A 108501-nucleotide genomic window follows, 5' to 3' on the forward strand; every position below is an offset into this window, starting at 1 on the left:
ACGAGAACCGCGACATCCCGGCCAAGTTCGGCATCCGCGGCATCCCCACGCTGATGCTGTTCAAGGACGGCCAGCTCGCCGCCACCAAGGTCGGCGCCATGAGCAAGGCCCAGCTCACCGCCTTCATCGATCAGCAACTCGCCTGAGCTTTCCCGGCTGCCCGCGCGCAACGCGCCGGCAGCCGCTGATTTTCCTGTCATAATCTCCCGCAGATCACCGGCCCTTTCAGGTTCCCGGTTCGAGTTCACCGGTTTGTGAGGCATCTCTCGCCTCTCCTCAAACCTCCCCCTCCAGGTTCCAGACCGATTTCCCCGCAAGGGGTCATTCCATGCACTTAAACGAACTCAAGGCACTTCACGTGTCCGAAGTCCTCAAGCAGGCCGAAGCGCTCGAGATCGAAAACGTCGGCCGCATGCGCAAGCAGGAGCTGATGTTCGCGATCATCAAGAAGCGCGCGAAGGCCGGCGAACAGGTCTTCGCCGACGGCGTGCTCGAGATCCTGCCGGACGGCTTCGGCTTCCTGCGCAGCCCCGACACCAGCTTCACGGCCAGCACCGACGACATCTACATCTCGCCGAGCCAGGTGCGCCGCTTCAACCTGCACACCGGCGACATGATCGAGGGCGAGGTGCGTACGCCCAAGGACGGCGAGCGCTACTTCGCGCTGACCAAGCTCGACAAGGTCAACGACGGACTGCCCGAGAACAACAAGCACAAGGTCATGTTCGAGAACCTGACCCCGCTGTTCCCCAAGGAGCAGATGAAGCTCGAGCGCGACGGCGTCAAGGGCGAAGAGAACATCACGGGCCGGATCATCGACATCATCGCGCCCATCGGCAAAGGCCAGCGCGCCCTGCTCGTGGCACCGCCCAAGAGCGGCAAGACGGTGATGATGCAGCACATCGCCCACGCCATCAGCGCCAACTACCCCGAGGTGCACATGATGGTGCTGCTCGTCGACGAGCGCCCCGAGGAAGTGACCGAGATGCAGCGCACCGTGAAGGGCGAGGTCATTGCCTCGACCTTCGACGAGCCCGCAGCGCGCCACGTGCACGTGGCGGAGATGGTGATCGAGCGCGCCAAGCGCCTGGTGGAGCTCAAGAAGGACGTGGTGATCCTGCTCGACTCGATCACCCGACTGGCCCGCGCCTACAACAACGTCGTGCCCTCCTCGGGCAAGGTGCTGACCGGCGGCGTCGATTCCAACGCGCTCCAGCGCCCCAAGCGCTTCCTGGGCGCGGCGCGCAATGTCGAGGAAGGCGGCTCGCTGACCATCATCGGCACCGCGCTGATCGACACCGGCAGCCGCATGGACGAAGTGATCTTCGAAGAGTTCAAGGGCACCGGCAACTCCGAGATCCACCTCGACCGCCGCCTCTACGAAAAGCGCGTGTTCCCCTCGATCCAGCTCAACCGCAGCGGCACGCGTCGCGAGGAACTGCTGCTGGCACCCGAGATCCTGCAGAAGACCCGCATCCTGCGCCAGCTCATGTACAACATGGACGAGATCGAGTCGATGGAGCTGATGCTCAAGAACATGAAGGCGACCAAGACCAATGTCGAGTTCTTCGACATGATGCGTCGCGGCGGCTGAGACGGGCGCATCTTCCTGCTGCGCGGTCCGATCTCGGGCCTGCGCTGCTCGCCGTACCGACGTACGGCTGCGCTGCTCGCCCCGACCTCGGAGCGCTCGCGACGGAAGCTGCCTCCCGTCTCGAGCACCAGGTCAGTTCGCGCCGAGGGCCCGGCCTTCCGCCGCGCTCTGGCGCCCCAGGTCGAGCAGTTCCATCAGCTCGACCGCCTGCTCCGGTGTCACCGGATTCGGGCCCTTCCCCAGGATCGCATCGCGCACCGCGGCGTAGTAGTCGACGTAGTTGCCGGGCCGCGTCGGCAAGGCGCTGGCGTGCGGTACCCCGTCGCTGCCGACCAGCGTGAGTTCGCCGTCGAGCGGATCGATGCCCCAACCCGCGGCCGACGGCCGCTGTCCGGCGCGCAATGCGTCCTCCTGCGGATCGACGCCGCGCTTGACGTAGCTGCCGCGCGTGCCGTGCACGATGTAGCGCGGCGCGCCGAAGGCAGCCAGCGTGGTGGCGTGCAGCAGCACGCGCAGCGGTGCGTGGGGGCCGCTCTCGTAGCGAAGCACGGCGTGGAAGTAGTCCTCGACCACTGCCTGGTCGCGCAGGGCCGCGGTGTCGAGCTGCAGCGTGTCGGGCCGGCCGAACAGCTGCACGGCCTGGTCGACGAGATGCGCGCCCAGGTCCACCCAGAGCCCTGCCCCAGGCACTGGCTGCTCGCGCCAGCGCTCGCGCACCTGCGGCCGGAAGCGGTCGAAATGCGACTCGAGGAACACCGGGCGGCCGAGTTCGCCGCGCGCCAGCAGGTCGCGCAGGGTGAGGAAGTCGGCGTCGAAGCGCCGGTTCTGATAGACCGACAGCACTCTGCCCCGGCCCGCGGCAAGTGCCGCCAACTCGCGCGCCTGGGCGGCATCGAGCGTGAACGGCTTGTCGACCACCACGTGCTTGCCGGCCTCGAGCGCGAGCCTGGCGATCGGATGATGCTGGGCATTGGGCGTGGCAACGACGACGAGATCGATGTCGCTTCTGCGCAACAATCGGTCGACATCGGGCACCACGTCGACGCCCGGCCAGTCGGCATGGACCTTGGCCGGTTGCGAGCTCGCGACGGCGGCGAGTTCGAGGCCGGGCACGGTCGACAGCACCGGCGCATGGAAGGTCTGGCCGGCAAAGCCGTAGCCGACCAGGCCGGCGCGCAGGATGGAAGATGGCATGGTGGACGGCCCTCTGGCGCTTCGATGGCCCAGTATGCGATAATTGCGGGCTTAGCGAAAAGTGCTCACGTGGACGTCCGGTCCCGACTAGTGGCTCTCGCACCGACCACAAAGGAATTTGATCATGGCCAAAGAAGGCATTCACCCCAACTACCGCGAAGTCCTGTTCGTCGACCTGTCCAACGGCTTCAAGTTCGTGACCCGTTCGTGCGCGAACACCAAGGAAATGGGCAAGACCGACGACGGCCGCGAGCTGCCCCTCTTCAAGCTCGACACCTCGAGCGAGTCGCACCCCTTCTACACCGGCACGCAAAAGTCGGTCGACAACATGGGTGGCCGCGTCGAGAAGTTCCGCAACCGCTTCGGCAAGACCACCGGCGCCGCCTCCAAGTAACTGGCGGGCGCTTCCGCGTCGAGGGCAGCCCGGTTTACCGCGCTGCCCTTTTTTCATCTTCCCGACCCCCCGCATCGAATCCGACCCTTGAACCAGCCGACGCCCGCGATCGTTGCCCAGAGCGCCGTGCGCCGCCTGCCGCGGGTCGCGTTGCTGCTGCTGTGCGCGGCCTACCTGATGCCCGGCCTGCTTGGCCGCGGGCCCTGGAAGTCGGCCGACATCGCGGCCTTCGGCTTCATGGCCGAACTCGCCAAGGGCGGCGGCGGCATCGCACGCTGGTTCGACCCGATGCTGCTCGGCTGGCGGCCCGAGACGCCCGCCCTGCTGCCCTACTGGATCGGCGCCTGGGCGATCAAGATCGCGCCGTCCTGGATCAACCCCGACCTCGCGGTTCGCATCGCCTTCGCGCTGCTGCTGTGGGGAACCTTCACCGCCACCTGGTACGCCGCCTACTACCTGGCGCGAACCCCGCGCGCGCAGCCCGTGGCCTTCGCCTTCGGCGGCGAGGCCCGGCCGACCGACTATGCGCGCGCGATCGCCGACGGTGCAGTGCTTGCGCTCATCGCCTCGCTCGGCCTGGCCCAGCTCGGCCACGAGACCACGCCCGCGCTGGCCCAGCTGTTCTTCGCGGCGCAGCTCTTCTACGGCGTCGCGGCCCTGCCCTACCACCGCATCAGCGCCTTCGTCGCGCTCGTGATCGGCAGCCTCGGCATGGCGCTGTCCGGCGCGCCCTCGGTCGCGCTCGGGCTCGGCCTGGGCTGCGTCCTGGTGCTGGCCTCGGAATACCGGCGCAGCCGCGGCGACGCGGACTCCGAGGCCGAGCCCACCTACAGCGCCGGCGCAATCGGTGCGGTGCTCGGCGCGACGCTGCTGGCGGCCGGGCTCGCGGTCGCGCTCGGCCTCTTCGAGTGGAAGATCGAATGGCCCGGTGCCGACCCCAACCAGCGCCTGATCTCCGAATTGCGCAGCCAGGCCAAGCTGCTGCTGTGGTTCACCTGGCCGACCTGGCCTCTGGCCTGCTGGACGCTGTGGCGCTGGCGCCGGCAGCTGCTGGCGCGGCACGTCGCACTGCCGCTGTGGTTCGGCCTGATGCCGCTGCTCGCGACCTGGACCACCGATTTCTCCGATCGATCGCTGCTGCTCGGGCTGCCGGCCTTCGCCACGCTGGCCGCCTTCGCGCTGCCGACCTTGCGGCGCAGCGTGTCGGCATTGATCGACTGGTTCACGTTGCTGTTCTTCACCGGCCTGGCGATCATCATCTGGGTCATGTGGATCGCCATGCTGACCGGTGTGCCTGCCAAGCCGGCGGCCAACGTGGCCAAGCTGGCGCCGGGCTTCGAGCCGCACTTCTCCGCCATCGCCTTCGTCTTCGCGCTGATCGCCACGCTGGCCTGGGCCTGGCTCGTGCGGTGGCGCACCGGCCGCCATCGCGCGGCGCTCTGGAAGACCCTGGTGCTGCCGGCCGGCGGCGCCGCGCTCTGCTGGATGCTGCTCATGACGCTCTGGATGCCGCTGCTCGACTACGCGCGCAGCTACATCCCGCAGGTACGCGCCATCGCCGACAAGGTGGGCCAGCCCGAATGCATCTCCGAGCTGGCGCTGAGCCGGCCGCACATCGCGGCGCTGCGCCACCACGGCAACTTCAACCTGCAGCCGCTCGCCGGCGGTGCCTCGTGCCCGTGGATGCTCGTAAGCCCCGAGGCGATCGCACGGCTGCACAACGTCGCGAACCTCGACGGCTGGCGGCTGATCGGCACGCTGCGCCGCCCGACGAGCCCGAGCGACGACCTGCTCCTGTTCCAGCGGATCCGCCCGAACGGTGGCTAGCCGGTCCCCAGGCGAGCCGGCAGTGGCCAGCGAACGCGGCGTGATCGCTCGGCACGCCGGCACGGTGCTGGTCGGCCAGCTCGCGGTGATGGCCTTCGGCGTCACCGACACGATCGTGGCCGGCCGCTACGCCGAGGACGCACTGGCTGCGCTGTCGGTCGGCTCGGCGATCTTCATCAGTGTCTTCGTCTCGCTGATGGGCGTGATGCAGGCGCTGCTCCCGGTGTGGGCCGAACTGCACGGCGGCGGTCGCACCGGCGAGGTCGGCCACTCGGTGCGGCAGTCGATGTACCTGTGCGGCGCCGCGATCGCGCTCGGCATGGCGGTGCTGCTGTTCCCGGCGCCCTTGCTGCGCTGGACCGAGGTGCCCGCCGGCATGCGCGGTGCCGTCGAGTCCTACCTGCGCGTGCTGGCCTTCGCGCTCGCGCCGGCGCTGCTGTTCCGCGTCTTCAGCACGCTGAACCAGAGCCTGGGCAAGCCGCAGCTCGTGACCTGGCTGCAGCTGGGGTCGCTGGGCGTGAAGCTGCCGCTCTCGATCTGGTTCACCTTCGGCGGCGCCGGCCTGCCTGCGATGGGGCTGGCCGGCTGCGCCTGGGCCACGCTGGTGGTCAACTACACGATGCTGGCGGCTGCCATCTGGCTGCTGCGCAGCGACGCGTTCTACCGTGGCTATCGCTTCTGGCAGCGCATCGAGGCGCCCGACTGGGCGCAGCTGCGGCAGTTCGCGCGCCTGGGGTTGCCGGCCGGGCTGTCGGTGCTGGTCGAGGTGACCTCTTTCACGCTGATGGCGCTGTTCATCGCGCGCCTGGGCACGGCGGCGGCGGCGGCGCACCAGATCGCCTCCAACCTCACGGCAGTAGCCTACATGGTGCCGCTGTCGCTCGCGATCGCGACCAGCGCGCGCGTGAGCTACTGGCTCGGTGCCGGCGACGAGGCGCAGGCAAGGCGGGCCTGCCGCAAGGGCTTCGAGCTGACGATTGCGCTCGCGCTGCTGTTCGCCGGGGCGATGGCGCTGCTGCGCGGGCAGCTCGCGGGGATCTACTCGACCAATCCGGCCGTGGTGGCGCTCGGGGCGACGCTGCTGCTGGCCACCGCGGCCTATCACTTCGCCGATGCGCTGCAGACGCTCTGCGTCTTCGTGCTGCGCTGCTACCGCGTCACGGTGCTGCCGCTGATCCTGTATTGCACGCTGCTGTGGGGCGTGGGCCTGGGCGGCAGCTACCTGCTGGCCTACCGGGGTGTCGGGCCGTGGCCGGCCATGGAGTCGCCGCTGGCCTTCTGGCTCATGAGCGCGCTGGCGCTGGCGATCACGGCGGCGCTGTTCATGGCGCTGCTGACGTACACGCTCAGGCGGCGGCGCTGAGCGTCGAGGCCGGCCGCAGGCGCGCCGCCGGGAACACCAGCGCGAAGCGCGAGCCCAGGCCGGGCGTGCTCTCGATGCGGAGCTCCGCCCCGTGGCGCTGGGCGACGTGCTTGACGATCGCGAGGCCCAGTCCGGTGCCGCCGGTCTCGCGCGAACGGCTGCGGTCGACCCGATAGAAGCGCTCGGTGAGCCGTGGCAGATGCTCGGCCGCGATGCCGGGCCCGCTGTCGCGCACCGCGTATTCGCCCCGACCATCGGGCAGCAGGCGCCAGCTGACAGCGACTTCGCCGCCACCCGGCGTGTAGCGGATCGCGTTGCTGACGAGGTTCGACATCGCACTCTGCAACTCGGTCGGCGCGCCGGCGATCTCGCTGGCCGCATCGATCGCGAAGGACAGGCGGTGCCCCTGGGACGTGAGCCGTTGCGACAGGCCACGTCCCTCGTCCTCGCACTGCGCCAGCAGCGCCCGCATGGGCGTCCAGCGCCGATCGGGCGGCGCGGCGCTGCCTTCGAGCCGCGACAGGGTGAGCAGGTCGTTGACCAGCGTTTCCATGCGGTGCGACTGCTGCGCCATGAGGCCCAGGTAGCGGGCGCGCTCGTCCGCCTCCAGCGGCAGGTTCTGCAGCGTCTCGACGAAGCCGGCCAGCACGGTCAGCGGCGTGCGGATCTCGTGCGAGACGTTGGCGACGAAATCACGCCGCATGGCCTCGGCCTGCTCGAGCGAGGTGATGTCGCGCGTCAGCAGCATGCGGCGGTTGCCCGCATAGGGATGCACCTGCACCGACAGCCGGGCGGCCTGCCCGCGGTGCTGCTGGGCCTTGGCCGGCGCATCGATCAGGACATCGCGGCTGTAGTTCCACGAGGCCAGGTAGGCCACGAAGGCCGGGTCGCGCACCAGGTTGGCCATGTGCTGCAGCAGGTCGCGCTCGGCATCGATGCCGAACTGGCTGGCGGCCGTCTGGTTGCACCATTCGATGCGCCCCTGCTCGTCGAGCAGCACGACGCCGTTCGGCGAAGCCTGGATGGCGGCCAGGAACTCCTGCAGCCGATCCTCCGCCTGGCGGATCTTCAGGTCGCGTTCGCGCAGAAGCTTGCGGATGCGCTCGGACAGCTCGCCCCAGACGCCCGGCCCGCGCGAAGGCAGGCCGGCCGCGTCGTGGCGCAGCACGTCGAGCAGCCGCTGCGCGCGCCAGGCGTCGAGCAGCAGCCACAACAGCGCGCCGAGCCAGGCGCCGAGCCACGCGTGATGCCACGCCGCGAGCACTGCCGCGGCGGCCGCACCGAGCGCCGAAGCGGCCAGGAAGGTGGAGATTCGAAAGGGCATGCCGGATCGATTATCCCGCCCGGACACGACCGATAGGGCCGGTCGGGCAGGAGGCGGCGAGGCGCCTCAGACCGTGGCCTGGGCCGTGAGCCGGTAGCCGGCGCCGCGCACGGTCTCGACCATCGGGGCCGCTGCGCCGAGCGACTCGCGCAGGCGCTTGACGTGGACGTCGACCGTGCGTTCCTCGATGTAGACGTGGTCGCCCCAGACCTTGTCGAGCAGCTGCGCGCGGCTGTGGACCCGTTCGGCATGCTGCATCAGGAAGCCCAGCAGCTTGAATTCCGTCGGTCCGACCTTGAGCGGCGAGCCTTGCCAGGTCACGCGGTGGGTGGCGGTGTCGAGCACCAGCTCGCCGATCTCGACGCGTTCGCTGGGCGCCTCGGGCGCGCGGCGGCGCAGCACGGCGCGGATGCGGGCGAGCATCTCCTGCGTGGAGAAGGGCTTGGTGATGTAGTCGTCGGCGCCGGCATCGAGGCCCGCAACCTTGTCGGGCTCGTCGCCGCGCGCGGTCAGCATCAGGATCGGGATGGCCTTGGTGCGCGGGTCCTTGCGCCACTGGCGTGCCAGCTGCAGGCCGCTCTGGCCCGGCAGCATCCAGTCGAGCAGCACGAGATCGGGCAGCATGGCGTCGATCTCGCGCTGGGCCGATGCGCCGTCCTCCGACCAGATCGGATCGAATCCGTTGTGGCGCAGGTTGACCGCGATCAGCTCGGCGATCGAGGATTCGTCTTCGACGATCAGGATCCTTGGTTTCTTCATGGATTCAGTGTGTGCCCGTCACTGCAGGGCAGATTCGATCTGCTCCATCGAAGTGTGCCGCACATCGGCACCCTTGACGATATAGATGATGAACTCGGCGATGTTCTTGGCATGGTCGCCGATCCGCTCGATCGCCTTGGCCAGGAACAGCAGGTCGAGGCTGGCCGAGATCTTGCGCGGGTCTTCCATCATGTAGGTGACCAGCTTGCGCACGAAGCCGTCGAATTCCTTGTCGATCAGGTCGTCGTCCTTGAGGATCGACAGCGCCGCCGCCGTGTCCAGGCGCGCGAAGGCGTCGAGCGCCTTTCGCAGCAGTCCGGACGCCATGTCGGCCGCGATGCGCAGGTCGCTCGAAGGCAGCGCGCGCGCCGAGCCGCTCTCGATGATCGACTTCACCATGCGCGCGATCTTGTGGGCCTCGTCGCCCACGCGCTCGAGGTTGGCGGTGGTCTTGGAGATCGCGATCAGGAGACGCAGGTCGCGCGCGGTCGGCTGGCGCCGGGCGATGATCGACGAAAGCTCGCGGTCGATCTCGATCTCCATCGCATTGACGCGGTTCTCGGTCTCGGTGACGCGGTCGGCCGCCTCGGCGTCGAACTCCTGCAGCGCATACACCGCCTGGTGGATCTGCGCCTCGACCATGCCGCCGAGCTCCATCACGCGCGAGGAGACGGTGTTGAGCTCGCTGTCGAACTGGCTGGAAAGGTGTTTCTCGGTCATTGCTTTCCCCTCAGCCGAAGCGGCCGGTGATGTAGTCTTCGGTCTCTTTGCGCTTGGGCTTGAAGAACAGGTCTTCCGTCGCGCCGAACTCGATCAGGTCACCCAGGTACATGTAGGCGGTGTAGTCGCTGCAGCGCGCCGCCTGCTGCATGTTGTGGGTCACGATGACCACGGTGTACTCGCTCTTGAGCTCGGCGATCAGCTCCTCGATCTTGGCGGTCGAGATCGGATCGAGCGCCGAGCAGGGCTCGTCGAGCAGCAGCACCTCGGGCTTGATCGCAATGCCGCGCGCGATGCACAGGCGCTGCTGCTGGCCGCCCGAGAGGCCCGAGCCGCTCTGCTGCAGCTTGTCGCGCACCTCGGTCCAAAGGGCTGCCTTCTTCAGCGCCCACTCGACCCGGTCGTCCATCTCCGAGGCGCTGAGCGTCTCGAACAGCTTCACGCCGAAGGCGATGTTGTCGTAGATCGACATCGGGAACGGCGTCGGCTTCTGGAACACCATGCCGACCTTGGCGCGGATCAGCGCGACGTCCTGCTTGGAAGTGAGCAGGTTCTCGCCGTCGAGCGCGATCGTGCCCTCGGCGCGCTGCTCGGGATAGAGCTCGAACATGCGGTTGAAGGTGCGCAGCAAGGTCGACTTGCCGCAGCCCGACGGGCCGATGAAGGCCGTCACCTTGTTCTCGGGGATCTCGAGGTTGATGCCCTTGAGGGCGTGGAACTTGCCGTAGTAGAAGTTCAGGTCCTTGACCGAGATCTTCGAACGCGAGGGCTGTGCGAGGGTGGTAGGCATGGTTTTCTTAGAGCTTGTTGCGCGTGACGACTCGCGCGAGGATGTTGAGCGCCAGCACCGCGACGGTGATCAGGAACACGCCGGCCCAGGCCAGCTGTTGCCAGTTCTCGTAGGGGCTCATCGCGAACTTGAAGATGGTCACCGGCAGGCTGGCCATCGGCTGCGTGACGTCGGAGGTCCAGAACTGGTTGTTGAGCGCAGTGAACAGCAGCGGTGCGGTCTCGCCCGCGATGCGCGCCACGGCCAGCAGGACGCCGGTCACGACGCCGGCACGTGCGGCACGCAAGGTGATGCTCATGATGACCTTCCACTTGGGCGTGCCCAGTGCATAGGCCGCTTCGCGCAGGCCCGGCGGCACCAGCTGCAGCATGTTCTCGGTGGTGCGGATCACGACCGGGATCACGATCAGCGCCAGCGCCAGGGCACCGGCCAGACCCGAGAAGGACTTGAAGTAGGCCACCACCACCGCATACACGAACAGGCCGATGACGATCGACGGCGCCGACAGCAGGATGTCGTTGACGAAGCGCACGATGTTCGAGAGCCAGCCCTTGGGGTTGTACTCGGCCAGGTAGATGCCGGCCATGATGCCGATCGGCGTGCCGACGAAGGTGGCCATCGCCACCATCACCAGCGAGCCGAAGATGGCGTTGGCGATGCCGCCGGCCTCGTTGGGCGGCGGGGTCATCTCGGTCAGCGTGCTGAGGGCCAGTCCGCCGATGCCCAGGCGCAGCGTTTCCCAGAGGATCCACACGAGCCAGAACACGCCGAAGGCCATGGCGGCCAGCGACAGCGTGAGGGCGATGAAGTTGACGCGCTTGCGACCGGCGAAGCGCGCGGCGCGCGTCTCGTCCAGGGTCTTGGCGTTCAGGAGGCGTTCTGCGGTGCTCATGACTTGGTGCCCTCGCTCTTTCGCATGCGCGCCAGCAGCAGCTTGGACAGCGACAGCACGACGAAGGTGATGAAGAACAGCACCAGCCCGAGGTACATCAGCGAGGCCTGGTGCAGACCGGCGCCGGCTTCGGCGAACTCGTTGGCCAGCACCGATGTGATGCTGTTGGCGGGCTCGAACAGCGACAGCGAGTTGAGCTGGTTGGTGTTGCCGATCACGAAGGTGACCGCCATGGTCTCGCCGAGCGCACGGCCGAGGCCGAGCATGATGCCGCCGATGACGCCGGCCTTGGTATAGGGCAGCACCACCTTCGAGACCACCTCCCAGGTGGTGGAGCCCAGGCCGTAGGCCGACTCCTTGAGCAGCGGCGGCGTGACCTCGAACACGTCGCGCATCACCGAGGCGATGAACGGGATGATCATGATCGCGAGGATGATGCCGGCCGACAGGATGCCGATGCCCACCGGCGGGCCGGCCACCAGCGCGCCCAGGTAGGGCACGCCTTCGAACAGCTTCTGCAGCGGTTGCTGCACGTAGGTCGACAGGATCGGTCCGAACACCAGCAGGCCCCACATGCCGTAGACGATCGAGGGCACGGCCGCCAGCAGTTCGATGGCGGTGCCGAGCGGCCGCTTGAGCCAGGCCGGCGACATCTCGGTCAGGAACAGCGCGATGCCGAAGCTCACCGGCACCGCGATCAGCAGCGCGATCACCGAGGTGGCCAGCGTGCCGTAGATCATCACCAGGCCGCCGTACTCGTCCTTGACGGGGTCCCAGGTGCTGCTGGTGAGAAAGCCGAGGCCGAACTTGGCGATGGCGGGCCAGGCGCCGAACAGCAGCGACAGCAGGATGCCGATCAGCATCGCGAGCGTCAGCAGCGCGGCGCCCTTGGCGGCCCAGCCGAAGATGCGGTCGGTGGCGGGGCCGCTGCGCGGACGCTTGGCCGGCGGCGGGGTGACCTGGGTGCGGGCGCGCTCGGCCGAACGGTCGAGCGGGGAGGCACCGGCGGGGAAAGTGGATGACACGTGTCGCTCCGGATCCGGCGCGCGGTCAAGCGGTGTGCTCATGCGCGCGCCGGGGGGTGGATTTACTTGATCGCGACGGGCTTGCCCGACGCATCCTTGATCTCACCCCAGGCGGTGGCGATCACGCCCTTGACCTTGTCGGGCATCGGCACGTAGTCGAGTTCGCCGGCGGTCTTGTCGCCATTCTTGTAGGCCCAGTCGAAGAACTTGAGCGTGGTCGCGGCCTGCGTGGGCTTGTCCTGCGCCTTGTGCATCAGGATGAAGGTCGCACCCGTGATCGGCCACGAATCCTTGCCGGGCTGGTCGGTCAGCACCTGGTAGAAGGTCTTGGACCAGTCGGCGCCTGCGGCGGCAGCCTTGAAGGCGTCGTCATCGGGCTGCACGAAGTTGCCGGCCTGGTTCTGCATCTGGGCGTGCGTCATCTTGTTCTGCTTGACATACGCGTACTCGACGTAGCCGATCGAGTTCGGCAGGCGGTTCACGAAGGCGGCGACGCCCTCGTTGCCCTTGCCGCCGGCGCCCGTGGGCCAGTTGACCGCGGTGCCGTCGCCGACCTTGGCCTTCCAGTCCGGGTTGGCCTTGCTCAGGTAGTTCGTGAACAGGAAGGTGGTGCCCGAGCCGTCGGCACGGCGCACCGGCGCGATGGTGGCGTCCGGCAGGGCCAGCGTCGGGTTCAGCGCCTTGACGGCGGGATCGTTCCACTTGGTGATCTTGCCCAGGTAGATGTCGCCGAGCACCTGGCCGTTGAGCTTGAGCTCGCCGGGCTTGATGCCCTGGATGTTGACCACCGGGATCACGCCGCCGATGACGGTGGGGAACTGCATCAGGCCCTTGGCCTTGAGCTCGTCGTCGGTGAGCGGCATGTCGGAGGCGCCGAAGTCGACCGTCTTGGCGTCGATCTGCTTGAGGCCGGCGCCCGAACCGACCGACTGGTAGTTGATCTTGGTGCCGGTGACCTTGTTGAAGTCGGCCGCCCACTTCGAGTAGAGCGGTGCGGGGAAGCTGGCGCCCGCGCCGGTGGCGGATTCCTGGGCCAGCGCGGGAAGCGCGAAAGCGGCGGCGACGAGGCCGGCGGCTGCGAATTTGAAGGTGGTTTTCATGTTTCTTCCTTTGAGCTGCAAGAGGTCCCCGTCCGGGGCTTGGCCGCGACTCTAGAAAGCTTGTGTGACAGCGTCGTGACATGGCGCTGTCGAGGGAAAATGACGATCTACCGCGCTTGCGGGCGCCCATCTGTCACACAACCGTCACGAGGCCCGCCTAGCCTCGACGACCCGTCTCCAAAGCCCTGGATCCGGGTCGAAGCCACCCTCGGCGCTACGATCGGGCACGTCCCCCACTCCACTCTCCATGCAAAACGGAACCCGCCTCGCGGTGGTCGATCTCGGATCGAACAGCTACCGGCTCGAAATCGGCCAGGTCGACCACGGCCAGATCCAGCGCACCGAATACCTCAAGGAAACCGTGCGCCAGGGCAACGGGCTCGACGCCGACCGCAACCTCACGCCCGAAGCCATGCAGCGCGGCTGGGACGCGCTCGCGCGATTCGGCGAGCGCCTGGCCGGCTTCAAGCGCTCGCAGGTGCGAGCCGTGGCCACCCAGACCCTGCGCGAGGCCCGCAACCGCGACGAATTCCTGCTGCGCGCACGCACGATCCTGGGTTTCGGCATCGACGTCATCACCGGCCGCGAGGAAGCGCGCCTGATCTACCAGGGCGTGGCACATCTGCTGCCGCACACCGACGCCTCGAACCGCGAGCGGCGGCTGGTGGTCGACATCGGCGGCCGCTCGACCGAGCTGGTCATCGGCCATGCGCTCGAGGCCGAGGTCATGGAGTCCTACCGGGTCGGCAGCGTGGCCTGGTCGATGAAGCATTTCCCCGAGGGGCAGTTCACGCCGCAGGCCTTCCAGGCGGCCGAGATCGCCGCCAAGGCGGTGCTCGACGATGCCCTGGCCACCTACGTGCCCGACCGCTGGGACGTGGCCTACGGCGCCTCGGGCACCATCGGCGCGGTCGGCGACGTGCTGGCCGCGGCCGGCAACGAACCCGGCCTGATCACGCGCGAGGGCCTCGACTGGCTGGTCGATCGCCTGCTGCGCGCCGGCAGCGCCGACCGGCTGCGCATCGAAGGCATGCGCGAGGACCGCCGCGCCGTGATCGGCGGCGGCGTGAGCGTGCTGCGCGCGGTCTTCGACCTGCTCGAGATCGACGAGATGAAGGTGGCGCAGGGCGCGCTGCGCCACGGCGTGCTCTACGAGCTGCTGGAACGCGACGACGTGGTCGCCGACCTGCGCACCACCACGGTGGCGCGCCTCGCGAACCGCTTCCCGGTCGATGCCGCCCAGGTCAAGCGCGTCGCCGAGACCGCTTCGGCGCTCTATCTGCAGCTCGATCCGGCCGCCCGCGGCGGCAGCACCACGAGCCGCGCCGGCCGCGCACTGCGCAAGCTGGGCTGGGCCGCGCAGCTGCACGAGATCGGCGCCCAGATCTCGCACAGCGAATACCACAAGCACAGCGCCTACATCCTCGACAACGCCGACGCGCCGGGCTTTGCGGTCAACGAGATGCACGGCCTGAGCCAGCTGGTGCTGGGCCATCGCGGCAAGCTGCGCAAGGTGGCGATATCGCTCGAGGACGAGATCTTCACCGCCCAGCTGATCGCGCTGCGGCTGGCCGTGATCCTGTGCCACGCGCGCCGCGAGCCCGATCTCGGGGGCATCCGCCTCGAGCGGGCCGACAAGCGGGTGTTCGGCATCGCCTGCCGTCCGGACTGGGCCGGCCTCTATCCGCAATCGGCCTATCTGCTGCGCGAGGAAGTCCTGGCCTGGCAGAAGACCGCGTGGCGGCTCGAGCTGGCTGGTGCCTGAGGCAGACCGGCGCGGCCAGCGGCGCTAGAGAAGCTCCGCCGCCTGCACCGTCACCACCACGGTCTGCACGTCGCCGTCGCGCTCGCGCGTGCGAATCCACCAGACCGCGCCCTTGCGTACCGGGCAGCTGTCCTGCTGCAGGCCGAGCAGCAGCGAAATGGCCTGCCCCAGCGACGGCTGGTGCCCGACCAGCAGCACCACAGACTTTCCGTTGGGCCAGCCGGCCGCGGCCAGCAGCGCGTCGGCCGTGGTGTCGGGCGCCAGTTCGGTCCGCAGCTTGTACTTGCGCCCGAGCGCCAGCACCGTCTGCTCGCAGCGGCGCGCCGGGCTGCTGACGATGCGCGTGCCCTCGGGCAGCTGGCGGTCGAGCCAGGCCGCCATGCGCTTGGCCTGCTTCTCGCCGCGCGAGGTCAGCGCGCGCTGCATGTCGTCACAGCCCTCCGTCCAGTCGTCGGCTTCGGCGTGGCGCCAGAAAATGAGGTCCATGGTCGAGTTCAATCCCTGGATGCCGCGCGGCTGCGGCCGCGCGAGGCGTAGCGGTTCATGAGGGCGGTCTGCGCGCCGTGGGCCTCGATGGCGCGCGAGGCGCCCTCCTCGCCCGGATGCGTGTCCTTGTGGACGCGGTGATAGACGCCGTCGGCGCCCAGGTCCCAGGCATCGCGACCGTCGTGCAGGTAGGCCACGAGGCATTCGTCGATCAGGCGCTGGCGCAGCACCGGGTCGGTCACCGGCCAGGCGAGCTCGATGCGGCGCAGCATGTTCCGGTTCATCCAGTCGGCGCTCGAGAGGTACAGCGATTCGTCGGCACCCTCGCGGAAATAGAAGACCCGCGAATGCTCGAGGAAGCGTCCGATCACCGAGCGCACCCGGATGTTGTCGGTCAGTCCGGGCACGCGCGCCGGCAGCGTGCAGGCACCGCGCACGATCAGGTCGATCTTCACGCCCTTCTGGCCGGCCCGCACGAGTGCCGCGATCAGCGCCTCGTCGGTCAGCGCGTTCATCTTGGCAACGATGCGCGTGGCGTCGCCCATCGCCGCCGCGGCACCGAGCGCGTCGATGCGCGCGATCAGGTTGCGGTGCAGGTCGAAGGGCGCCAGCCACATGCGGTTCAACTTCGGCAGCCGGCTCTGGCTCGCCAGATGGAAGAACACCGCTTCCATGTCGGCCGTCAGCAGCGGATCGGCCGTCAGGTGGCTGATGTCGGTGTAGAGCGCCGCGGTGCGCGGGTTGTAATTGCCGGTCGACAGGTGGCCGTAGCGCACCAGCTTCTTGCCCTCGCGGCGCGTGACGAGCAGCATCTTGGCGTGGGTCTTGAGGCCCACCACGCCATAGACCACCTGGGCGCCGATCGACTCGAGCATCTCGGCCCAGTTGATGTTGGCCTCCTCGTCGAAGCGCGCCTTGAGCTCTACCACCACCGTCACTTCCTTGCCGCGGCGCACGGCCTCGCGCAGCAGGTCCATGAGCTCGGAGTCGGTGCCCGTGCGGTAGATGGTCTGCTTGATCGCGAGCACCTGCGGATCGGTGACCGCCTCGCGCAAGAAGGCCAGCACGCCGCCGAAACTCTCGAAGGGCTGATGGATCAGCACGTCGCTGCGCTGCAGCCGGTCGAAGAAGGACTGGCCCGGCGACAGCGTGATCGGATAGGAGGCCTGATAGGGCGGGAACTTCAGCTGGGGTTCGTCGAGCAGGTCGATCAGCTGCGTGAGGCGCGCGAGATTGACCGGCCCGTGGACGCGGTAGAGCGCCTGCGCCGGCAGCTCGAACTGCGCCAGCAGGAAGCTGGCGAGCGACTCCGCGCAGCTGGCCGAGACCTCGAGCCGCACCGCCTGGCCGAAGTGCCGGTGCTGCAGGCCCTGCCGCAGCGCGGTGCGCAGGTTGCGAACGTCTTCCTCGTCGACCGCGAGATCGGAGTGGCGGGTGACGCGGAATTGCGAGAACTCGCCCACTTCCCGACCGGGAAACATGCTCGAGAGATGCGCCCGCACCACGCTCGAAAGCGCGATGAACAGGGTCTTGCCGCCGGACACCTTGGCCGGCATGCGGATCACGCGTGGCAGCACGCGCGGAACCTTGACGATCGCGATCGGGTTCTCGCGCCCGAAGGCGTCCTTGCCGCCGAGGCGGACGATGAAGTTCAGCGACTTGTTCGCGACCTGCGGGAACGGATGCGCCGGATCGAGACCGACCGGGATCAGCAGCGGCCGCACCTCGCGCTCGAAATACTCGTGCACCCACTTGCGCTGCGCCGGATTGCGCTCGCCGTGCGAGATGATCTCGATGCCCTGGCTCGCGAACGCCGGGATCAGGCCATCGTTGTAGAGCGCGTACTGGCGCGCCACCAGCGAATGCGAGGCCGCCGCCAGCCGCTCGAAGGAATCGACCGTGTAGTTGCCCTTGTGCTCGCCGGCCACGCTGGCGGCCAGGTGCGGCGCGGCGCGCACCTCGAAGAACTCGTCGAGGTTCGACGACACGATGCACAGGTAGCGCAGCCGCTCGATCAGCGGCACCTCGGGCCGGTAGGCCCAGTCGAGCACCCGCTCGTTGAAGGCCAGGATCGCATGATCCCGGTCGAGCAGGGTCAGGCTGGGGGCAGGTTCGGCGGGCGCTGTTGTTTTGTCCGGATGGGCGGGCGACATGAAGTGGGATTCTGTAACAACCTCCGCATCAATGCTCGAAGGTCGGAACATGACAGTGTCGGGGCCGAATATGTCAGATCGATGACGAACGCGTGACGGCCGGGCGACTCAGCGCGCCTCGAAATGCCGCCGGTAGCGCGCCGGCAGGTCGTCGATTCGCATCAGCATCGGCAGGTCGGCGGTGTTGAAGTCCGGGTCCCAGGCCGGCGGCCCGAGCACCTTGGCGCCGAGCCGCAGATAGCCCTTGATCAGTGCCGGCGGCTCGACCGCAAGCCCGCCGTCGAGCCGCTGGACCGGCAGCGGCAACCGCGGCTGGACCTGGAACTGGATCGGCGCCATGTGGCTGGCCGAGACCTGGCGCCAGATGCTCGCCGCCGCGTCGCCGCTCACCACGCCGGCATGCCACATCGGGATGCTCGCGCAGCCGATCATGGTGTCGAGCCGGTTGCGATCCATGAACCCCGCCAGTGCGCCCCACAACGCGAGGATCACGCCGCCCTGCCGATGGTCGGCGCGCACGCAGCTGCGGCCGAGCTCGACCATGCGCGCGCGCAGGTCGCGCAGCCGCGTGAGGTCGAACTCGATGTCGCTGTAGGTGCTGCCGACGCGCCGGGCCTGGGCCGGCGTGAGCACGCGGTAGGTGCCGATGACCTGGTCGGTGGATTCCTCCCGCACCAGCAGGTGCTCGCAGAAGTCGTCGAACAGGTCGATGTCGTGGCCGGCCAGCGGCGTCGAGAGCCGTGCGCCCATCTCGCCCGCGAACACCTCGTGGCGCAGGCGCTGGGCGGCGCGCACCTCGTCGAGGTGACGGGCCCAGCTCACGCGGATGCCCGAGCCGGTCGCCGGCGCGGCCGGCTCCGGGCGCGCAGGAACCGCTATTGCAGCGCCTCCGCGCAGGCCCAGCCGGGCGAATGCGAGGGTCGGAATCGGCAGTTCTTTCATGGCGTCCCTTTCTGCCGGGCAGTCTCGGCAGCGGGCATGAAACCAGCATGTCGATACGAAGGCATTTGGATGACGGCACGCGCGCCGGCCCGCTTGGGCGTTTAATGCCGCAGATTCCCTGACTGGAGATTGCATGCCCGACGAACCCACGACGATCGAGGTCGAGACCCGCCGCCACCAGATGTTCCCCATCCTGAGCGCTGCCGACATCGCGCGCATCCGGCGCTTCGGCAGCGTGCGGCAGCACGCGCGCGGCGACTGCCTGTTTCGCGCCGGCGATCCCGGACCCGGCATGTTCGTGGTGCTCGAGGGGACGGTCTCGATCACCCAGCGCGACGGCCTCGGCCACGTGGTGCCGATCGACCACCAGGGGCCGGGCCAGTTCCTGGCCGAGATCGCCCAGCTCTCGGGCCGGCCGGCCCTGGTCGACGGCCATGCCGAGACCGATGTCCAGACCCTGCTGGTGCCGCCGGACCAGCTGCGCGCCCTGATCATTGCCGAGGCCGACCTCGGCGAGCGGCTGGTGCGGGCGATGATCCTGCGCCGCGTCGCCTTGATCGAATCGGGCGCCAGCGGGCCGGTGCTGATCGGCCCGCCGCAGTCGGCCGGCGTGTTGCGGGTGCAGAACTTCCTCGGCCGCAACGGCTACCCATGCCACGTGGTCGATGCCACCCGGGACGCCGACGCCGCCGCGCTGCTCGAGCAGTACGGCGAGTCCGAACTGCTGGTGGTCTGCCCCGACGGCTCCGTGATGCCGAACCCGACCGAGCATGCGCTCGCGCGCTGCCTGGGCATGGTGGACACCATCGCCCACGACGACCTGTTCGACGTCGTGGTGGTGGGCGCCGGGCCGGCCGGACTCGCGACCGCGGTCTATGCGGCCTCGGAAGGGCTGCGCGTGATCGTGATCGACTGCCGCTCCTTCGGCGGCCAGGCCGGCGCCAGTGCGCGGATCGAGAACTACCTGGGCTTTCCGACCGGCATCTCGGGTGGCGCGCTGGCCGGACGGGCCTACGTGCAGGCACAGAAGTTCGGTGTCGAGATGCTGATCCCGGCGCAGGTCGAATCGCTGGACTGCAGCGCGGCCGAGACCCACGGCCGGGTCACGGTGCTGCTGACCGACGGCCGGCGGATCACCGCGCGCACCCTGGTGATCGCGAGCGGCGCACGCTACCGGCGCCCCGAAGTGCCGCGCCTCGCGGAATTCGAGGGTCGCGGCATCTGGTTCTGGGCCTCGGCGCTCGAGGCCCGCCTCTGCGAGAAGCAGGAGGTGGCGCTGGTGGGCGGCGGCAACTCGGCCGGGCAGGCCGCGGTGTTCCTGTCGCAGCATGCGGCCAAGGTCAACGTGCTGGTGCGCGGGCCCTCGCTCGCCGCCACGATGTCGCGCTACCTGATCGACCGGATCGAGGCCAGCGACAACATCGAGCTGCACCCGCACACCGAATTGCTCGCACTGCACGGCGATCCGGCCGGCGGCGGCCTGAACGGTGCCACCTGGCGCAATCGCCTGAGCGGCGAGCACGAGGACTGCCCGGCCCGCAACATCTTCCTGTTCATCGGCGCGGTGCCCGAGACCGACTGGCTCGCGGGCTGTGGCGTGGTGCTCGACAAGCACGGCTTCGTGGTGACGGGCCAGGCGGCGCGCGGAGGCTTTCCGGCCCGCACGGCGGCGGCCCTCGAATCGAGCGTGCCGGGCGTGTTCGCGATCGGCGACGTCCGTTCGGGCTCGGTCAAGCGCGTGGGCGGCGCGATCGGTGAAGGGGCCGCGGTGGTGGCGCTGATCCACCAGCATCTGGCCGCGCAGCCGCAGGCCGACGCCACGGCGCCTGCGACGATCTGAAGGGCTATGCTTTGCGGCTCCGCCGCGCGCCGGCGCCATCCATCGATTGCCAGGACATGCCCCAAGCCCCCATCGACGTCTATTCCTGGGCCACGCCCAATGGTCACAAGGTCCACATCATGCTGGAGGAGTGCGGCCTGCCCTACGTCGCGCACCCGGTGAACATCGGCCGTGGCGACCAGTTCGAACCGGCCTTTCTCGAGATCAGCCCCAACAACAAGATCCCGGCGATCACCGACCCCGACGGACCCGACGGCCAGCCGATCTCGCTCTTCGAATCGGGCGCCATCCTGGTGTACCTCGCAGGCAAGACCGGCCGCTTCCTGCCCGAGGGCGACAGGGCTCGCTTCGAGGTGCTGCAGTGGCTGATGTTCCAGATGGGTGGCGTCGGACCGATGCTCGGCCAGGCGCATCACTTCCGCCTCTATGCGCCAGAGAAGATCGGCTATGCGATCGACCGCTACAGCAACGAGGCCAGGCGCCTGTACGGCGTGATCGACCGCCGGCTGGCGAGCCACGCCTTCATCGCCGGCGAGAGCTACTCGATCGCCGACATCGCGATCTTCCCGTGGCTGCGCAGCTGGGAAAACCAGGGCATCGTGCTGACCGAATATCCGCACCTGAAGGCCTGGTTCGATCGCATCGCCGCACGGCCCGCAGTGCAGCGCGGCGTCAAGGTGCTGGCCGATCTGCGGCAGCCGCTCACCGGCGACAAGGACCGGGAGACGCTGTTCGGAAAGACCCAATATCAGCGGCGTTGAGCATCCGACCCGCGAAGCCCTCTCCGCTCGGGTTAGAATCGAAGGCTCGTCGGGGTGTAGCGCAGCCTGGTAGCGCATCTGGTTTGGGACCAGAGGGTCGAAGGTTCGAATCCTTTCGCCCCGACCAACAACAAACGTCATGCCCGCAGCGATTCCGGTCGCTGCGGGCATTGTCGTCATGGGCTCCCGGCCCCCCCCCGGCGGCGCCACTTGCGTTCCTCGATTCATGCGCCGCCTTCTCGCCGCCTGCCTGCTCGCCCTCCCCCTGCTCGCCTATGCGGCACCGCGCACCTGCCGTGTCGTCGGTATTTCCGACGGCGACACGTTCACCGCGCTTTGCGACAACGGCATCAGGCAGGAACAGATCCGCGTGCGCTTCAATGCCATCGACGCGCCCGAGCGCCAGCAGGCCTTCGGCACCCGCGCGCGGCAGGCGCTGTCGCAGCTGATCTTCGGCAAGGAGGTGGATCTCGACTGTCCGAAGACCGACCCCTACGGCCGCAGCGTCTGCAGGGTGATGGTGGCGCCGAATTCGGCACCCGACGGCCCGCGAACGCTCGACGCCGGCCTTGCAATGCTGACGATCGGGATGGCCTGGTGGTACCGCGCCTACGCGGGCGAACAGACGCCCCAGGAACGCGGTCAGTACGAATTCGCGGAGCAGGAGGCACGTGCGAAGCGTGCGGGGCTCTGGCGCGACGCCGACCCCATGCCGCCCTGGCAGTGGAGACAGGCGCGGCGCACCAAGCCGCAGGGCGTCAACTGACCGGGAGTTGCTCGGGCAAGGGTCCGGGATCGGCGTCGCCGTGCTCGTTCTTGTCCTTGTCCTTGTCCTTGCTGCGTTCGCGGCCCAGGTCCTCGATCATCTTTTCGCCGACCGGATCCTTGCCGTCCAGCGGCACCGATTCCTCGGCGCCGAGTTCCGGCTCGTCGTTGCTGCTGGAGTCGGCGGGGCTGCGTCGGGCGTCGTTCATGGGTGGCTCCTCAAAGGCCAGACCATGGACCGGAAGCCGCAACAGCAAGCTCGGGCAATGGCGCCAGCGGGTGTCGGCCGCCGCCCACATCGCGGTGCGTCGGCCTCGCGCAGGCCCGGCTTCCTATAATGCGCGGCGGACCAGCCTGCTGCGGCGTGCTTTCCGCTCCGAACAAGTCGCGGTAGCTCAACCGGATAGAGCACCAGCCTTCTAAGCTGGGGGTTACGGGTTCGATTCCTGTCCGCGACGCCATTTCCATCTCGCCATTTCGCCATTTCGCCATTTCGTCTTGCTGCCGCCGCACCCGCGCTGCTGCGGGTAGGAATGCACCTTCCTCGTCTCGCGCCCGCCGCCGAATCGCCGGCGCTGCACGCCAGGGCACATTGAATTCACGGTCACGGCAAGACCTCGAAAGTTACTCCGAGGCCGCGAAGGCCCTCCGATCAAGGGAAACCTGTCGGAGGGCCTTTCGTTATCCGCTTTCGGTTTGAGCGCGCCGCGACGAAGATGCGAGAGCAATTTCCGGAGCGCGCATGACCACCCACCACCGCCCTTCCACCCTCGTTCACGGCCTGCCGCGGCGCGCTGTCGCTGCTGCACTCATCGCGGCGCCCGCGCTGTGGCTCGGCGCCCGCGCTCAGGCGCCGGTCACGCGGCGCGCCACGCCTTCGCAGACCGAAGGACCGTTCTACCCCGTGACACTGCCAAAGGACATGGACGACGACCTGCTGCGCAACGGCAAGCTGGCCTATGCCGCGGGCGAGCCGAGCTGGGTCGGCGGCACCGTTACCGATCTCGACGGCCGGGCCCTGCGCGGCGCCGTCGTCGAGATCTGGCAGTGCGATGCCGCAGGCCACTATCACCACCCCGGCGATCGCGGCCGCGCCGACGCCGCCTTTCAAGGGTTCGGCCGCGTGGCGGTCGATTCCGAGGGCGGCTATCGCTTTCGCACCATCCGCCCGGTGCCCTACACGGGACGCACGCCGCATATCCACGTCAAGGTGAAGCTCGGCGACAGGGAACTGCTGACCACGCAGCTCTACGTGGCCGGCGATCCGAACAACGAACGCGACTTCCTCTGGCGCAATCTGCCCGACGACGCCAGGGCCGCGGTGACGGTGCCTTTCGAGCGCGGCCCGGACGGGTGGAAGGCGCGCTTTCCGATCGTGGTCGCAGCCGCCTGAGCTGCCTGAGCTGCCTTTGCCTGCGGCGCCCTCAGCGACGCCGCAGGAAGCCTTGGGCGGGCGCGAACCAGTCGATGCGCGAATCGCCGAAGCCCGCGGGTGGCTCGAAGTCGCCGGTGAACAGCGTCCGCTCCTCCTCGAGCAGCAGCCAGCGCGACTGCGGATCGCCGGCCTCGACCCATTGCAGGCCCACGCCGGCGAGCGCGCTGCGCTCGGCCCATGGCGCCTCGGCCTCGGGCCACAGGGCCTGGGCGCGTTGCAGCGCAAGCGGCCGTTGCATCTGCAGGCGGGTCGACACGATCCAGCGCACCGGCCCGGGCGCCGAGGCGCGCAGCCATTCGAGATCGCCCTCGTCCTCGACCGCGGGATCGATCAGCGCCCAGCCGCCGGCCGCGTGGCCGACGAAATAGCTGTTGCGCAGCACGCCCGCATGGCGCGCGGTCAGGCGCACGATGCGCGGCGACATCGCCATCGCCAGGCCATGCCCGAGCTCGTACCGGCCATGGCCCGCGCCCTCGGGATCGATCCGCCCGATCTCGGCGTAGGCCGGCTCGTCAGGGTTGACGGGCAGTCGCCCGGCCGGGCCCGAAGCGAGCCTCGGCATCACGAGCGGAATGCGGCTCAGGGCCCGCGCATGCGCGAGGCAGTCCTCCGCGCTGTCGAAGGCGGCAAGCTGCAGCAGTACGCGGCGCGTGACGTTCATGAGGCGCAGGCCGCGCTCGGGCGCGACCGCATCGGCGGGACGCAGCCACTGGTGCTCGACCGTCTCGCGGCCGTCGGGGCGAGCGGTCTGACTCGGCGGCGCCAGGGCGACGAAGAAGCGGGTGTCGAAGCGCCGCGGCATGCCGGGCGGCGTGAGCCAGTGGGCGAAGTAGGCCAGCCGCTCGGCGTCGAACTGCCAGCCACGCTCGGCACACAGCTGCAGCCAGGCCTCGGCGCCGCCGGCTTCGGCGCGCGCGCGCAGCGCGGCGACCTCGGCTTCGGCCAGCGTGTCGAGCGCCACGGCCCGCCCGTCGTCCGTGCGCGCGAACAGCAGGCCGGCCTCCTCGAAGCATTCGCGGATCGCGGCGATGTAGAAGTCCAGCCCCCCGGAAGGCAGTTCGAGCGTGCGGCTGGCCGCGAGGTCGGTGACGCTGCCGCAATGCCCGTGCAGCAGGCGGTCGTGCGGATCGACGCCCCCACCCGGGAAGACGCTGGCGCCGCTGTTCTGGTCGGCCTCCTTCTCGGCGCGGCGCAACATCAGCACCTCGAGTCCGGCAGGGCCGTTGCGCAGCACGATCAGCGAGGCGGCGAAACGGATCGGGCGCGGCGCGGCGGGCGGAGGAGCGGAGGTGGATTCGGTCATGGGCTGGCGGAGTTTTTACCAGCATCCGCAAAAGGGGGGAGGCGCCCGGCCCGCCGGGAACCGACACTCCTGCGAATCTGCGGAGGTCGGCGGCGTGACGAAGAAGATCCAGCTCAACGAGGAACAGTGGCGGCAGCTTCTGGCGCTGCGCGAGGCGCACCTGAGGCGCCATGCACCGGCCGAGGCCTTGCAGGTCTCGTGGCGGCTGCGCTCGAACGGGCTGGTGATCGCCGACCGAGAGGGCCGGACCCACCTTACGGCCCAGGGTCTCGCACGCCTGAGCCAGGGCCGCTGAGCCGCTTCAGTCGGCCAGGCGCAGGCCCTTGCGGTCGACGCTCTCGACGATCTCGCGCAGCGAGTTGCTCCCCAGCCGTGAAAGCGCGAACAGCTTTCGCGCGGGCAGCCGAACGAGGTCGCGCACGGTGTTGAGCTGGTTCATGCGCAGCAGGTTGGTGGTGCGGTCGCACAGCTGCAGGACGGCAATGTCGGCGTCCAGGATCTGGGGCGGTGCGGGAAGGACGGCGAAGGCCGAATCGTGCGTCTCCATGGTTCTGGCGTGCTGGTGGTGGGGATGCCTGAAACTTGCACACTTCGTGCCACCCACCAACGGGACCCCGCACCTTGAAAATCATCTGTGAATTCAAGCACTTCGCCTGAATTCGACACACAAGACTGTCCGAATTTCAGACCATTGAGTCTTTATCAGACAGGGTTTTCCATGAGCCGTCCGGCCCGCCCAAGCGGCTGGTGACGAAATCGAGAAAGCAGCTGATGCGGGCCGAGACCTGCGTGTTGCGGTAATAGACCGCGTTGATCGGCTGACGCACCTCGACCGTCTCGCGCGCCAGCAGCTGGACCAGGTCGCCGCGCATGCGGTCGTCCGCGGTCATGAAGTCCGACAGGCAGGCGATGCCGGCCCCATGCAGCACGAGCTGGCGCAGCGTCTCGCCGTTCGAGACCGCGATGGCGGGCGTGATCGGCCATTCGTCGCCGTGCGGACCGCGCAGCGGCCAGCGGTTGAGCGCCTCGGGCTGGGTGAAGCCCAGGAGGGTGTGGCCGGCAAGGCCGGCCGCATGGCGGGGCCGGCCATGCGCGGCGATGTAGGCCGGGCTCGCGTACAGGCGCAGCCGGCTGGTGGCGATCGGCCGCGCGTGCAGCGTCGAATCGCGCAGCGCGCCGATGCGGATCGCGATGTCGGTGCGGCGCTCGAGCAGGTCGATGTTGAGTTCGTCGGTGTCGAGCTCGAGCTCGATGCCCGGGAAGGCGCGCCTGAAGGCCGGGACCAGCGGCACCACCGCATGCAGCATGAAGGGCGAGGCGGCATTCACGCGCAGCCGTCCGGCGGGCTGCTGCCGGCGCGCGGCCATCAGTTCCTCGGCCTCGTCGATCGAGGCCAGGATCGCGCGTGCCCGGGCCAGGAAGGCATGGCCCTCCTCGGTCAGCTCGAGCCGACGCGTGGTGCGGCGCAGCAGGGTGGTGTCGAGCTTGCGCTCGAGCCGGCCGAGCGCGCGGCTGACGCCCGAGACGGTCTGGCCCAGGCGCTCGGCGGCAGCCGTGATCGAGCCGCCGTCGACCACCGCGACCAGCGTCTGCAACTCGTCGACCGTGGTCTTCATGGTCCGTCCATTGTTGATTTTCAAGCAAGTATATTGTGCTCATCATGGTCTTTTTCTGCAAAGGTCGAAGGCCCACACTCGCACCCTGATTTCCAAGGAGTGCGTTTCCATGCCCATCGCCCTGCTGGCTCTGACCCTCAGCGCCTTCGCCATCGGCACGACCGAGTTCGTGATCGTCGGCCTGCTTCCCACCATCGCGGCCGACCTGCGGATCGGTCTGCCCTCGGCCGGCCTGCTGGTCAGCCTCTATGCACTCGGTGTCGCCATCGGCGCGCCGGTGCTGACCGCGCTCACGGGCCGAGTCCCTCGCAAGGCGCTGCTGCTGGGCCTGATGGCGCTGTTCACGCTCGGCAACCTGCTGGCCTGGAAGGCACCGGGCTACGAGACGCTGATCGCCGCGCGCATCCTGACCGGCCTCGCGCATGGCGTCTTCTTCTCGATCGGCTCGACCATCGCCACCGGCCTCGTGCCCCGGGAGAAGGCGGCGAGCGCGATCGCGATCATGTTCACGGGTCTGACGGTGGCGCTGGTGACCGGCGTGCCGCTGGGAACCTTCATCGGCCAGCACTTCGGCTGGCGCGAGACCTTCCTCGCGGTGGCGGCGCTCGGCGTGATCGCCTTTGCCGGCAGCGCCGCCTTCGTGCCCGGGGACATCCGCCACACGCCGCCGGCCTCGCTGGCGCAGCAGTTCAAGGTGCTCGGCCAGCCGCGGCTGCTCATGGTGTACGCCACCACGGCCATCGGCTACGGCGGCACCTTCATCCCGTTCACCTTCCTCGCCCCGCTGCTGACCGAGGTGTCGGGCTTCAGCGCCGGCGCGGTCGGCGGCGTGATGCTGGTGTACGGGCTCTCGGTTGCGGCCGGCAACATCTGGGGCGGCAGGCTGGCCGACCGCCGGGGCCCGATTCCCGCGCTCCGGATCATCTTCGCGCTGCTGGCCGCGGTGCTGCTGCTGCTGAGCTTCACGGCGCCTTCGAAGTGGCTGGCGCTCGCGACCGTGCTGCTGTGGGGTGCGGTGGCCTTCGGCAACGTGCCGGGCCTGCAGGTCTATGTCGTCCAGCAGGCCGAGCGCTACACGCCGCAGGCGGTCGACGTCGCCTCGGGCCTCAACATCGCGGCCTTCAACCTCGGCATCGCGGGCGCGGCCTGGGCCGGCGGCTTCGTGGTGACGCACCTGGGACTGGTGCACACGGGCTGGATCGGCGCGCTGGTCGTGATGGTGGCCTTCGCACTCACGGTCTGGAGCGGCCGGCTCGACCGTGCCCGCGACGCCTCGCCCGCTTCTTCTTCGATCGACTTCAACAACCCCAGGACCTCGTCATGACCGCACACCTCAACATCCCGCCCTTCGGCCTCGGCACCTTCCGCCTGAAGGGCCAGACGGCGATCGATTCGGTCGCCACCGGCCTCTCGCTCGGCTACCGCGCGATCGACACCGCGCAGATCTACGGCAACGAGGCCGAAGTCGGCCAGGCCATCGCGCAGAGCGGCGTGGCGCGCGAATCGATCTTCCTCACGACCAAGATCTGGACCGACAACTACGCCGAGGACAAGCTGGTGGCCAGCCTCAAGGACAGCCTGGTGAAGCTGCGCACAGACCATGCCGACCTGGTGCTGATCCACTGGCCCTCGCCGGGCGGCACGGTGCCGGTCGCCGAGTTCATGGATGCGCTCGCCGATGCCCGCCGGCAGGGGCTCGCGAAGCAGATCGGCGTGTCGAACTTCAACATCGCCCTGATGCGCGAAGCGATCGCCGCGGTAGGTGCCGACGCGATCGCAACCAACCAGGTCGAACTCCACCCCTACCTGCAGAACCGGAAGGTGGCGGCGTTTGCGGCCAGCCAGGGCATACCGATCACTTCCTACATGACGCTGGCCTACCGGGCGGTGCTCAAGGACCCGGCCATCGAACGCATCGCCGCGGAGCGCGCGGCCACGCCTGCACAGGTCACGCTGGCGTGGGCCATGCAGCTGGGTCACGCGGTGATCCCTTCGTCGACGCAGCGTGCCAATCTGGCGAGTAATCTGCTGGCCCAGGAGCTCCGTCTAGACGATTCGGAAATGGCACGCATCGCGGCGCTCGAACGCAACGGCCGGCTCGTCGACCCCGAGGGGCTGGCGCCGGCCTGGGACTGACGCGCGCCGGGCCGCCCGTCGGCATCACATCGTGCGCACCTGGAGCGCGTTGTCGACGGTGGTCACGCCCTGCACGCTGCCCGCGAGGTCGCTGGCGCGCGTCCTGGCCGCCTCGCTGGGCGCCGAGCCAGTGAGACGGACCACGCCGGCCTTGGTGTCGACATCGATCCGTTGGGCGCTGAGATCGCTGTCCCGGGCCAGGGCCTTGTGGACCGACAGCGTGATGGCGGCATCGTCGACGCTGCCCATCGCGGCGGCACCCGCGCCCTTGATCGCATCCTTGATCGCGGCCGCGTCCTGCTTCGTTTCCGGCGAGGCGATGAAGGCGCGTGTCTTGTCGCGCGCGGTCTCGGCCAGTTCCGCGGCTTTCTCGGCCGCAGCGGCTGCGGCCGCGCCCGTCTTGTCGACTGCGGCGTCGATCTGGCGGCGGTCTGCATCGGCCTGGCTGCCGCCGCGGTCGGTGCAGGCGGTGAATGCCAGCACACAACTGGCGGCGGCGATGGCGATGAACAGTCGGCTGTTCTTCATGGTGGAAGCACTCCTTTTCGAAGCCTCCCAGGCTAGGCCAACAGAACCTGCATGGCCGTCGAGCGGCGGCGCAATCCGCCGTAGGTCGAGCGCGCATCGAGCCCGGCGGGCCGCGAACACGCCGGCTCCCGCGCCCGCAGGCGCGGCTAGCGCGGCGGCGGGAAGCGCTTGATCATCGTGCGGCCCAGGCTCGTGATCTCGTGCACGGTCGCCGCCGGCTGCGTGTAGCCGTTCAGCGTGCGCAGAGGCCGCGGGATGTCGGCCTTGATGTGGCCCGCCATGCGCAGCACGCGCACGGCGTCGACCTCGGCGCCGCCGGCGACGGAGATGGGCAGCTCGCAGGCTGCCAGACGATGGAGTAGGTTCATGGCCACCGCGCGAGTATGCCGGCTCGCCCACCTACACTCGCGACACACTTCGAGCCACCTCCCATGCACATCCAGGATGCCGTCGCCAGCCGTCACTCCGTCCGCGCCTTTCTTCCGACCCCGGTCGATGGCGACACGATCCGCCGCGTCCTGACAGAGGCGGCGCGCGCGCCGTCCGGCGGCAACCTGCAGCCCTGGCACATCGACGTGGTGACCGGCGATGCGCTGCAGGCGCTCAAGGCCCGGGTGCAGGCACGGATCGCGAGCGGCGAGCCCGAGGCGAGCGACTACGACATCTATCCCCCCGCGCTGCGCGCACCCTGGCGAGATCGCCGCTTCCAGGTCGGCGAGGCGATGTATGCGCGGCTCGGCGTCCCGCGCGAGGACAAGGCCGAGCGCCGGCGATGGTTCGCGCGCAACTTCGATTTCTTCGGGGCTCCGGTCGGGCTGTTCTGCTCGGTCGACCGCACCATGGGCCCGCCGCAGTGGTCGGACCTCGGCATGTACCTGCAGACCGTGATGCTGCTGCTGCGGGGAGAAGGCCTCGACAGCTGCGCGCAGGAATGCTGGGCGATCTATCCGAAGACGGTCGGCGCTGCGCTCGGCCTGCCCGAGGAACGCATGCTGTTCTGCGGCATGTCGATCGGCCTGCGCGATCCGGCGCATCCGCTTTCGCAGTTCGAGAGCGACCGTGCGCCGCCCGCGGAGTGGCTGCGCTTTCACGGCGCCTGAAAGCCGGCGGCCGCGCCCGGGGCACCTGCGATGCCGGCCTCAGCGCGGCGCCGGCGGTGCGGCGGCGAAGCGCGGCGCGCGGCGCTCGAGGTTGGCGCGCACCGCCTCGGCCTGATTGGCGCTGCCGATCAGGGCCTTCTGCTCGATCGACTCGGCCATCAGCAGCTCGGCGGCGCCCTGCCCCATCGCGGCGTTGAGCAGCCGCTTGCCGGCGCGGATCGCGTCCGGGCTCTTCTGCGCGATCTCGTGCGCCATGGCGAGCGCCTCGGTCAGCGGGTCGGCCGAGAGCCGGGTCGCGAAGCCCAGCGCCAGCGCTTCCTCGCCCGAGAAGACGCGGCCGCTGAAGGTCAGCTCGCGCACCACGTCGTCGCGCGCCAGTTCGCGCATCAGCACGATGCCGCCCATGTCCGGCACCAGGCCCCACTTGATCTCCATCACCGACATCTTCGTGTCCGGCGCCACGAGCCGCACATCGGCGCCGAGCGCGACCTGCAGGCCGCCACCGAAGGCCACGCCGTGCACCGCGGCGATCACGGGCACCGGCACCTGGCGCCACACCATCGCGACCTGCTGGGCGGCATTGGCGATGCCGTGGGTGCGCGCCAGCAGGTCCTGCGGCACCGCGCCCTGGCCGATGACGCCGCTGCCGCCCTGCTGCAGGCGCTGCATGGACGCCATGTCGAGGCCGGCGCAGAAGGCCTTGCCTCGGCCCGCGATCACGACCGCGCGCACTTCCGCGTCGCCGCACAGTCGCGCGCCGGTTTCGAGCAGGGCATCGAACATGGCGGGATCGAGCGCGTTCATCTTGTCGGCGCGCGAGAGCTGCAGTTCGACCACGCCGTCGGCATGGCGGATGGTTTCGATGCGATCGGTCATGGTGATGTCTCCTGTGGGATGGCTGGCCCGGAGTATCGAGGCTCGGCGATGATCGCGCTGTCGCCCAGTCAACATCACCCGCCCCCATGCCGATCGACCGCCGCCAGTTCCTTCAATCGAGCGCCGCCGCTGCGCTGGTTGCGCTCGCGCGCGAGGGCAGCGCCGGAGCGGCCGACGACGGCCGGCTGGGTTTCGAGAGCGTGCCGGCGACGCTGCGCGATGCGGTCACGCTGCCGCCCGGCTATCAGGCGCAGGTGCTCTATCCCTGGGGCGCGCCGACCGGCATCGCGGGCGCCATGCCGGCCTTCGCGCCCGACGCGTCGAACAGCGCCGACGACCAGGCGCTGCAGGCCGGCATGCACCACGACGGCATGCACTTCTTCGCGCTCGACGGCCGCAGCGACCGCGGCCTGCTCGTGCTGAACCACGAGTACACCGACGAGCGCCTGCTGCATGCCGACGGCGCGAAGCCCTGGACCGCCGACAAGGTGCGCAAGTCGCTGCATGCGATGGGCGTGTCGGTGGTCGAGGTCGAGCTCGGCCCCGCGGGCTGGCGCCAGGTGCTGCCCTCGCCTTTCGCGCGACGCATCCACGGCCGCACGCCGATGCGCATCGCCGGCCCGGCCGCGGGCCACGCGCGCATGCGCACGGCGGCCGACCCGGGCGGCAGGCGCGTGTCGGGCACCTTCTCCAACTGCGCGATGGGCGTCACGCCCTGGGGCACCTACCTCACCTGCGAAGAGAACTTCCAGGCCTACTTCGGCGGGGACAAGCAAACCCTCGCGGGCATCGGCCCGGCCGAGCGCCGCTACGGCCTCGGGACGGGCAGCTGGTCCGACTACTGGCAGGCCGACGAGCGCTTCGACCTCGGCAGGCATCCCAACGAATCGAACCGCTTCGGCTGGGTGGTCGAGATCGATCCCTTCGACCCCGCCTCCACGCCCGTCAAGCGCACCGCGCTCGGCCGCAAGCACCAGGAGAGCGCCACCTGCGCGCTGACCCGCGACGGCCGGCTCGCGGTCTACATGGGCGACGACTCGAGCTTCGAATACATCTACAAGTTCGTGAGCCGCGACAAGGTGCGCCCCGGCAGCGATGCGGCCGCGCGTGCGGCCAATCGCGACCTGCTCGACACCGGATCGCTCTACGTGGCGCGCTATGACGCCGACGGCCGCGGCCGCTGGCTCGAACTGCGCCACCGCCACGGCGGCATCGACGGTGCGAGCGGCTTTGCCGATCCGGCCGAGGTGCTGATCCATGCGCGGCTGGCCGGCGACATCGCGGGCGGCACGCGGATGGACCGGCCGGAATGGATCGCGATCCATCCGGGCAGCGGCGAGGCCTATGTCGCGCTCTCGGCCAATCCGCTGCGCGGCGCGGCGGGCATGCCGGCGGCCGACGCCGCCAACCCGCGCGCCGGCAACGTCTTCGGCGGCATCCTGCGCTGGCGCGAGGACGGCCGCGATGCCGGCAGCCTGGGCTTCTCGTGGGACCACTTTGCGCTGGCCGGCGATCCGGCCATCGAAGGCGCCGGCGTGCGCTATCCCGACGCGCAGGCCGACGCCTTCGGCAACCCGGACGGCCTGGTCTTCGACAGCGGCGGCCTGCTCTGGATCCAGACCGACATGAGCGGCCGCGCGATCGCCCGCGCACCGCTGGCCGCGCTCGGCAACAACCAGATGCTGTGCGCCGACCCGGCCACGGGCCGCATCAAGCGCTTCCTGGTCGGGCCGGCCGGCTGTGAAGTCACCGGCTGTGTCCTGACGCCGGACCGCCGCAGCCTGTTCGTCAACATCCAGCATCCGGGCGAGACGCGCGAAGGCGCGAGCGGCACGCCCAACAGCGCCTGGCCCGACGGCACGGCGCCCGGCAGCGCACGGCCGCGTTCGGCCACCGTGGTCGTGCGGCGCCGCGACGGCGGTATCGTCGGCACCTGAACCCGAAGGAAGAACACCTCATGCCCATCCGCATCGTCCGCCTCGGCAGCGACCGCGCAGCCGGCGAAGGCCTGCGCATCGGCACCGTGCGCCGCCCGCCGCGCGGCGTGCCCAAGGCCGAGTTCGCGACGCGGAACTGGTACGACGTCTGGTACCCGAACCTCGCACCTTCCGTCGAGGCCATGAAACAGGCCCAGGCGGCGATCGTCTCGGGCGTACCCGCGCAGTGGACTGCCTTTGCGCGCAGGTACCGAAGCGAGATGGCCAAGGCCGATGCGAGCCGCAGCCTCGACCTGCTGGCCGCGCTCTCGCACGAGGCCGCGTTGTCGGTCGGCTGCTACTGCGAGGACGAGGCGCGCTGCCATCGCTCGCTGCTGCGCGCGCTGCTGGCGGAACGCGGCGCGGACATCGCCGGCTGACGAGGCGCGCGCTTCATGCCCAGGCCGCGCCTTCGATCGATTGCTTCATCCGGCGCCCCGGCCGACGAGCTCTCGCCGTCGCAGCGTCAGAGCGAGCGCGCGGTGTTTGCCGCCTTCGCCTACGACTGCCTGCTGATCCCGCCCTACCTCTGGGTGGCGATCCAGGTCGATTCGATCACCATGGTGGGCGAGTGCCTGCGCGGCGTGCTCATGATCAGCGTGGCCTTCGCGTCCTGGCTCACGCTGCGCCGCATCCACCGCCGCCAGACCGCGGGCTACGACTTCGGCCTCGGCAAGCACGAGCAGATCCTGTCGCTGCTGGTGGCCCTGCTGCTGCTGGTCAGCGCAGGCTTCATCGCCTGGAAGGCGATCGGCAAGGTGCCGGGCGCCGGCGAGGGCATCGGCCTGCTCAACGCGGTGGCGGTCGGGATGGTGCTTTTCAACCTCGTCGCCAACGTCGCGCCGATCCCGCCCCTGATGCGCGCGCTGCGCCAGAACCCGTCGGTGATCGTGCGCACCCAGCTGCGTACCAAGATCACCAAGACCGTGGGCTCTTCGATCGTCGTCGCCTCGGTCGCGGTGGCGATGCTCGGCAGCAATCCGGTGGTCTCGCTGTGGGCCGACCGGGCCGGGGTCGCGATCGTGGTGCTGGTCACGCTGCGCGCGGCCTACGACCTGCTTCGCACTGCCCTGCCCGACCTGCTCGACCGCACGCTCGACGAGCCGCTCCAGCATCGCATCAACCGTGTGCTGGCCGAGCATTTCGCGGATTACGACAGCATCGAGTGGTGCCGCAGCCGCCAGTCGGGCTCGCAGGTCGTGATCGACATCGGGCTGGGTTTCCCGGCCGATCGCGCCTTCGGCGAGGTGGCCGCCTTCGCCCGCCGGGTGGGCGAGCGGATCGAAGCCGAGATCCCGCACAGCGAGGCGACGGTGACGCCGGTGCTGCCAGGCGAGGCGGCTTGAGACACAATCTCCCCCGCCCGAAGGAGACACACCCATGTCGGTTGCCATGTTCATCGCCCTGGCCTTCACGGTGGCCCTGCTGGTCACGACGGCCTACTTCATCATGGGCTCGATCCCGCTGCTGGTGCTCGCGCACGACACGCCGCTCGACGCGCGCTTCGTGCGCGGCTTCTTCAATCTCTACTACCGCGCGGCCTTCGTCGCCGCCGGCGCCACCGCGCTCGCCTATGCCTTCGCGGGGCGGTTCGGGCTCGCGACCGGCGCTGCGGCACTGGCGGCAGTCGCGGTCGGGCTGCGCCGCATGATCATCCCGAAGATGGAAGCGCTCGGCGCGCAGATCGAGTCGCGGCCACTGGATGCAATTGCAGGCTTCCGCCGGACCCACATCACTGCCATCCTGATCAACATCGCCCAGCTCGCCGTCATCCTGTGGAGCCTGGTCAGCCTGGGTCGCTAACCACGGAGAACCCCGCATGGCCACCACGTCCACGAACACCATCCGCCTGCACCGCGTGCTGCGCGCGCCGCCCGACCGCATCTACCGCGCCTTCATCGAGCCCGGCGCCTTCGAACGCTGGCTGCCGCCGTTCGGCTTCCTCGGCCGGGTGCACAGCATGGAGCCGGTGGTCGGCGGTGCCTGGCGCATGTCGTTCACCAACTTCGGCAGCGGCAACAGCCACTCCTTCGGCGGCAAGTACCACGAGCTGGTGCCGGGCCAGCGCATCGCCTACGACGCCAGCTTCGACGACCCGAACCTGCCCGGCACGATGAAGACCACCGTCACGCTGACCGCGGTGTCCTGCGGCACCGATGTCAGCATCGTGCAGGAAGGCATCCCGGCCATGATTCCGACAGAGATGTGCTATCTCGGCTGGCAGGAGTCGCTGGTCTCGCTGGCTCAACTGGTCGAGCCCGAGATTCCGGGCTGATCCGGCTCTCGAAACCGGCCGCTCCCCATTTCAGGAGACACGAGATGAGCAGCAAGAACACGATCTGTCTGTGGTTCGACGGCACCGCGGAGCAAGCCGCGAAGTTCTATGCCGACACCTTCCCCGACAGCGCGGTCGGCGCCGTCCACCGCGCGCCGGGCGACTTCCCTTCGGGCCAGGAAGGCGACGTGCTGACCGTCGAGTTCACGGTCGCCGGCATTCCCTGCATCGGCCTCAATGGCGGCCCGGCCTTCAGGCACAGCGAGGCGTTCTCGTTCCAGATCGCCACCGACACCCAGGAAGAGACCGACCGTCTGTGGAACGCGGTGGTCGGCAACGGCGGCCAGGAGAGCGAATGCGGCTGGTGCAAGGACCGCTGGGGACTGTCGTGGCAGATCACGCCGCGCGTGCTCACCGACGCCTTCAGCGGTGCCGATCGGGCGGCGGCCAAGCGGGTGTTCGACGCCATGATGACCATGCGCAAGATCGACATCGCCGCCATCGAGGCCGCGCGGCGCGGCCAGTCGTAGCCCGCCCGGCTACGGGGCCCCGACCGTCACGTAGCCCCGGTTCTCGACCGTGTCGAAGCTGCGCATGCCCTTGATGAGCGTGGCGGTCGGCATCCACACCCAGCCAGCCACGGCCGGATTGACGTCGAGCACCAGGAACGAGTCTGACGCTGCGTCGTAGGCGCCGAGCGGCGAGATGTGGCCGCCACCCTTCTGGCCCACCGCCTCGCGCCGGTAGTTCACGATCACGTAGTCGCCACCCCGCGCAAGGTTGGCCGAGAGATCGGCACGGATGGCCTCCTCGCTGCGGGCGTCGTCGACCACCACCATCCGGGTCGCCAGCCCGTTGGCCCGCAGCATCGCGTCGAACTGCCGCAGCTGATAGCCGAAATCACGGACCTGCCTGCCGCCGATCACGACCGGCTCGCCGAGCACCTGGGCGCGCGACTTGGGGCTCCTGTCGATCACGCTGTCCTGCGTGAAACGCGGCACGATCGGATCGGCGCCTGCGGGCATGAACTGCACGTCGTCCTTGCGCAGGCGCGTGCGGTCGCGCGGCAGATCGGCCGCCCGCGCGTTCACGGTGTTGAGCACGATCGCGGCCGAGGTCGGTCCGCAGAAGGCGCCGTTGTACTGGGCCTCGAACTGGTTCGCGAGGGCCGCGAAATCGGCCTTGGCGCCCGAACGGGCCAGGCGCGCCAGGCCCTCCTCGGACGCGAAGGGCACGAGCGGCGGAGAAGCCTCGGCCCGAGCACTGGCAACGGGCAGTTGATCCGGCGCAGGCGCAGCGGCGACGCGCACAGGCGGGTTCGCGCATCCCGAAAGCAGCGCGCCCGCGGCAAGCAGTGCCGCGAGCGCGAATCGGCGAACCTGTGGCGGCAGCGAGGCGGTGGGTGTCGGCATGCGGGCATTGTGCTCGCCCGCAGGCCGTCAATTCGCGGCGCGTGCGTCCTTCGCGGCCAGCGGCGTCTCGGTGTGCATCACGCAGCGCCAACCGTCCGCGGTCCGCAGCCATGTCGACGAGTCGAGCATGTCGGTCGTGGTGGCGGCACCGGGCCTGCCGCGCTCGGCCACGCTCTGCTTTACCGTGTAGGTCAGGATGGCGGTGGCGTCGTTCGGCGCTGCGAGATCGAAATCGTCGAGTTCGAAGGCGGTCACGCGCATCGTCCCTTGCTCGGCCATCTTGCGGTAGCCCTCATGGTCGAACTGCATCGCGCCGTGGCTGCTGACCATGACCGCGGGTTCGTTGAGCATCGACAGCGCGGCATCGGTGTCGTCGTCGACCATGGACTGCCAGAACCTGGTCTCCAGGTCGACCAGCGTCTTCTTGAGTGCGGGGTTGGAGGCGGGCATCGGATGGCTCCTTTGTTCAATGGAAGACCGCATTTTTCGAAGCCCGCGGGCGGTTCGGGATCGGAGGAGCTCCCGTTCTCGAAGCGAAGGAGGCCTACAACGAAAGTCGGGTCTGCGGTCCCGGGTCGTCCTGGAACCCCTGCCGGGAGAGAATGGAAAGACCATCGAGGACGCTGATGGCCATCGACGGGTGTGGCAGCACGGAAGTTGGCCGAGCGCCGTGGCACGTGAATCCTTGCAAGGAAACTCATCATGAACATCGACCAGCCCAAGCCCGGGCCGGGCAGGCCTCACGCAGCCCTTCCCCGTGCCATGGCGGCCTTGCTCGCACTCGTCGCCTGCGCAGGCACCTGCCTGGCCGCCGAAACCGCCAGCGCGCCGGGCGCTGCGGTGCAGATCCTCAAGGAAGCGCCTGCCAAGGGCAGCGTGCGCCGCGGAGAGATCGTTCATGTCGATGACGGCAGCTGCCCCGCAGGCCAGGTCAAGAAGATCACGGGCGGCAACCAGATGACCGGGATGTCCCGGCAGGTCGAGTGCGTGAAGAGACCCGAGGGCAGCTAGCGCTTCTCGCGCAAGGCTTCGGCCTCGCGAGCGAGTTCGACGATGCCCGCGACATCTTCGAGCGAGAGCGATCCACCGAGTGCCACCTCCCCGGCTCGCACGCTCTCGAGAGCTTCGCGCCCAGCGCGGCCCGCGAGCCAGGCGAAGCACGACGTGATCGTCCCGCCACCGAACCTGGCGCGCAGCGCCTCGGCGGCGGCCCGGCCGACTTCCGCGAAGGCGGCATGGTCGGCGGCGGCCGAGGCCGCGCGCACCACCAGGCAGAAGGCTTCGAGCTTGTCGGCCTCGGTCCGCAGCCGGCGCGCGCGGCCCGCGCTCTGCGGCTGTCTGCCGGATGCGGGTTCGGCGGCAGGAATGCGGGGGTCGCGGGCGGTCGGTGGGGTCACGGTCGGAGCAGAAGGCCAAAGCCTGGATTGTCGCCCTCCGGCCCGACGTGCGATCTCGTTCGCACCGTTCCTGGAGATCAGCGCATCGCCCGCGCAATCCCCTGCGCCGCGACGCGCAGCTTGTCGAGCTGCTGCAGTGCCTGCGGCAGCGACATCCGCACCTCGGGCGCCTGCAGCGCGACCGCACAGCGCACCGGGCCGTGCGCGTCGTCGCGCACGGGCACCGCGACGCAGACCAGCCCCTCGATGAATTCCTCGGCGTCGACCGCATGGCCTTCGTGACGGATGCGCTCGAGTTCGGCCTCGAGCGCCTCGCGCGAGCCCAGCGTGTGGGCCGTGAAGCGCTCGTAGCCCAGCCCGTCGAGCAGCCGCGCGCGCTGCGGCGCCGGCAGGTGGGCGAGGAACAGCTTGCCGCTGGCCGAGCAGTGCAGCGGCACGCGCGAGCCCGGGCCGAGTTCCAGCCGCAGCGGGAAGGCGGTCTCGACGCGGTCGAGGTAGATCACCTCGGCGCCCGACAACGCCGTCAGGTTGCAGGTCTCGCCGACGTCGGCGACCAGCTGGCGCAGCACCGCGTGCCGGACGCCGGTGGCCGAGCTGCTGCGCAGCACGGTCTCGGCGAAGCGCATGAGGCGCGGCGTGATCGCGTAACGGCGGCCGTCGCCACCGCGCGCCAGCAGGCCGCCCGCCTCGAGCTGCTGCAGCATGCGATGCACCGAGGGCTTGGGCTGGCCGCTCATGCGCACGATCTCGACCAGCGTCAGCGGCTCGGAGGCGGTGCAGACCAGCTCGAGCAACTGCATCAGGCGCAGGCCCGGTGTGGCGGCAAGCTCGGAATCTTCGGACAGGATGGAGTCGACGGCGTTCATTAAAATCTCGAATTCCGAGACTAAACAAGCAAAATTTTCGAGACGATGCGGAATTATGACTAAGCTCCGCAGCCTTGTCACCGACATTCCGATGAACATTCCTCTCGACAACCTGGTCATCACCGGCGCCTGCGGCGGTCTCGGCCGCGCCATGGCCGCCGCCGGCCTGGCCCGCGGCGCCCGGGTGGCGCTGGTCGGGCTCGACAGGTCGGTGCTCGAATCGCTGGCCGCCCAGGTACCCGGGCGCTGCGCCGTCTACACGCCCGACGTCAGTGACGCGGCCGCCATGCAGGCCATGGCAGCCGACTGGATGGCGCGCTTCGGCACGCCCGACGCCGTGATCGCCAATGCCGGCGTGGCCGGTGGCTTTGACACCGCGCAAGCTGCCGACCTTGCGGTGTTTCGCCGCATCCTCGAGATCAATCTGCTCGGTGTCGCCACCACCTTCCAGCCATTCATGGCGCCGATGCGCGAGCGCGGCCGCGGCACGCTGGCCGGCATCGCCAGCCTGGCGGGACGGCGCGGCCTGCCCGGCAACGGCGCCTACTGCGCGAGCAAGGCCGGGCTGATCCGCTACCTCGAAAGCCTGCGCGCCGAACTGCGTCCGAGCGGCCTGCGGGTGTGCACCGTGAGCCCGGGCTACCTGCGCACCGCGCTCACGGCCGGCAACCGCTTCGCGATGCCCGGGCTGATGGCACCCGAAACCGCCGCCGACGCGATCCTGCAAGCCCTGGCCCGCGGCCGCGAGCAACTGGTGTTGCCGCGCCGCCTGGGCTGGCTGTCGAACGCGCTTGGGCTGCTGCCCGCTGCCTGGCACGACGCGCTGCTGCTGCGCCAGCCGCGCAAGCCGCGGGCCGGCGAATCCGGCGCCACGCCGATCCCTGGCTTGAACGGCGACGCCGCACCGCCATCGGCCCCGCGCGCCGGCCCGGGCGAAACCGCGGCGCGCTGAGCGCGCCACACCCTTTTTGTCGGAGTCTTCCTTCGTGAGCCAACCCGTGTCAGCCCCCGTGCCCTCGCACCAGCAAATCGCCCTGATCGGCGCCGGCCCCTCAGGGCTCGCCGGTGCGCGCAACCTGCAGAAACTCGGTGTCCCGTTCCAGGGCTTCGAAGCCCACGACGACGTCGGCGGCCTGTGGAACATCGACAACCCGCGCAGCACGGTCTACCAGTCGGCGCACCTGATCTCTTCCAAGCGCACCACCGAGTTCGCCGAGTTCCCGATGGCCGACGAGGTGGCGGACTATCCGAGCCACACCGAACTCCGGCGCTACTTCAGCGACTTCGCCGACCGCTTCGACCTGCGCCGGCACTTTCGCTTCGGCACCCGCGTGATCCGCGTCGAGCCCGTGACCGAGGGCGCCGGCACGCTGTGGCGCGTGAGCGTGGATGCCGGCAAGGGCCGCATCGAGACGGCCGAATACAAGGGTGTGATCATCGCCAACGGCACGCTGTCGGAACCCAGCATGCCGCGCTTCGAGGGCAACTTCGCGGGCGAGCTGCTGCACACCTCGGCCTACAAGCACGCCAGGCTGTTCCAGGACAAGCGCGTGCTCGTGGTCGGCGCCGGCAACAGCGGCTGCGACATCGCGGTCGATGCGGTGCACTACGCGAAGAGCGTCGACATCTCGGTGCGCCGCGGCTACTACTTCGTGCCCAAGTACGTCTTCGGCAAGCCCGCCGACACGCTGGGCGGCAAGCGGCCCCTGCCGGCCTGGATCAAGCAGCGGCTCGACGCCAAGGTGCTGCAGTGGTTCACGGGCGATCCGGTGCGCTTCGGTTTCCCGAAGCCGGACTACCGCATGTACGAGTCGCACCCGGTGGTCAACTCTCTGGTGCTGCACCACATCGGCCACGGCGACATCGGCGTGCGCGCCGACATCGCGCGACTCGACGGCCACACGGTGCACTTCAAGGACGGCAGCGCGCGCGACTACGACCTGATCCTCTGCGCCACCGGCTACAAGCTGTACTACCCCTTCATCGACCGCACCTGGCTCAACTGGCAGGGCATGGCGCCGCGCCTCTACCTCAACATCTTCGCGCCCGGCTTCGACAACCTCGCGGTGCTCGGCATGATCGAGGCCAGCGGCATCGGCTGGCAGGGCCGCTACGAGCAGGCCGAGCTGGTCGCCCGCTACTTCAAGGCCCAGGCCGAAGGGCGCCCGCAGGCCGCCGCGCTCAAGCAGGCCAAGGCCGGCCCACCGCCCGACCTGTCGGGCGGCTACAGCTACCTGAAACTCGAGCGCATGGCCTACTACGTCAACAAGGACAGCTACCGCCGCGCGGTGCGCGAAGCTGCCCAGGCGCTCGCCTGAGGAACCCAGACCATGCTGCCCGTCGACGAGATCCGCCTCAACTTCAATCCGGCTTCGCTGATCGCGCTCAACGCGGTGCTCGCGTTCCTGATGTTCGGTATCGCGCTCGACACGCGCGTGGCCGACTTCAAGCGGGTCGCGCGCATGCCCGTGGCCATGGCGGCGGGCATCGCGGCGCAGTTCATCGTGCTGCCGGCGGTCACCTTCGCGCTCACGCGGCTGCTGAACCCGGCACCCAGCATCGCGCTCGGCATGATCCTCGTGGCCTGCTGCCCGCCGGGCAACGTGTCGAACATCCTCACGCACCGGGCGGGCGGCAACGTGGCGCTCTCGGTGTCGATGACCGCGATCTCCAACCTGATCGCCATCGTCGTCATGCCGCTCAACTTCGCGTTCTGGGGCGGCCTCCATCCGGACACGGCGTCGCTGCTCAAGACCATCGCGATCGATCCGGTCGAGATGGTGCTGCACATCGTGGCCATCATCGGCGCACCCTTCGTGATCGGCCTGGCCTGCTCGCACTGGCTGCCGGCGCTCACCGAGCGCATCAAGAAGCCGGCGCGCGTGCTGAGCTTCGTCTGCCTGATCGGCTTCATCCTCGCGGCAGTGGCCGGCAACTGGCGCTACTTCCTCGACTACGTGGGCCTCGTTCTGCTGGCGGTGGTGATCCACGACACGCTCGCCTTCGCCACCGGCTATGCCTGCGCGACGGCCACGGGACTGGCCGAGTACGACCGCCGCGCCGTCAGCTTCGAGGTCGGCGTGCGCAACGCGGGCCTCGGCCTGGTGCTGATCTTCAGCTTCTTCGGCGGCCTTGGCGGCATGGCCGTGGTGGCCGGCGTGTGGGGCTTCTGGGACATCATCGCGGGCCTCGGGCTCGCCGCCTGGTGGGCGCGTCGCCCGCTGACCCCTTCGAAGGCGGCCGCGCGCTCGGCCTGAATCCATGGACAGTTTCTCCCCCGCCGCGGGCCGCCGGGTGCTGATCACCGGCGCCGACGGCTTCCTCGGCCGCACGGTAGTGGCCGCGCTCGCCGCCCTGCCCGGCATCGACGGCGTGATCGCGCTCGACGTGCGCGAGGTGCCGGCTGCGCGCCGCATCGCCGGCGTCACCTACGAAGTGCAGGACGTGCGCGATCCGGCGCTCGCAGCGCTCGTGGGCCGGCACGCGATCGACGCCGTGGTGCACCTGGCCTCGATCGTCACGCCGGGCGCCGGCAGCACGCGCGAGTTCGAGTATTCGGTCGACGTGCTCGGCACGCGCAACGTGCTCGAGGCCTGCGTGGCCCACGGCGTGCGCCACATCGTGGTGTCCTCCAGCGGTGCCGCCTACGGCTACCACGCCGACAACCCGGCGTGGATCGACGAGAACGACGCACTGCGAGGCAACCAGAGCTTTGCCTATGCGGACCACAAGCGGCTGGTGGAGGAGATGCTGGCCGAATACCGCGTCGAGCATCCGGAGCTGCGGCAGACGGTGCTGCGCATCGGCACCATCCTGGGCCGCACGGTGCGCAACCAGATCACGGCGCTGTTCGACAAGCCGCGCATCCTCGCGATCCGCGGCAGCGACAGCCCCTTCGTCTTCATCTGGGACGAGGACGTGACCGGCTGCATCGTGCACGCGATCACCTCCGGGCGCGCCGGCTGCTTCAACGTCGCGGGCGACGGCGCGCTCACGCTGCCGCAGATCGCCGCACTGCTGCGCAAGCCGCTGCTGACGCTGCCGGCCCCGCTGCTGCGGCTGGCGCTCGCGGTGGGCTCGCGCCTGGGCGTGAGCCGCTACGGCCCGGAGCAGCTCGATTTCCTGCGCTACCGTCCGGTGCTCGGCAACCAGCGGCTCAAGTCCGAGTTCGGCTACGTGCCGAAGAAGACCAGCCTCGAGGCCTTCATGGCCTACAAGGCGGCGCGCGGCGATGTCCTCCACTGACGCGAGCCGCACCCCCCTGGCGCTGAGCCGCGGCGACTTCGCGCGCGCCCTGTGCGTGGTCGTGATCTGGGGCACGAACTTCGTCGTCATGAAGTCCGGGCTGCAGGGGCTGAGCCCGATGCTGCTGGGCGCCCTGCGCTTCGCCGCCGCCTCGGTGCCGCTGCTGCTGTTCGTGCGCCGGCCCGAGTTGCCCTGGCGCTTCCTCGTCGCCTACGGCCTGGCGCAGGGCCTGGGACAGTTCGGCCTGCTGTTCCTCGGCCTGCACCTGGGCATGACCGCGGGCATGGCCTCGGTCGTGATGCAGACCCAGGCCTTCTTCACGCTGCTGCTGGCCGGCCCGCTGCTCGGCGAACGCGCGCGGCCCAGCCAGTGGGCCGGGCTCGTCATCGCGCTCGCTGGTCTGCTGGTGATCGCCACCGCGCACGGCAACGGCCCCGGCGAGATGACGCTGATCGGCTTCATCCTGACGCTGGGCGCGGGCCTGATGTGGGCGGTGTCCAACGTGGTGGTTCGATTCGCAGTGCGGATCGTGCCGGCCTACGAGCCGGTGCCCTTCATCGTCTGGAGCAGCCTGGTGCCGGTGCTGCCCTTCCTCGGGCTCGCGCTTGCCATGGACGGGCCGCAGCAGGTGCTGCACCAGATCGCCGGTCTCGACCTGCGCGGCGTATTCGCGGTGCTGTTCCTGGGCTGGCTCGCGACCGTGCTCGCCTATTCGCTGTGGACCCGCCTGCTGCAGCGCCACGCGGCCGGTCGCGTGGTTCCGTTCTCGCTGCTGGTGCCGGTGGTCGGCCTGGCCGCGGCGGCGGCGGCCTTCGGCGAAAGGCCGAACACGGGGCAGTGGCTGGGCACGCTGGCCGTGCTGCTGGGCCTGCTGGTGAACCAGGGCCTGGTGGCGCGCGCCTGGAACCGCGTTCGCAGGCCGGCCGCCGTTCCGGCTCAGCGCTGAGCCTTGTCCTTCTGGTTCTGGGCCTCGATGCGCTCGCGCGCGGCCAGCCAGTCGGCGTCGCTCCACTGGCGCAGCTCGTAGAAGTTGCCGCCGGTGGCGAGCGCACCGCCGCCGTCCATCATGATGCTCTGCCCGGTGAGCCAGTCGCACTGGCCGGGCGACATCAGGAAGGCAGCCAGGTTCTGCAGTTCGCTCATCTCGCCGGTGCGGGCCATCGGGTTCATGGCCTTGCTGCGCGCGCCGGGCTCCTCGCCCGGGTTCAGCCGCTTGCTCATGCCCTCGGTCGGAATCTCGCCGGGCCCGACCGCATTGAGCCGGATGCCGTAGCGCGCCCATTCGACCGCCAGCGACTTGGTCATCACCTCGATGCCGGCCTTGCTCATGGCCGACGGCACCACGTAGGGGCTGCCGTTGTCGACCCAGGTCACGATGATGCTCATGACGTTGCGGTACGGTTCGCCGGCCTTCCACTGACCGGCCTTGGCCTGCGCGACCCAGCGCTTGCCGATCGCCTGCGTGACGTAGAAGCTGCCATGGAAGACGATGTTGGCAACAGCGTCGAACGCCCGCGGCGACAACGCCTCGGTCGGCGAGACGAAGTTGCCGGCCGCGTTGTTGACCAGGCCGGTGAGCCCGCCGCTCGCGAACAGGCTCTCGACCATCTCGTCCACCGCCTGCGCATTGCGGATGTCGACGCCGAAGGCATCGATGCGGCGCTGCGGGAACTGCGCCCGCCACGTGGCGGCCGTTTCCTCGCAGACAGCCTGGCGGCGGCCGCAGATCGCGACGTCGGCGCCGAGGGCCAGGAAGCGCTCGGCCATCGAGCGGCCGAGGCCGGTGCCGCCGCCGGTCACGAGGATGCGCTGGCCGGCCATGAGTTCAGTCTGGAACATGAAGGTCTCCTTGTCTTGGAAAACGGGTGGGATGCGCAAGCCGCATCGTAGAGCGCGCCGGCCGGTTCCGGCGAGTGCACGCACGGCGGCGCTCCATGGGCCCGCCGCCGGAAGCGGCGGCATGGCACGCCAATCGCTAGGCAGCAACCAGCGGCACAGCGAACGCGCGCCCCGAAGCCCGCCGGCGAATGGCGCTGGTGCCCCGGGGCACCAAAGCTGTGCGGGAGACAGCCCATGTCACGCTCGGACGACCCCTTCGACACCTACCTGCTGCGCGTCTTCGGCATGCTGATGGCCGAGCGCAGCGTCTCCCGCGCCGCCACCCGGCTGAACCAGTCGCAGCCAGCGATCGGAAATGCGCTCAAGCGGCTGCGCGAGATCTTCGACGACCCGCTCCTGATCAAGGACAAGCAGCGCCTGGTGCCCACCGAGCGAGCGCTGCAGCTCGAGGCCTCGGTGCGCGTTGTGCTCGGCGAGATCGATGCCCTGCTCGCGCCCGGCGACGTCTTCGATCCCGCCACCACGCGCCAGACCTTCCGCATCGGAGCGCCCGACTACCTGGCTCCCCCGCTGATGGCGGCCGTGGTGCAGTACCTGCGCAGCACCGCGCCCGGTGCGCGCATGCTGCTGCAACCGCTCGGCTCGGACTACGACTACGACGCCGCGCTGGCCGATGGCGAGCTCGACGTCGTGATCGGCAACTGGCCGCAGCCGCCCGAGCACCTGCGCACCACGCTGCTGCTCGAGGACGAGATCGTCTGCCTGGTCGACCGCGACCACCCGGGCGCCAGCGGCATGAAGGCCTCGGACTACCTGCAGGGCGCGCATGTGGTGCCGCTGCTCTACAGCGGGCTGCAGCGCGGAGTGGTCGAGACCCATCTCGCGGCCCAGCGGCTCACGCGCACGCCGACGGTGACCGTGCCCTACTTCGCGATGGCACCGCACCTGCTGCCCGGCACCGACCTGATCTTCACCACCAGCCGCCACTTCGCACTGCACTTCGCCGCCATGCTGCCGCTGGCCGTCGTGCCCGCGCCGATCGACTTTCCGCCCATGCGCTTCTACCAGCTCTGGCACGGACGCAACCAGCATGCCGCGGGCCATACCTGGCTCCGCTCGCTGCTTTCGGCCGTGATGCGGACCGCAAGTGCCACGCGCCACCTGCGCGTGAGCACGCCGGCGGCGCCCGACCTGCGGCAATTTGCGTGAGCGGGCCGGGCCCGACCGTGCCCGGCTGAGCTTCGGCCGAAAGGAAAATTCACGCGGACGTGGACTTCGATCCAGAATGCCGGTCTCCAACGACCCACTGCGCCGCACCATGCCTGCCGCCTCCACGCGACCGCTGCTGACCGCCGATCACATCCGGATGATCGACAAGGGCGTCTCGGCGATCGTCGCCTCGCGCGACGCCGCGCACCGGCCCAGCCTGATGCGTGCGGTGGGCGCCGCCATCGCGGCCGACGGCAGCGAGGTCACGGTGTATGTCTCTCGCAGCCAGTCGCGCCAGCTGCTGCTGGACATCGCGGCTACCGGGCAGATCGCGGTCGTGTTCAGCGAACCCCTGAGCCACCGCACGGTGCAGCTCAAGGCGCACCGGGCCGAGCTGCGGGGCGCGACCGAAGACGACGCCCCGCTGCTTGCGCGCTACCTGCACTCGATGGAGCAGGAGGTCGGCCACGTGGGCTTCGATGCGCGCTTCGTGCAGGCGATGCTGGCCTTCGATCTGGAGGACGTCGTGGCGGTCCGATTCCGCCCCTCCGAGGCCTTCGACCAGACGCCGGGCCCGAAGGCAGGCAGCCCATTGCCTGCGGCTCGAGAGGAACTGCCGTGAGCGCAACGCGTGAAGTCCCCTCGCTGCATGCGATCCGCGCCTGCTTCGAGGGTGCGATCCCCGCCATGATGGCCACCTGCTCGCAGGACGGCACGCCCAACGTCGCCTACATCTCGCAGGTCTGGTACGTCGACGAGCGGCACGTCGCACTGTCTTTCCAGTTCTTCAACAAGACGCGGCAGAACATCCTGGCCAACCCGCACGGCACGGTGCTCGTGATGGACCCCGTGAGTGCGGCCTTTCACCGGCTCGACCTGCGCTACCTGCGCACCGAGGACGAAGGCCCGCGCTTCGAGGCCATGAAGGCGCAGCTGGCCGGCATCGCCTCGCATTCGGGAATGTCGGGCGTGTTCCGCCTGCTGGGCGCCGACATCTATGCGGTCGAGGCCATCGAGACCCTCGAAGGCCGGCGCCTGCCTGCGCCGCCGCCGCGTCATGGACTGCTGGCCGGCGTGCGCTGCTGCGCGGAGCGGCTGGCTGCCTGCACGGCCACCGACGAACTGCTGCAGGCCACGCTCGCGGTGCTCAACGACCCGCTCGACATCCGGCATGCGATGGTGCTGATGCACGACGGCGCGACCGGCCGCCTCTACACCGTGGCCAGCTGCGGCTACGCCGCCTCGGGCGTGGGCTCTGAGATCCCGATCGGCCACGGAGTGATCGGCGTCGCCGCGCGAGAGCGCACGCCGGTGCGCATCAGCCACATGACGAATGCGGCCAGCTACAGCCACGCGGTGCGCAGCAGCATGCGCGACGACGAGCCGGACCTGGTGCTCGAGACCGAGATCCCGTTTCCGGGCCTGCGCGAGCCGCACAGCCAGCTCGCGGTGCCGATCCTCGCCAGCGGGCGGCTGGTGGGTGCGCTGTTCGTCGAGAGCCCGCTCGACATGCGCTTCGGCTTCGAGGACGAGGATGCGCTGGTGGCGATCGCCGGGCATCTGGGGGCGGCGCTCGAACTGCTGCGCACCGGCGACGAGGGAGGGATCGCGGCGGAGCCGTCGAACCGCACGGCGCCGCCCTCGGGCGCGCCGATCGCGGTGCGCCACTACCTGGCCAACCACAGCATCTTCATCGGCGACGGCTACCTCATCAAGGGCGTGGCCGGCGCCATCCTTGGCAAGCTCCTGCGCGAGCACACGCAACAGGGCCGCAGCGAGTTCAGCAACCGCGAACTCCGGCTGGACCCCGGCCTGCGGCTGCCCGACCTGTCGGACAACCTCGAGGCGCGCCTGGTGCTGCTGCAGCGCAGGCTGCAGGAGAACAGCCCGCACATCCGGATCGAGAAGACCGGCCGCGGGCGCTTCCTGTTGCGCGTGGACCGGCCGGTGGCGCTGACCGAGATCGCCTGAGGTCCGGACCCGGTCAGGCCTGCGCCTGCGCCAGCCCCAGCGCGATGTCGAGCTTGTCGCGTTCGCGTTCGCTCAGGTGCGGCCGCACGACATCGAGAGCGGCAGCGAAGGCCGCTGCCGGTGCGTGCGCGCGCATGTCGGCCAGCATCCCGGCGCGTTCCGCCGGATTCATGACGGGCACCATCCAGCGCAGCACGAACATCATCTCCTCGGGCGGAATCGAGGCGACCAGCGCGCCATGGATCTCGTTGAGCTCGGCATCGGTGTAGCGGGCCCACAGCACCGCGTTGTGCGCCGTCTCCTCGACATGCATGTGCTCGAAGTTGTGGGCGATGAAGAGCGACAGCGCCCGATACAGCGCCAGCGCGCCGGCCGCGCGCTCCCTGGCCTCGCATTGCAGCAGCGCGGTCGTCCGGTCGGCCAGCGCGAGGATGTCCCGCAGGTGCTCGTCGTGCTCGTGCGCGATGCGGCCGCTGGCGCCTGCCGCGCGGTCCTCGATCGCGGGATGCAGGAAGTCGTTCTCGTGCCTCAGGTGCGAGCGGCAGAAGTCCAGCAGTTCGAGCACGCGCTGCGTGACCCGGGCCAGTTCGAGCGCATCGTCGCTGTCCATGCGGCCGACGGCCAGGAGCGTGTCGGCCATCAGCGCGCGCAGCGCCTTGTGAATGCCGGCATACAGATCGACGCGGGGCGATGCGGCCTCCGCGACATGGCGCAGTTCGCGCGGGTCGATGTTCATGGGGTCCTTCTTTCGGCTTCGGCGACGGGCGCACCGTGCGCCTGTCTGCCGTAGGAAAGTCTAGGAACCCGGGGCCGCGCGCGCCGCTAAGAATTGCTTAAGCAATCCCTCACCGAACCTTAAATTCGATGCGCGCGCGGCCTCGGCGGCCTCAGGATGCCGGAACCTGCAGCCCGGTCAGCTTGCGCTCGAAGCGCAGCAGCCAGAGCCGCGTCGGCCGCTCGAGGTCGCTGCCGCGCACCAGCTGGGCGCCGGCCACGCCGGCCGGGCAGCCGCTCACGATCGCGCCAGCGGCATCGACCGTGCAGTCCTCGACGCTGCCGGCGACGCGCTGGCCGTTGGCGTCGAGCAGCGTGGTGGCCAGGCCGAAGTCGTTGTCGTTCACCAGCGCCAGCGTGTGGTCCTCGACCAGCGTCAGGCCTTCCGCCTTCTCGGCCATCCAGCCGATCGCGTTGAGGTCGAGCAGGTCGGTCTTCCTGAGCGTGACCACGCTCGACCAGTCTGCGCCGGCTGACGCGGCCTGCGTGATGCTGCTGATCTCGAGGTTGTGGTCCAGCGCGGCGATGTCGGTCGCGTTGGCGGGAATCTCGACCAGCACCAGCTTGTTGAAGACGCGGCCGTCGCTCTTGCGCGCGCCCTGCTCGATCACGATGAAGCGGCCGTTGCCGAGGCTCACGACGTCGCCGAGCTTGGCATTGCCGGTGCGGTCCTTGTCGTACTGGCTGCCGTCGATCGGATAGGCGTAGAGCTTCGAGCGCTCGGTCGTCGGATCGAACTCGAGCCAGCGCGTGAACTTCGCGAGATGGCGCACGTCGGTGTTGCTGCCACCGGGCGGCTTGGCCTTGATCGACTTGCCGGCGCTGTCGCGCGGATCGATCGGGCTCTGCAGGAAGCCGTGCAGCCGGCCGCTCGCCACGTCCAGCGTCAGGCCTTCCATGCCGCGGTTGGGCCGCCGCTGTGCCAGCACCAACGGCAGGTCGGCAGCGCCGCTGCCGGGGCTGTAGCGCTTTTGCACCACGCCGGTCGCGATGTCGATGCGCACGATGAAGGGACCGTATTCGTCGCTGCTCCAGAGCACGTTGCGCGCGCGGTCGAGCACCAGCGACTCGGGGTCGAGGCCGTTGGCATCGAAGCCGGCCTTGGCAGCGTCGTAGACGTAGGTGTCGTCGAGCGGGGTCTCGCCGGTGGCGCCCACGCCCGACTGCGGCGGCAGGCCCGTGAGCTTGCGGCTCGCGTCGAGGCGCAGCGGCGTGCTCGACTGCAGCACGGCACCGTTCCTGCCGATCGTGACCAGACCGAAGCTCGGCGCGAAGGACGGCGCCGGGAACACCTTGCTGATGCTCGTGCCGGTGCCGCCGGGCGTCGGCGCTGTCGGGCCGTCGCCGTTCGGTCCGCGGTCGGTGATGGCGTAGAACTCCAGTGCGCCATCGGCCGCCGTGCCCTTGAAGGCCAGGCCGGAACCGTAGGCCGGCAGGAAGCCGTTCGGGAACTGCGCGCGGATCTTCGCGTTGCTGCCTTCGTAAGGCACGTTGAACTTCGTGTCGGCCTGCATCTGGTGGCGCGAGACGCTCAGCGCGATGCTGCCCAGGGCATGGGTCTGAACGGCCGACTCGACCAGCGCGATGCCTGTCTGCGAAGTCAGCGTGTTCTCGAAATGCTCGCGTGCGAGGGACCGCCGCGCGGCATCCGAGACCCGCGTCGCGTAGGGGCCGGGCAGGCTCGCCATCAGCGCATTGAAGGCGGCGTCGAAGCTGGCGCCCGCGGCGCCGAAGTCGAGCGCATTGGCCTTCAGTGCGGCCTTCAGCGCATCGCCGATGCGGATGCCGTTGGACGGGTCGCCGTCCTCGTCGAAACCCTGCAATGCGACCAACCGGTTGACCACCGCGTCGGCCTTGAGGCTCTCGGGCGTGGCCTGCAGGTTCGCCAGGGACAAGGGGGTCAGCGTGCTGCCGCAGGCGGCGCTGCCGAGTGCCAGCGCACCGAGGCTGAAGGCCACGGTCTCGCCTTCCTTGCAGGCGAACTCGCCCTTGGCGTTGGTCACTGCCTTGGGCGAGCTGCCGGCCACGTAGTCCAGGCCCTCGACCGCCGCATCCAGGAAGACGCCCGAGACGCTCTTGGCAGCCACCGTGTCACCGGCTCCCGACGTGCCGCCAGCGCCCGCGCCCGCGCCTGCGCCTGCGCCGACACCGCTGCCACCGCTTGCGGCGGGCAGCGTGAAGCTACCCCCGCTTCCCCCGCCCCCGCATGCGGCCACGACCAGGCTTGCGCCCACCGCCATGACCCAGCTCACCCTCGATCTTTTCTCGTTCATCGTCGTCCTGTTGTTCGCGACTCGCGCACCGCGCGCGAAATTACGGCGCATTAGGTCCAACTCGTGTGACAAGCTCGTGAAACCGGGCCGCCCTGCCCCGCCCCGCTGCCAGGATCGGGAAGGCGCACACCGCTTGAAGAGCGCCCGCACGCCGACTAATCTGAAGCGGTGGGCAGACCTCCGTCAGCCCGGGAGTTCCGCATGTACGAACGCATCCTCGTCGCCACCGACGGCTCGGAGCTGTCGGAACTGGCCGTGGCCGGCGCCATCGACCTGGCCCTGCTGACCCAGGCGGAACTGTTCGCCGTCAAGGTCTCGCACCACCAGAGCGCGGGCTATTTCGAAGGCTCGCTGCTGATCAACCAGCTCGACGCGGCGCGCCTGCGCGATCACGCCGACGCCGAGTCGCAGCGCGTGGTCGACAGCGTCAAGGACAGGGCCGATGCACGGGGGGTCAAGCGCACCACCGGCATCGTGATCCGCTCCGAAGGCGTGTCGGAAGCCATCATCGACGCTGCGCGGATCCACCACTGCGACCTGATCGTGATGGCCTCGCACGGCCGTCGCGGCATCAAGCGCCTGCTCATGGGCAGCGAGACGCTGCATGTGCTGACGCACTCGCACACGCCGGTGCTGGTGCTGCGCTGAGGCGGAGGACGGCGCGCGGCGGGCTCAGCGCGCCGGTGCCGCGTCGCGCTGGCGGTCTTCGCGCTTGACCGCCAGGTAGGTCGCGAGATCGATCTCGTGCAGCTGCCGCGGATAGCGCTCGATCGATTCGAACCAGCCCTGCAGCCGCTTGTCCTGCCGCTCGGCGGGCGGCACCGCAAGGCCGTCGAGGTAGGCGTCGAGCGCGAGGAAGTAGCGCATCGCGTTGCGCTCCACCAGGCCCCGCAGGCCACGGATGTACTCGGGCTCGCCGCCGGCCTGCTTGCCGACCTTGGTGAAGCCCACCTTGTCGCTGCCGAAGGTCGCGAGATAGGCCATGGTGGCGAGCCTGGCCATCATGTTGTGGTCGTAGGAATAGGCGAAATGCAGGAAGGTCCGGTTCGCGTCGAGCGGCACGCCCTCGACCATCACGCGGTAGTTGCCGGTGCCCATCGGCCCCGATGCGGCCTTCAGGTCGACCAGCAGATAGTCCGGCGAGGCCTGCGCCACCCGATGCACGAAGGAGAGTTCGAAGGCCTGCTCGATCGGCTTGTCGTAGCGCGGCACCACACTGAGCGTGAGCACGTCGCCCTCGGCACCGCGGGCCAGCCGGCAGCGCCGGTTGTTGACGTGCAGCAGCAGCATGTCGCACCACTGCGAGGGGCTCGCAAGGGCGCGCCGCACGTCGTCGATCGAGTGATCGACCACGGCATAGACGTCGCCCTGCAGGCCGCCGTCGGTCTCTGCCGAGTCGAGCACGATCGGCCGCTGCAGGGCGCTGTGGGCGAGGCCGCCTGCGAGCTTGCCGTGCAGCGCGTGCAGCGCCTGGGCGGACCCGGCCTCGAGCCCGGCTTGGGCCTGCAGCACGACACTGCAGAGCGCCAGGCAGAGCCAGCAGCGAAAGCGGGCGATACGGGCCTGCGACGGGGTGTGCATGCCGCACGATACCGCGACCGGCCCTTTGCTGGCCGCCGGGCACGGACGGCCCGGGCTCAGCGGCCCTTGCGGATCACCGGCTTGCCGCCGGCGGACTTCGGTCGCCCGGCCCCGGTGTCGCGCGGCGGCAGCCCGGTGTGCTGCGTCAGGATGCGGCCTTTCACGGGTGCGGCCGATGCGGCGGCCTTGGGCGCCACCGTGGTGGAGTTCTTGCGCCGCGCGCTCTGGTAGCTGCCGTCGGTCAGCGGCTGCCAGGTGGGGATCAGGTGGTGCTTGCCGTTGCCGATCAGGTCGGCCCGGCCCATGGACTTCAGGGCTTCGCGCAACAGCGGCCAGTTGTTCGCATCGTGGTAGCGCAGGAAGGCCTTGTGCAGACGGCGGCGCTTGTCGCCGCGCACGATGTCGACCGTCTCGCTCTCGCGCGTGATCTTGCGCAGCGGGTTGCGGTTGGTGTGGTACATCGTGGTCGCGGTGGCCATCGGCGACGGGTAGAAGGTCTGGACCTGGTCGGCCCGGAAGCCGTTCTTCTTGAGCCAGATCGCGAGGTTCATCATGTCCTCGTCGCTGGTGCCCGGATGCGCGGCAATGAAGTACGGGATCAGGTACTGCTTCTTGCCGGCCTCGGCCGAGAACTTCTCGAACATCTGCTTGAACTTGTCGTAGCTGCCGATGCCGGGCTTCATCATCTTCGTGAGCGGGCCCTGCTCGGTGTGCTCGGGCGCGATCTTGAGGTAGCCGCCGACATGGTGCTGCACCAGCTCCTTCACGTATTCGGGCGACTGCACCGCGAGGTCGTAGCGCAGGCCGGAGCCGATCAGGATCTTCTTGATGCCCTTGAGCGCGCGCGCCCGGCGGTAGATCTTGATCAGCGGATCGTGGCTGGTGTTGAGGTTCTGGCAGATGCCCGGGTAGACGCAGCTGGGCTTGCGGCAGGCGGCCTCGATCTCCGGCGTCTTGCAGCCGATGCGGTACATGTTGGCGGTCGGTCCGCCGAGATCGGAGATGGTGCCCGTGAAGCCCTTGACGCTGTCGCGGATCGCCTCGACCTCCTTGATGATCGATTCCTCGGAGCGGCTCTGGATGATGCGGCCCTCGTGCTCGGTGATCGAGCAGAAGGTGCAGCCGCCGAAGCAGCCGCGCATGATGTTCACGCTGAAGCGGATCATCTCCCAGGCCGGGATCTTGGTGGCGCCGTCGTGGCTGCCCTGCGCATCGGCGTAGCTGGGATGCGGGCTGCGCGCATACGGCAGGTCGAACACGTGGTCCATCTCGGCCGTGGTCAGCGGGATCGGCGGCGGATTGATCCAGACATCGCGCGCGGTCGCGCCTTCGCCATGCGCCTGCACCAGCGCACGCGCATTGCCGGGGTTGGTCTCGAGGTGCAGCACGCGGTTGGCGTGGGCATAGAGCACCGGGTCGGCGCGCACCTGCTCGTACGAAGGCAGCCGGATCACCGAACGGTCGCGCGGCGGCACCTTGATGCGCTCGCGCGGCTGCAGCGCCGGATTGGGCACGAAGCGCAGGGGCTTGATCGCCGGGTTGACCGCCCCGCCCGCGGATTCGGCGGCGCGGGCCACGGCCTCGGCCTCGTCTTCCTTGGCGCAGGTGGCGCCATTGGCCTTGGCCTGCTCGGACACCACGAGGTAGGGATTGACGTGAGCCTCGACCCGGCCCGGCTCGTCGACGCTGGTCGAATCGATCTCGAACCAGCCTTGGGCGGACTCGTCGCCGGTGCGCCGCACGAACGCGGTGCCGCGCACGTCGGTGATCTGAGCGACCGGCTCGCGCGCGGCCAGGCGGTGCGCGATCTCGACGATGGCGCGCTCGGCGTTGCCGTACAGGAGCAGGTCGCACTTGGCGTCGACCACGATCGATCGGCGGACCTTGTCCTGCCAGTAGTCGTAGTGGGCGATGCGGCGCAGCGAGCCTTCGATGCCGCCGAGCACGATCGGCACGTCGCTCCAGGCCTCGCGGCAGCGCTGCGAATAGACGATGGCCGCGCGGTCGGGGCGGTGGCCGCCGACGTCGCCGGGCGTGTAGGCATCGTCGCTGCGTACCTTGCGATCGGCCGTGTAGCGGTTGATCATCGAATCCATGTTGCCGGCCGTGACGCCGAAGAACAGGTTCGGGCGGCCCAGCGCCTTGAAGGGATCGGCACTCTGCCAGTCGGGCTGCGCGATGATGCCGACACGAAATCCCTGGGCCTCCAGCATGCGGCCGATCACCGACATGCCGAAGCTCGGATGGTCGACATAGGCATCGCCCGTGACCACGATCACGTCGCAGCTGTCCCAGCCGAGCGCGTCCATCTCGGCACGGCTGGTCGGCAGGAACTTCGCCGTGCCGAAGCGTGCCGCCCAGTACTTGCGGTAGCTGGTCAGCGGCTTGGCGGCGCGCGCGAAAAAGGAGACGTCGACGGGGGCGTTCATCAGGGGCTGGTGGGCGGGCGTTGGGTCCCGCATGCACCTGCAGAAGTGCAGGCCCGCGGGCAGGGAGGCCCGTGTAGGGCAACCCTGTATTTTAGGGTTTTCCACAGGATTTGTCGCCCCTGCAGGGCATGGCAGCGGCGAAGCAAGGGCTTCGGAGGCCTCGTCAATTGCTTGCCTCGGGCAAGCATTTATTTGACAATGTCAATCATGTCAGCGCTCTCGACCCTCCCCGATGTCGCCGCCGTGAAGGCCATTCGCGGCTTCAATCGCTTCTACACGCGGCGCATCGGCGCGCTCGATCCCTACCTCGACAGCGACATGTCGCTGACCGACGTGCGGGTGCTCTATGAACTGGCCCATCGCCAACGCGCCATCGCGAGCGAGATCGGGCGCGACCTGCAGCTGGATGCCGGCTACCTGAGCCGCATCCTGCGCCGCTTCGAGGCAAAGGGCTGGCTGGTGCGCGAAACCGACGACCGCGACGCCCGCCAGAGTCTGCTGCGCCTGACCGACGCCGGCCATGCGGCCTTCGCCCCGCTGCAGCAGAAGTCGCGCGACGAGGCGGCCGCGCTGCTCGCGCCGCTCGCCGCGCCGCAGCGCCGCCAGCTGGTCGAGGCGATGGGCACCGTCCGTGCGCTGCTCGATCCCGAATCGCCCGCCGCGCAGGCCGGGCCTCGGACGCAGGCGGCCGTGCTGCGCGACCCGGCGCCCGGCGACATCGGCTGGGTGGTGCAGCAGCACGGCGAGATCTATGCGCGTGAATACGGCTGGAACAGCGACTTCGAGGCCCTGGTGGCCGACATCGCGGGGCAGTTCCTGCGCAAGTTCCAGCCTGACTGGGAGCGCTGCTGGATCGCCGAACTGAACGGAGAGCGCGTGGGCGCGGTGTTCGTGGTGCGCAAGTCCGCCACCACGGCCCAGCTGCGCATGCTGATCCTCGCGCCCGGCGCGCGCGGCCTGGGCCTGGGCAGCCGCCTGACCGACGAATGCCTGGCCTTTGCGCGCGCCAGGGGCTATCGCAAGATGGTGCTCTGGACCAACAGCTGCCTCACTGCCGCGCGCGGCATCTACGCGGCCCGCGGTTTCAGGCTGGTCAAGTCGGAGCCCTACGAGGGCTTCGGCCAGCAGCTGGTCGGCGAGACCTGGGAACTGAAGCTCTGACCGGGGACGGGCGGCGCCCTATTGCATGAACCAGCCGTGGCTCACCACCATCGACTGGCCGGTCAGCGCATTGGTCGGGAAGCCCGCGAACAGCAGCGCCACGCGAGCGACGTCATCGGTGGTCGTGAATTCGCCGTCCACGGTTTCCTTGAGCATCACGTTCTTGATCACCTGCTCCTCGGTGATGCCGAGCGTCTTTGCCTGCTCGGGGATCTGCTTCTCGACCAGCGGCGTGCGCACGAAGCCCGGGCAGATCACGTTGGCGCGCACGTTGTGCTTGGCGCCTTCCTTGGCAACCGTCTTGCACAGACCGATCAGTCCGTGCTTGGCCGTGACGTAGGGCGCCTTGAGCAGCGAGGCCTCCTTGGAGTGCACCGAACCCATGTAGATCACGCTGCCGCCGCGGCCCTGGGCGTACATGTGCTTGAGGCAGGCCTTGGTGGTGAGGAAGGCGCCGTCGAGGTGGATCGCGAGCATCTTCTTCCAGTCGGCGAAGCTGAACTCCTCCACCGGATGCACGATCTGGATGCCGGCGTTGCTGACCAGGATGTCGATGCCGCCGAAGGCCTTGGCGGCTTCCTCGACTGCGGCATCCACCTGTTCCTCGCTCGTGACGTCGACGCCGACGCCGATCGCCTGCGCACCCGTGGCCTTGAGCTCGGCTGCGGTGGCGTCCGCCGCCTGCTTGTTGAGGTCGGCGATCACGATCTTCGCGCCTTCCTGGGCGAAGAGGATGGCGATTTCCTTGCCGATACCGCTGGCCGAGCCGGTGATGAAAGCGACCTTGTCCTTGAGCTGCATGGTGTACTCCTTTGCGTGATGTGAATGGGGAATGCGTGCAATCTGCGTGCCGCGCCTTGAGGCAACCTGATCCGGCCCGTCAGGCGGTCGACGGAATGCGCGGCAGCTGCATCGGATGGCGCACGCGCCGGGCCTCGGGCTCGGTCAGGTCGAAGGTGGTGACGCCGTTGGCCGGCGTGCCGGCCTGCAGCCACTCGGGATGCTCGAGCGTGTTGCGGATGTCGCGCAGGCCGGCCTGCCAGTGCTCGTCGACCGAGGCGCGCGAGAACTCGTAGTCCTTCGATTCGAGCTCGTAGGGCTTGTTGCGGTAGATCAGGTGCACGATGTCGATCGGCTCGTGCGTGAGCTGAGCGCAGACCGCGGCCACGCTGGGATCACGTCGCAGCGCCGCGGGCAGCTTGCCGATCAGGTCGGCCACCGCCTGCTGCAGATTCAGGTTGGCGGCAAGCGCGTCGGTGTTCATGCGCGTGCGGCTCGAATAGGTGATGTCCTTCTGCCGCTCGAGCGTCTCGGCCAGCGTGCCCGGCATCGCGCCGCGGGCACTGAACAGGTCGACCTGCAGCACCAGCAGCGGCTCGCTGCGCGGGTGCTGGTCGAGCACGTACTGCAGAGGCGTGTTGGAGACGATGCCGCCGTCCCAGTAGTCCTCGCCGTCGATGTGCACCGGCGCGAAGCCCGGCGGCAGCGCACCGCTGGCCATGATGTGCTCGGGCCCGATCTTCTGGATCGTATTGTCGAAATAGACCGAGTTGCCGGTGCGCACGTTGACCGCCCCGACGCTGAAGCGCGTGTCGCAATGGTTGATGCGGTCGAAGTCGACCAGCCGCTCGAGCGTGGCCTTGAGCGGCGCGGTGTCGTAGTAGCTCAGCACCGGCGCCGCGCCGCCCATCAGCATGAGAGGGCTGCGGCGCGGCTCGAAGAAGCCGGGCACGCCCAGCAGCGCGGTGGCGGTGGCGCTCCACTGGTTCAGCGCCGCGCGGTCGCCCCACCACGAGGGCAGCCGCTGCGTCGGGCCAGAGGACACCAGCTGCCAGAACTCGTGCAGCCGGTCGACGCGTCGTTCGGGCGGATTGCCCGCGATCAGCGCCGCGTTGACCGCGCCGATCGAGACACCCGCCACCCAGTCGAGCTGCTTGTGCTTCTCGATGACGCCGGCGTACACCCCTGCCTGATAGGCTCCGAGCGCACCGCCGCCCTGCAGCACCAGGGCCTTGCGGGCGCGCGTGATGTCGATCTTCGGCCCTGGCTTTGCGGTCGTTGCGCTCCTGGCGCCACGCTTCGTAGATTTGCGGGCGGCGGCGGACGAAGAGGAGGCGGAAGTGGAAGCGGGCATGGCGTCATTTGACACCATCCGCCAGCGCCCTCATCGCTCGCCCGGAACGCGCGCGCTACATCCTGGGCAGCATCTGGCCGCGGATCTCGCCACCCGGATTGGCAGCGGTATGGATGTTCGCGTACCAGCGGCCGGACATCAGGTCGGCGGCCTGGGCGTGCGTGAGCATGGCCTGTCCCTCGATCGGACTCGCGGTGGAGGTGAACGGCAGCACCACCGCCGCATTCGCACCCGAGGACGCGGGGCCATGGAAGTGCGCCGCCGTGGCCGGTCCGCTCAGGCCCTCGTACGTGATCTTGTACTTGAGCACGTTGGTGTCCTTGTTGAGCGTGGCTTCGGCCATGCCGCTGCCGCGCGTCATGTTGGGCGGCACCTCGCTCGAGGCGTTCATGGCGCCACTGAAGCTCGCGGTGTTCGACTTGGACATCATCCCGCAGCCCGCCAGCGCGGCGGCCGCGACGCCCACGGCCAGTCCCGTGCGCAGCATCTTTCCGTATCGGTCCATGGTTGATCTCCAGCTGTTGTTCGTAAGGGGCCAGCTTAGGCAGCCGCTGCCGCATGCGCTGTCGGTCATGGCCCCGACTTGCAACCAGGGGAATGGCATCATCGAAGCCCATGACCAAGCCCCTGCCCTCCGCCACCGACGTGGTCCGCTTCTGGCACCAGGCCGGCCCCGAACGCTGGTTCGCCAAGGACGACGCCTTCGACGCCGACTTCAGGTCGCGCTTCGAGACGCTGCACCACCATGCCGCCACCGGCGCGCTCGATGCCTGGGCCGCAGATGCCGAAGGCGCGCTGGCCCTGCTGGTGCTGCTCGACCAGTTGCCCCGCAACGCCTGGCGCGGCAGCGGCCACATGTTCGCCACCGACGGCAAGGCGCGCCGCATCGCGGAGGCCGCCATCGAAGCCGGCTTCGATCTTGCGGTCGAGCCCGCGCTCAGGCCCTTCTTCTACCTGCCGTTCATGCATTCGGAATCGCTGGCGGACCAGGAGCGTTCGGTGGTGCTCACCAGCGCGCTCGATGCCAACACCCGGCGCTTCGCGATCCTGCACCGCGACATCGTGGCGCGCTTCGGCCGCTTCCCGCATCGCAACGCATCACTGGGCCGCGACACCACGCCGGAAGAGCAGCAGTTCCTCGATCAGGGCGGGTTCGCGGGGTAGGCCCCGTCGTCGCGCGTCGGCGAGCGTCCGGGCGCCGGCCGCGGCACGCCCTTGAGCGAGCCGTAGGTGTGGGCGTATACCCAGGTGAACTCGACGCCCAGCAGGAAGATCTGGGCCGAGTAGTAGACCCACACCAGCACCACCACCAGCGAGCCGGCCGCGCCGTAGCCCGAGGCCACGCCGGTGGTGCCGATATAGAGCCCGATCAGGAACTTGCCGATCGTGAACAGCACCGCCGTCACGGTGGCGCCGACCCAGACGTCGCGCCACTGCACACTCACGCGCGGCATGACCTTGTAGATCATCGCGAAGCCCACGGTCACGATCACGAAGCCGAACACCGAGTTGACGTACTGGGCCAGCGTGGCCCAGCCACCGAACAGCGGCGCCCACCATTCGCCGAGCGCCGCGAGCGCGGCGTTCACGACCAGCGACACGATCAGCAGGAAGCCGATGCCCATGATCATGCTGAACGACAGCAGGCGCGTGCGCAGCAGCGAGAAGAGCCCGCCACCCTCGTTGCGAGCGGGGGCGCGCCAGATGCGGTCGAGCGCATCCTGCAGCTCGCCGAACACGGTGGTGGCGCCCACCACCAGCAGACCGAGGCCGACCACGGTGGCGACGATGCCCTGGGCCGGCTTGTTGAGCGCCTCGAGCATCGACTGCACGGCCCTGGCGCCGTCGGGCCCCATGAGGCCCGAGAGCTGCTCGAGGATCTCGCCGCGCGCCGCGTCCTCGCCGAACACCAGCCCCACCACCGAGATCACGATCAGGATCAGCGGTGCCACCGAGAACACCGTGTAGTAGGCCAGCGCCGCGCCCATGCTCGGGGCGTAGTCGGCCCGCCAGGAGGCGACGGACTGCTTGCAGAGGTCGAACAGCGCACGTGGATTCATGGTTCGCAGTGTCGCAGCAAGCGCCGTGCGGCAGCGTCGGACGATGTCCCAGGCCGCGCCGCCCGGACGGACATAATCGCCTCACCCATGCATCCGGCCAGTCCCCCCGCGTCCTCGGACCCCGCGTCCGACCGCCCGCGACCGAAGTCGCCGCGCGACCTCTTCGTGTCCTGCACCTGGCTCGCGCTGCAGGGCTTCGGCGGCGTGCTGGCGATCGTGCAGCGCGAGATGGTCGAGAAGAAGCGCTGGCTCACGGCGGACGAGTTCCTCGAGGACTGGGCGGTGGCACAGGTGCTGCCCGGCCCCAACGTGATCAATCTCGCGCTGATCATCGGCGACCGCCATTTCGGCCTGCGCGGCGCGCTCGCCGCGGTGGCCGGCATGCTGACGGTGCCGCTCTGCGTCATCCTCGCGCTCGCGGTGCTGCATGCGCAGTTCGCGAGCAACCCGCAGGTGGCCGGCGCGCTGCGCGGCATGGGCGCGGTGGCCGGCGGGCTCATCGCGGCGACCGGCATCAAGCTGGTGCCGCAGTTGCGCCGCCATCCGCTGGGCTTCGGCATCTGCCTCCTGTTCGTGGCGCTGGTCTTCGCGGCGATCGTGGTCGCGCGCATTCCGCTCGGCTGGGTGCTGCTGGTGGTCGGCGGCATCGCCTGCCTCCTGACCTGGCGAAGGATGGGCGCATGACCATCGTGATGCACTGGCAGGACTGGCTGTCGCTGTTCGCGCAGTTCCTGATGCTCTCGTTGCTGTCGATCAGCGGCGCCATCACGGCCGTGCCCGACATGCACCGCTACCTCGTGAGCCAGCATGGCTGGCTGACCGATGCCCAGTTCACGTCTTCGGTCGCGATCGCCCAGGCGGCCCCGGGCCCCAACGTGCTGTTCGTCGCGTTGATGGGCTGGAACGTCGGCCTCAACGCCGGCGGCGGCTTCGACGCCGGGCCGACGGCCTGGCTGCTGGGCCTGCTGGGCCTGTCGCTGATGCTGGTCGGCATCATGCTGCCGAGCAGCACCCTGGCCTTCTTCGCGACCCGCTGGGGCCACCGCAACCGCACGCGGCGCGAAGTGCGCGCCTTCAAGCAGGGCATGGCACCGATCGTCATCGGCCTGCTGGTCGCCACGGGCTGGATCCTGGCGGCCGGCAACCAGGCCGGCGAGGCGGCCCCCTGGCATCTCTGGCTGCTGACCGCCGCCGCCACGCTGATCGTCTGGCGCACGCGCATCCACCTGCTGTGGCTGCTGGGCGGCGGCGCGCTGCTCGGCGCCTTCGGTTTCGTCTGATCCTTCACACCAGGAGTACTTCCATGCAACTTCGACCCCTCGGCCGTTCCGGCCTGCAGGTCTCGCCGCTGGCCTTCGGCGGCAACGTCTTCGGCTGGACCGTGGACGAGGCGATGTCGTTCCGACTGCTCGATGCCTGGCTCGACGCCGGCTTCAATTTCGTCGATACCGCCGACGTCTATTCGCGCTGGGTGCCGGGCCATGCCGGCGGCGAATCCGAGACGCTCATCGGCAAGTGGCTGCGCCAGAGCGGCAAGCGCAACCGCGTGGTGCTCGCGACCAAGCTTGGCAAGCCGATGGCAGACGACAAGAAAGGCCTGTCGCCGGCCTACATCCGGGAGGCGGTCGATGCCTCGCTGCGGCGCCTGAAGACCGACCACATCGACCTCTACCAGTCGCACGACGACGATGCCGAGACGCCGCTGTCCGAAACGGCCGAGGCCTTCGCGGCGCTGATCAAGGCCGGCAAGGTGCGCGCCATCGGCGCCTCGAACTTCAGCGCACCGCGCCTGGCCGAGGCGCTCGATGTCGCCGAGCGGCTGGGCCTGCCGCGCTACGAGAGCCTGCAGCCGCTCTACAACCTCTACGACCGCGCCGTCTTCGAGGACGAGCTCGAAGCCTTGTGCCTCGAGCGCGGCGTCGGCGTGATCAATTTCTACGCGCTCGCGGCCGGCTTCCTGACCGGCAAGTACCGCAGCGAGGCCGACGTCGCGAAGAGCGCGCGCGGCGCCAGCACGACCAGGAAGTACCTCAACCCGCGCGGCCTGCGAATCCTCGACGCCCTCGATGCCGCCGCCAAGATTCACGGCGCAACGCCGGGCCAGGTGGCGATCGCCTGGCAGATCGCGCGGCCGGCCATCACTGCGCCGATCGCGAGTGCAACCTCGATGCAGCAGCTCGACGAGCTGGTGGCGGCCGTTGCGCTGAAGCTGTCGCCCGAGACGATCGCGGCGCTCGAGGCCGCCAGCGCCGAAGGCGACGCAACTTCATAGCCCCGCCGGTAGGCCTGCTCCGACATGCATTGGCGGCCGGCAGCCGCTGGCGCGTCGCGCCCGGAGGGCCACACTGGGCCGATTCGACATCACGGAGAAAAAGACCATGTCATTCGCCCTTTACATGATCGGCTTCCTGATCTTCCTCGGCGGTCTCGGCTGGGGCGCTTCGGTCGCCGGCGTGCCTTCGCTCTACATCGGCATCGGTGCCCTGATCCTGCTGGGCATCGGCATCTTCAGCGGCGTCGGACGCACCCGCGGCAAGGACCCTTCCTGAGCGGCCAGGCGCTTCGGCGCCGCGCGTGCGACACCCATTTGCTGCCGCGTGGCGCTCGTTTTTTCCGGTAGTCTCGGCCGATGCCTACCTTCGACCCGCTTGCGCCGCCCACGCTCGAATTCTTTGCCGACCTGTCGGTGGAGGTCGAAAAGCCCGTGGTGCTGGCCGTCAGCGCGCGCGGAACGCGCCGCGTGGTGCCCATCGTCGGCGGCAGCGCGACTGGCAACGGCTGGACCGCACGCGTGCTGCCCGGCGGCTCCGACTTCCAGCTGATCGTGAGCGACACGCTGAGCGAGCTCGACGCCCGCTACGGCCTCGAGACCGACGCCGGCGACCTGATCTACGTGCAGAATCACGCCGTGCGTTCGGCGCCCTCCGAGGTCATGGCCAGGCTGCTGCGCGGCGAGCCGGTCGACCCGGCACAGGTCTACTTCCGCTGCAACCCGCGCTTCGAGACCTCGTCGAAGGCGCTGGGCTGGATCACCGACCGCATGTTCGTCGGCGTCGGCGTGCGGCATCCGGCCGAGGTCGTGATGCGCTTCTTCAGCCTCTAGCCCAGGCGCTGTCGCATCGCCTCGTAGAGGCAGACACCGCTGGCCACCGAGACGTTGAGGCTTTCGACCGCCCCCGCCATCGGGATGCTGATGAGCTCGTCGCAGGTCTTGCGCGTGAGTTGGCGCATGCCCTCGCCTTCGGCGCCCAGCACCAGTGCCAGTGGCCGCTTGAGGTCGCACTGGTAGAGCGTGCCCGGGGCGTCGTCGCTGGTGCCGACGCACCAGATGTTGCGCTCCTTGAGTTCGCCAAGCGTGCGCGCGAGGTTGGTCACCATGAAATACGGCACCGTCTCGGCGGCGCCGCTGGCCACCTTGGCCACGGTCGCGTTGATGCCGGCCGCGTGGTCCTTGGGGGCGATCACCGCGTGCGCGCCGGCGCCGTCGGCCACACGCAGGCAGGCCCCCAGGTTGTGCGGATCGGTCACGCCGTCGAGCACCAGCAGCAGCGGCATCGTGCCCTCGGCTTCGAGGCCCTCGAGCAGTTCGTCGAGCGAATGGGTCTGGGCCACCGGCTCTACCCGCGCAGCCACGCCCTGGTGGCCGTGGCTGCCGCTGAGCTTTGACAGGCGAAGGCCGTCGGCCTCGACCAGCCGCACCCCGGCGTCCTGCGCGCGCGCGATGAACTGCCGCATGCGCGCGTCGCGCCGGCTGGCATCGAAGAGCACCTCGATCACCGATTTCGGCGCGGTCTTGATACGCACGCCCACGGCATGGAAGCCGAAGATCACTTTGGGAGAAGACATCCCCCGATTATCGAGCCCCGCCGGTCGAGGCGGTCTCAGCCGGCGTTCTCGTCGCGCGCCACGCGCCCGGCCTCGATCGTGATCTTGCGTTCGCAGCGGTCGGCGATGCCGCGGTCGTGCGTCACCATCACGAGCGTGGTGCCGAGCTCGCTGTTGAGGTCGAACATGAGACGCATGACCTGCTCGCCGGTGGCGAAGTCCAGGCTGCCGGTCGGCTCGTCGGCCAGCAGCAGCGCGGGCTGCACCACGAAGGCCCGCGCCAGCGCCACGCGCTGCTGCTCGCCGCCGGAGAGCACGCGCGGATAGTGGCCCAGCCGCTGGCCCAGGCCGACGCGGCCCAGCATCTCGGTGGCCGCCTTGCGCGCGTCCCTGCGGTCGGCGAGCTCGAGCGGCAGCATCACGTTCTCGAGCGCGCTCAGGTTGGCGAGCAGCTGGAAGCTCTGGAACACGAAGCCGACCTTCTGGGCCCGCAGCGCGGCGCGCTCGTCCTCGTCGATCGCGAACAGGTCCTGGCCGCCGAGCCGGACGGTGCCGCGCGTCGGCGTGTCGAGCCCGGCGACGATGGACAGCAGCGTGCTCTTGCCCGAGCCCGAGGCGCCGACGATGGCAGCGGTCTCCCTGGCGCCCAGGGAGAAATCGATGTCCTGCAGAATGTCCAGGGTTCCGGTGGAATCGGTGACGGACTTGAAGACGTTTTCGACGCTGACGATGGCGTCGGCTCGGTCATCGGATCGGAATGAGGACATTGAAAGGTTTTGCGTGGTGAATCGACGTCACTTTATCTGGTGCGGCATGCTGGCCGCGAATGCAGGGACATGGCTGCCCGCCGCCAGCGCCGCCACCACGGGCAAGCCACCCGTGATCCTGGTGCTCGGAGACTCGCTGTCGGCCGAGTACGGCCTCAAGCGCGGCGAGGGCTGGGTGCCGTTGCTGGACAAACGGCTGGCCGAGCAGAAGGTGCCCGCCACCCTGGTCAACGCGAGCATCAGCGGCGACACGACGGCCGGCGGCCGGGCCCGCCTGCCCAGGCTGCTGGAGCAGCATCAGCCCTCGCTGGTGGTGATCGAGCTGGGCGGCAACGACGCGCTGCGCGGACTGCCGCTGGCGGGCACCGAGGACAACCTGCTGCAGATGACCAAGGCCGTGCAGGCCACGGGCGCCCAGGTGCTGCTGGTCGGCATCCAGGTGCCGCCCAACTACGGCAGCGACTACACGCGCCGCTTCGAGGCCATCTTCTCCAAGGTGGCGGCGGCGACCAAGGCGCCGCTGGTGCCCTTCCTGCTCAAGGGCGTGGCCGACGCTCCCGATGCGGCGACTCTTTTCCAGGCCGACCGCATCCATCCCACCGGCGCGGCGCAGCCGCGAATGCTCGACAACGTCTGGCCCACGCTGCGCAAGATGCTGCCGAAGTGAGAAGGGCCGCATGCCAGCGGCCCACGAAAGCAAAAAGCCGCCGCGGCCCCAATGGCCTCGGCGGCTTTTCTCGCACGGGAAGCAGACTCAGCCGTTCTTGGTCGGCAGCTCGGGTGCAGTGGGTGGATCGTGCTCGAGCGACGCCACGTCGGTTTCCGGATCCCCCGGTTCCAGCCCGTCGCTGCTGGGATTGAGCTTGCGATTGGCCTTCTCCCTCAGCTTGTCTTCCTTCTTCTTCTTCTTTGCCAGTTCCTTCTGGCGCTTTTCATAGCCGTAGTTTGGTGTTGCCACTGCTTCTCCTTCGGGCGAGACAGTCACGGTGACTGCACATCCCGAGACTGTACGCGATATCGGCGGGCGCTCAGAGCGCTTCGAGCGCCTGCTCGAGATCGGCGCGCAGGTCGTCCACGTCCTCGAGGCCGATCGAAAAGCGCACCAGCGTGCCCTTGTGCGGCCACGCAGCCACGGACGCATCGCGCATCAGGCCGATGTCGTAGGGCACCACCAGGCTGATCGGCCCGCCCCACGAATAGCCAAGCCGGAACAGCGACAGGCTGTCGCAGAAGCGATCGACCTGCTCGCTTGCGTAGCTGGCGTCGAACACCACCGAGAACAGCCCGGCGGCGAGGTCCCGGCTGCCGCACAGCCTGAGCCAGTTGACATGGCCCGGCGAGCCTTCGAGCGCCGGATGCAGCACCTGCGCGATCTCGGCCCGGCCCTGCAGCCAGCGCGCCAGCTCGCGCGCGCTGCGGTCGTGCGCGGCGTAGCGCAACGCGATGCTCGGCAGCGAGCGCAGCACGGTCTCGACGTCGCCGACGCCGATACCGAAGCCCATGCGCATGTGGGTCAGCTTGAGGGCGCGATGCAGCCGCTCGTCGCGCGTGAGCACGCTGCCCATCAGCACGTCGCCGCCGCCGCTCGGATACTTGGTGAGCGCCTGGACCGAGATGTCGACCCCCTGCCCCGTGCCGTCGAGGTCGAAGGGTGCGAAGGCGAGGCCGGCGCCCCAGGTGTTGTCGAGCGCCGAAACGACGCCGCGCGCGCGGCACAACGCCACCAGCGCCGGTAGGTCCGGAAACTCCATCGTCACCGAGCCGGGCGCCTCGACCCACACCAGCTTCGTGCGTTCCGAAAGCTTGGCCGCCAGGTCGGCCGGATCGAGCGCGTCGTAGAGCCGGTGCGTGATGCCGAAATTGGCAAGTTCGCCGGTGGCCAGCGCCTTGTTCGGGCCGTAGGCGTTGTCGGGAATCAGTACCTCGTCGCCGGTCTTCAGGAAGGCGAACGAGACCAGTGCGATCGACGCCAGCCCGCTCGGCACCAGCAGGCATTCGCTGCCGCCCTCGAGCGTGGCGAGCCGCTCCTCGAGCGTGAAGGTGGTCGGCGTGCCGTGCAGGCCGTAGGTGTAGCCGGCCTTGGTCTTCCAGTCGCGCGCGCGCATCGCGGCCACGTCGGCGAAGAACACGGTCGACGCCTTGTAGATGCCGGGCTGCGGCGCTGCGAATCGCGCGGGCGGGCTGTACGGATGGTGAATGAGATCGGTGATGGGCTTGCGCATGCCGCCATGCTAGTCGACTGCCGCGCGCGGGCGGCGGACAATGGCGCCATGCTGTCGATGCGCGCCCCGTGCCCCTCGCTGCGGCGCTTCGTCCGCGCGCTGTGGGCCAGCGAGCCGGCGGCCGGCGACGCCCGTGCCGTTGGCGGCGGCGTCGTGCGCGAGCACGTCGTTCCCACCGGTGAGATGCACCTCGTGCTGCGGCTGTCGGGCCCGCCGCTGCGGCTGTTCGCAGGCCCGACAGACACGCGCGGCTGGACCGTGGGCCACGCCCTCGTGGGCGGCGCCCGGTCGCGCTTCCACGCGCGCGACGTCTCGCAGCCTGCGCACTCGGTCGGCGTGCAGCTGCTGCCGGGCGCAGCGCAGGCGCTGTTCGGCCTGCCCGCCGACGCGCTGGCCGAGCAGCACGTGCCGCTCGATGCGCTGTGGGGCGCCTCGGCGGCCGGCGAAGCGCTGGAGCGCGTCCACGCGCCGGCCACGGCCGAAGGCCGCATGGATGCGCTGCAGGCGCTGCTGCTGGAGCGCCTCGACCCGTGGCCCCAGGCCCTGCATCCGGCCATCGCGCAGGCCCTCGCGCGGCTCGGCGGCGGCGCCACGGTGGGGTCGCTGGCGGCGGCCAGCGGCTACAGCCATCGGCGTTTCATCGCGCTGTTTCGCGAGGCGACAGGGCTGGCGCCCAAGCGGCTCGAGCGCGTGCAGCGGCTGCAGCGGGTGCTGGCAACGGGCGCCGACCGGGCCGGCGCCCTGCCCTGGGCCGAACTCGCGCTGCAGGCCGGCTACGGCGACCAGTCGCACCTGCACCGCGACTTCGTCGAGATCACGGGCCTGACACCGCAGGCCTGGCGGCGCGCGGCCCCGGCGTCGCCGAATCACGTGCGGGTGGACTGAACAAGGTCAATTTCGTCCAAGACGTGCCCCGTCGGCTTGCACACAATGGCAGCGCACCGGTTGCCGCGCCGATCTACCCCAAGGAGAGAGTCCCATGGCCGTTCTCGAAATGTTTCCGTATCTCTGCGTCAAGGACACTGCCGCCGCCATCGCCTTCTACGGCGAGGTGTTCGGCGCCACCGAGAAGTTCAGGCTGACCGAGCCCAGCGGCCGGATCGGTCACGCCGAGCTCGATCTGGGCGGCAGCACGCTGATGCTGTGCGACGAGTTCCCCGAATACGGCATACGCAGCGCCAGCACGCTGGGCGCCACGCCGGTCACGATCCACCTGCACGTCGACGACGCCGACGCCGTGGTCGAGCGCGCGCTGAAGGCCGGCGCCACGCTCGAGATCCCGCTCGCGGACCAGTTCTACGGCGAACGCTCGGGCAGCTTCCGCTGCCCCTTCGGTCACCGGTGGAATGTCGGACACTCGATCGAGGACATCGAGCCCGAGGAGATGCAGCGGCGCTACGACGCCGAACTCAAAAAAGGTTAGGCCGGCGCCGGGCCGCTCCCAAGGCGGCCTGCGGCCCCCTCGGTCGGCAGCGACCCACACGCAGTGGGGGGAGCGTGGGGGCTCTATTTCAGACCGACCACTTCTCGATGAGCTTCTCGGCCCCCATCGAGTCGTAGCCCTCGAAGGGCTGGTGGATCCACGGGTTGGTCGGCAGGAACTCGACCGAGTAGTCGGGCGTGAAGGTCGACAGCGCCTTGGTCCACACCACCGCGCTGCGCAGTTCGGTGATCGGCTTGTAGTTGCTCTTGAGCTGGTCCACCACGGCATGCAGCGTGTGGCCCGAGTCCGCCAGGTCGTCGACCAGCAGGACCTTGCCCGCGATCTCGCCCTTGGGCGTGGTGATGTAGCGCGCGATGTCGAGATGGCCCTGCACGGTGCCGGCGTCGGCGCGGTAGGAACTGGTCGACATGATCGCGAGCGGCTTGTCGAAGATGCGCGACAGCACGTCGCCGGGCCTGAGGCCGCCGCGCGCCAGGCACAGGATGGTGTCGAACTGCCAGCCCGACTGATGCACCTTGATCGCGAGCTTCTCGATCAGGTTGTGATACTCGTCATAGCTCACGTAGAGGTGCTTGCCGTCTTCGGTCAACATGGGTCTGGGCTCCAGCGGTGGTGGGGAAATCAGTCGGCGAGATACGGGTGGCGCATCATGATCGTGTGGTCGCGATCGGGGCTGGTCGACACCATGTGGATCGGCACGCCCGTGACCTGCTCGATGCGCTGCAGGTAGAGCCGCGCGTTGATCGGCAGCTTGTCGTAGTGCGTCACCCCCACGGTGCTGTCGCTCCAGCCTTCCAGGGTTTCGTAGACCGGCGTGCAGCGCTCGATCTCGTCGGCACCCATCGGCAGGATGTCGGTGAATTCGCCGTCGAGCTGGTAGCCGGTGCACAGCTTGAGCTCCTCCAGGCCGTCGAGCACGTCAAGCTTGGTGATGCACAGGCCGGAGAGGCCGTTGACCTGGGCCGAGCGCTTGAGCAGCGCGGCGTCGAACCAGCCGCAACGGCGGCTGCGTCCGGTGGTGACGCCCTTCTCGGCGCCCACGTTGCTCAGGTGCCAGCCCACGGTGCCGGGCTTCTCCCAGTCGAGCTCGGTGGGGAAAGGGCCGCCACCGACGCGCGTGCAGTAGGCCTTGGTGATGCCGAGCACGTAGTGCAGCATGCCCGGGCCCACGCCCGAACCCGCGGCTGCATTGCCCGCCACGCAGTTGCTCGAGGTGACGTAGGGATAGGTGCCGTGGTCGACGTCGAGCAGCGTGCCCTGCGCGCCCTCGAACAGCAGGTTGGCGCCGGCACGGTGGGCATCGTTGAGCTCGCGCGAGACGTCGGCCATCATCGGCTTGAGCAGCTCGGCGTGGCGCATGGCCTCGTCGTAGACCGTGTCGAAGTCGATCGCCGGCGCGCTCAGCACCTGCGTCAGCACGTGGTTGTGCAGGTCGAGCAGCACGCGCAGCTTGGTGGCGAAGCGCTCGGGATGCTTCAGGTCCTGCACGCGCAGCGCGCGGCGCGCGATCTTGTCCTCGTAGGCGGGGCCGATGCCGCGGCCGGTGGTGCCGATCTTCTCGATGCCGCCCTTCTCGCGGTAGGTCTCGCGCGCAATGTCGAGCGCCGCGTGGAACGGCAGGATCAGCGGGCAGGCCTCGCTGATGCGCAAGCGCGAGCGGACCTCGACGCCGGCCTTCTCGAGGCCTTCGATCTCCTCGAACAGCTTGGCCGCCGACAGCACGACGCCATTGCCGATGTAGCACTTGACGCCCGGCCGCATGATGCCGCTCGGGATCAGGTGCAGCGCGGTCTTGACGCCGTTGATGACCAGCGTGTGGCCCGCATTGTGGCCGCCCTGGAACCGCACGACGCCCTGCGCGCTCTCGGTCAGCCAGTCGACCAGTTTGCCCTTGCCCTCGTCGCCCCACTGGGTACCGACGACGACCACGTTTCTTCCGGTGGTAACGCTCATGATGTCTCGCTTCTCAGATTCAGATGGCTTGAACGCGCCATTGGCCGTCGGACTCGACGAGCTCGCGGTCGCAATGGAATTCGTCGATCTCGTTGCCGTGGCCCGGCAGCACGCAGACCACGGTCTCGCCTTCGCCGCGCAGCGCGGCGATGGCACGGTTGAGCGGCTCGGCGTCGCTCCAGGGCGCGCGGATCGCGGCCCGCAGCGGCCGCGCCGGCAGCGCGCCCACCAGTTCGCGCAGGTCGAGGCTGAAGCCGACCGCGGGACGGTTGCGGCCGAACACGGCGCCGACCTCGTCGTAGCGGCCGCCGCGCACCAGCGAATCGCTGGCGCCCGCGGTGTAGATGCCGAAGCGCATGCCGCTGTAGTAGGCATAGCCGCGCAGGTCGGCCAGGTCGAAGCTCACGCTGGCGCCATCCAGGCGGCCGGCCAGCTGGCGCAGGTCGGACAACGCGGCGCGAATGCCCGGGCTCTGGGGCAGCACGCGGGCCGCCTCGTCGAGCACGGAGACGTCGCCGTACAGGCCGACCAGTGCCAGCAGGCCTTCGCGCGAGGCGGCCGGGAAGCCGGCCGTGAGTTCGCGCAGCGCACTCGCATCCTTGGCCGCGAGCGCCGCATGGACGCGAGCGATCGCGGCGGCATCGACCGGCACCCCGGCGAACAGCGCGCGCACGATGCGTGCGTCTGCCAGGTCGACGATCACCGGCGACTGCGCCCGTCCGGTGATGCCCGCGGCGCGCAGGCAGTCGAGCGCCAGCAGCAGGATCTCGGTGTCGGCCTCGAGGCCCTCGTGGCCGTAGATCTCGGCGCCGAACTGCAGCGGCTCGCGCGTGGCGTGCGGGCGGTCGGGCCGGGTGTGGACCACCGGGCCGCAGTAGCACAGGCGGGCGACGCCGGCGCGGTTCAGCAGGTGGGCGTCGATGCGTGCGACCTGAGGCGTGGTATCGGCGCGCAGGCCCATGCTCCGGCCGGACAGCTGGTCGACCAGCTTGAAGGTCTGCAGGTCGAGCGCTTCGCCGGTGCCGGACAGGAGCGATTCGAGGTGCTCGAGCAGCGGCGGCATCACCAGCTCGTAGCCATAGCCACGGGCGGTGTCCAGCAACTCGCGTCGAAGTTCTTCGATGTGGCGCGCCTCGGAAGGCAGCACATCGGCAATGTGATCCGGGAGGACCCAGGCGGACATGGAGATCGGGGGCGTGGTTAAACCGGAATTCTACCGGGACCGGGTCGGGCCCCTGCCAGGCCGGCCCGGGGCGACGAAGTCACCCCAGGAGCCAGAGCAGAAACAGACCCAGGACTATGCTGCAGAGGCCGAAGAAGCGCAGCTGGCCGTCGCGCAGTTGCATGAGCTGGCCGAAGCCGCGCCGCCACCCGCCCGGGGACAGGAAAGGCAGCAGGCCCTCGATCACCAGGACGAGGGCCAGCGCGCTCCAGAACGTGTCGCCGTCCACGCGGGACCGTCGGTCGGGCTCAGCGCCGCGGTGCGTTGCCGGTCGCGCCCGACCCCTGCATCGCACGGAAGAACTCGGACGACGGGTCGAGCACCATCACGTCGCTCTTCTTGTTGAAGCTCTGCTTGTAGGCGTCGAGGCTGCGGTAGAAGAGCGCGAACTGCGGATCGCGGCCGAAGGCTTCGGCATAGATGCTGGCAGCCCGGCCATCGCCCTCGCCCTTGATCTTCTGTGCGTCGCGGTAGGCGTTGGCGACGATCACCTCGCGCTGACGGTCGGCGTCGGCGCGGATCTTCTCGCCCTCGGCAAAGCCGGTGGAGCGCAGTTCATTGGCCACGCGCTTGCGCTCGGCCTCCATGCGGCGGTAGACCGATTCGGTGATCGCCTCGACGTAGTCGACGCGCGTGATCCGCACATCGACGACATCCACGCCCCAGGGCTTGTTCTCGCCCTTGACCACGGCCATGACTTCGCGCTGGACGTCGGCCATCAGCACGTCGCGGCGGGTCGAGATCAGGTCGCGCACGGTGCGCTTGTTGATGTTTTCCTGGAACGCGTTGCGCACCACACGGTTGAGCTGCACCGCACCTGCGTTCTCGTCGAGGCCGACGTTGCGGATGTATTCCGAAGGATTGGTGATGCGCCAGCGCACGTACCAGTCGATCACGACCCGCTGCTTCTCCGCCGTCAGCATCGGCTCGGGGTCGAGGCTGGACAGCGTGAGCAGCCGCTTGTCGATGTACGACACGTTCTGAAACGGCGGCGGCAGCTTGAAGTTGAGGCCGGGCTCGGTGATCACTTCCTTGATCTGGCCAAGTGCGTAGACGACGCCGAACTGGCGCTGGTCGACGACGAAGAGCGTGGAACTCAGCAGCGCGAGCGCCACCAGGACCGACGAGACGATGAATCCGATTCTGTTCATTTTCTTAGGGTCCTCAGCGCACGTCGCGGTCGCGCGAGCGGCCGTCTCGGGCCCGGGCATCGCCCGTCGACGACGGCGTCACCGGGATCACCGACGACTGCGGCGCCGCGGTGCCCGCCACGTTGGGGCTGGCGGCATCCGACGGCGTGCCGGGCGTGTTGGCACCCGTCTGCTGCATCAGCTTGTCGAGCGGCAGGTACAGCAGGTTGGAGTTCGCCTTGGAGTCGACCAGGATCTTGCTCGTGCTGCTGTAGATCTGCTGCATCGCATCGGTGTACATGCGGTCGCGCGTCACCTGCGGCGCCTTCTGGTATTCGCCGAGCACCGAGCTGAAGCGCTGCGAATCGCCCTGCGCCTGCGCCACGATGCGCGCCTTGTAGGCCTCGGATTCCTCCTTCAGGCGCGAACCGGTACCGGTGGCGCGCGGCACCACGTCGTTGGCATAGGCCTGGGCCTCGTTCTTGAGGCGCTCGCGTTCCTGGCCGGCCTTGAGCACGTCGTCGAAGGCCGCCTGCACCTGCTCGGGCGGACGCACGCCGCCCTGCTGCAGGTTGATCGCCACCACCTCGACGCCGAGCTTGTAGCGGTCGAGGATGGTCTGCATCAGCGTGCGCACGCGCGGCGCGATCTGGTCGCGCTCGTCGGCCAGGGCGGCGTCCATGCGCATCTTGCCGACCACCTCGCGCACGGCGGTCTCGGCCACCTGCACCACGGTGTCGGTCGGGGCCTTGCTCTCGAACAGGAAGGCGCGTGCGTCGTTGAGCCGGTACTGGACCGCGAACTTGATCTCGACGATGTTCTCGTCCTCGGTCAGCATGGCCGATTCGCGCAGGCCGGTGGAACGCACCACGGTGTCGCGACCGACGTCGACCGAGCGGATCTGCGAGGTGACGACCAGCTCGTGGCGCTGGATCGGGTACGGCAGGCGCCAGTTGAAGCCGGCCCCCACGGTCGCCTTGTAGCGGCCGAACTGGGTGATGACCGCCTGCTGCCCTTCGTTGACGATGAAGAAGCCGGTGCCTAGCCAGATGAGTACCGCAACGATCGCGATCAGGCCGAGGCCGAAGCCCGCGTTCTTCATGTCGGGGCGAAGTCCGCCGCCGCCGCCGTTTCCGTTGGGCGGACGGTTGTTGTTGTCACCGCCGCCACGGCCGCCGAACAGCCCGCCGAGCTTGCGGTTGAAGTCGCGCCAGAGTTCGTCGAGATCGGGCGGGCCCTGGTTCGGGCCCTGGCCGCGCGGCCGGTTGTTGTTGGGCGGAGGCGCCGGCGGCTCGCCGTCGGGGCGATGGGCGGCGGGACGGTCACCGTTGGACGATGAATCGTCGCCGCGGCCCCATCGGCCGTCGTTCAGGTTGAACATGGCCGGAAACCGTCTCCACACTGGCTTTGAATTCATTCGGTTTAGTTCTTTGGTCAGTGAAGTGGGATTGTGCCCAATCTCAATCGGCGGCCTCGTGCAATTCGGCTCCGTCCCCTAAGGACATGGTCTCGGGTGTGTCAGTGCCTGCCGAGTTCGAGCGCGTGGCGAGTTCGGCCCGCAGCGCGGGCAGCCCCTCGCCCGTCCGGGCGCTCAGGAAGATGCGGCAGACCTGGACGCCGTCGACGTCGATCTCGTCGCGCAGTTGCAGGGGCTGCTGGGCACTTTCAAGGGCGTCGAGCTTGTTGAAGACGAGCAATTGCGGCACCGAGCCGGCGCCGATGTCGTTCAGCACGGCCTGCACCTCGGCCATCTGCTCGGGATGGTGCGGGTTTGACGCATCCACGACATGCAGCAGCAGGTCGGCATCGACTGCTTCCTGCAAGGTGGACTTGAAGGCGTCGACCAGCCCGTGCGGCAGGTCCCGGATGAACCCGACCGTGTCGGAGATCGATACCTGGCGGCGCGCGTCGCCCAGGTAGAGCTGGCGCGTCGTGGTGTCCAGCGTCGCGAACAGCTGGTCGGCCGCATAGGCGCGTGCCTTGACCAGGGCATTGAACAGCGACGACTTGCCGGCGTTGGTATAGCCGACCAGCGAGATGTTGAAGGTGTCGCGCCGCTCGCGCTGGCGGCGCTGGGTGCCACGCTGGCGCTGCACCTTGACCAGGCGCTCACGCGTGCGCTTGATCGATTCGCCGATCATGCGGCGGTCGAGCTCGATCTGCTTTTCGCCCGGGCCGCCGCGCACGCCCGCACCGCCGGTCTGGCGTTCCAAATGGGACCAGCGGCGAACCAGCCGCGTGCTGAGGTATTGCAGCCGGGCCAGCTCGACCTGCAGCTTGCCCTCGTGCGAGCGCGCGCGCTGGGCGAAGATCTCGAGGATCAGGAAGGTGCGGTCGTAGACCGCGACGTCCAGCTGGCGCTCGAGGTTGCGCTGCTGGGCCGGGCTCAGCGTCTGGTCGAAGATGACCTCGCTGGCACGGTGCATGAGCGCGAGTTCCTTGATCTCGTCGGCCTTGCCGCTGCCGACGAACAGGGCGGCATCGGGTGCGCGGCGCTTGCAGACCAGGCGCGCGACCGGCTGCAGGCCGGCGGTCTGCGCGAGCAGGCCGAGTTCCTCGAGCTCGCCGTCGAAATGGGGCAACCCGAAGTCGACGCCGACGAGAACGGCGGCGCCATCGGTTCGGGGTATCAGTTCAGACAAGCGGAATGAAGATGAAAAAGCGCGGCGGGTGACCGCCGCGCTCCGCGCCGATCAGGCGGCAGCGTCGTCGTTCTCGGCAGCCGAGAAGTTGACGGCCCGCCCGGGCACGATGGTGGAGATGGCGTGCTTGTAGACCATCTGGGTCACCGTATTGCGAAGCAACACGACGTACTGGTCGAACGACTCGATCTGACCCTGGAGCTTGATGCCGTTGACCAGATAGATCGAAACCGGCACGTGCTCGCGACGCAGGGTGTTCAGGAACGGGTCTTGAAGAAGCTGCCCTTTATTGCTCACGATATTCTCCGTGTTCAAGAGTTGTTGTTGGAACGTTCACCTTAACACAGCGTTTCTGCGCTGCAGCATGCAAGACCTCAAAGGCCTTCCAAAAATAACGGCACCCAACACGGGAACTTCCACGCCGGGATGCCGCGCATCGGCACGCAACGGCCGCCAAGTCGCCGGGCAACAACCCGAGGCCCAGGCCCTCAGTCGTCCTTGTCGGCGTAGGGGTTGGCCGAGGTCTTGAACTGGATCCGCAGGGGCGTTCCAACGAGGTCGAACTCCTTGCGAAAACGCCCCTCGAGGAAGCGCTTGTAGGCCTCGGTGACGTGCTCGAGCGAATTGCCGTGAATGATGATCACCGGCGGATTCATGCCACCCTGGTGCGCATAGCGCATCTTGGGCCGGAACATGCCCGCGCGCTTGGGCGACTGGAACTGCACCGCCTCGAGCAGCAGGCGCGTGAGCACCGGGGTGGTCATCTTGCGCGTGGCCGACTTGTGGGCCTGCACGATCGACTGCCACACGGGACCAAGCCCCTGGCGCTTGACTGCCGAGATGAAATGCAGCGAAGCAAACTTGAGGAACGGCAGCCGGGTCTCGATCTGGCGCTGGATCTGCTCGCGCTGGTAGCTGTCGACCGCGTCCCACTTGTTGATCGCGATCACCACCGCGCGGCCGCTCTCGAGGATGTAGCCCGCGATGTGGGCGTCCTGATCGGTCACGCCCTGGGTGGCGTCGAGCAGCAGCAGCACGACGTTGGCCGATTCGATCGCCTGCAGCGTCTTGACGACCGAGAACTTCTCGATCGCCTCGAAGACGCGGCCCTTGCGGCGCAGGCCCGCGGTGTCGATCAGCTCGAAGCGCTGGCCGTTGCGCTCGAACGGCACCGAGATGGCGTCGCGCGTGGTGCCGGGCATGTCGAAGGCCACCAGGCGCTCCTCGCCGAGCCAGGTATTGATCAGCGTGGACTTGCCGACGTTGGGCCGACCGGCGACCGCCAGCTTGATCGGCTTGTTGACGTCGTCTTCGTCGGTCTCGTCGTCCGGGTCCGGCAGGTTCAGCGGTTCGAGCGCCAGTTCGACCAGGTCGCGCATGCCCTGCCCGTGCGCCGCCGACACGCCATGCACGTCGCCGAAGCCCAGTTCGTAGAAATCGACCAGCTTGGTGCCGTCGTGCATGCCCTCGGCCTTGTTGGCCGCCAGCACGCAGGGCTTGCCGAGCCGGCGCAGCTCGTTGGCGATGTCGTGGTCCTGCGCCGAGAGGCCTTCGCGCGCATCGACCACGAAGATCACGACGTCGGCTTCGGCCACGGCCTGCCGAGTCTGCTTGGCCATTTCCTTGTAGATGCCGCTGCCGGCATCGGGCTCGAAGCCACCGGTGTCGATGACGATGAACTCGTGCTTGCCCAGGCGCCCGTTGCCGTAGTGGCGGTCGCGCGTGAGGCCCGCGAAGTCGGCGACGATGGCGTCGCGGGTCTGGGTCAGGCGATTGAACAACGTCGACTTGCCGACGTTGGGACGCCCGACCAGTGCGATGACCGGCTTCATGGAAGGCGTCCTTTCACTCGATTACTCGGGTCGATAGCCGAACACGCCGCCATTGCGGGTGACGACCACGACGGTGTTTCCGGCCAGCACGGGCGTCGCCATGATGGCGGAGCCGTCGGGTGTGACCCGGTTCAGGGGTGCGCCGTCGTCGCGCGACAGGATGTGCACGATGCCCGCGGCGTCGCCGATGATCAGCGAGCGGCCGGCGGCCAGCGGCGCGGACAGGATGCGGTGCTTGAGCAGGTCGGCCTGCTGCCAGGCGCGCTCGCCGTCGCTGCGGCGCCAGGCCACGACCGCGCCGCTGTCCTCGGTACCGTAGATGTTGCGGTCGTCGCCGCCGACGCCGTCGGCGCCTACCGCCGGCTTGGTCCACAGCAGCGCGCCGCGCGCGGTGTCGACGCAGCCGACGCTGGCGAAATAGGCGCGTGCACAGACCACGTCGCCCTGACGGCTCACGGTGCCGGTGAGGTCGACCAGGCGCTCGACGTCGTTGGTGCCACGCGGTGCCGCGATCGGCGATTCCCAGCGCGACGAGCCGTTGGCCGGATTGATGCCGACCAGCCGGCCACCGACGCCGGCGATCAGCGTGTCGCCAACCGCGAGCAGCACGCCGGGCTTCTTGAGAACGAGGTTTTCGGCGGTGCGTTGCTGCGACCACAGGCGGCGGCCGCTCTGGCCGTCCCACGCGCTGGTGGTCCGGTCGGCGGCCTGGACGAAGACGCGGCGGCCGGCGACCAGCGGCGGCGTATAGGCCTGGGCCGTGAGGCGCTGCTTCCAGAGCACCTTGCCGGCCTCCAGAACCACCAGTTCGCTGTTGGTCGTGACCACCGCGACCTGCTGGCCGTCGCTGCCGACGCCGGCTGCCAGGGGCGTGCCGACGCTCGCGCGCCACAGCTCGGTGCCGGCGCGCGCGTCGATCACGACCACGGTGCCGTCACCACCTGCGACCGCGATCCGGTCGCCGCTGACGGCAGTCGAGAGCGGGAAGCTCACGGCCGGGATCTTGATGGTCCAGGCCTGCTTGATGCCCATCAGGGCCACGTTGGGCGGCAGGTCGGCGGGCTTGGGCCGCGCCGATCCGGAACAGGCGGCGAGCGCCGCGATCATCGCGGCGGCAGCCCCGATGCGCAGCATGGGCGCCAGGGTCATGTAACGCTTCAGATTCATGGTGTGTTCTTGACGGGAGGTGCGGCCGCCGGGGCCAGGCTCTTCGGATCGACGCCGACCGCGTTGAGCTTGATCTCGACCAGGCGACGGTAGTCGGTGCCGGGCTCGAAGGCGGCCAGGGCCTTGAGGTACTCGGCCTTGGCATCGTCGCGCTTGCCCTGGGCCAGCAGGATGTCGCCCTTGCGATCGGCCACCAGGGCGACGAATTGCTTGGGCACCTCGCCGCCGAGAGCCTTGAGCGCCTCGTCGTATTGCCTGGCGTCGAGCAGTTCGGCTGCCAGCCGCAGACGTGCGACCGCCTGGTAGCCCGGATCGATCGCGTGCTCCGATACCCAGGCCAGCGCCGCGCGAGAAGCATCGGCATTGCCCTTGTCGTGCAGCGTGCGTGCAGCCAGCAGGCCGGCCTGCTGGGCATAGGCGGTGCCTGCGAACTTGTCCTTCATGTCGGCCAGCGCGCGCTCGATGCGCGGCACGTCGCCGGCCTGCGCACTGCGCTCGACCTCGTCGTAGAGCGCCGAAGCCTGTGCCGCCTTGTTGCGCTGCAGGTATTGCCAGCCGTTCCAGGCCACGAAGGCACCGGCTGCGAGCAGCACGACCCAGGTGATCAGCGTGCCGTAGGTATTCCAGAAATGCTTGAGCTGGTCGAGCTGTTCCTGTTCTTCGAGATCGAGTGGAGTAGCCATGCGCTGTCAGTTGGTTGTAGAGCCCCGGGGACCCGGCTCGCCGAGTCCGCCCCCGGAGGGGGGCACGGAAACCTGGGAGCGGCCCGGCGTTTCCGTGGGAGGCGAGGATTGTAGGGTGGCGGCCCAGGCGGCCACCTCGGAAAGCGAGCGCGTGGTCTGCGCGCCGCTGCCGTCGCGCAGCGCCTTGAGAGTCACTTCGCCGCGTGCGAGTTCGTCGGCACCGAAGATCAGCGCGTGGATGGCGCCGCTGCCGTCGGCCTTCTTCATCTGCGACTTGAAGCTCGCCAGGCCTTCTGCGGTGGCCGCGTGCATCTGCACGCGCACGCCGGCCTCGCGCAGCTGCTGCAGCGTGCGCAGCACCAGCGGCATCGAGGCCGCGTCGGGCACGATGGCGTAGGCATCGGGCACCGGCGCGGGAATCGCCGTGCCCTGCTCCTTCAGCAGGTCGAGCACGCGCTCCACGCCCATCGCCCAGCCCACTGCGGGGGCGGGCTTGCCGCCGATCTGTTCGATCAGGCCGTCATAGCGCCCGCCGCCACAGACGGTGCCCTGGGCACCCAGGCGGTCGGTGACGAACTCGAAAACCGTGAGGTTGTAGTAGTCGAGCCCGCGCACCAGGCGCGGATTGATCGTGTAGGCGATGTCGTTGGCCTCGAGGATGGCCTTCAACCCCTCGAAGTGCGCGAGCGATTCGGCGCCGAGGAACTCGGCGAGCCTGGGCGCCGACTCGACCACGTCCTTCATCGCCGGGTTCTTGGTGTCGAGGATGCGCAGCGGATTGCTGTGCAGGCGTCGCTTGCCGTCCTCGTCGAGTCGTTCGGCGTGCTTCTCGAAATGGGCGATGAGCTGCGCGCGATGCAGCGCACGCTCGGCCGGCTGGCCCAGGCTGTTGAGCTCGAGCCGCACATCGGTCAGGCCGATGGCCTTCCACAGCGCGCTGGCCAGCAGGATCAGCTCGGCGTCGACGTCCGGGCCGCCGAAGCCCAGTGCTTCGGCGCCGATCTGGTGGAACTGGCGGTAGCGCCCGCGCTGCGGCTTCTCGCGGCGGAACATCGGGCCCGTGTACCAGAGGCGCTTGGGGCCGTCGTACAGCATGTTGTGCTCGATCACGGCGCGCACCAGGCCGGCCGTGTTCTCGGGGCGCATCGCGAGGTGCTCGGCCTGGCCGTGCTTGTCGGAGCGGTCCTCGAAGGCGTACATCTCCTTCTCGACGATGTCCGTCACTTCGCCGATGCCGCGCACGAACAGCGCCGTGTGCTCGAGGATCGGCGTGCGCACGTTGCGGTACGCAAAGCGGGCCATCAGATCGCGCACGGTGGCCTCGAGCCACTCCCAGCGCGCCGATTCGGGCGGCAGTATGTCGTTCATGCCTTTGACGGCATTCAGTTTTTCAGCCATGGATCAGTTCAGGCGGCTTCGACGGCAGGGGTGCTGCCGAAGCGTTTCTCGATGTAGTTCTCGACCAGCTGGTGGAATTCGGCGGCGATGTTGTCGCCGCGCAGGGTCAGCGCCTTCTGGCCGTCGATGAAGACCGGTGCGGCAGGCGCCTCGCCGGTGCCGGGCAGGCTGATTCCGATGTCGGCATGCTTGCTCTCGCCGGGACCGTTGACGATGCAGCCCATGACGGCCACCTTCATGGTCTCGACGCCCGGGTACTTCTTGCGCCAGACCGGCATCTGCAGCCGCAGGTAGTCGTCGATCTGCTTGGCCAGCTCCTGGAAGGTGGTGCTCGTGGTGCGGCCGCAGCCCGGGCAGGCCGTGACGCTGGGCACGAACACGCGCAGGCCGAGCGCCTGCAGGATCTCGTTGGCGATCAGCACTTCCTGGGTACGCGATTCGCCGGGCTGCGGCGTGAGCGAGACGCGGATCGTGTCGCCGATGCCCTCCTGCAGCAGGATCGACAGCGCCGTGGCCGAGGCCACCGTGCCCTTGGTGCCCATGCCGGCCTCGGTCAGGCCCAGGTGCAGCGTGTAGTCGCATCGGCGCGCCAGTTCGCGATAGACCGAGATCAGGTCCTGCACGCCGCTCACCTTGCAGCTCAGGATGATCTGGTTGCCGTTCATGCCCATCGATTCGGCCAGCCGCGCGGAATCGATCGCGGACGTGACCAGCGCCTCGTACATGACGGACTTGGCATCCCACGGCTCGGGCCGCTGGCTGTTGACGTCCATCAGGTGGGCCAGCAGCTCCTGGTCGAGGCTGCCCCAGTTGACGCCGATGCGCACCGGCTTGTTCCAGCGCATCGCGGCGTCGATCATCTGGCCGAACTGCTTGTCCTTCTTGTCGCCCTTGCCCACGTTGCCGGGGTTGATGCGGTACTTGCTGAGCGCCTCGGCGCAGGCCGGATAGTCGGTCAGCAGCCGGTGGCCGTTGTAGTGGAAGTCGCCGATCAGCGGCACGTCGATGCCCATGCGGTCGAGCTGCTCGCGGATGTAGGGCACCTGGGCCGCGGCCTCGGGCGTGTTGACCGTGATGCGCACCATCTCCGAGCCCGCGATGGCGAGTTCCTTCACCTGGATCGCGGTGCCGACCGCATCGACGGTGTCGGTGTTGGTCATGGACTGCACGCGCACCGGTGCGTCGCCGCCGACCGTGACGGTGCGCGGTCCCCAGACCACGCTGGCCTGGCGCGAGCGGCGCGCGCTCGGTGCAGCGGGTTCGATCGGCAGGCAGCCCAGGGGCATCGTTGGTTCGGTCATGGGGGGTGGCTTCAGGATTTGACTTCGAAGCGTGCCACGCCGCCGGCCTTGGTGAGCGGCGCCAGGTCGAAGGCCTTGCCGTGCACGCGTACATCGACCGCCGAGGCACGGCCGACCACCACCGAAAGCGGCAGGCTGCCCGTGACGCCGACCGTCTCGCCGGCCTTGACGGTGCGGCGCAACAGCTGCTTGCCGGCCGGGTCGGTGACCGTGATCCAGACTTCGTCGCGGGCCGCGAACACGATCAGGTCGCTGCTTTCGGCCGCAGCCGGTGCCGCGGCAACCGCTGCCGGCTCGGGCGCCGGCGCTGCCGCCTCGAGCGGGGGCGGCATGACGGGCGCGGCGCCCGGCGCCACCGACTCGACCGCCGTGCCGGCAGCCACCGGCGCAGCGCCGTTCGTGGATTCGGTGCTCATGCTGTCGCTATGGGTCAGACGGGAGATCGACGCGCCGACCTGGTCGAATACCGACTGCGGCAGCCAGAACAGGATGCCGGCGCCCACCAGCAGCAGCGCGACCATCGCGAGCAGCGCGCGCGAAGGACGCCAGCCCGCGGTGCCCGAACTCGAACGCGGCGCCGAGGACCGCAGGCTGCGGCTGATCGTCTGGTCGGCATCGGCCAGGCCCGGACGCTGGATGGTCGGCAGCTTGGCCAGCACGGGCGCCGGATCGATCCGCAGCGCGCGGCAGACGCTGGCCGCCAGGGCACGCGCGAACACACGGTCGGGCAGTGCGTCGATGTCGTCGGCCTCCAGGGCCTCGAGCTTCTGCGGCGCCACCTTGAGGGCGGCCGCGACCATCTCGATGTGCAGGCCATGCGCCTCGCGAGCCTCGCGAAGCATGTTGCCGGCGGTCATGTGGGTGCTGTCGCCCGCGACCAGCGGAACGGCCGCCGAGGCGCCGAATTCACTCGCCCGTTCAATCATTGAAATTCCCGCGCTCGTACGCAATTGCCTCCCGCGACTGGGGATAGCGGCGTTGCAACTGGCCCGCGAGCTGCATCACCGCCTCGCGGTTGTTGAGCTGGCGTTCGATCTTGATGCCGAGCCACAGCGTCTCGGCGCTGGCGGCCGGACTGTTGTTGACGCGGCGGATGTAGAACTGGGCGCGTTGCCATTCCTCGCGCTGCGCGAGGATCTGCGCCAGGTTGTAGCCGATCACCGGATTGGCGGCGTCGAGCTCGTAGGCCTGCATCAGGCTGCGCTCGGCCTCGGCACGCTGGCCGGCCTTGAGCTGGCAGATGCCCTGCGTCATCAGCGTCTTGGCGCGGTCGCCGTAGCTCGGGACCGCGAGCGCGGCGCTGAACTGCACCTGCGCGTCGGCGTAGCGGTTCTGCTGGCAGAGCAGCCAGCCGTAGTTGTGCAGCACGTTGGGCTCGCGCGGATTGAGCGCGATCGCGCGCCGGAAGCTGTCCTCGGCCGGGCCCGGATCGTCGAGCCGCATGTAGATCAGGCCGCGCAGGTTGTAGGCGTCGGCGAAGGTCGGGTCGGCCGCCAGCGCCTGCTTGATCTCGTCGAGCGCGATCGTGGTCTGGCCGGATTGGAAGTAGCCGATCGCAAGCTCGACGCGCAGCCGGGCGCGCTTGCGATTGTTCGACTCGTCCGACTCCGTGATGATCGGGGCGGCATTGCTGGCCGCGCTGGGCACGGCGCCATCCCTGGTGGCACAGGCTGCAAGCAGGAAGACGGCGGCGCCGCCGCAAAACACCTGCAACACACGCCTGTGTGCATGAGGAAAGGCCTGGCTCATCGGTTCATTGCTCCTCGGCTGTGGATGGGGCGACCCCGTTGCGGGCTGGCTGCAGCATCACGACGCGCCGCTGCGCCATGCGCTCGGCCGCATGCGTGCGGTCCTTGACGTCGCCGGCGAGCTGGCCGCAGGCGGCGTCGATGTCGTCGCCGCGCGTCTTGCGCACGGTGGTCACGATGCCGGCCTCGCTCAGCGTGCGGGCGAAGGCCAGCACCCGGGGCTGCGGTGAGCGCAGCAGGCCCGAGGCCGGAAACGGATTGAACGGGATCAGGTTGAACTTGCACGACACGTCGTGCGTGCGCACCAGTTCGACCAGTTGTCGTGCATGCTCGGGCTGGTCGTTGACGCCGTCCAGCATGCAGTATTCGAAGGTGATGAAGTCGCGCGGCGCGTGCACGAGGTAGCGCTTGCAGGCCTCGAGCAGCTCGGCGATCGGGTACTTGCGGTTCAGCGGCACGAGGTCGTCGCGCAGCGCATCGTTGGGCGCATGCAGCGACACCGCGAGCGCGACCGCGCAGTCGCCGCCGAGGCGATCGATCATGGGGACCACGCCGGAGGTCGACACGGTCACGCGGCGGCGCGACAGCCCGTAGCCGTTGTCGTCGAGCATGGTGCGCAATGCCGGCACCAGCGCCGAATAGTTCTGCAGCGGCTCGCCCATGCCCATCATCACGACGTTGGAGATCACGCGCTCGCTGCGGCCCAGATGGCGCCGCAGGAAGTGCTCGGCGAACCAGAGCTGGGCGACGATCTCGCCGGTTGTCAGGTTGCGGCTGAAGCCCTGGTGGCCGGTCGAGCAGAAGCGGCAGCCGACCGCACAGCCGGCCTGCGACGACACGCACAGCGTGCCGCGGTCGTCCTCGGGAATGAACACGGCCTCGACCGCATTGCCGTCACCGACGTCGAACAGCCACTTGATCGTGCCGTCGGCGGATTCGTGCTGGGTGATGACCGGCAGCGCCTCGACCCGGGCCGTGGTCGCGAGCTTCTCGCGCAGCGACTTGGCCAGGTCGGTCATGAGCGCGAAATCGGCAGCGCCGCGCTGGTGGATCCAGCGAAACAGCTGCGTCGCGCGAAAACGCTTCTCGCCCAGCCGTTCGCAGAACGCGGCCAATCCCTCCAGATCGAAGTCGAGCAGGTTGGCCGTGGTCATTGCGTGGAGGCGAGCTGGACCTCAGCGTGCGTAGACGTTGAGGCCGGCGAAGAAGAACGCCACTTCGTTGGCGGCGGTCTCGGGAGCGTCCGAGCCGTGCACGGCGTTGGCGTCGATGCTGTCGGCGAAGTCGGCGCGGATGGTGCCGGCGGCGGCCTTCTTGGGGTCGGTGGCGCCCATCAGGTCGCGGTTCTTCGCGATCGCGTTCTCGCCTTCGAGGGCCTGCACGAACACCGGACCCGAGATCATGAACTCGACCAGGTCGTTGAAGAAGGGGCGTGCCTTGTGGACCGCGTAGAACTGCTCGGCTTCGTTGCGCGACAGGTGGACCAGCTTGGCGGCCACGACCTTGAGGCCGGCGGCCTCGAAGCGGGAAACGATCTTGCCGATGACGTTCTTGGCGACGGCGTCGGGCTTGATGATGGAGAGGGTGCGTTCGATGGCCATTGAAGTGCTTTCCTGAGAGCTTGAATCTGGATGGGTTTCGTCAGGGCTTGCGAACAGCGCCGCGTGCGTTCGCACGCGCGACCTGCCAGCCTTGACAAAGCCTCTGATTTTAACCGGCGCGGGAGGGTTCCCCCGCCGTCGTGGGGCGAATGCTCGCCCGCGATGCGAAATTGAGTGCCGGCGTCAGCGTCCGCGACGACGACCGCCGCCGCCACCGCCCTGCCCGCCACCGCCGCCGAAGCCGCCGCCGCCCGGGCCGCCGCGACGCGGTCCCTGGCGTTGTTCCTTGCGCTGGCGCGAGAAGCTGTCGGCGCCGATGTAGCCGAGCGAGGTCTTCATCGGATCGGGCTGGTTGGCACCGCCCGGTGGCCGGTCCTCACCCGCACGGTTGCGGCCCTGCTGGCCTTGCTGACCCTGGCGATCGCCCCGGCCGCCGCCGCCGCCCGAGGCGTTGTTGCGGCGCCCCTGCGAAGGCCCCTTGCCGCCGCGGTCGGTGCGCGCACCGGGCCCATGGGCCAGGGGATTCGGGATCGGCGCCTCGCGCTCGTCGCGCGGTGCGGCACCGGCGCCCCCGCCGTTGCGGTTGCCTCGGCGCTTGCGGTTGCGGTTGTTGCGTCCACCGCCCGCGTCCTGGTTCGGTCCGCGCGCACCGGGGGCCTGTCGCGGCCCGCGCTCTGCGCCATTGCCGGCTGCCTGGAACAGGGCCTGGATGTCGCGCTCGTCGAGCTCCATCCAGGCGCCGCGCTTGAGGCCGCGCGGCAGCACCATGGCGCCGTAGCGGATGCGGATGAGCCGGCTCACGGCATGCCCGACCGATTCGAACAGCCGGCGCACCTCGCGGTTGCGGCCTTCGGAAATGGTCACGCGATACCAATGGTTGGAGCCCTCGCCACCGCCCTCCTCGATGGTCCCGAACTGGGCCATGCCGTCGTCGAGGCGAACGCCTTCGAGCAGGCGCTTCTTCTCCTCGGCGTTGAGCGCGCCGAGCACGCGCACCGCGTACTCGCGCTCGAGGCCGAAGCGCGGATGCATGAGCTGGTTCGCGAGCTCGCCCGAGCTCGTGAACAGCAGCAGGCCCTCGGTGTTGAGGTCGAGCCGGCCGACCGACTGCCACTTGCCCTGCTGCAGCCGCGGCAGCTTGCGGAACACGGTCGGGCGGTTCTGCGGGTCGTCGTGCGTCACGACCTCGCCCACCGGCTTGTGATAGGCGATGACGCGCGCCGGCGGTGGCGCGATGCGGTAGCGGATCGGCTTGCCGTTGATCTTGACCTGGTCGCCGTACTGGATGCGCTGGCCGATGTGGGCGGGCTCGTTGTTGACCGAGATCCGGCCCTGGAGGATCAGCTGCTCCATCTCGAGCCGAGACCCGAGGCCGGCCTGGGCAAGAACCTTGTGCAGCTTCGGCGAATCGGCCTCGGGCAGCAGCACGCGCTTGAGCGGCGGCACCTCGGGGCTTTCCTCGTCGGCATCGAACTGGCCCGAGATGACGTCGGCGAAGCGGATCGGCTCTGTCGGCGGTGCGTTGCGCTGCTCGCGCTCGGCGGCACGACGGGCGCGGTCGAGGTCGTCCTCCTCCTCGTCGGGCTCTTCCTCCTCGTCTTCGTCGTCGTCCTGCCGGTCGTCGTCGCTGCCGCCGGAAGCGGATTGCGCCGCTGCGACCGGAGCAGGCTCGGGCGCCGGCCCGGACTTCGGCTCCGGCGCCACGACCGCGGCTGGCGCCGCTGCAACCGAGGCGCTGGCGGGGGCGACTTCAGGGTGCTCGGCCCGGGCCGCAACCGGCGCCGGCTCGAAGCTTGCCGCAGGCGCCTCGGCCTCGGCCTCGGCCTCGGCCGCTACGGCCTTGGGCTTTCGCGGCCGCCGCTTCTTCGGCGCCGGTTCGGCGCTCGCCGCATCGCTCGCGCCGGCGGCCTCGACAGCGCCCTCGACCGCAGGCACTTCGGACACGGGTTCAGCCGGCAGCGTTGCTGCGTCGTCGGGATCTTTGGGGCTCATGGTCGGGTTCCGGATGGGGCGGCGGTGGTGTCGGCATCGTCGGAGATGCCGGAATCGGCGTCTGATTCAGCGGCCGCTTCTGCTGCGGCCTCGACGGGTTCTGGGGAATCGGAGTCTTCGGGCACTTCGCGTGCTTCTGGCACTTCTGGCACTTCTGGCACTTCTAGAGCTTCGGGCGCTTCGGAAGCCCCGGAAGCTTCGTTGACAGTGGCCGTCGGCTCGTCGCCGCCCGCCGCCTGTTCGAGCGCATCGATCAGCGCCGCCTGCTGCATCGGCTTCTCGATCAGCGGCAGCTGGTCGAGCGACGCCAAGCCCAGGTCGTCGAGGAACTGGCGCGTGGTGGCGTAGAGGGCGGGCCGGCCGACCGTCTCGCGGTGGCCGATCACCTCGACCCAGTTGCGGTCTTCGAGCTGCTTGAGGATGAGCGAATTGATCGTGACGCCGCGGATGTCTTCCATGTCGCCCCGCGTGACCGGCTGCCGGTAGGCAATGATGGCCAGCGTCTCGAGCGCGGCACGCGTGTAGCGCGGCGGCTTTTCGGGATGCAGGCGATCGAGATGGTCGCGCAGCTCGGGCCGGCTCTGAAAGCGCCAGCCGCTGCCGACGCTCACGAGCTCGAGGCCGCGTTGCGACCAGTCTTCCTGCAGTTCGAGCAAAAGCGACTTGATCGTGTCGGCGCCCAGTTCGTCGTCGAACAGCACGCGCAGTTCGCGCACCGGCAACGGCTGGGTCGAACAGATCAAGGCGGTTTCGAGAATGCGCTTGGCATCCGCCGTATTCATGGTTCGCGTTATCCGGGAAAAGGCGCCTCGAGGGCGCTTGTTCAGATGGATGAAAGGGGCGTTGCCGGCACGCGGCGAGAAGCAACGCAAAACCGGCATCAGAGGTGGCCGGCGCGGCCCTCGGGGCCGTCAGGCGCGATTGTAATCCAGCCCCCATTCGGACAAACCCTGAACCATGTCGGGCGGCGGCGGCGCGTGAAACTCCATTGATTGCTGCGTGACCGGATGCACGAAGGCCAGCCGGAAGGCGTGCAGGGCCTGCCGCGCCAGGCCCGCGGCGGGCGCCCCGCCGTAGAGCGCGTCGCCGACCAGCGGATGGCCGATCGAGGCCATGTGCACGCGGATCTGGTGCGTGCGCCCGGTCTCCAGCGTGCAGCGCACGGCGCAGCCCTGGTCGGTGCCGTCCAGCAGTTCGACCAGCGTGCGCGCCGGCTTGCCCGGATGGCGCTCGAGGTCGACCACCGCCATGCGCAGGCGGTTGCGCGGGTCTCGTCCGATGGGCGCGTCGACGTGGCGCGCCCGGGCGCCCTGCCAGCCGCGATGCGCCATGGCCAGGTACTGGCGCCTGACCTCGCGCGCCGCGATCAGCGCCACCAGCGCATCCATGGCCTGACGGCTGCGCGCCACCATCATCAGGCCGCTGGTGTCGCGGTCGAGCCGGTGCACGATGCCGGCCCGCGGCAGCAGCGCGGCGCGCGGATCGAGCGCCAGCAGGCCGTTGAGCAGCGTCCCGCTCCAGTGGCCTGGCGCGGGATGCACCACCAGGCCGACCGGCTTGTCGATGATGCGCAGGTGCTCGTCCTCGTGCACCACGCGCAGTGCCATCGACTCGGGCTTGAAGGCCTGGCTCTGAGGGGTCGGCCGCAGCTCGATGCGGCCGACGGCGCCGGCATGCACGCTGGCCGAGGTCTTGGTGACCACGCGGCCCTCGATCTCGACCATGCCGGCGTCGATGAGCTGCTGCAGGTAGCTGCGCGAGAACTCGGGCACCAGGACCGCCAGCGCGCGGTCCAGCCGCTGGCCGTGCTCGGCCGTCCCGATGCGGAAGTCGCGGACTTCGCTGGCGGCCGCGAGCTCGGCACCCTCCTCGTGCTCGGCCGCCTCGGGGGTGTCCGCCAGGGGGTCGGTCGATATAATCGAGGGCAACTGTTTCACGAAAGCCTTATCTGATGTTTCGCGCCAAATTATCGGTGGTCCCCGCCTGGCTGGCCCTGTGTGCCGGTGCCTGGCTGGTCGCCGGGTGTTCGTCGACGGATGTTGACAAGACCGCGAACTGGAGTCCCAACCGGATCTACTCCGAAGCCAAGGAAGAAACCGATTCGGGTGCCTTCGACAAGGCGGTGCCGCTGTTCGAGAAGCTCGAAGGCCGCGCTGCCGGCACGCCGCTCGCACAGCAGGCCCAGCTCGACAAGGCCTATGCCCAGTGGAAGGCGGGCGACAAGGTGCCCGCCGTCGCCACGCTCGACCGCTTCATGAAGCTGCACCCGGCCAGCCCCGCATTCGACTACGCGCTCTACCTCAAGGGCGTGATCAACTTCAACGACGACCTCGGCATGTTCGCGTGGATGACGCGCCAGGACCTCTCCGAACGCGACCAGAAGGCAGCCAAGGAATCGTTCGAATCGTTCAAGGAACTGGTCACGCGCTTCCCGTCCTCGCGCTACGCACCCGACGCGCGCCAGCGCATGAACTACATCGTGAACTCGCTCGCGCAGTACGAGGTTCACGTGGCGCGCTACTACTACACGCGCGGCGCCTACCTGGCGGCCATCAACCGCGCTCAGCTCGCGCTGGCCGACTACCGCGAGGTGCCGGCGATCGAAGAGGCCCTCTACATCATGGTGATGTCGTACGACAAGCTCGGCATGAACGACCTGCGCGACGACGCCCAGCGCGTGCTCACCACCAACTACCCCAAGAGCGAATACCTGACGCGCGGCTTCCGCGCCAAGGACGATCCCTGGTGGAAGCTCTGGTAGCGCGCCTCAGTCCCGCGCGTCGTTGAGCGCGGCGATCTCGGCTTCCAGCTGGGCCTCGCCTTCGATCCGGCGCATCGGCGGCAGCGCCGCCAGCAGCCGCTTGCCGTAGCCCATCGCCACCAGGCGCGTGTCGCAAATGACGAGCACCCCTCGGTCCGATTCGCGCCGGATCAGGCGCCCCGCTCCCTGCTTGAGCGACACCGCGGCCTCCGGCAGCGAATAGTCGCCGAAGGCGCTGCGGCCCTGCGCTTCGAGCCGCTGCGAGCGTGCCTCCACCAGCGGATCGTTGGGCGGCGGGAACGGCAGCTTGTCGATCACCACCAGCTGCAGCGCATCGCCTGGCGCGTCGAAACCTTCCCAGAACGAGGCCGAGGCCACCAGCACGCAACCGGCGCTGCCCGCGATCGCGCCCTCGCGGAAGCGGTCCATCAGCACGCGCTTGGGCAATTCGCCCTGCACCAGCACGTCGGGCCGGAGGCCGACCTCGAGCCGTTCGAACTGCGCCTTCATGGCGTCGCCGATGGTGCGCAGCGCGCGCAGCGTGGTGGTCAGCACCAGCGTGCGGCCGCCCAGCGTCGCAGCGCCGCGCGCGGCCAGCAGCGCCACCTGCTGGCTGTGGGCCGGATCGTTGGGCTTCGGAAACGCGCGCGGCACGTAGAGCGCGGCCTGGGCGGCGTAATCGAAGGGACTGTGCACGCGCAGCACCTCGGCACCCTCGAGGCCGCAGGGTTCGGTGAACCAGCGCAGCCTGGGGTCGTCGCCCAGCGTCGCCGAGGTGAAGATCCAGGCACGGCCCTGTGCCTCGGGTTCCTGCGCATCGAGCTTCAGCACGCGGGTGCGCACTGCCTCGGCGATGTCCAGCGGCGACTCGACCAGCCGCAGCTGGGTACCGACGTCGACCCAGCGCACCGAGCCCTCCGCGCAGGCATCGGCGAAGCGCTGCGCCCGCTGCGAGAGCTGCTGCGCGCGATCGTGCAGGCGCACGAAGTCGGGCGACAGCTCGCTGACCGTGTCGAGGCCCTGCGCCGCCTGCTCGAAGGCCCGATGCAAGGCCTCGAGCGACTGCTGCCAGGCCGCGGCCGGAATGCCCTCGGGCGCATCGCCGGCCCAGCGCAGCTTGGCGCCTGGCCATTGCTTGCCGACCGCGAGGCGCAACTCGCGCGCGGCGCGTTCGACCCCGCCGACCAGCTCTTGCCAGTCGACCAGACCGCGTGCCTGCTGCAGGCCGGCCGCGAGCAGGTCGCGCCCGAAATCGAGCGCCTGTCCGGTGCCGAGTTGGAGCCCGAGGAACTGCACTCCGGTCTCGTTGAGCTGGTGCGCTTCGTCGAACACGACGACGCGCACGCTCGGAAGCAGTTCGGCCATTCCCGACTCGCGCACCGCGAGATCGGCAAAGAACAGGTGATGGTTGATGACCACCACGTCGGCTGCCATCGCCTCGCGCCGCGCGAGATTCACGTGGCAGGGCTTGAACTGGGGGCACTGTGCGCCCAGGCAGTTGTCGCGCGTGGAGGTCACGAGCGGAATCAACGGGGAGCGCTCGTCGAGCCCCGGCAGTTCGGCCAGGTCGCCGGTGCGCGTGGCCTTGGACCACTGCTCGATCTTGGCCAGCGTGCGCAGCGAGCCGCGCTCGGGCAGCGACGCATCGTGGCGCGCCTGGTCGAGCCGGTGCAGGCACAGGTAGCTCGCGCGGCCCTTGAGCAGCGCGGTGCGAACCGGAAGGCCCAGTGCGGTCACGAGCCGCGGCAGGTCGCGGCCGAAGAGCTGGTCCTGCAGCGTCTTGGTGGCGGTCGACAGCAGCACGCGCTCGCCGCTCAGCAGTGCGGGCACCAGATAGGAGAAGGTCTTGCCGACGCCCGTGCCGGCCTCGACCACCAGCACGCCGCCCTGCTCGATGGTTCGCGCCACGGCCAGCGCCATCTGGGTCTGCCCGTCGCGCTCGCGGAAGTGGTCGGCCGCATGCGAGAGCACTCCACCCTGCGCGAAGACCTCGCGCACCTCTTGTTCGAGCGGCATCAGGCGGGCTCTTGGGGATCGAGCAGTTCGACGAGGCGCGCGATCTGGTCGCGCAGCGCCAGCCGCCGCTTCTTGAGGCGCCGCAGCATCAGCTCGTCCTGCGGCACGACCTCGGAGAGGCGGTCGATCGTGGCATCGAGATCGGCATGCTCGATCCGAAGTTCGATCAGCTGGCGCGAAAATGAGTGAAGATTGGAGTCCAAGGGGCGAGGGGCAAAGCAACGCGGCCGGATGACGGCCGCGACTTGCGTTCACTCGATAATACGTCTTCGTCCCGTTCGAACGACAACACCAACGACCGCGCCATCGGCGCAGCACGCGCCACATGACCCGAGGTTTTCGAATCGCAGCCGCAACCGGTCTCCACAAGGGTGACCGCCCCTACCAGCAGGACCAGGTCCTGATCGCCGCCCACCCCCGCGTGCAGGGCTGCGTGCTGGCGGTGATCGCCGACGGCATGGGCGGCCGCAGCGGCGGACGCAAGGCGTCCGACCAGGTCCTGATGACAGCCCGCCAGATCTTCGCGCGCTACAAGCCGGGGCGTGACGAGCCGATCGGCATGCTGCGCCAGATGCTCGAGGACGCCCACACCGTGATCAAGCTCACGGCCGTCTCGAGCGAGCAGGAGCCGCACAGCACGCTGGCCGCCTTCCTGATGAATCCCGAGGGCGACTGCGCCTGGATTCACGCCGGCGATTCGCGCATCTACCACTTCCACGAAGGCCGCCTGGTCAAGCGCACCAAGGACCATTCGTACGTGCAGGTGCTGGTAGACCGCGGCGAGATCGACGAGGAGGAAGCCAGCGTCCATCCCCAGAGCAACATCCTGCTGGGTTGCCTCGGCATGAAGTCGACCCCGCCGCCGGTCGACGTCCACCTGATCCCGCGCCTGAAGACCGGCGACGTGCTGATGGCCTGCAGCGACGGCCTCTGGCACTACTTCAGCCCGAGCGAGATGGGCGAACTGCTGGCCGAGAAGCCGCCGCGCGAAGCGGTCGAGCTGCTGGTGGCCGAGGCGCGCCGGCGCGCCCACGGCGGCGGCGACAACATCTCGGTGGTGGTCGTGAAGCTCGAGGAGCTTCCGCCCGCCGAATAGATCCCCAGGGCAGGCTGCCCCCCCGCGGCCTTGCCTCAGGGTGGTGGCGGCAGCGGCGCGGAACGCGGCTTGGTCTTGGCGGCGTTGCGCTTCTCGCTCTCCTGGCGCTGCTTCTCGGCGTTCGCGAGCTTGCGCTCGTAGGCCTCTCGCGCGGCAGGCGCCTCGGCACGCCGCTGCGCGGCCTTGGCCTGTTCCTCGGCGTGCGCGCGCTGCTTGTCGTCGAACTGTCGCTGCCGCTCGGCGGCCTCGGCGGCCGTCTGCGCACGGCTTGCCGCATGCTCGGCCGCACGCTGTTCGCGCTCCTGCTGCGACTTGACGGATTCGTCGCGCCTCTGCTGCGTGTCCTGGGGCCGCCCATTGGCGCCCTTCTCGTCCAGCCGGTCGAGTGCCGCTGCACCGCGCCGCTTGCGAACCAGATCGTTGATCGCGGCCTCCTGGCGCTTGATGTCGTCGGTCGCCATGCGTCGGCGCTGCCGGCTTTCCTGCAGGCAGCCTTCGACCGCGAACTTCTTGTAGCAGGCCGCGCGTTCGGTGTCGTAGCGCTGCTCGACCGCCTGGCGCTCCTGCGACAGCCGGGTGCGCTCGGCATCGAGATCGCTGCCGCCCGAGTTCGGGGCCGTCTGCGCCCAGGCCGGCATCGCGGCCAGCAGGACGATCAGGAAGGCGGGAACGAGGTTCTTCATGTGAGGCTGGTGTCGACGGTGCGGCGTTCGAGGGCCAGGAACTCCGCCGATTGCATCTCGTTGAGGCGGGAAACGGTGCGCGGAAACTCATGGGCCAGCGGGCCTTCGGTATACAACGCCTCGGGCGCCACCTCGGCCGACATGATGAGCTTCACGCGCCGATCGTAGAAGACATCGACCAGCCAGGTGAAACGGCGGGCTTCGGAAGCCATCCGCACCGGCATGTAGGGCACGTCGGACAGCAGCACGGTATGGAACTGGGTCGCGATCTCGAGGTAGTCGTTCTGCGAGCGCGGACCGCCGCAGAGCGTCTTGAAGTCGAACCAGACCACGCCGCCGGCCTTGCGCCGCGCATGGATCTCGCGCGACTCGATGTGCAGCACCGGATTCTCGTCGGCGCTCTCGGCGAGGCGCTCGAATGCCTTGCGCATCTCCTTGTCGGCTGCGGCACCGTTCGGCGTGAGGTACAGCCGCACCTGCTCCAGCGTCCGGCGCCGGTAGTCGGTGCCGTTGTCGACGCTCAGAACCTCCATGCGCTCGTTCAGCAGCGCGATCGCGGGCAGGATGCGGTCCCGGTGCAGGCCGCCGGGGTAGAGATCGTCGGGCTTGAAGTTGGACGTGGTGACGAAGCCGACGCCGTTCGCGAACAGCGCCAGCAGCAGCCGGTGCAGGATCATCGCGTCGGTGATGTCCGCGACATGGAACTCGTCGAAGCAGATCAGCTTGTAGCGCTTGGAGATGCGCAGGCCGAGCTCGTCGAGCGGATTGACCGTGCCCTGCAGGTCAGCCAGTTCGCGGTGCACCTCGCGCATGAACTCGTGAAAGTGCAGCCGTGTCTTGCGGCGCAGCGGAACGGCGTTGTAGAAGCAGTCCATCAGGAAGCTCTTGCCGCGCCCCACCCCGCCGTACATGTAGACCCCGCGCGGGATCTCGGGCCGATGGATCAGCTTCTTGAAGGCGTTCGAACGCTGGGCCTTGTAGGCCGCCCATTCGCTGGCGCAGCGATCGAGCGCCTCGACGGCGCGCAGCTGCGCGGGGTCGCTTTGATAACCCCGCGCTACCAGCTCGGCGTCGTACGCCTGCCTGACGGTCGTCACGTACTCAGAAGTTCAGCGTGCGCTTGTCGACGGCCAGGGCCGCTTCCTTGGTCGCCTCGGACAGCGACGGATGGGCGTGGCAGATGCGCGCGATGTCCTCGGCGCTGGCCTTGAACTCCATCGCCACGACGGCTTCGGAGATCAGCTCGCTGACCATCGGGCCCACCATGTGGACGCCCAGGATCTCGTCGGTCGCCGCGTCGGCGAGGAATTTGACCATGCCGGTCGTGTCGCCCAGCGCGCGCGCCCGGCCATTGGCGAGGAACGGGAAGGTGCCGGCCTTGTAGGCACGGCCGCTGGCCTTGAGCTGCTGCTCGGTCTGGCCCACCCAGGCGATCTCGGGCGAGGTGTAGATCACCCACGGGATGGTGTTGAAGTTCACGTGGCCATGCTGGCCCGCGATGCGCTCCGCCACCGCCACGCCTTCTTCCTCGGCCTTGTGCGCGAGCATCGGGCCGCGCACCACGTCGCCGATGGCCCAGACGTTGGGCAGGCTGGTGCGGCATTCCTCGTCGACCACGATCGCGCCGCGCTCGTCGAGCTTGAGGTCGACCGCTTCGGCGCCGAGGCCGATGGTGTTCGGCACGCGGCCGATCGAGACGATCAGCTTGTCGACCTCGAGCGACTGCGCGCCGCCCTTGGCATCGGTGTAGGCGATCGAGACGCCCTTCTTGCCCGACTTGATCTCGCCGACCTTGACGCCGAGTTCGATCTTGAGCTTCTGCTTGGTGAAGGCCTTGAGCGCTTCCTTGGCGATCTGCTCGTCGACCGCACCGAGGAAGGTCGGCAGGGCCTCGAGCACGGTCACTTCGGCGCCGAGCCGGCGCCAGACCGAGCCCATCTCGAGGCCGATCACGCCGGAGCCGATCAGCGCGAGCTTCTTGGGCACGGCGCCGATGCGCAGCGCGCCGTCGTTCGAGAGGATGTTCTCCTCGTCGAAGGGTGTGCCCGGCAGCGCACGCGCATTCGAGCCGGTCGCGACGATGATCTGCTTGCCGGTGATCGTCTCTTCGGCCTCGCCCGAGACCTTGATCTCGTAGCCGGCGTCGGAGGCCTTCACGAACGAGCCGCGGCCGTGGAAGAACGCGACCTTGTTCTTCTTGAACAGGTAGACGATGCCGTCGTTGTTCTGCTTCACGACGTTGTCCTTGCGCGCGAGCATCTTCGCGACGTCCAGGCCCAGGCCCTCGATCTTGATGCCGTGGTCGGCGAAGGCATGGCCGGCGTGCTCGTAGTGCTCGGACGATTGCAACAGCGCCTTCGAGGGAATGCAGCCGATGTTGGTGCAGGTGCCGCCGAGCGCGGGACCGCCCTTGGCGTTCTTCCACTCGTCGATGCAGGCCACGTTGAAGCCCAGCTGCGCGGCGCGGATCGCCGCGATGTAGCCGCCAGGACCGCCGCCGATGACGACGACGTCGAATTGTTTGGACATGAAAGTCTTTCTTTGGTGATCGTGCCGCCTGCGTCCGTCATTCTTCGCGGCGAGCGAAGCGAGGCCCTTTCAAGGACCACCGCGGAACCGGCTTTGCCGGGCCGCTGGTGGTGCCCCCTCGAGGGGGGAGGCGGCTACACGAAGTGAGCAAGCAACGGGGGTGGGTCAGATATCGAACAGGAGGCGCGACGGATCTTCCAGCGCTTCCTTCATGGCAACCAGGCCCAGCACGGCTTCGCGGCCGTCGATGATGCGGTGGTCGTAGCTCATGGCCAGGTAGTTCATCGGGCGAACGACGATCTGGCCGTTCTCGACCACTGCGCGGTCCTTGGTCGCGTGCACGCCGAGGATGGCCGACTGCGGCGGGTTGATGATCGGGGTCGAGAGCATCGAGCCGAAGGTGCCGCCATTGGAGATCGAGAAGGTGCCGCCGGTCATCTCCTCGATGCCGAGCTTGCCGTCCTTGGCCTTCTGGCCGAACTCGGCGATCTTCTTCTCGATGTCGGCGAAGCTCATCTGGTCGGCGTTGCGCAGGATCGGCACCACCAGGCCGCGCGGCGAACCGACCGCGATGCCGATGTCGAAGTAGCCGTGATAGACGATGTCGTTGCCGTCGACCGAGGCGTTGATCACCGGGTACTTCTTGAGCGCATGCACCGCGGCCTTCACGAAGAAGCTCATGAAGCCGATCTTGACGCCGTGTTCCTTGGTGAACGCGTCCTGGAACTTCTTGCGCATCTCCATGACCGGGGCCATGTTGACTTCGTTGAAGGTGGTGAGGATGGCGTTGGTCGACTGCGACTGCAGCAGGCGCTCGGCGATGCGGGCGCGCAGGCGGCTCATCGGCACGCGCTCTTCAGGGCGGTCGCCGAGGTCGGGCGCGCGGGTCGGTGCGGCCACCTGAGGCAGCGCAGCCTTGGGCGCGCCGGTCGGGGCCGGCACGGGCGGCGCCACCTTGGCGGTGGTGCCCGAGGCGACGGCACCGAGCACGTCGCCCTTGGTCACGCGGCCATCCTTGCCGGTCCCGGCGACGTCGCCGGTCTTGAGATTGTTGTCGGCCAGCAGCTTGGCGGCAGCGGGCATCGCGACATCGGACTTCGAGCCGCCGGTGGCGGCGGCAGCTGCGGCGGCCGGCGCGGCGGCGGGCGCGGCTGCTGCTGCGGGGGCTGCGGCAGGCGCTGCGGCGCCGGCCTTGCCTTCGGTATCGATCTTCGCGATCAGCTGTTCGGCCGTGACAGTGGCGCCGTCGCCCTGGACGATCTCGGCCAGCACGCCGGCGGCCGGCGCGGGCACTTCGAGCACGACCTTGTCGGTCTCGATCTCGATCAGGATTTCATCGATGGCAACGGCTTCGCCGGCCTTCTTCTTCCACTGCAGCATGGTGGCCTCGGCCACGGACTCGGACAACTGGGGGACTTTGACTTCAACGATGGACATTTTTATCTGCTCGCTTCGTGTTCTTTTAAAAAGTGATCGAGGGGCACGGCGGCCCCTCTGTGGTCTCTGGATCTCTTGCTACTTGGTCAGCACGAAGCCCTTGAGCTTGCCGAAGGCGCCGTCGACCAGGGCCTTCTGCTGCTCCTGGTGCAGATGCGAATAGCCCACGGCCGGCGAGGCCGAGGCGGCCCGGCCCGAGTAGCCGAGCTTCTGGCCTTCCTGCATGTTCTCGTGGATGTAGTGCTGCACGAAGAACCAGGCGCCCTGGTTCTGCGGCTCGTCCTGAGACCACACCACGTCGACCAGGTTCGGGTACTTGCGCAGTTCGGCGCCGAAGGCCTTGTGCGGGAACGGATAGAGCTGCTCGACGCGAATGATCGCCACGTCGTCGCTGCCCCTCTCCTCGCGCTTCTTGGCCAGGTCGTAGTAGACCTTGCCCGAGCAGGCGATCACGCGCTTGACCTTGTCGGCCTTGAGATCCTTGCTGTCGGGAATGACCGTCTGGAAGCTGCCCTTGGTGAACTCCACCAGCGGCGAGGTCGCATCCTTGTTACGCAGCAGCGACTTCGGCGTCATGATGATCAGCGGCTTGCGCAGGTTGCGCACCATCTGCCGACGCAGCAGGTGGAATATCTGGCTGGCGGTCGTGGGCTGCACCACCTGCATGTTGGTGTCGGCCGCGAGCTGCATGAAGCGCTCGAGCCGCGCCGAGCTGTGCTCGGGGCCCTGTCCCTCGTAGCCGTGCGGCAGCATCAGCGTGATGCCGTTGACCCGGCCCCACTTGACTTCGCCCGAAGCGATGAACTGGTCGATCACGACCTGCGCACCGTTCACGAAGTCGCCGAACTGCGCTTCCCAGATCACCAGCGTGTTGGGGTCGTTCGAGGCGTAGCCGTATTCGAAGGCCAGCACAGCCTCTTCCGAAAGGATCGAGTCGATGACGACGAACGGTGCCTGGTTGTCGGCCACGTTCTGGAGCGGCACGTAGGTGCCTTCGTCGAACTTCTCGCGGTTCTGGTCGTGCAGCACCGCGTGGCGGTGCGTGAAGGTGCCGCGGCCGCAGTCCTCGCCCGACAGGCGCACCGGATAGCCGCTGGCGACCAGCGAGGCGAAGGCCATGTGCTCGCCCATGCCCCAGTCGACGTTGACGTCGCCGCGGCCCATGGCGGCGCGGTCGTCCAGCACCTTCTTGACCAGCGGATGCACCGTGAAGCCTTCGGGCGCCTTGGTTATGCGCTCGGCCAGCCGCTTCCACTCGGCGGTGGGAATGGCGGTGTCGCCCGCGTCGGTCCACTTCTTGTTGAGGAAGGGGCTCCAGTCGACCGCGTACTTGCTCTTGAAGTTGGTGAGCACCGGGTCCGAGGTGTTCTTGCCGGCGTCGAAGGCGGCGCGCTGGGCCTTGACCATGTCGTCGCCGAGCGTGGCACCCAGGCCCTGGGCCGCGAGCTTGTCGGCGTACAGCTTGCGGGTGCCCGGGTGCTGGGCGATCTTCTTGTACATCAGCGGCTGCGTCAGCGCGGGCGTGTCCTGCTCGTTGTGGCCGAGCTTGCGGAAGCAGATGATGTCGACCACCACGTCCTTCTGGAATTCCATGCGGAACTCGAGCGCGAGCTGGGTGGCGAGCACCACGGCCTCGGGGTCGTCGCCGTTCACGTGCAGCACCGGCGCCTCGATCATCTTCACGATGTCGGTGCAATAGAGCGTCGAGCGGCTGTCGCGCGGATCGCTGGTGGTGAAGCCGATCTGGTTGTTGATCACGATGTGCACCGTGCCGCCGGTGGAATAGCCACGGGTCTCGGCCAGGGCCAGCGTTTCCATCACGACGCCCTGGCCCGCGAAGGCGGCGTCGCCGTGCACGATCACCGGCAGCACCTGCTTGCCGAGCGGGTCGGCGCGACGGTCCATGCGGGCGCGCACCGAGCCTTCGACGACCGGATTCACGATCTCGAGGTGCGAGGGGTTGAAGGCGAGGCTCAGGTGCACCGGGCCTCCGGCCGTGGTGACGTCGGAGCTGAAGCCCTGGTGGTACTTGACGTCGCCGCTCGGGAGTTCCTCGGGCGCCGTGTGGTCGAACTCGGCGAACAGGTCGGCGGGCAGCTTGCCCAGCGAATTGACCAGCACGTTGAGGCGGCCGCGGTGGGCCATGCCGATCACGATCTCCTGGACGCCCTTGAGGCCGGCCTGGTTGATCAGCTCGTCCATCGAGACGATGAAGCTCTCGCCGCCTTCCAGCGAGAAGCGCTTCTGGCCGACGTACTTGGTGTGCAGGAAGCGCTCGAGGCCTTCGGCAGCGGTCAGCCGCTCGAGCACGCGCTTCTTCTGCTCGGCGCCCAGCAGCGGGTTGGTGCGGGCGCTCTCGAGCTTCTGCTGCCACCAGCGCTTCTGGCCCTGGTCGGTCATGTACATGTACTCGGCGCCGATGGTGCCGCAGTAGGTTTCGCGCAGCGCGTTGAGCAGATCGCGCAGGGACATCGTGTCCTTGCCGAAGAAGGTGTTGCTCGTGTTGAACACGGTCTCGAGGTCGGCGTCGGCGAAGCCGTAGAACGAGGGTTCGAGTTCGGGAATGGCGGGACGCTCGGTGCGCTTGAGCGGGTCGAGGTCGGCCCAGCGGGCGCCGACGTTGCGATAGGCGGCAATCAGCTGCTGCACGGCAGTGCGCTTGCGGCCGAGTTCGGAATCGGCGCCGCTCGCGACCACCACCTTGGTGGTGCCCTGCTTGGCGCGTTCCGCGAAGGCGTTGATCACCGGAAGGTGCGGGACGTCCTTGGTGTTGCTGCCGTCGGTGGCCGGCACGTTCTGCAACGCGTCGAAATACGAACGCCAGTTGTCGGGAACGCTGCCAGGGTTGGAGAGGTAGTTTTCGTACATCTCCTCGACGTAGGGCGCATTGCCGCCGAAGAGGTATGTATTGCCTTGATAGGCGCTGTAAACGGACGAAGCCGTCGACGAGGAATCGCTCATATTCCGCTGACCTTCGCTTCCCTGAAGGAAGCACTAGCTGGTTTAAGAAACCTTCCGCGACACGGCTGGACCGATTGGCGGATGCGACTGTGGCTGGGGAAGGGCCTGAGTACTCCGTCATTGTGCCACGTCAACCATTTGACATCGCCTGGGGCGTTCTCAAGGGGTCGCGGGAGGGGAATGACGGCTCAGGGTCGGCGAGGCGCGTGTCAGGGTCAAGTCGGCGATGCCGGACCCTGACAGCGCAAGGGCCTTTAAGCGTTCGACGCTCAGCGAATGGTGGAAAGGCGTCCGAAAGCCGTGCCGCAGCCCATGGTGCTGCTGCATTCCCTCACGAGCTCGGCCGAGCGCGCCGATTGTTCGGCCATGCGCCGGTCGAGCGGCTTCCAGCTGCGGCAGAGCGGAACGACGAACACCCAGCCAGCGACCAGCGCAGCGACCGCAGCCGCGAACAACACCCAGTACATCAGAACCATGATCGACTTTCTTGTTACACCGTGTTGCGAGTCTGCCCGCTTACGGCCCCCAGCGCGAGAGCCGGCTCGCCCGGCCTGTGCAGTTGCGCACGGTTGCGGCCGGTCGGATTTCACGACCTCCCGCTAAACCTTCGGCCGGCCACCCACGGTCGGTCAAGCGTCGAGCGTGATCAGGCCCTGTTCAAGGCAGCGCTCGTAATCGGCCAGGGGAATCGCGGCCACCTGGACCTCGCCTTCGTCGCCCCAGCTGATCACCGCGCTGTCGATCGACATCTGGACCTCGATCGGACCCTGCGGGATCGCGATCAGGGGTCCGTCACCGGCGCGGTATTCGACCGTTCCTGTCACTCGGGCATTTGCGGGCATCGGAATCCTCCATCAAAAACGACATGGCAAGCCGCTGGGCTTGGCGGGAGTGCCAGCGTACAGCAAGCCCACCCGCGTCGTGCCCGGGATAGGCCTCGTCCTGCAGCAACATCCGGATTTCTCCGCCATCGAGTCGTGGGTCGGAACGCGATCCTCGAGTCCTACCTACGGAGAACCCCATGGCCGACGACCTGCATGTGCTCGAAGACCGGAGCAGCACCATCGATATCAACCAGGCAAGCGAAGTCGACCTGTGGTGTCAGCGCCTGGGCGTGAGCGAGATGGCCTTGAGGCAGGCGGTGGCCGACGTCGGCGCCTCTCCCGAGCAGATCGCCGTGCACCTCGGCAAGAAGTGAGCACCGGGATGGCCGGAAGGACGATCTGGAAAGGTGCGATCACTTTCGGGCTGGTGCACATCCCGGTCGGCCTCCATACGGCCACCAGCGAGCAGGGCGTCGACTTCGACTGGCTCGACAAGCGAACCATGGACCCGGTCGGCTACAAGCGGATCAACAAGAAGACCGGCAAGGAAGTCGACAAGGACGACATCGTCAAGGGCGTGGCCTATGCGGAAGGCAAGTACGCCGTGATCTCGCCCGACGAAATCGAGGCGGTATACCCCCGTACGACGCAGACGATCGAGATCCTGCGCTTTGTCGAGGCCGCCGAAATCCCCTTTGTGTACCTCGAACGCCCCTACTACGTCGAGCCGATCAACCGGGGCCAGAAGGTGTACGCGCTGCTGCGTGAGACATTGCAAAAGACCGGCAAGCTCGGTCTTGCCAAGGTGGTGATCGCCACCAAGCAACATCTGGCCGTGCTGGTGCCCTCGGAGCGGGCACTGGTGCTGAACCTCATGCGCTGGGGCGACGAGGTCAGGAGTCTCGACGGCCTCGAACTACCCCCGGCGGGCCTCAAGGCGACGAAGATCAGCGCCGCCGAGATGAAGATGGCCGAGCAGCTCGTGTCCGACATGACCGGGCCCTGGAAGCCGGACGAGTTCAAGGACGAGTTCAAGCACGCGGTCATGAAGCTGGTCGACAAGAAGGTCAAGGCCGGCGATACCGAGACCGTGATGGAGCCCGAGGAAGAGTCGTCGCACGAAGGCGCCGAGATCATCGACCTGACCGAGCTGCTGCAACGCAGCCTCAAGGGCCGGCACAGGAGCGGAAGCGCAGCAGGCGCAAGCAAGGGCGCCGCCACGAAGAAGAAGCCGAAGACAGCCGCGAAGACTTCGAGCAAGGCCCCGGCGAAGCAGGTGCGCAAGGCCGCATGAAGAGCCTGACTGCCGGCGTTGCGCGGCCTGCCCCGCCGATGCTTCCACGCCACCCTCCCCTGTTCGAACCCACTGGAAAGTGGCATCCTGCGCGACTCGGGTTCATTCCCGACCCCGCATCGCCTACGCCTCGGAGGTAGCAATGGCTGCTCGCTCGATCGCATCGCTCTCGCTCGGATTCGGCCTCGTGTCGATCCCGGTCAAGCTTTATTCGGCCACCGAGAGCAGCGGCACGATCCGCTTCAACCTGCTCACGCGCGACGGGTCGCGGGTCAAGCAGCAATACGTGTCGGAGAAGGATCCGGGCACCATCGTGCCGCGCTCCGAGATGATCAAGGGCTACGAGTTCGAGAAGGACCGCTACGTCCTCTTCACGCCCGACGAACTCAAGGCCGTCGAGGAAAGCGCCAACCACACGGTCGAGATCGTCAGCTTCATTCCCGAGAAGGCGGTCGACCCGCTCTACTACGACAAGGCCTACTTCCTCGCACCCGACAAGCGAGGCGGCAAGTCGTATTCGCTGCTGCGCGCCGCAATGCAGAAGAGCGGCCGCTGCGCCCTCGCCAAATGGGCCTGGAAGGGAAAGCAGTACGTCGTCCAGGTGCGTGCAGCCGACGACGGCCTCGTGCTGCAGCAGCTGCTCTACGCCGACGAGGTCCGATCGATGAAGGAGCTCGAGATCGAGGACGTGAAGCCATCGGACGCCGAGGTCAAGCTCGCGCTTCAGCTGATCGACCAGATCGCGGCCGACAACTACGACCCGGCCGAATACGTCGACGAAGAAAAGCAGCGCATCCTGGCCGCGATCGACGCCAAGATCGCCGGCAAGCAGGTGGTGGCGACCGAAGAACGCGAAAGCGAGAGCAGCGGCCAGATCATCGACCTGACCGAGATGCTCCGTGCGAGCCTCGTGCGCGGCGGTGCCGGCGCTGCGCGTGCACCGCGCAAGGGCGCCGGGACGGCTCCCGAAGAGGTCACGCCGCTGGCCGCCAAGAAAGGCATCAGGCGCGCTGCGGCCAAGCCGGCCGCCGAAGAGGTCGCGACACCTGCACGCGCGCGATCGCGCAAGTGAGCGGGCCAGAGGCCGAGGCGCCGCACACGCTGCGTGCCCTCCAGGAAATGCTGGGGCTTTCGCGCAGCGCGGTATCGCGACTGATCGCCCATGGCTTCGTCACGCCTGCGCGCGGGCCACGCAACGAATACCGCTTCTCGTTTCGCGACGTCGTGCTGCTGCGCACCGCCCATCGGCTGCAGCAGGCGGCGATTCCGACGCGACGCATCGTGCGGGCGCTGCAGCGCCTTCGGGCCAGCCTGCCGGCCGAGTTGCCCTTGAGCGGCCTGCGCATCACCGCGGTCGGCAGTTCGATCGCGGTGCACGAGCGCGGCAGCCGCTGGGAGGCCGAGTCGGGGCAGCTGCTGATGGATTTCGAGGTCGAGGCGCTGCCGGGCTCGGTGGCTTTCGTTGACCATGGGCGCAGCGCCGCTTCGTCCGCGTCGTTGCCACTTCCGCCCGAGCCGGCGCCCTCGAGCGACACCGTGTTCGCGCAGGCCGAGGCGCTCGAGACAGCCGACCCGGCCACCGCCGAGCGCCTCTACCGAGCGCTGCTCGCAGATTCACCGGGCCATGCCGACGCCTGCCTGAACCTCGGCGCGCTGCTGAGCGAATCGAACCGCGGCGCCGAGGCGGTGGCGCTCTACGACCTCGGACTGCGTCACTCGCCGTTGGCGACCTTGCTGCATTTCAACCGTGCGGTCACGCTCGACGACCTGGGCCGCCTGGAGGAAGCGCTGCAAGGCTACGAAAGCTGTCTCGCGATCGACCCCGACTTCGCGGACGCCCACTTCAACGCCGCCCGCCTCTACGATCATCTGGGCGACCAGAAGCAGGCGATCCGCCACTTCAGCGCCTACCGCCGACTGCAGAAAAAGCGGTGAGGGCGGGCATTGTTGGCAGTCCGGCCCGATAGGCGGCGAACCTGCGCCGCCGGAGCGCGTCCAAAATATCAAGCGCCGGACGGCTTTCTGCCATCCGGGATTCCCACCGCCTCCATACCGCGCCCCTCCATGGGCTGTCGGACGAGCAAAATCCATGACCATGAATTCAGCAGGAGACACCGGCCTCGACAGCCTGGACGGCTGGGCCGCGCACATCGCGGCCGTCACGGCTCGCGTCGATCCCCGCGCCGGCGGCATGATCGAGCGTTCGATCGGCAGCCTGCTGGGCGTGGTGCGCGAGCAGTTGCAACTCGAGGTCGTCTTCGTGGGCGAATTCGTCGACGGCAACCGCGTGTTCCGCCACATTGCGACGCGCACCGACGATGCCGTGATCAAGCCCGGCGAGTTCCATCCCACCGCCGAGACCATCTGCCAGCGCATCGTCGACGGCCGGCTGCCCTCGGTCATGCACGACGTCGCCAGCGTGCGCGAACGATACGGTCTTCCTGCGTACTACGGGCTGATCGGCGGTCACATCGGCGTGCCGGTGCGCCTGGCCGACGGCACGCTGTACGGCATCCTGTGCGGCTTCAGCTTCACGGCGGCGCCGCACCTGCAGGAACGCGATGTCAAGCGCATGGAGATGGCGGCCCACGCCACCGCACGGCTGATCGCGCAGGCCGAAGGCCGCGACATCGAACCGGATGCAGCCGCCCATTGATCTGCGTTGCGCGCAAGGCAGGCACCGCCGAAAAGGGGAAGCACTATCACCTTCGGCTCGCCGATCCGCCGAATGGCGGATTCACATTTCCCGCCGAGGCGCCCAGACTGCGCTGATCGCACTTCCAGGCCTTCGGCGCGACAAATCATGTACACCGAACTCGAGATCCCGCATCCGTTCCCGCAGCCGGGACCGGCGGCTTGGGCATGGCGAAGGCCCCGCACCCAGTGATTGCCATCAATTCCGTACGCCGCAAGTCGGCCCTGCTGGCTGCCGTCTCGGTGCTGCTGGCCGCCCTCGGCCTGCAGGCCTACGCGCTCGGCTACCCGATGGGGATGTCGATGCTCGCGGTGTCCACGGTGCAGGCCGGCATCTGCTCGGCCATGTTCTCGAGCCGCTTGCTGAAGGCGGCGGTGGCGACCAACTTCCTGCTCTTCGCATTCCACGCGCTGGTGATCACGCATTTCCTGCTGCGGCCCGGATCGCCCGCCGTGTTCGACGTCGCGGACTTCGCATGCGCCGTTTTCGCGGCCGCCTCGCTGGTCTTCACGCCGGTCGAGACGATCGCGCTGATCGTGCGACGGGCCTATCTGCAGCGCCCGCGCCGCGGCACGCCGCGCTGAACGGTGCGCGCCGCAGTTCCTAGCGAATCAGGGCCTGCAGGTCCCGGAAGCGCGGATGCTCCGCGCTGCGGAGCCATTCGAAACCGACCATCTCGGTGGTGACCAGTTCGGCGCCGGCGCCGGCCAGCCGATCGAAGGCCGCGTCGCGGTTGCGTTCGGTGCGCGAGCTGCAGGCATCGGTCACGACCCAGACTTCGAACTCGTCCTCGAGCAGGTCGAGTGCGGTCTGGAGCAGGCAGACGTGGGCTTCGCAGCCCGCGATCACGATCGTGTTGCGCTCCTCGGCGGCCGCAGCCGGCTTCTGCAGGTGCTTGGGCAGGCTGCGCGCGTTGCCCTGCGGTGCCTTGGCAGGCGCACGCAGCCACTCGACCAGGCCTTCCTCCGCGCCGCTGAAGTGCATCTTGGCAAGGGTGCGCTGGCACAGCGCGCGAATCGCGGGCAGGTTCTCGCCCAGCTTGGAGGGGTTCTGCTCGGTGCCCCAGATGGGCACGTCGACCAGGCGCGCCATCTCGGCGAGTCGCACGGCGTTCTTCGCCACCGCTTCGTCTTCGAAGATCGCAGGCATCAGGCGGGCCTGGTAGTCGACCAGGAGCAATTGGGATTGGGAGGCGTCGAGCAGCATGGATTCGTTCTTTGGCAACCCCAAACCGTACCACCGAATCGAACCGCCATGCACTCAGCCCGGCGCCGGGCCGCCCCAAGGCGCCTCGCGGCCCCGGCCGGGGGCAAGCCCACTCCGGAGGGAGCGCGGGGGCCCTATCAATCGGGCCGGAGCCGGATCAGCTTCCCGTCCGACTCATCCGTGAGCACGTAGATGAGCCCATCCGGGCCCTGTCGCACGTCGCGGATGCGGGCGCGGCCATCCTCCAGCAGCTTGTGCTCGGCCACCACCTTGCCGTCCTTCAGTTCGATCCGGTCGAGGTAGCCGAACTTGAGCGAGCCGACGAAGAGATTGCCCTTCCAGGCAGGGCCGTAGCGGTCGCTGGTCAGAAAGGCCATGCCGGAAGGGGCGATCGACGGCACCCAGTAGTGCAGCGGCTGCTCCATGCCCTCGCGGCGGGTGATGCCCTCGCCGATCCGGCCGCCGCCGTAGTTCTCGCCGTAGGTGATGACCGGCCAGCCGTAGTTGCGGCCTGGCTGGGGGACATTGATCTCGTCGCCGCCCTGCGGGCCGTGTTCATGCATCCAAAGCCGGCCGTCGGGCGACAGGGTGGCGCCCTGCCCGTTGCGGTGGCCGTAGCTCCAGATCTCGGGCAGCGCGCCGGCCCGGCCGACGAAGGGGTTGTCAGGCGGCGCCTTGCCGTCCTTGGCGATGCGCACCACCTTGCCGAGGTGGTTGTCGAGCTTCTGGGCGTCCTCCTTGCGGCTGAAGCGATCGCCCAGAGTGAGAAACAGCGTGCCGTCGCGCGCCTCGACGATGCGGCAGCCGAAATGGTTGCGGCTCGCGACCTTGGGCCGCTGGCTGAAGATCACGCCGACGCCCTCGAGCCGGCTACCGTCCTCGGACAGGCGGGCTCGCGCGAGGGCCGTGCCGTTCCCGGAGCCGCCCGATTCCGGCTCGGAATAGCAGAAGTACAGCGTGCGGTTGCGCGCGAAGTCCGAATCGAGTTGCACGTCGAGCAGGCCACCCTGCCCGCCGGCCGCGATCTCGGGCAGGCCGGCCAGTGGAGCGCCAGCCTTGCCGTCGGCCGAGACGATGCGCATGCGGCCCGCCTTCTCGGTCACGAGGAATCGGCCGTCGGGCAGGAAAGCCACGCTCCAAGGGTTCTGCAGGCCGCTGGCCACCACCTCGGGCCGCGGCGCGGCGGTCGCGATGCCCAGGTGAACGAGCAGGCCGATGAGGATGAGCTTGAGGATCCGGGAAACCGATGCGGTCATGTGCTGGCGGATGAAGTGGCAGGCCGAGGCCGGGTGCTCCAACTTAGCGTACTTTGCAATTCCTTTTTCTTACATCTGCAAAAGCGCTTATGCCGCATAACGGTGACTTTTACATTTGGGAATGTGAGGAAAAGAAAAATCCTGAGGAATGACAAGGATTTACAGGCAAAATCGTGAATTCGCATGAAATTGACACCTCAAGGTGTCGTCCATATCCTACGCGCCATGCGTCTAATTCTCCTATCGGCAAGCCTCCTGCTTGCCTTCGCCGCTCACGCAGCTCCGCAGCAGCTCGATCGGACAGACGATCACCACTCCACAACGGCGATGACTGAAAAGGGCCTGATGGGCCAGTTCCAGCAGGTTCGCCAGACCGTCGCCGATCGCACCTCCGACCTGGTCGTGACCGCCATCGGTTTCCTGGGCGTACCGTACCGTCGCGGCGGCAACACGGCCGAGACCGGCTTCGACTGCAGCGGCTTCGTGCGCGCCATGTACAACCAGACCGTCGGCCACCTGCTGCCGC

At 68.8% G+C, this 108501-nt stretch carries 115 protein-coding genes and 2 tRNA genes (2 of these 117 running past the window's edge); 51 read left to right on the forward strand and 66 right to left on the reverse strand.

The features are described 5' to 3' along the window. Positions 1-146: the final stretch of a thioredoxin TrxA gene (gene trxA, locus QTH87_RS13910; protein WP_286563654.1), read on the forward strand. It extends 187 nt beyond the left edge of the window; the window shows 146 of its 333 coding nt (coding positions 188-333); its start codon lies beyond the left edge, outside the window; it ends in the stop codon at positions 144-146. A 182-nt stretch (positions 147-328) separates the two neighbouring features. Further along, the gene (rho, locus tag QTH87_RS13915) at positions 329-1594 is read left to right on the forward strand and encodes a transcription termination factor Rho (RefSeq protein WP_286609786.1); all 1266 of its coding nucleotides are present in this window, start codon (positions 329-331) and stop codon (positions 1592-1594) included. A gap of 132 nt (positions 1595-1726) precedes the next feature. On the opposite strand, the gene QTH87_RS13920 is transcribed toward rho, so the two are convergent. Continuing rightward, a complete protein-coding gene (locus tag QTH87_RS13920) occupies positions 1727-2788 on the reverse strand; it encodes an oxidoreductase (RefSeq protein ID WP_286609788.1) in 1062 nt (353 codons plus the stop codon). Positions 2789-2912: 124 nt separating this feature from the next. Between QTH87_RS13920 and QTH87_RS13925 the strand changes: the two genes are divergently transcribed. The 3 genes from QTH87_RS13925 (at position 2913) to QTH87_RS13935 (ending at position 6372) form a co-directional block, all read left to right on the forward strand. Further along, positions 2913-3182 (forward strand): type B 50S ribosomal protein L31, encoded by a 270-nt coding sequence (locus tag QTH87_RS13925; protein WP_158722485.1) that lies wholly within the window; start codon positions 2913-2915, stop codon positions 3180-3182. Between the two features lie 87 nt (positions 3183-3269). Continuing rightward, positions 3270-5009 (forward strand): hypothetical protein, encoded by a 1740-nt coding sequence (locus tag QTH87_RS13930; RefSeq protein WP_286609789.1) that lies wholly within the window; start codon positions 3270-3272, stop codon positions 5007-5009. Between the two features lie 22 nt (positions 5010-5031). Next, the gene (locus QTH87_RS13935; RefSeq protein ID WP_286609791.1) at positions 5032-6372 is read left to right on the forward strand and encodes an MATE family efflux transporter; all 1341 of its coding nucleotides are present in this window, start codon (positions 5032-5034) and stop codon (positions 6370-6372) included. On the opposite strand, the gene phoR is transcribed toward QTH87_RS13935, so the two are convergent. The 7 genes from phoR to pstS form a co-directional block, all read right to left on the reverse strand. Beyond that, positions 6356-7696 carry a phosphate regulon sensor histidine kinase PhoR gene (gene phoR, locus QTH87_RS13940; protein WP_286609793.1) on the reverse strand — a complete coding sequence of 447 codons (1341 nt, stop codon included), beginning with the start codon at positions 7694-7696 and terminating at the stop codon, positions 6356-6358. The two genes, QTH87_RS13935 and phoR, sit on opposite strands and share 17 nt — an antisense overlap. Positions 7697-7762: 66 nt before the next feature. Next, positions 7763-8455, reverse strand: coding sequence for a phosphate regulon transcriptional regulator PhoB (phoB, locus tag QTH87_RS13945; RefSeq protein WP_286609795.1), 693 nt, complete (start codon positions 8453-8455; stop codon positions 7763-7765). A gap of 18 nt (positions 8456-8473) precedes the next feature. Further along, positions 8474-9175, reverse strand: a complete 702-nt coding sequence (phoU, locus tag QTH87_RS13950) for a phosphate signaling complex protein PhoU (RefSeq protein WP_286609796.1) — start codon at positions 9173-9175, stop codon at positions 8474-8476. 10 nt (positions 9176-9185) lie between these two features. Further along, positions 9186-9965, reverse strand: a complete 780-nt coding sequence (gene pstB, locus QTH87_RS13955) for a phosphate ABC transporter ATP-binding protein PstB (protein WP_286609797.1) — start codon at positions 9963-9965, stop codon at positions 9186-9188. Positions 9966-9972: 7 nt separating this feature from the next. Further along, positions 9973-10857 (reverse strand): phosphate ABC transporter permease PstA, encoded by an 885-nt coding sequence (gene pstA / locus QTH87_RS13960; RefSeq protein WP_286609799.1) that lies wholly within the window; start codon positions 10855-10857, stop codon positions 9973-9975. After that, complete coding sequence (gene pstC / locus QTH87_RS13965) at positions 10854-11924, reverse strand: phosphate ABC transporter permease PstC (RefSeq protein WP_286609801.1); 1071 nt, start codon at positions 11922-11924, stop codon at positions 10854-10856. Before pstC ends, pstA begins: the two co-directional genes overlap by 4 nt. Before the next feature lie 20 nt (positions 11925-11944). Further along, the gene (gene pstS, locus QTH87_RS13970; protein ID WP_286609802.1) at positions 11945-12982 is read right to left on the reverse strand and encodes a phosphate ABC transporter substrate-binding protein PstS; all 1038 of its coding nucleotides are present in this window, start codon (positions 12980-12982) and stop codon (positions 11945-11947) included. A gap of 247 nt (positions 12983-13229) precedes the next feature. On the opposite strand from pstS, the gene QTH87_RS13975 reads away from it, so the two are divergent. Continuing rightward, positions 13230-14747, forward strand: a complete 1518-nt coding sequence (locus QTH87_RS13975) for a Ppx/GppA phosphatase family protein (RefSeq protein WP_286609803.1) — start codon at positions 13230-13232, stop codon at positions 14745-14747. 24 nt (positions 14748-14771) lie between these two features. On the opposite strand, the gene QTH87_RS13980 is transcribed toward QTH87_RS13975, so the two are convergent. From QTH87_RS13980 to QTH87_RS13990, 3 genes are all read right to left on the reverse strand, one after another. Further along, entirely contained in the window at positions 14772-15233 is a 462-nt protein-coding gene (locus QTH87_RS13980; RefSeq protein WP_286609805.1) for a SixA phosphatase family protein, read from the reverse strand. A gap of 8 nt (positions 15234-15241) precedes the next feature. Beyond that, entirely contained in the window at positions 15242-17386 is a 2145-nt protein-coding gene (gene ppk1 / locus QTH87_RS13985; RefSeq protein ID WP_286609807.1) for a polyphosphate kinase 1, read from the reverse strand. 108 nt (positions 17387-17494) lie between these two features. Then, positions 17495-18328: a GNAT family N-acetyltransferase gene (locus QTH87_RS13990; protein WP_286609809.1), complete on the reverse strand. Its 834-nt coding sequence runs from the start codon at positions 18326-18328 to the stop codon at positions 17495-17497. Positions 18329-18461: 133 nt separating this feature from the next. Here QTH87_RS13990 and QTH87_RS13995 point away from each other — a divergent pair, with 133 nt between their 5' ends. From QTH87_RS13995 to QTH87_RS14010, 4 genes are all read left to right on the forward strand, one after another. Continuing rightward, positions 18462-20168 carry an FAD-dependent oxidoreductase gene (locus tag QTH87_RS13995; RefSeq protein ID WP_286609810.1) on the forward strand — a complete coding sequence of 569 codons (1707 nt, stop codon included), beginning with the start codon at positions 18462-18464 and terminating at the stop codon, positions 20166-20168. A 56-nt stretch (positions 20169-20224) separates the two neighbouring features. Then, positions 20225-20929: a glutathione binding-like protein gene (locus tag QTH87_RS14000; RefSeq protein WP_286609812.1), complete on the forward strand. Its 705-nt coding sequence runs from the start codon at positions 20225-20227 to the stop codon at positions 20927-20929. 50 nt (positions 20930-20979) lie between these two features. Continuing rightward, a tRNA-Pro gene (locus tag QTH87_RS14005) sits at positions 20980-21056 on the forward strand. A gap of 12 nt (positions 21057-21068) precedes the next feature. After that, positions 21069-21695, forward strand: coding sequence for a thermonuclease family protein (locus QTH87_RS14010; RefSeq protein WP_353506148.1), 627 nt, complete (start codon positions 21069-21071; stop codon positions 21693-21695). Here QTH87_RS14010 and QTH87_RS14015 read toward each other — a convergent pair. Continuing rightward, entirely contained in the window at positions 21688-21903 is a 216-nt protein-coding gene (locus QTH87_RS14015; protein ID WP_286609814.1) for a hypothetical protein, read from the reverse strand. The two genes, QTH87_RS14010 and QTH87_RS14015, sit on opposite strands and share 8 nt — an antisense overlap. Before the next feature lie 175 nt (positions 21904-22078). Between QTH87_RS14015 and QTH87_RS14020 the strand changes: the two genes are divergently transcribed. Then, a tRNA-Arg gene (locus QTH87_RS14020) sits at positions 22079-22155 on the forward strand. A 281-nt stretch (positions 22156-22436) separates the two neighbouring features. Then, on the forward strand, positions 22437-23087 hold the full coding sequence (locus QTH87_RS14025; protein WP_286609816.1) for a dioxygenase family protein: 651 nt from the start codon (positions 22437-22439) through the stop codon (positions 23085-23087). 31 nt (positions 23088-23118) lie between these two features. Here QTH87_RS14025 and QTH87_RS14030 read toward each other — a convergent pair whose 3' ends face one another. After that, entirely contained in the window at positions 23119-24432 is a 1314-nt protein-coding gene (locus QTH87_RS14030; RefSeq protein ID WP_286609818.1) for an NUDIX hydrolase, read from the reverse strand. Positions 24433-24526: 94 nt separating this feature from the next. Between QTH87_RS14030 and QTH87_RS14035 the strand changes: the two genes are divergently transcribed. After that, the gene (locus QTH87_RS14035; protein WP_286609819.1) at positions 24527-24727 is read left to right on the forward strand and encodes a hypothetical protein; all 201 of its coding nucleotides are present in this window, start codon (positions 24527-24529) and stop codon (positions 24725-24727) included. 6 nt (positions 24728-24733) lie between these two features. Here QTH87_RS14035 and QTH87_RS14040 read toward each other — a convergent pair whose 3' ends face one another. Then, positions 24734-24979 carry a DNA-directed RNA polymerase subunit alpha C-terminal domain-containing protein gene (locus tag QTH87_RS14040; RefSeq protein WP_286609821.1) on the reverse strand — a complete coding sequence of 82 codons (246 nt, stop codon included), beginning with the start codon at positions 24977-24979 and terminating at the stop codon, positions 24734-24736. Between the two features lie 136 nt (positions 24980-25115). Beyond that, the gene (locus QTH87_RS14045) at positions 25116-26048 is read right to left on the reverse strand and encodes a LysR family transcriptional regulator (RefSeq protein ID WP_286609822.1); all 933 of its coding nucleotides are present in this window, start codon (positions 26046-26048) and stop codon (positions 25116-25118) included. Positions 26049-26157: 109 nt separating this feature from the next. Here QTH87_RS14045 and QTH87_RS14050 point away from each other — a divergent pair, with 109 nt between their 5' ends. Then, positions 26158-27372 carry an MFS transporter gene (locus tag QTH87_RS14050; protein ID WP_286609824.1) on the forward strand — a complete coding sequence of 405 codons (1215 nt, stop codon included), beginning with the start codon at positions 26158-26160 and terminating at the stop codon, positions 27370-27372. Beyond that, complete coding sequence (gene dkgB, locus QTH87_RS14055; RefSeq protein ID WP_286609825.1) at positions 27369-28184, forward strand: 2,5-didehydrogluconate reductase DkgB; 816 nt, start codon at positions 27369-27371, stop codon at positions 28182-28184. The genes QTH87_RS14050 and dkgB overlap by 4 nt, the downstream gene beginning before the upstream one ends. 24 nt (positions 28185-28208) lie before the next feature. On the opposite strand, the gene QTH87_RS14060 is transcribed toward dkgB, so the two are convergent. Together QTH87_RS14060 and QTH87_RS14065 are read right to left on the reverse strand one after the other, a co-directional pair. Beyond that, positions 28209-28712, reverse strand: coding sequence for a BON domain-containing protein (locus QTH87_RS14060; RefSeq protein ID WP_286609827.1), 504 nt, complete (start codon positions 28710-28712; stop codon positions 28209-28211). Positions 28713-28858: 146 nt separating this feature from the next. Continuing rightward, positions 28859-29080: a hypothetical protein gene (locus QTH87_RS14065; RefSeq protein ID WP_286609829.1), complete on the reverse strand. Its 222-nt coding sequence runs from the start codon at positions 29078-29080 to the stop codon at positions 28859-28861. 63 nt (positions 29081-29143) lie between these two features. Between QTH87_RS14065 and QTH87_RS14070 the strand changes: the two genes are divergently transcribed. Beyond that, positions 29144-29812, forward strand: a complete 669-nt coding sequence (locus tag QTH87_RS14070) for a nitroreductase (RefSeq protein ID WP_286609831.1) — start codon at positions 29144-29146, stop codon at positions 29810-29812. A 39-nt stretch (positions 29813-29851) separates the two neighbouring features. On the opposite strand, the gene QTH87_RS14075 is transcribed toward QTH87_RS14070, so the two are convergent. Beyond that, positions 29852-30688 carry a crotonase/enoyl-CoA hydratase family protein gene (locus QTH87_RS14075; RefSeq protein WP_286609833.1) on the reverse strand — a complete coding sequence of 279 codons (837 nt, stop codon included), beginning with the start codon at positions 30686-30688 and terminating at the stop codon, positions 29852-29854. Positions 30689-30774: 86 nt separating this feature from the next. Here QTH87_RS14075 and QTH87_RS14080 point away from each other — a divergent pair, with 86 nt between their 5' ends. Genes QTH87_RS14080 through QTH87_RS14105 form a run of 6 tightly spaced genes read left to right on the forward strand, consistent with a single transcriptional unit; the run spans position 30775 to position 35469 of the window. Beyond that, positions 30775-32625, forward strand: coding sequence for a PhoX family protein (locus QTH87_RS14080; protein WP_286609835.1), 1851 nt, complete (start codon positions 30775-30777; stop codon positions 32623-32625). Between the two features lie 20 nt (positions 32626-32645). Then, positions 32646-33044: a DUF488 domain-containing protein gene (locus tag QTH87_RS14085; protein ID WP_286609837.1), complete on the forward strand. Its 399-nt coding sequence runs from the start codon at positions 32646-32648 to the stop codon at positions 33042-33044. 15 nt (positions 33045-33059) lie between these two features. Beyond that, on the forward strand, positions 33060-34010 hold the full coding sequence (locus QTH87_RS14090; RefSeq protein WP_286609839.1) for a cation diffusion facilitator family transporter: 951 nt from the start codon (positions 33060-33062) through the stop codon (positions 34008-34010). Positions 34011-34044: 34 nt separating this feature from the next. After that, a complete protein-coding gene (locus tag QTH87_RS14095; RefSeq protein ID WP_286609840.1) occupies positions 34045-34467 on the forward strand; it encodes a hypothetical protein in 423 nt (140 codons plus the stop codon). 16 nt (positions 34468-34483) lie between these two features. Beyond that, positions 34484-34939, forward strand: coding sequence for an SRPBCC family protein (locus QTH87_RS14100; RefSeq protein ID WP_286609842.1), 456 nt, complete (start codon positions 34484-34486; stop codon positions 34937-34939). 44 nt (positions 34940-34983) lie between these two features. Continuing rightward, on the forward strand, positions 34984-35469 hold the full coding sequence (locus tag QTH87_RS14105) for a VOC family protein (protein ID WP_286609843.1): 486 nt from the start codon (positions 34984-34986) through the stop codon (positions 35467-35469). 9 nt (positions 35470-35478) lie between these two features. Here QTH87_RS14105 and QTH87_RS14110 read toward each other — a convergent pair whose 3' ends face one another. Together QTH87_RS14110 and QTH87_RS14115 are read right to left on the reverse strand one after the other, a co-directional pair. Continuing rightward, positions 35479-36351 carry a phytochelatin synthase family protein gene (locus QTH87_RS14110; protein ID WP_286609845.1) on the reverse strand — a complete coding sequence of 291 codons (873 nt, stop codon included), beginning with the start codon at positions 36349-36351 and terminating at the stop codon, positions 35479-35481. A 27-nt stretch (positions 36352-36378) separates the two neighbouring features. After that, positions 36379-36801, reverse strand: coding sequence for a nuclear transport factor 2 family protein (locus tag QTH87_RS14115; RefSeq protein WP_286609846.1), 423 nt, complete (start codon positions 36799-36801; stop codon positions 36379-36381). 252 nt (positions 36802-37053) lie between these two features. On the opposite strand from QTH87_RS14115, the gene QTH87_RS14120 reads away from it, so the two are divergent. Continuing rightward, the gene (locus tag QTH87_RS14120) at positions 37054-37362 is read left to right on the forward strand and encodes a DUF6719 family protein (RefSeq protein WP_286609848.1); all 309 of its coding nucleotides are present in this window, start codon (positions 37054-37056) and stop codon (positions 37360-37362) included. Here the strand turns inward: QTH87_RS14120 and QTH87_RS14125 are convergent. Further along, positions 37359-37748, reverse strand: a complete 390-nt coding sequence (locus QTH87_RS14125; RefSeq protein WP_286609849.1) for a hypothetical protein — start codon at positions 37746-37748, stop codon at positions 37359-37361. The genes QTH87_RS14120 and QTH87_RS14125 overlap by 4 nt on opposite strands. A gap of 77 nt (positions 37749-37825) precedes the next feature. Further along, entirely contained in the window at positions 37826-38614 is a 789-nt protein-coding gene (locus QTH87_RS14130) for an IclR family transcriptional regulator (RefSeq protein ID WP_286609851.1), read from the reverse strand. A gap of 91 nt (positions 38615-38705) precedes the next feature. On the opposite strand from QTH87_RS14130, the gene QTH87_RS14135 reads away from it, so the two are divergent. Genes QTH87_RS14135 through QTH87_RS14155 form a run of 5 tightly spaced genes read left to right on the forward strand, consistent with a single transcriptional unit; the run spans position 38706 to position 43805 of the window. After that, a complete protein-coding gene (locus QTH87_RS14135; RefSeq protein WP_286609853.1) occupies positions 38706-39566 on the forward strand; it encodes an SDR family oxidoreductase in 861 nt (286 codons plus the stop codon). A gap of 34 nt (positions 39567-39600) precedes the next feature. Further along, complete coding sequence (locus tag QTH87_RS14140; RefSeq protein WP_286609855.1) at positions 39601-40932, forward strand: flavin-containing monooxygenase; 1332 nt, start codon at positions 39601-39603, stop codon at positions 40930-40932. A gap of 12 nt (positions 40933-40944) precedes the next feature. Then, the gene (locus tag QTH87_RS14145; protein ID WP_286609857.1) at positions 40945-41871 is read left to right on the forward strand and encodes a bile acid:sodium symporter family protein; all 927 of its coding nucleotides are present in this window, start codon (positions 40945-40947) and stop codon (positions 41869-41871) included. A gap of 4 nt (positions 41872-41875) precedes the next feature. After that, positions 41876-42859, forward strand: coding sequence for an SDR family oxidoreductase (locus QTH87_RS14150; RefSeq protein WP_286609858.1), 984 nt, complete (start codon positions 41876-41878; stop codon positions 42857-42859). Further along, positions 42846-43805: an EamA family transporter gene (locus tag QTH87_RS14155; protein ID WP_286609859.1), complete on the forward strand. Its 960-nt coding sequence runs from the start codon at positions 42846-42848 to the stop codon at positions 43803-43805. The genes QTH87_RS14150 and QTH87_RS14155 overlap by 14 nt, the downstream gene beginning before the upstream one ends. Here QTH87_RS14155 and QTH87_RS14160 read toward each other — a convergent pair. After that, a complete protein-coding gene (locus QTH87_RS14160; RefSeq protein ID WP_286609861.1) occupies positions 43796-44698 on the reverse strand; it encodes an SDR family oxidoreductase in 903 nt (300 codons plus the stop codon). The genes QTH87_RS14155 and QTH87_RS14160 overlap by 10 nt on opposite strands. Before the next feature lie 234 nt (positions 44699-44932). On the opposite strand from QTH87_RS14160, the gene QTH87_RS14165 reads away from it, so the two are divergent. The 3 genes from QTH87_RS14165 to QTH87_RS14175 all read left to right on the forward strand — a co-directional run bounded on the left by QTH87_RS14165 (position 44933) and on the right by QTH87_RS14175 (position 47878). Then, positions 44933-45907, forward strand: coding sequence for a LysR family transcriptional regulator (locus QTH87_RS14165; RefSeq protein WP_286609863.1), 975 nt, complete (start codon positions 44933-44935; stop codon positions 45905-45907). 109 nt (positions 45908-46016) lie between these two features. Next, positions 46017-46529 (forward strand): hypothetical protein, encoded by a 513-nt coding sequence (locus QTH87_RS14170; protein ID WP_286609864.1) that lies wholly within the window; start codon positions 46017-46019, stop codon positions 46527-46529. Beyond that, entirely contained in the window at positions 46526-47878 is a 1353-nt protein-coding gene (locus QTH87_RS14175) for a GAF domain-containing protein (protein ID WP_286609865.1), read from the forward strand. The genes QTH87_RS14170 and QTH87_RS14175 overlap by 4 nt, the downstream gene beginning before the upstream one ends. Before the next feature lie 13 nt (positions 47879-47891). Here QTH87_RS14175 and QTH87_RS14180 read toward each other — a convergent pair whose 3' ends face one another. Beyond that, on the reverse strand, positions 47892-48614 hold the full coding sequence (locus QTH87_RS14180) for a hemerythrin domain-containing protein (protein ID WP_286609866.1): 723 nt from the start codon (positions 48612-48614) through the stop codon (positions 47892-47894). Between the two features lie 151 nt (positions 48615-48765). Continuing rightward, on the reverse strand, positions 48766-50925 hold the full coding sequence (locus QTH87_RS14185) for an esterase-like activity of phytase family protein (RefSeq protein WP_286609867.1): 2160 nt from the start codon (positions 50923-50925) through the stop codon (positions 48766-48768). Positions 50926-51126: 201 nt separating this feature from the next. On the opposite strand from QTH87_RS14185, the gene QTH87_RS14190 reads away from it, so the two are divergent. Continuing rightward, the gene (locus QTH87_RS14190) at positions 51127-51573 is read left to right on the forward strand and encodes a universal stress protein (RefSeq protein ID WP_286609868.1); all 447 of its coding nucleotides are present in this window, start codon (positions 51127-51129) and stop codon (positions 51571-51573) included. 24 nt (positions 51574-51597) lie between these two features. Here QTH87_RS14190 and QTH87_RS14195 read toward each other — a convergent pair whose 3' ends face one another. Both QTH87_RS14195 and QTH87_RS14200 read right to left on the reverse strand, forming a co-directional pair. Continuing rightward, the gene (locus QTH87_RS14195) at positions 51598-52506 is read right to left on the reverse strand and encodes a hypothetical protein (RefSeq protein ID WP_286609869.1); all 909 of its coding nucleotides are present in this window, start codon (positions 52504-52506) and stop codon (positions 51598-51600) included. Positions 52507-52562: 56 nt separating this feature from the next. Continuing rightward, entirely contained in the window at positions 52563-54935 is a 2373-nt protein-coding gene (locus QTH87_RS14200) for a YgiQ family radical SAM protein (RefSeq protein WP_286609870.1), read from the reverse strand. A 198-nt stretch (positions 54936-55133) separates the two neighbouring features. On the opposite strand from QTH87_RS14200, the gene QTH87_RS14205 reads away from it, so the two are divergent. Then, positions 55134-56096, forward strand: coding sequence for a bifunctional helix-turn-helix transcriptional regulator/GNAT family N-acetyltransferase (locus QTH87_RS14205; protein WP_444812787.1), 963 nt, complete (start codon positions 55134-55136; stop codon positions 56094-56096). Positions 56097-56114: 18 nt separating this feature from the next. Here QTH87_RS14205 and QTH87_RS14210 read toward each other — a convergent pair whose 3' ends face one another. From QTH87_RS14210 to QTH87_RS14220, 3 genes are all read right to left on the reverse strand, one after another. Then, a complete protein-coding gene (locus tag QTH87_RS14210) occupies positions 56115-56897 on the reverse strand; it encodes a 3-hydroxybutyrate dehydrogenase (RefSeq protein ID WP_286609872.1) in 783 nt (260 codons plus the stop codon). 79 nt (positions 56898-56976) lie between these two features. Then, positions 56977-58230 (reverse strand): DUF3734 domain-containing protein, encoded by a 1254-nt coding sequence (locus tag QTH87_RS14215; protein WP_286609873.1) that lies wholly within the window; start codon positions 58228-58230, stop codon positions 56977-56979. 55 nt (positions 58231-58285) lie between these two features. Further along, positions 58286-58735, reverse strand: a complete 450-nt coding sequence (locus tag QTH87_RS14220; protein ID WP_286609874.1) for a CHRD domain-containing protein — start codon at positions 58733-58735, stop codon at positions 58286-58288. Positions 58736-58827: 92 nt separating this feature from the next. Here QTH87_RS14220 and QTH87_RS14225 point away from each other — a divergent pair, with 92 nt between their 5' ends. After that, a complete protein-coding gene (locus QTH87_RS14225; RefSeq protein ID WP_444812788.1) occupies positions 58828-59394 on the forward strand; it encodes a DUF924 family protein in 567 nt (188 codons plus the stop codon). On the opposite strand, the gene QTH87_RS14230 is transcribed toward QTH87_RS14225, so the two are convergent. After that, the gene (locus QTH87_RS14230) at positions 59373-60290 is read right to left on the reverse strand and encodes a YihY/virulence factor BrkB family protein (RefSeq protein ID WP_286609876.1); all 918 of its coding nucleotides are present in this window, start codon (positions 60288-60290) and stop codon (positions 59373-59375) included. The genes QTH87_RS14225 and QTH87_RS14230 overlap by 22 nt on opposite strands. An 87-nt stretch (positions 60291-60377) precedes the next feature. Here QTH87_RS14230 and QTH87_RS14235 point away from each other — a divergent pair, with 87 nt between their 5' ends. From QTH87_RS14235 to QTH87_RS14255, 5 genes are all read left to right on the forward strand, one after another. Beyond that, positions 60378-60974, forward strand: coding sequence for a chromate transporter (locus QTH87_RS14235; protein WP_286609878.1), 597 nt, complete (start codon positions 60378-60380; stop codon positions 60972-60974). Continuing rightward, positions 60971-61570, forward strand: coding sequence for a chromate transporter (locus QTH87_RS14240; RefSeq protein WP_286609881.1), 600 nt, complete (start codon positions 60971-60973; stop codon positions 61568-61570). Before QTH87_RS14235 ends, QTH87_RS14240 begins: the two co-directional genes overlap by 4 nt. A 23-nt stretch (positions 61571-61593) precedes the next feature. Next, positions 61594-62562, forward strand: a complete 969-nt coding sequence (locus QTH87_RS14245) for an aldo/keto reductase (protein WP_286609883.1) — start codon at positions 61594-61596, stop codon at positions 62560-62562. A 106-nt stretch (positions 62563-62668) separates the two neighbouring features. After that, a complete protein-coding gene (locus QTH87_RS14250) occupies positions 62669-62839 on the forward strand; it encodes a hypothetical protein (protein ID WP_286609884.1) in 171 nt (56 codons plus the stop codon). An 80-nt stretch (positions 62840-62919) separates the two neighbouring features. After that, complete coding sequence (locus tag QTH87_RS14255) at positions 62920-63393, forward strand: DUF3237 domain-containing protein (protein ID WP_286609885.1); 474 nt, start codon at positions 62920-62922, stop codon at positions 63391-63393. On the opposite strand, the gene rlmB is transcribed toward QTH87_RS14255, so the two are convergent. Both rlmB and QTH87_RS14265 read right to left on the reverse strand, forming a co-directional pair. Beyond that, entirely contained in the window at positions 63390-64136 is a 747-nt protein-coding gene (gene rlmB / locus QTH87_RS14260) for a 23S rRNA (guanosine(2251)-2'-O)-methyltransferase RlmB (protein WP_286609886.1), read from the reverse strand. The two genes, QTH87_RS14255 and rlmB, sit on opposite strands and share 4 nt — an antisense overlap. A gap of 35 nt (positions 64137-64171) precedes the next feature. Beyond that, positions 64172-64882 carry an ABC transporter ATP-binding protein gene (locus tag QTH87_RS14265; protein ID WP_286609887.1) on the reverse strand — a complete coding sequence of 237 codons (711 nt, stop codon included), beginning with the start codon at positions 64880-64882 and terminating at the stop codon, positions 64172-64174. A 46-nt stretch (positions 64883-64928) separates the two neighbouring features. On the opposite strand from QTH87_RS14265, the gene QTH87_RS14270 reads away from it, so the two are divergent. Further along, a complete protein-coding gene (locus tag QTH87_RS14270; RefSeq protein ID WP_286610401.1) occupies positions 64929-65549 on the forward strand; it encodes an arylesterase in 621 nt (206 codons plus the stop codon). A gap of 87 nt (positions 65550-65636) precedes the next feature. On the opposite strand, the gene QTH87_RS14275 is transcribed toward QTH87_RS14270, so the two are convergent. Then, complete coding sequence (locus tag QTH87_RS14275; RefSeq protein WP_286609889.1) at positions 65637-65840, reverse strand: hypothetical protein; 204 nt, start codon at positions 65838-65840, stop codon at positions 65637-65639. A 70-nt stretch (positions 65841-65910) separates the two neighbouring features. After that, positions 65911-67104, reverse strand: coding sequence for a PLP-dependent transferase (locus tag QTH87_RS14280; RefSeq protein ID WP_286609891.1), 1194 nt, complete (start codon positions 67102-67104; stop codon positions 65911-65913). 48 nt (positions 67105-67152) lie between these two features. Here QTH87_RS14280 and QTH87_RS14285 point away from each other — a divergent pair, with 48 nt between their 5' ends. Next, on the forward strand, positions 67153-67989 hold the full coding sequence (locus QTH87_RS14285; protein ID WP_286609893.1) for a helix-turn-helix domain-containing protein: 837 nt from the start codon (positions 67153-67155) through the stop codon (positions 67987-67989). Between the two features lie 94 nt (positions 67990-68083). Beyond that, positions 68084-68527, forward strand: a complete 444-nt coding sequence (locus QTH87_RS14290) for a VOC family protein (RefSeq protein WP_286609895.1) — start codon at positions 68084-68086, stop codon at positions 68525-68527. Positions 68528-68615: 88 nt separating this feature from the next. Here QTH87_RS14290 and QTH87_RS14295 read toward each other — a convergent pair whose 3' ends face one another. From QTH87_RS14295 to QTH87_RS14390, 20 genes are all read right to left on the reverse strand, one after another. Further along, positions 68616-69140, reverse strand: coding sequence for a phosphoribosyltransferase (locus tag QTH87_RS14295; protein ID WP_286609897.1), 525 nt, complete (start codon positions 69138-69140; stop codon positions 68616-68618). A gap of 29 nt (positions 69141-69169) precedes the next feature. Beyond that, positions 69170-70501, reverse strand: coding sequence for an adenylosuccinate synthase (locus QTH87_RS14300; RefSeq protein WP_286609898.1), 1332 nt, complete (start codon positions 70499-70501; stop codon positions 69170-69172). Positions 70502-70520: 19 nt separating this feature from the next. Further along, the gene (locus QTH87_RS14305) at positions 70521-71684 is read right to left on the reverse strand and encodes an ATP phosphoribosyltransferase regulatory subunit (protein WP_286609900.1); all 1164 of its coding nucleotides are present in this window, start codon (positions 71682-71684) and stop codon (positions 70521-70523) included. Positions 71685-71763: 79 nt separating this feature from the next. Continuing rightward, positions 71764-71952, reverse strand: a complete 189-nt coding sequence (locus tag QTH87_RS14310) for a DUF2065 domain-containing protein (protein WP_286609902.1) — start codon at positions 71950-71952, stop codon at positions 71764-71766. A gap of 19 nt (positions 71953-71971) precedes the next feature. Continuing rightward, positions 71972-72874, reverse strand: a complete 903-nt coding sequence (hflC, locus tag QTH87_RS14315; protein WP_286609904.1) for a protease modulator HflC — start codon at positions 72872-72874, stop codon at positions 71972-71974. 13 nt (positions 72875-72887) lie between these two features. Then, positions 72888-74234 (reverse strand): FtsH protease activity modulator HflK, encoded by a 1347-nt coding sequence (gene hflK, locus QTH87_RS14320; protein WP_286609905.1) that lies wholly within the window; start codon positions 74232-74234, stop codon positions 72888-72890. Positions 74235-74313: 79 nt separating this feature from the next. Beyond that, a complete protein-coding gene (gene hflX / locus QTH87_RS14325; RefSeq protein WP_286609907.1) occupies positions 74314-75495 on the reverse strand; it encodes a GTPase HflX in 1182 nt (393 codons plus the stop codon). A 51-nt stretch (positions 75496-75546) separates the two neighbouring features. Continuing rightward, positions 75547-75792 (reverse strand): RNA chaperone Hfq, encoded by a 246-nt coding sequence (gene hfq / locus QTH87_RS14330; protein WP_012747311.1) that lies wholly within the window; start codon positions 75790-75792, stop codon positions 75547-75549. Between the two features lie 191 nt (positions 75793-75983). Beyond that, positions 75984-77327, reverse strand: a complete 1344-nt coding sequence (der, locus tag QTH87_RS14335) for a ribosome biogenesis GTPase Der (RefSeq protein ID WP_286609909.1) — start codon at positions 77325-77327, stop codon at positions 75984-75986. A gap of 21 nt (positions 77328-77348) precedes the next feature. Further along, positions 77349-78494, reverse strand: a complete 1146-nt coding sequence (gene bamB / locus QTH87_RS14340; RefSeq protein ID WP_286609910.1) for an outer membrane protein assembly factor BamB — start codon at positions 78492-78494, stop codon at positions 77349-77351. Then, a complete protein-coding gene (locus QTH87_RS14345; protein ID WP_286609911.1) occupies positions 78491-79177 on the reverse strand; it encodes a YfgM family protein in 687 nt (228 codons plus the stop codon). Before QTH87_RS14345 ends, bamB begins: the two co-directional genes overlap by 4 nt. Before the next feature lie 6 nt (positions 79178-79183). Further along, positions 79184-80575, reverse strand: coding sequence for a histidine--tRNA ligase (gene hisS / locus QTH87_RS14350; RefSeq protein ID WP_286609913.1), 1392 nt, complete (start codon positions 80573-80575; stop codon positions 79184-79186). An 8-nt stretch (positions 80576-80583) separates the two neighbouring features. Next, a complete protein-coding gene (ispG, locus tag QTH87_RS14355) occupies positions 80584-81876 on the reverse strand; it encodes a flavodoxin-dependent (E)-4-hydroxy-3-methylbut-2-enyl-diphosphate synthase (RefSeq protein ID WP_286609915.1) in 1293 nt (430 codons plus the stop codon). A gap of 11 nt (positions 81877-81887) precedes the next feature. Next, the gene (locus QTH87_RS14360) at positions 81888-82802 is read right to left on the reverse strand and encodes a helix-turn-helix domain-containing protein (RefSeq protein ID WP_286609917.1); all 915 of its coding nucleotides are present in this window, start codon (positions 82800-82802) and stop codon (positions 81888-81890) included. Further along, the gene (gene pilW / locus QTH87_RS14365) at positions 82795-83625 is read right to left on the reverse strand and encodes a type IV pilus biogenesis/stability protein PilW (RefSeq protein ID WP_286609918.1); all 831 of its coding nucleotides are present in this window, start codon (positions 83623-83625) and stop codon (positions 82795-82797) included. Before pilW ends, QTH87_RS14360 begins: the two co-directional genes overlap by 8 nt. Before the next feature lie 4 nt (positions 83626-83629). After that, the gene (rlmN, locus tag QTH87_RS14370; protein ID WP_286609920.1) at positions 83630-84778 is read right to left on the reverse strand and encodes a dual-specificity RNA methyltransferase RlmN; all 1149 of its coding nucleotides are present in this window, start codon (positions 84776-84778) and stop codon (positions 83630-83632) included. Between the two features lie 21 nt (positions 84779-84799). Then, complete coding sequence (gene ndk / locus QTH87_RS14375) at positions 84800-85225, reverse strand: nucleoside-diphosphate kinase (RefSeq protein ID WP_286609921.1); 426 nt, start codon at positions 85223-85225, stop codon at positions 84800-84802. Between the two features lie 183 nt (positions 85226-85408). Further along, entirely contained in the window at positions 85409-87217 is a 1809-nt protein-coding gene (locus QTH87_RS14380; RefSeq protein ID WP_286609922.1) for a pseudouridine synthase, read from the reverse strand. Then, entirely contained in the window at positions 87214-87999 is a 786-nt protein-coding gene (gene scpB, locus QTH87_RS14385; protein ID WP_286609924.1) for an SMC-Scp complex subunit ScpB, read from the reverse strand. The genes QTH87_RS14380 and scpB overlap by 4 nt, the downstream gene beginning before the upstream one ends. A gap of 129 nt (positions 88000-88128) precedes the next feature. After that, entirely contained in the window at positions 88129-89154 is a 1026-nt protein-coding gene (locus QTH87_RS14390) for an RluA family pseudouridine synthase (protein ID WP_444812789.1), read from the reverse strand. Positions 89155-89168: 14 nt separating this feature from the next. Between QTH87_RS14390 and QTH87_RS14395 the strand changes: the two genes are divergently transcribed. After that, on the forward strand, positions 89169-89978 hold the full coding sequence (locus QTH87_RS14395) for an outer membrane protein assembly factor BamD (protein WP_286609926.1): 810 nt from the start codon (positions 89169-89171) through the stop codon (positions 89976-89978). Positions 89979-89984: 6 nt separating this feature from the next. Here QTH87_RS14395 and yoaA read toward each other — a convergent pair whose 3' ends face one another. After that, positions 89985-91994: a DNA repair helicase YoaA gene (gene yoaA, locus QTH87_RS14400; RefSeq protein ID WP_286609927.1), complete on the reverse strand. Its 2010-nt coding sequence runs from the start codon at positions 91992-91994 to the stop codon at positions 89985-89987. Further along, positions 91994-92197, reverse strand: coding sequence for a YdcH family protein (locus QTH87_RS14405; protein WP_286609928.1), 204 nt, complete (start codon positions 92195-92197; stop codon positions 91994-91996). The genes yoaA and QTH87_RS14405 overlap by 1 nt, the downstream gene beginning before the upstream one ends. 122 nt (positions 92198-92319) lie before the next feature. Between QTH87_RS14405 and QTH87_RS14410 the strand changes: the two genes are divergently transcribed. Beyond that, on the forward strand, positions 92320-93090 hold the full coding sequence (locus tag QTH87_RS14410) for a PP2C family protein-serine/threonine phosphatase (protein ID WP_286609930.1): 771 nt from the start codon (positions 92320-92322) through the stop codon (positions 93088-93090). Between the two features lie 35 nt (positions 93091-93125). On the opposite strand, the gene QTH87_RS14415 is transcribed toward QTH87_RS14410, so the two are convergent. The 7 genes from QTH87_RS14415 to QTH87_RS14445 form a co-directional block, all read right to left on the reverse strand. Further along, on the reverse strand, positions 93126-93773 hold the full coding sequence (locus QTH87_RS14415) for a hypothetical protein (RefSeq protein ID WP_286609932.1): 648 nt from the start codon (positions 93771-93773) through the stop codon (positions 93126-93128). Further along, positions 93770-94870, reverse strand: a complete 1101-nt coding sequence (gene zapE, locus QTH87_RS14420) for a cell division protein ZapE (RefSeq protein WP_286609934.1) — start codon at positions 94868-94870, stop codon at positions 93770-93772. The genes QTH87_RS14415 and zapE overlap by 4 nt, the downstream gene beginning before the upstream one ends. A 4-nt stretch (positions 94871-94874) precedes the next feature. Beyond that, positions 94875-96302 carry a dihydrolipoyl dehydrogenase gene (lpdA, locus tag QTH87_RS14425; protein ID WP_286609936.1) on the reverse strand — a complete coding sequence of 476 codons (1428 nt, stop codon included), beginning with the start codon at positions 96300-96302 and terminating at the stop codon, positions 94875-94877. Between the two features lie 165 nt (positions 96303-96467). After that, positions 96468-97739, reverse strand: coding sequence for a 2-oxoglutarate dehydrogenase complex dihydrolipoyllysine-residue succinyltransferase (odhB, locus tag QTH87_RS14430; protein ID WP_286609939.1), 1272 nt, complete (start codon positions 97737-97739; stop codon positions 96468-96470). 78 nt (positions 97740-97817) lie between these two features. Continuing rightward, positions 97818-100700, reverse strand: a complete 2883-nt coding sequence (locus QTH87_RS14435; protein WP_286609941.1) for a 2-oxoglutarate dehydrogenase E1 component — start codon at positions 100698-100700, stop codon at positions 97818-97820. A gap of 269 nt (positions 100701-100969) precedes the next feature. Next, a complete protein-coding gene (locus QTH87_RS14440; RefSeq protein WP_286609943.1) occupies positions 100970-101176 on the reverse strand; it encodes a hypothetical protein in 207 nt (68 codons plus the stop codon). Positions 101177-101329: 153 nt separating this feature from the next. Beyond that, positions 101330-101542 carry a hypothetical protein gene (locus QTH87_RS14445; RefSeq protein ID WP_286609945.1) on the reverse strand — a complete coding sequence of 71 codons (213 nt, stop codon included), beginning with the start codon at positions 101540-101542 and terminating at the stop codon, positions 101330-101332. A 179-nt stretch (positions 101543-101721) separates the two neighbouring features. Between QTH87_RS14445 and QTH87_RS14450 the strand changes: the two genes are divergently transcribed. The 6 genes from QTH87_RS14450 (at position 101722) to QTH87_RS14475 (ending at position 106097) form a co-directional block, all read left to right on the forward strand. Further along, complete coding sequence (locus QTH87_RS14450) at positions 101722-101898, forward strand: DUF3606 domain-containing protein (protein WP_286609946.1); 177 nt, start codon at positions 101722-101724, stop codon at positions 101896-101898. An 8-nt stretch (positions 101899-101906) separates the two neighbouring features. Then, entirely contained in the window at positions 101907-102818 is a 912-nt protein-coding gene (ku, locus tag QTH87_RS14455; protein WP_286609947.1) for a non-homologous end joining protein Ku, read from the forward strand. 142 nt (positions 102819-102960) lie between these two features. Next, the gene (ku, locus tag QTH87_RS14460) at positions 102961-103890 is read left to right on the forward strand and encodes a non-homologous end joining protein Ku (RefSeq protein WP_286609948.1); all 930 of its coding nucleotides are present in this window, start codon (positions 102961-102963) and stop codon (positions 103888-103890) included. Continuing rightward, complete coding sequence (locus QTH87_RS14465; RefSeq protein WP_286609950.1) at positions 103887-104753, forward strand: tetratricopeptide repeat protein; 867 nt, start codon at positions 103887-103889, stop codon at positions 104751-104753. Before ku (QTH87_RS14460) ends, QTH87_RS14465 begins: the two co-directional genes overlap by 4 nt. Positions 104754-104913: 160 nt before the next feature. After that, complete coding sequence (locus QTH87_RS14470; RefSeq protein WP_286609952.1) at positions 104914-105474, forward strand: GAF domain-containing protein; 561 nt, start codon at positions 104914-104916, stop codon at positions 105472-105474. A gap of 227 nt (positions 105475-105701) precedes the next feature. Continuing rightward, positions 105702-106097 (forward strand): hypothetical protein, encoded by a 396-nt coding sequence (locus QTH87_RS14475; protein WP_286609953.1) that lies wholly within the window; start codon positions 105702-105704, stop codon positions 106095-106097. A gap of 19 nt (positions 106098-106116) precedes the next feature. Here QTH87_RS14475 and QTH87_RS14480 read toward each other — a convergent pair whose 3' ends face one another. Continuing rightward, positions 106117-106719, reverse strand: coding sequence for an isochorismatase family protein (locus QTH87_RS14480; protein WP_286609955.1), 603 nt, complete (start codon positions 106717-106719; stop codon positions 106117-106119). Positions 106720-106856: 137 nt separating this feature from the next. Beyond that, positions 106857-107975, reverse strand: a complete 1119-nt coding sequence (locus QTH87_RS14485) for a PQQ-dependent sugar dehydrogenase (RefSeq protein WP_286609957.1) — start codon at positions 107973-107975, stop codon at positions 106857-106859. 225 nt (positions 107976-108200) lie between these two features. On the opposite strand from QTH87_RS14485, the gene QTH87_RS14490 reads away from it, so the two are divergent. Continuing rightward, on the forward strand, positions 108201-108501 hold the 5' portion of the coding sequence (locus QTH87_RS14490; RefSeq protein WP_286609959.1) for a C40 family peptidase. It continues 266 nt past the right edge of the window; the window shows 301 of its 567 coding nt (coding positions 1-301); it begins with the start codon at positions 108201-108203; its stop codon lies off the right edge, out of view.

Source organism: Variovorax jilinensis (assembly GCF_030316885.1).
In the GTDB taxonomy this organism is placed as follows: domain Bacteria; phylum Pseudomonadota; class Gammaproteobacteria; order Burkholderiales; family Burkholderiaceae_C; genus Variovorax; species Variovorax jilinensis.

Excerpts from the sequence above, each read along its gene's own strand:
- QTH87_RS14220 (WP_286609874.1), bottom strand. The coding sequence starts at position 58,735 with ATGGACCGATACGGAAAGATGCTGCGCACGGGACTGGCCGTGGGCGTC.
- QTH87_RS14410 (WP_286609930.1), top strand. The coding sequence starts at position 92,320 with ATGACCCGAGGTTTTCGAATCGCAGCCGCAACCGGTCTCCACAAGGGT.
- der (WP_286609909.1), bottom strand. The coding sequence starts at position 77,327 with ATGAAGCCGGTCATCGCACTGGTCGGGCGTCCCAACGTCGGCAAGTCG.
- QTH87_RS14075 (WP_286609833.1), bottom strand. The coding sequence starts at position 30,688 with ATGACCGATCGCATCGAAACCATCCGCCATGCCGACGGCGTGGTCGAA.
- QTH87_RS14265 (WP_286609887.1), bottom strand. The coding sequence starts at position 64,882 with ATGTCCTCATTCCGATCCGATGACCGAGCCGACGCCATCGTCAGCGTC.
- QTH87_RS14165 (WP_286609863.1), top strand. The coding sequence starts at position 44,933 with ATGTCACGCTCGGACGACCCCTTCGACACCTACCTGCTGCGCGTCTTC.
- QTH87_RS14205 (WP_444812787.1), top strand. The coding sequence starts at position 55,134 with ATGTCAATCATGTCAGCGCTCTCGACCCTCCCCGATGTCGCCGCCGTG.
- QTH87_RS14470 (WP_286609952.1), top strand. The coding sequence starts at position 104,914 with ATGAATTCAGCAGGAGACACCGGCCTCGACAGCCTGGACGGCTGGGCC.
- hflC (WP_286609904.1), bottom strand. The coding sequence starts at position 72,874 with ATGAACAGAATCGGATTCATCGTCTCGTCGGTCCTGGTGGCGCTCGCG.
- QTH87_RS14215 (WP_286609873.1), bottom strand. The coding sequence starts at position 58,230 with ATGCCCGCTTCCACTTCCGCCTCCTCTTCGTCCGCCGCCGCCCGCAAA.
- QTH87_RS14015 (WP_286609814.1), bottom strand. The coding sequence starts at position 21,903 with ATGAACGACGCCCGACGCAGCCCCGCCGACTCCAGCAGCAACGACGAG.
- QTH87_RS14300 (WP_286609898.1), bottom strand. The coding sequence starts at position 70,501 with ATGAGCGTTACCACCGGAAGAAACGTGGTCGTCGTCGGTACCCAGTGG.
- QTH87_RS14060 (WP_286609827.1), bottom strand. The coding sequence starts at position 28,712 with ATGAAGAACAGCCGACTGTTCATCGCCATCGCCGCCGCCAGTTGTGTG.
- QTH87_RS14185 (WP_286609867.1), bottom strand. The coding sequence starts at position 50,925 with ATGAACGAGAAAAGATCGAGGGTGAGCTGGGTCATGGCGGTGGGCGCA.
- QTH87_RS14105 (WP_286609843.1), top strand. The coding sequence starts at position 34,984 with ATGAGCAGCAAGAACACGATCTGTCTGTGGTTCGACGGCACCGCGGAG.
- QTH87_RS14025 (WP_286609816.1), top strand. The coding sequence starts at position 22,437 with ATGACCACCCACCACCGCCCTTCCACCCTCGTTCACGGCCTGCCGCGG.
- phoB (WP_286609795.1), bottom strand. The coding sequence starts at position 8,455 with ATGAAGAAACCAAGGATCCTGATCGTCGAAGACGAATCCTCGATCGCC.
- QTH87_RS14155 (WP_286609859.1), top strand. The coding sequence starts at position 42,846 with ATGTCCTCCACTGACGCGAGCCGCACCCCCCTGGCGCTGAGCCGCGGC.
- QTH87_RS14065 (WP_286609829.1), bottom strand. The coding sequence starts at position 29,080 with ATGAACCTACTCCATCGTCTGGCAGCCTGCGAGCTGCCCATCTCCGTC.
- QTH87_RS14050 (WP_286609824.1), top strand. The coding sequence starts at position 26,158 with ATGCCCATCGCCCTGCTGGCTCTGACCCTCAGCGCCTTCGCCATCGGC.
- QTH87_RS14045 (WP_286609822.1), bottom strand. The coding sequence starts at position 26,048 with ATGAAGACCACGGTCGACGAGTTGCAGACGCTGGTCGCGGTGGTCGAC.
- QTH87_RS14030 (WP_286609818.1), bottom strand. The coding sequence starts at position 24,432 with ATGACCGAATCCACCTCCGCTCCTCCGCCCGCCGCGCCGCGCCCGATC.
- QTH87_RS14235 (WP_286609878.1), top strand. The coding sequence starts at position 60,378 with ATGCATCCGGCCAGTCCCCCCGCGTCCTCGGACCCCGCGTCCGACCGC.
- QTH87_RS14345 (WP_286609911.1), bottom strand. The coding sequence starts at position 79,177 with ATGGCTACTCCACTCGATCTCGAAGAACAGGAACAGCTCGACCAGCTC.
- QTH87_RS14445 (WP_286609945.1), bottom strand. The coding sequence starts at position 101,542 with ATGCCCGCAAATGCCCGAGTGACAGGAACGGTCGAATACCGCGCCGGT.
- QTH87_RS14240 (WP_286609881.1), top strand. The coding sequence starts at position 60,971 with ATGACCATCGTGATGCACTGGCAGGACTGGCTGTCGCTGTTCGCGCAG.
- phoU (WP_286609796.1), bottom strand. The coding sequence starts at position 9,175 with ATGACCGAGAAACACCTTTCCAGCCAGTTCGACAGCGAGCTCAACACC.
- pstC (WP_286609801.1), bottom strand. The coding sequence starts at position 11,924 with ATGAGCACACCGCTTGACCGCGCGCCGGATCCGGAGCGACACGTGTCA.
- QTH87_RS14040 (WP_286609821.1), bottom strand. The coding sequence starts at position 24,979 with ATGGAGACGCACGATTCGGCCTTCGCCGTCCTTCCCGCACCGCCCCAG.
- phoR (WP_286609793.1), bottom strand. The coding sequence starts at position 7,696 with ATGCCCTTTCGAATCTCCACCTTCCTGGCCGCTTCGGCGCTCGGTGCG.
- hflK (WP_286609905.1), bottom strand. The coding sequence starts at position 74,234 with ATGTTCAACCTGAACGACGGCCGATGGGGCCGCGGCGACGATTCATCG.
- QTH87_RS13990 (WP_286609809.1), bottom strand. The coding sequence starts at position 18,328 with ATGAAAGAACTGCCGATTCCGACCCTCGCATTCGCCCGGCTGGGCCTG.
- QTH87_RS14000 (WP_286609812.1), top strand. The coding sequence starts at position 20,225 with ATGCCCCAAGCCCCCATCGACGTCTATTCCTGGGCCACGCCCAATGGT.
- QTH87_RS14080 (WP_286609835.1), top strand. The coding sequence starts at position 30,775 with ATGCCGATCGACCGCCGCCAGTTCCTTCAATCGAGCGCCGCCGCTGCG.
- hisS (WP_286609913.1), bottom strand. The coding sequence starts at position 80,575 with ATGGCTGAAAAACTGAATGCCGTCAAAGGCATGAACGACATACTGCCG.
- QTH87_RS14200 (WP_286609870.1), bottom strand. The coding sequence starts at position 54,935 with ATGAACGCCCCCGTCGACGTCTCCTTTTTCGCGCGCGCCGCCAAGCCG.
- QTH87_RS14380 (WP_286609922.1), bottom strand. The coding sequence starts at position 87,217 with ATGAGCCCCAAAGATCCCGACGACGCAGCAACGCTGCCGGCTGAACCC.
- QTH87_RS14150 (WP_286609858.1), top strand. The coding sequence starts at position 41,876 with ATGGACAGTTTCTCCCCCGCCGCGGGCCGCCGGGTGCTGATCACCGGC.
- QTH87_RS14290 (WP_286609895.1), top strand. The coding sequence starts at position 68,084 with ATGGCCGTTCTCGAAATGTTTCCGTATCTCTGCGTCAAGGACACTGCC.
- QTH87_RS14285 (WP_286609893.1), top strand. The coding sequence starts at position 67,153 with ATGCTGTCGATGCGCGCCCCGTGCCCCTCGCTGCGGCGCTTCGTCCGC.
- QTH87_RS14480 (WP_286609955.1), bottom strand. The coding sequence starts at position 106,719 with ATGCTGCTCGACGCCTCCCAATCCCAATTGCTCCTGGTCGACTACCAG.
- QTH87_RS14130 (WP_286609851.1), bottom strand. The coding sequence starts at position 38,614 with ATGAACGCCGTCGACTCCATCCTGTCCGAAGATTCCGAGCTTGCCGCC.
- QTH87_RS14180 (WP_286609866.1), bottom strand. The coding sequence starts at position 48,614 with ATGAACATCGACCCGCGCGAACTGCGCCATGTCGCGGAGGCCGCATCG.
- QTH87_RS13925 (WP_158722485.1), top strand. The coding sequence starts at position 2,913 with ATGGCCAAAGAAGGCATTCACCCCAACTACCGCGAAGTCCTGTTCGTC.
- ku (WP_286609948.1), top strand. The coding sequence starts at position 102,961 with ATGGCTGCTCGCTCGATCGCATCGCTCTCGCTCGGATTCGGCCTCGTG.
- QTH87_RS14190 (WP_286609868.1), top strand. The coding sequence starts at position 51,127 with ATGTACGAACGCATCCTCGTCGCCACCGACGGCTCGGAGCTGTCGGAA.
- QTH87_RS14230 (WP_286609876.1), bottom strand. The coding sequence starts at position 60,290 with ATGAATCCACGTGCGCTGTTCGACCTCTGCAAGCAGTCCGTCGCCTCC.
- pstA (WP_286609799.1), bottom strand. The coding sequence starts at position 10,857 with ATGAGCACCGCAGAACGCCTCCTGAACGCCAAGACCCTGGACGAGACG.
- ndk (WP_286609921.1), bottom strand. The coding sequence starts at position 85,225 with ATGGCCATCGAACGCACCCTCTCCATCATCAAGCCCGACGCCGTCGCC.
- QTH87_RS13920 (WP_286609788.1), bottom strand. The coding sequence starts at position 2,788 with ATGCCATCTTCCATCCTGCGCGCCGGCCTGGTCGGCTACGGCTTTGCC.
- QTH87_RS14095 (WP_286609840.1), top strand. The coding sequence starts at position 34,045 with ATGTCGGTTGCCATGTTCATCGCCCTGGCCTTCACGGTGGCCCTGCTG.
- QTH87_RS14210 (WP_286609872.1), bottom strand. The coding sequence starts at position 56,897 with ATGCAGCTCAAGGACAAGGTCGCTTTCATCACCGGCTCGGCCAGCGGT.
- ispG (WP_286609915.1), bottom strand. The coding sequence starts at position 81,876 with ATGACCGAACCAACGATGCCCCTGGGCTGCCTGCCGATCGAACCCGCT.
- QTH87_RS14145 (WP_286609857.1), top strand. The coding sequence starts at position 40,945 with ATGCTGCCCGTCGACGAGATCCGCCTCAACTTCAATCCGGCTTCGCTG.
- QTH87_RS14395 (WP_286609926.1), top strand. The coding sequence starts at position 89,169 with ATGTTTCGCGCCAAATTATCGGTGGTCCCCGCCTGGCTGGCCCTGTGT.
- bamB (WP_286609910.1), bottom strand. The coding sequence starts at position 78,494 with ATGAATCTGAAGCGTTACATGACCCTGGCGCCCATGCTGCGCATCGGG.
- rlmB (WP_286609886.1), bottom strand. The coding sequence starts at position 64,136 with ATGTCTTCTCCCAAAGTGATCTTCGGCTTCCATGCCGTGGGCGTGCGT.
- pstB (WP_286609797.1), bottom strand. The coding sequence starts at position 9,965 with ATGCCTACCACCCTCGCACAGCCCTCGCGTTCGAAGATCTCGGTCAAG.
- QTH87_RS13980 (WP_286609805.1), bottom strand. The coding sequence starts at position 15,233 with ATGGACCTCATTTTCTGGCGCCACGCCGAAGCCGACGACTGGACGGAG.
- QTH87_RS13975 (WP_286609803.1), top strand. The coding sequence starts at position 13,230 with ATGCAAAACGGAACCCGCCTCGCGGTGGTCGATCTCGGATCGAACAGC.
- yoaA (WP_286609927.1), bottom strand. The coding sequence starts at position 91,994 with ATGCCGCTCGAACAAGAGGTGCGCGAGGTCTTCGCGCAGGGTGGAGTG.
- QTH87_RS14270 (WP_286610401.1), top strand. The coding sequence starts at position 64,929 with ATGCTGGCCGCGAATGCAGGGACATGGCTGCCCGCCGCCAGCGCCGCC.
- QTH87_RS14070 (WP_286609831.1), top strand. The coding sequence starts at position 29,144 with ATGCACATCCAGGATGCCGTCGCCAGCCGTCACTCCGTCCGCGCCTTT.
- QTH87_RS13995 (WP_286609810.1), top strand. The coding sequence starts at position 18,462 with ATGCCCGACGAACCCACGACGATCGAGGTCGAGACCCGCCGCCACCAG.
- QTH87_RS14450 (WP_286609946.1), top strand. The coding sequence starts at position 101,722 with ATGGCCGACGACCTGCATGTGCTCGAAGACCGGAGCAGCACCATCGAT.
- dkgB (WP_286609825.1), top strand. The coding sequence starts at position 27,369 with ATGACCGCACACCTCAACATCCCGCCCTTCGGCCTCGGCACCTTCCGC.
- QTH87_RS14435 (WP_286609941.1), bottom strand. The coding sequence starts at position 100,700 with ATGAGCGATTCCTCGTCGACGGCTTCGTCCGTTTACAGCGCCTATCAA.
- ppk1 (WP_286609807.1), bottom strand. The coding sequence starts at position 17,386 with ATGTCGCCCGCCCATCCGGACAAAACAACAGCGCCCGCCGAACCTGCC.
- QTH87_RS14085 (WP_286609837.1), top strand. The coding sequence starts at position 32,646 with ATGCCCATCCGCATCGTCCGCCTCGGCAGCGACCGCGCAGCCGGCGAA.
- lpdA (WP_286609936.1), bottom strand. The coding sequence starts at position 96,302 with ATGTCCAAACAATTCGACGTCGTCGTCATCGGCGGCGGTCCTGGCGGC.
- QTH87_RS14255 (WP_286609885.1), top strand. The coding sequence starts at position 62,920 with ATGCCTACCTTCGACCCGCTTGCGCCGCCCACGCTCGAATTCTTTGCC.
- QTH87_RS14135 (WP_286609853.1), top strand. The coding sequence starts at position 38,706 with ATGAACATTCCTCTCGACAACCTGGTCATCACCGGCGCCTGCGGCGGT.
- rho (WP_286609786.1), top strand. The coding sequence starts at position 329 with ATGCACTTAAACGAACTCAAGGCACTTCACGTGTCCGAAGTCCTCAAG.
- QTH87_RS14245 (WP_286609883.1), top strand. The coding sequence starts at position 61,594 with ATGCAACTTCGACCCCTCGGCCGTTCCGGCCTGCAGGTCTCGCCGCTG.
- QTH87_RS14115 (WP_286609846.1), bottom strand. The coding sequence starts at position 36,801 with ATGCCCGCCTCCAACCCCGCACTCAAGAAGACGCTGGTCGACCTGGAG.
- ku (WP_286609947.1), top strand. The coding sequence starts at position 101,907 with ATGGCCGGAAGGACGATCTGGAAAGGTGCGATCACTTTCGGGCTGGTG.
- QTH87_RS14295 (WP_286609897.1), bottom strand. The coding sequence starts at position 69,140 with ATGTTGACCGAAGACGGCAAGCACCTCTACGTGAGCTATGACGAGTAT.
- QTH87_RS14090 (WP_286609839.1), top strand. The coding sequence starts at position 33,060 with ATGCCCAGGCCGCGCCTTCGATCGATTGCTTCATCCGGCGCCCCGGCC.
- QTH87_RS14280 (WP_286609891.1), bottom strand. The coding sequence starts at position 67,104 with ATGCGCAAGCCCATCACCGATCTCATTCACCATCCGTACAGCCCGCCC.
- QTH87_RS14360 (WP_286609917.1), bottom strand. The coding sequence starts at position 82,802 with ATGATTGAACGGGCGAGTGAATTCGGCGCCTCGGCGGCCGTTCCGCTG.
- pilW (WP_286609918.1), bottom strand. The coding sequence starts at position 83,625 with ATGAGCCAGGCCTTTCCTCATGCACACAGGCGTGTGTTGCAGGTGTTT.
- QTH87_RS14120 (WP_286609848.1), top strand. The coding sequence starts at position 37,054 with ATGAACATCGACCAGCCCAAGCCCGGGCCGGGCAGGCCTCACGCAGCC.
- QTH87_RS14225 (WP_444812788.1), top strand. The coding sequence starts at position 58,828 with ATGGCATCATCGAAGCCCATGACCAAGCCCCTGCCCTCCGCCACCGAC.
- pstS (WP_286609802.1), bottom strand. The coding sequence starts at position 12,982 with ATGAAAACCACCTTCAAATTCGCAGCCGCCGGCCTCGTCGCCGCCGCT.
- odhB (WP_286609939.1), bottom strand. The coding sequence starts at position 97,739 with ATGTCCATCGTTGAAGTCAAAGTCCCCCAGTTGTCCGAGTCCGTGGCC.
- QTH87_RS14415 (WP_286609932.1), bottom strand. The coding sequence starts at position 93,773 with ATGAAGAACCTCGTTCCCGCCTTCCTGATCGTCCTGCTGGCCGCGATG.
- QTH87_RS14110 (WP_286609845.1), bottom strand. The coding sequence starts at position 36,351 with ATGCCGACACCCACCGCCTCGCTGCCGCCACAGGTTCGCCGATTCGCG.
- QTH87_RS14485 (WP_286609957.1), bottom strand. The coding sequence starts at position 107,975 with ATGACCGCATCGGTTTCCCGGATCCTCAAGCTCATCCTCATCGGCCTG.
- QTH87_RS14010 (WP_353506148.1), top strand. The coding sequence starts at position 21,069 with ATGCCCGCAGCGATTCCGGTCGCTGCGGGCATTGTCGTCATGGGCTCC.
- QTH87_RS14305 (WP_286609900.1), bottom strand. The coding sequence starts at position 71,684 with ATGTCCGCCTGGGTCCTCCCGGATCACATTGCCGATGTGCTGCCTTCC.
- QTH87_RS14250 (WP_286609884.1), top strand. The coding sequence starts at position 62,669 with ATGTCATTCGCCCTTTACATGATCGGCTTCCTGATCTTCCTCGGCGGT.
- scpB (WP_286609924.1), bottom strand. The coding sequence starts at position 87,999 with ATGAATACGGCGGATGCCAAGCGCATTCTCGAAACCGCCTTGATCTGT.
- QTH87_RS14160 (WP_286609861.1), bottom strand. The coding sequence starts at position 44,698 with ATGTTCCAGACTGAACTCATGGCCGGCCAGCGCATCCTCGTGACCGGC.
- QTH87_RS14440 (WP_286609943.1), bottom strand. The coding sequence starts at position 101,176 with ATGGTTCTGATGTACTGGGTGTTGTTCGCGGCTGCGGTCGCTGCGCTG.
- QTH87_RS14170 (WP_286609864.1), top strand. The coding sequence starts at position 46,017 with ATGCCTGCCGCCTCCACGCGACCGCTGCTGACCGCCGATCACATCCGG.
- rlmN (WP_286609920.1), bottom strand. The coding sequence starts at position 84,778 with ATGACCACGGCCAACCTGCTCGACTTCGATCTGGAGGGATTGGCCGCG.
- QTH87_RS14100 (WP_286609842.1), top strand. The coding sequence starts at position 34,484 with ATGGCCACCACGTCCACGAACACCATCCGCCTGCACCGCGTGCTGCGC.
- QTH87_RS14195 (WP_286609869.1), bottom strand. The coding sequence starts at position 52,506 with ATGCACACCCCGTCGCAGGCCCGTATCGCCCGCTTTCGCTGCTGGCTC.